Source organism: Kribbella lupini, from assembly GCF_039529595.1.
GTDB classification, from domain to species: Bacteria; Actinomycetota; Actinomycetes; order Propionibacteriales; family Kribbellaceae; genus Kribbella; species Kribbella lupini.
In genome coordinates, this window is record NZ_BAAANC010000001.1 from 867,491 (window position 1) to 982,082 (window position 114,592).

General features: G+C 70.0%; 105 protein-coding genes and 2 pseudogenes (2 of these 107 cut by a window edge). 65 read left to right on the forward strand and 42 right to left on the reverse strand.

The features are described 5' to 3' along the window. The 4 genes from ABD235_RS03920 to ABD235_RS03935 all read right to left on the reverse strand — a co-directional run. Positions 1-101, reverse strand: partial view of a DUF11 domain-containing protein gene (locus ABD235_RS03920; protein WP_344169455.1) — the start only. It extends 724 nt beyond the left edge of the window; the window shows 101 of its 825 coding nt (coding positions 1-101); its start codon is at positions 99-101; its stop codon lies beyond the left edge, outside the window. A 173-nt stretch (positions 102-274) separates the two neighbouring features. Next, on the reverse strand, positions 275-745 hold the full coding sequence (locus ABD235_RS03925) for a YbaK/EbsC family protein (RefSeq protein ID WP_344169458.1): 471 nt from the start codon (positions 743-745) through the stop codon (positions 275-277). Between the two features lie 10 nt (positions 746-755). After that, the gene (locus ABD235_RS03930) at positions 756-1,781 is read right to left on the reverse strand and encodes a DUF4037 domain-containing protein (RefSeq protein ID WP_344169461.1); all 1,026 of its coding nucleotides are present in this window, start codon (positions 1,779-1,781) and stop codon (positions 756-758) included. Between the two features lie 44 nt (positions 1,782-1,825). Then, on the reverse strand, positions 1,826-2,410 hold the full coding sequence (locus ABD235_RS03935; protein WP_344169464.1) for a DM13 domain-containing protein: 585 nt from the start codon (positions 2,408-2,410) through the stop codon (positions 1,826-1,828). A gap of 349 nt (positions 2,411-2,759) precedes the next feature. On the opposite strand from ABD235_RS03935, the gene ABD235_RS03940 reads away from it, so the two are divergent. Then, on the forward strand, positions 2,760-3,119 hold the full coding sequence (locus tag ABD235_RS03940) for a DUF6504 family protein (protein ID WP_344169467.1): 360 nt from the start codon (positions 2,760-2,762) through the stop codon (positions 3,117-3,119). 119 nt (positions 3,120-3,238) lie between these two features. Continuing rightward, the gene (locus ABD235_RS03945; protein ID WP_344169470.1) at positions 3,239-3,712 is read left to right on the forward strand and encodes an SAV_6107 family HEPN domain-containing protein; all 474 of its coding nucleotides are present in this window, start codon (positions 3,239-3,241) and stop codon (positions 3,710-3,712) included. Between the two features lie 169 nt (positions 3,713-3,881). Here ABD235_RS03945 and ABD235_RS03950 read toward each other — a convergent pair whose 3' ends face one another. Genes ABD235_RS03950 through ABD235_RS03960 form a run of 3 tightly spaced genes read right to left on the reverse strand, consistent with a single transcriptional unit; the run spans position 3,882 to position 6,145 of the window. After that, positions 3,882-4,514, reverse strand: coding sequence for a response regulator (locus ABD235_RS03950; RefSeq protein WP_344169474.1), 633 nt, complete (start codon positions 4,512-4,514; stop codon positions 3,882-3,884). After that, entirely contained in the window at positions 4,511-5,749 is a 1,239-nt protein-coding gene (locus tag ABD235_RS03955) for a sensor histidine kinase (RefSeq protein WP_344169477.1), read from the reverse strand. The genes ABD235_RS03950 and ABD235_RS03955 overlap by 4 nt, the downstream gene beginning before the upstream one ends. Positions 5,750-5,755: 6 nt before the next feature. Then, positions 5,756-6,145 (reverse strand): hypothetical protein, encoded by a 390-nt coding sequence (locus ABD235_RS03960; RefSeq protein ID WP_344169480.1) that lies wholly within the window; start codon positions 6,143-6,145, stop codon positions 5,756-5,758. A gap of 426 nt (positions 6,146-6,571) precedes the next feature. Here ABD235_RS03960 and ABD235_RS03965 point away from each other — a divergent pair, with 426 nt between their 5' ends. Beyond that, positions 6,572-7,318, forward strand: a complete 747-nt coding sequence (locus ABD235_RS03965) for a class I SAM-dependent methyltransferase (protein WP_344169483.1) — start codon at positions 6,572-6,574, stop codon at positions 7,316-7,318. A 431-nt stretch (positions 7,319-7,749) separates the two neighbouring features. On the opposite strand, the gene ABD235_RS03970 is transcribed toward ABD235_RS03965, so the two are convergent. Genes ABD235_RS03970 through ABD235_RS03980 form a run of 3 tightly spaced genes read right to left on the reverse strand, consistent with a single transcriptional unit; the run spans position 7,750 to position 10,396 of the window. After that, complete coding sequence (locus ABD235_RS03970; RefSeq protein WP_344169486.1) at positions 7,750-7,944, reverse strand: ferredoxin; 195 nt, start codon at positions 7,942-7,944, stop codon at positions 7,750-7,752. A 12-nt stretch (positions 7,945-7,956) separates the two neighbouring features. Beyond that, positions 7,957-9,159, reverse strand: a complete 1,203-nt coding sequence (locus ABD235_RS03975) for a cytochrome P450 (RefSeq protein ID WP_344169489.1) — start codon at positions 9,157-9,159, stop codon at positions 7,957-7,959. Between the two features lie 25 nt (positions 9,160-9,184). Next, a complete protein-coding gene (locus tag ABD235_RS03980; RefSeq protein ID WP_344169492.1) occupies positions 9,185-10,396 on the reverse strand; it encodes a cytochrome P450 in 1,212 nt (403 codons plus the stop codon). A gap of 152 nt (positions 10,397-10,548) precedes the next feature. Here ABD235_RS03980 and ABD235_RS03985 point away from each other — a divergent pair, with 152 nt between their 5' ends. Beyond that, positions 10,549-11,022 (forward strand): DUF3040 domain-containing protein, encoded by a 474-nt coding sequence (locus ABD235_RS03985; RefSeq protein WP_344169495.1) that lies wholly within the window; start codon positions 10,549-10,551, stop codon positions 11,020-11,022. A 161-nt stretch (positions 11,023-11,183) separates the two neighbouring features. Then, positions 11,184-11,675 (forward strand): DUF6458 family protein, encoded by a 492-nt coding sequence (locus tag ABD235_RS03990; RefSeq protein ID WP_344169498.1) that lies wholly within the window; start codon positions 11,184-11,186, stop codon positions 11,673-11,675. A 117-nt stretch (positions 11,676-11,792) separates the two neighbouring features. On the opposite strand, the gene ABD235_RS03995 is transcribed toward ABD235_RS03990, so the two are convergent. The 3 genes from ABD235_RS03995 to ABD235_RS04005 are packed head-to-tail and all read right to left on the reverse strand — an operon-like array spanning position 11,793 to position 16,381. Next, positions 11,793-14,156, reverse strand: a complete 2,364-nt coding sequence (locus ABD235_RS03995; protein WP_344169501.1) for a transglutaminase TgpA family protein — start codon at positions 14,154-14,156, stop codon at positions 11,793-11,795. Further along, positions 14,153-15,439: a DUF58 domain-containing protein gene (locus ABD235_RS04000; RefSeq protein WP_344169504.1), complete on the reverse strand. Its 1,287-nt coding sequence runs from the start codon at positions 15,437-15,439 to the stop codon at positions 14,153-14,155. Before ABD235_RS04000 ends, ABD235_RS03995 begins: the two co-directional genes overlap by 4 nt. Before the next feature lie 3 nt (positions 15,440-15,442). Continuing rightward, on the reverse strand, positions 15,443-16,381 hold the full coding sequence (locus ABD235_RS04005; RefSeq protein WP_425553104.1) for an AAA family ATPase: 939 nt from the start codon (positions 16,379-16,381) through the stop codon (positions 15,443-15,445). A gap of 340 nt (positions 16,382-16,721) precedes the next feature. Here ABD235_RS04005 and mraZ point away from each other — a divergent pair, with 340 nt between their 5' ends. From mraZ to ftsZ, 13 genes and pseudogenes are all read left to right on the forward strand, one after another. After that, complete coding sequence (mraZ, locus tag ABD235_RS04010) at positions 16,722-17,153, forward strand: division/cell wall cluster transcriptional repressor MraZ (RefSeq protein ID WP_344169507.1); 432 nt, start codon at positions 16,722-16,724, stop codon at positions 17,151-17,153. Positions 17,154-17,471: 318 nt separating this feature from the next. Then, positions 17,472-18,446 (forward strand): 16S rRNA (cytosine(1402)-N(4))-methyltransferase RsmH, encoded by a 975-nt coding sequence (gene rsmH / locus ABD235_RS04015; RefSeq protein ID WP_344169510.1) that lies wholly within the window; start codon positions 17,472-17,474, stop codon positions 18,444-18,446. Next, positions 18,446-19,063 carry a cell division protein FtsL gene (gene ftsL / locus ABD235_RS04020; protein WP_344169513.1) on the forward strand — a complete coding sequence of 206 codons (618 nt, stop codon included), beginning with the start codon at positions 18,446-18,448 and terminating at the stop codon, positions 19,061-19,063. Before rsmH ends, ftsL begins: the two co-directional genes overlap by 1 nt. A gap of 4 nt (positions 19,064-19,067) precedes the next feature. Further along, positions 19,068-21,314, forward strand: coding sequence for a peptidoglycan D,D-transpeptidase FtsI family protein (locus ABD235_RS04025; protein WP_344169516.1), 2,247 nt, complete (start codon positions 19,068-19,070; stop codon positions 21,312-21,314). Positions 21,315-21,367: 53 nt separating this feature from the next. After that, complete coding sequence (locus tag ABD235_RS04030; protein WP_486336031.1) at positions 21,368-22,894, forward strand: UDP-N-acetylmuramoyl-L-alanyl-D-glutamate--2,6-diaminopimelate ligase; 1,527 nt, start codon at positions 21,368-21,370, stop codon at positions 22,892-22,894. Next, positions 22,891-24,285, forward strand: coding sequence for a UDP-N-acetylmuramoyl-tripeptide--D-alanyl-D-alanine ligase (locus tag ABD235_RS04035; protein ID WP_344169519.1), 1,395 nt, complete (start codon positions 22,891-22,893; stop codon positions 24,283-24,285). Before ABD235_RS04030 ends, ABD235_RS04035 begins: the two co-directional genes overlap by 4 nt. After that, positions 24,282-25,358, forward strand: coding sequence for a phospho-N-acetylmuramoyl-pentapeptide-transferase (mraY, locus tag ABD235_RS04040; RefSeq protein ID WP_344169522.1), 1,077 nt, complete (start codon positions 24,282-24,284; stop codon positions 25,356-25,358). Before ABD235_RS04035 ends, mraY begins: the two co-directional genes overlap by 4 nt. Then, a complete protein-coding gene (murD, locus tag ABD235_RS04045) occupies positions 25,358-26,794 on the forward strand; it encodes a UDP-N-acetylmuramoyl-L-alanine--D-glutamate ligase (RefSeq protein WP_344169526.1) in 1,437 nt (478 codons plus the stop codon). The genes mraY and murD overlap by 1 nt, the downstream gene beginning before the upstream one ends. Positions 26,795-26,812: 18 nt before the next feature. Further along, the gene (gene ftsW, locus ABD235_RS04050) at positions 26,813-28,102 is read left to right on the forward strand and encodes a putative lipid II flippase FtsW (RefSeq protein ID WP_344169529.1); all 1,290 of its coding nucleotides are present in this window, start codon (positions 26,813-26,815) and stop codon (positions 28,100-28,102) included. A 5-nt stretch (positions 28,103-28,107) separates the two neighbouring features. Next, complete coding sequence (gene murG / locus ABD235_RS04055) at positions 28,108-29,196, forward strand: undecaprenyldiphospho-muramoylpentapeptide beta-N-acetylglucosaminyltransferase (protein WP_344169532.1); 1,089 nt, start codon at positions 28,108-28,110, stop codon at positions 29,194-29,196. Then, entirely contained in the window at positions 29,193-30,632 is a 1,440-nt protein-coding gene (gene murC, locus ABD235_RS04060) for a UDP-N-acetylmuramate--L-alanine ligase (RefSeq protein ID WP_344169534.1), read from the forward strand. Before murG ends, murC begins: the two co-directional genes overlap by 4 nt. Before the next feature lie 19 nt (positions 30,633-30,651). Beyond that, positions 30,652-31,392, forward strand: a complete 741-nt coding sequence (locus ABD235_RS04065; RefSeq protein WP_344169537.1) for a cell division protein FtsQ/DivIB — start codon at positions 30,652-30,654, stop codon at positions 31,390-31,392. A 223-nt stretch (positions 31,393-31,615) separates the two neighbouring features. Then, positions 31,616-32,776, forward strand: a pseudogene (gene ftsZ / locus ABD235_RS04070) (cell division protein FtsZ); the annotation flags it as partial. Between the two features lie 549 nt (positions 32,777-33,325). Here the strand turns inward: ftsZ and ABD235_RS04075 are convergent. Then, positions 33,326-33,814 (reverse strand): ArsR/SmtB family transcription factor, encoded by a 489-nt coding sequence (locus ABD235_RS04075; protein WP_344169540.1) that lies wholly within the window; start codon positions 33,812-33,814, stop codon positions 33,326-33,328. Between the two features lie 57 nt (positions 33,815-33,871). On the opposite strand from ABD235_RS04075, the gene ABD235_RS04080 reads away from it, so the two are divergent. The 6 genes from ABD235_RS04080 to ABD235_RS04105 all read left to right on the forward strand — a co-directional run bounded on the left by ABD235_RS04080 (position 33,872) and on the right by ABD235_RS04105 (position 38,508). Beyond that, the gene (locus ABD235_RS04080) at positions 33,872-34,834 is read left to right on the forward strand and encodes a S41 family peptidase (protein WP_344169543.1); all 963 of its coding nucleotides are present in this window, start codon (positions 33,872-33,874) and stop codon (positions 34,832-34,834) included. A 177-nt stretch (positions 34,835-35,011) separates the two neighbouring features. Continuing rightward, on the forward strand, positions 35,012-35,743 hold the full coding sequence (pgeF, locus tag ABD235_RS04085) for a peptidoglycan editing factor PgeF (protein ID WP_344169546.1): 732 nt from the start codon (positions 35,012-35,014) through the stop codon (positions 35,741-35,743). Continuing rightward, positions 35,740-36,549, forward strand: coding sequence for a YggS family pyridoxal phosphate-dependent enzyme (locus ABD235_RS04090; RefSeq protein WP_344169549.1), 810 nt, complete (start codon positions 35,740-35,742; stop codon positions 36,547-36,549). The genes pgeF and ABD235_RS04090 overlap by 4 nt, the downstream gene beginning before the upstream one ends. A gap of 73 nt (positions 36,550-36,622) precedes the next feature. Next, positions 36,623-37,186 carry a cell division protein SepF gene (locus ABD235_RS04095; RefSeq protein WP_344169552.1) on the forward strand — a complete coding sequence of 188 codons (564 nt, stop codon included), beginning with the start codon at positions 36,623-36,625 and terminating at the stop codon, positions 37,184-37,186. Between the two features lie 43 nt (positions 37,187-37,229). Continuing rightward, on the forward strand, positions 37,230-37,535 hold the full coding sequence (locus tag ABD235_RS04100; protein ID WP_344169555.1) for a YggT family protein: 306 nt from the start codon (positions 37,230-37,232) through the stop codon (positions 37,533-37,535). 208 nt (positions 37,536-37,743) lie between these two features. Next, on the forward strand, positions 37,744-38,508 hold the full coding sequence (locus tag ABD235_RS04105; RefSeq protein ID WP_344169558.1) for a DivIVA domain-containing protein: 765 nt from the start codon (positions 37,744-37,746) through the stop codon (positions 38,506-38,508). A gap of 208 nt (positions 38,509-38,716) precedes the next feature. On the opposite strand, the gene ABD235_RS04110 is transcribed toward ABD235_RS04105, so the two are convergent. After that, a complete protein-coding gene (locus tag ABD235_RS04110) occupies positions 38,717-39,175 on the reverse strand; it encodes a pyridoxamine 5'-phosphate oxidase family protein (protein WP_344169561.1) in 459 nt (152 codons plus the stop codon). 46 nt (positions 39,176-39,221) lie between these two features. Between ABD235_RS04110 and ABD235_RS04115 the strand changes: the two genes are divergently transcribed. Then, complete coding sequence (locus tag ABD235_RS04115; RefSeq protein WP_344169563.1) at positions 39,222-39,701, forward strand: MarR family winged helix-turn-helix transcriptional regulator; 480 nt, start codon at positions 39,222-39,224, stop codon at positions 39,699-39,701. A 39-nt stretch (positions 39,702-39,740) separates the two neighbouring features. On the opposite strand, the gene ileS is transcribed toward ABD235_RS04115, so the two are convergent. Continuing rightward, positions 39,741-42,893 carry an isoleucine--tRNA ligase gene (gene ileS, locus ABD235_RS04120; RefSeq protein ID WP_344169566.1) on the reverse strand — a complete coding sequence of 1,051 codons (3,153 nt, stop codon included), beginning with the start codon at positions 42,891-42,893 and terminating at the stop codon, positions 39,741-39,743. A gap of 632 nt (positions 42,894-43,525) precedes the next feature. Here ileS and ABD235_RS04125 point away from each other — a divergent pair. Genes ABD235_RS04125 through ABD235_RS04140 form a run of 4 tightly spaced genes read left to right on the forward strand, consistent with a single transcriptional unit; the run spans position 43,526 to position 46,288 of the window. Further along, entirely contained in the window at positions 43,526-43,978 is a 453-nt protein-coding gene (locus ABD235_RS04125) for a TraR/DksA family transcriptional regulator (RefSeq protein WP_344169569.1), read from the forward strand. Then, positions 43,951-44,724: a signal peptidase II gene (gene lspA, locus ABD235_RS04130; protein ID WP_344169572.1), complete on the forward strand. Its 774-nt coding sequence runs from the start codon at positions 43,951-43,953 to the stop codon at positions 44,722-44,724. Before ABD235_RS04125 ends, lspA begins: the two co-directional genes overlap by 28 nt. Before the next feature lie 17 nt (positions 44,725-44,741). After that, positions 44,742-45,650 (forward strand): RluA family pseudouridine synthase, encoded by a 909-nt coding sequence (locus ABD235_RS04135; protein WP_344173652.1) that lies wholly within the window; start codon positions 44,742-44,744, stop codon positions 45,648-45,650. After that, positions 45,647-46,288: a Type 1 glutamine amidotransferase-like domain-containing protein gene (locus ABD235_RS04140; protein ID WP_344169575.1), complete on the forward strand. Its 642-nt coding sequence runs from the start codon at positions 45,647-45,649 to the stop codon at positions 46,286-46,288. Before ABD235_RS04135 ends, ABD235_RS04140 begins: the two co-directional genes overlap by 4 nt. Here the strand turns inward: ABD235_RS04140 and ABD235_RS04145 are convergent, their stop codons facing one another. Together ABD235_RS04145 and ABD235_RS04150 are read right to left on the reverse strand one after the other, a co-directional pair. Further along, positions 46,289-46,723 carry a MarR family winged helix-turn-helix transcriptional regulator gene (locus tag ABD235_RS04145; RefSeq protein WP_344169578.1) on the reverse strand — a complete coding sequence of 145 codons (435 nt, stop codon included), beginning with the start codon at positions 46,721-46,723 and terminating at the stop codon, positions 46,289-46,291. A gap of 3 nt (positions 46,724-46,726) precedes the next feature. Then, a complete protein-coding gene (locus ABD235_RS04150; protein WP_344169581.1) occupies positions 46,727-47,350 on the reverse strand; it encodes a DJ-1/PfpI family protein in 624 nt (207 codons plus the stop codon). Positions 47,351-47,518: 168 nt separating this feature from the next. On the opposite strand from ABD235_RS04150, the gene dnaE reads away from it, so the two are divergent. The 4 genes from dnaE to ABD235_RS04170 all read left to right on the forward strand — a co-directional run bounded on the left by dnaE (position 47,519) and on the right by ABD235_RS04170 (position 54,192). Further along, positions 47,519-51,067, forward strand: a complete 3,549-nt coding sequence (gene dnaE / locus ABD235_RS04155; protein WP_344169584.1) for a DNA polymerase III subunit alpha — start codon at positions 47,519-47,521, stop codon at positions 51,065-51,067. Between the two features lie 220 nt (positions 51,068-51,287). Beyond that, positions 51,288-51,842 carry a hypothetical protein gene (locus ABD235_RS04160; protein ID WP_344169587.1) on the forward strand — a complete coding sequence of 185 codons (555 nt, stop codon included), beginning with the start codon at positions 51,288-51,290 and terminating at the stop codon, positions 51,840-51,842. Between the two features lie 46 nt (positions 51,843-51,888). Further along, positions 51,889-53,694: a DUF3352 domain-containing protein gene (locus ABD235_RS04165; protein ID WP_344169590.1), complete on the forward strand. Its 1,806-nt coding sequence runs from the start codon at positions 51,889-51,891 to the stop codon at positions 53,692-53,694. A 126-nt stretch (positions 53,695-53,820) separates the two neighbouring features. Further along, complete coding sequence (locus ABD235_RS04170) at positions 53,821-54,192, forward strand: VOC family protein (RefSeq protein WP_344169593.1); 372 nt, start codon at positions 53,821-53,823, stop codon at positions 54,190-54,192. On the opposite strand, the gene ABD235_RS04175 is transcribed toward ABD235_RS04170, so the two are convergent. Further along, positions 54,174-54,944: an SDR family NAD(P)-dependent oxidoreductase gene (locus ABD235_RS04175; protein ID WP_344169596.1), complete on the reverse strand. Its 771-nt coding sequence runs from the start codon at positions 54,942-54,944 to the stop codon at positions 54,174-54,176. The genes ABD235_RS04170 and ABD235_RS04175 overlap by 19 nt on opposite strands. Before the next feature lie 106 nt (positions 54,945-55,050). On the opposite strand from ABD235_RS04175, the gene ABD235_RS04180 reads away from it, so the two are divergent. Beyond that, positions 55,051-55,917: a LysR family transcriptional regulator gene (locus ABD235_RS04180; RefSeq protein WP_344169599.1), complete on the forward strand. Its 867-nt coding sequence runs from the start codon at positions 55,051-55,053 to the stop codon at positions 55,915-55,917. A 12-nt stretch (positions 55,918-55,929) separates the two neighbouring features. On the opposite strand, the gene ABD235_RS04185 is transcribed toward ABD235_RS04180, so the two are convergent. The 6 genes from ABD235_RS04185 to ABD235_RS04210 all read right to left on the reverse strand — a co-directional run bounded on the left by ABD235_RS04185 (position 55,930) and on the right by ABD235_RS04210 (position 64,828). Then, positions 55,930-57,030 (reverse strand): hypothetical protein, encoded by a 1,101-nt coding sequence (locus tag ABD235_RS04185; RefSeq protein WP_344169602.1) that lies wholly within the window; start codon positions 57,028-57,030, stop codon positions 55,930-55,932. Between the two features lie 106 nt (positions 57,031-57,136). Continuing rightward, positions 57,137-58,975, reverse strand: a complete 1,839-nt coding sequence (gene recQ, locus ABD235_RS04190) for a DNA helicase RecQ (RefSeq protein ID WP_344169605.1) — start codon at positions 58,973-58,975, stop codon at positions 57,137-57,139. Positions 58,976-59,071: 96 nt separating this feature from the next. Further along, positions 59,072-62,395, reverse strand: a complete 3,324-nt coding sequence (locus tag ABD235_RS04195) for a S8 family serine peptidase (RefSeq protein ID WP_344169608.1) — start codon at positions 62,393-62,395, stop codon at positions 59,072-59,074. 106 nt (positions 62,396-62,501) lie between these two features. Next, on the reverse strand, positions 62,502-62,921 hold the full coding sequence (locus tag ABD235_RS04200; RefSeq protein ID WP_344169611.1) for a VOC family protein: 420 nt from the start codon (positions 62,919-62,921) through the stop codon (positions 62,502-62,504). Continuing rightward, on the reverse strand, positions 62,918-63,760 hold the full coding sequence (locus ABD235_RS04205; protein WP_344169614.1) for a helix-turn-helix domain-containing protein: 843 nt from the start codon (positions 63,758-63,760) through the stop codon (positions 62,918-62,920). Before ABD235_RS04205 ends, ABD235_RS04200 begins: the two co-directional genes overlap by 4 nt. A gap of 39 nt (positions 63,761-63,799) precedes the next feature. After that, on the reverse strand, positions 63,800-64,828 hold the full coding sequence (locus ABD235_RS04210) for an SAM-dependent methyltransferase (RefSeq protein ID WP_344169617.1): 1,029 nt from the start codon (positions 64,826-64,828) through the stop codon (positions 63,800-63,802). 213 nt (positions 64,829-65,041) lie between these two features. Between ABD235_RS04210 and ilvD the strand changes: the two genes are divergently transcribed. Continuing rightward, complete coding sequence (gene ilvD, locus ABD235_RS04215; RefSeq protein ID WP_344169620.1) at positions 65,042-66,892, forward strand: dihydroxy-acid dehydratase; 1,851 nt, start codon at positions 65,042-65,044, stop codon at positions 66,890-66,892. Between the two features lie 1,330 nt (positions 66,893-68,222). Here the strand turns inward: ilvD and ABD235_RS04220 are convergent. The 3 genes from ABD235_RS04220 to ABD235_RS04230 are packed head-to-tail and all read right to left on the reverse strand — an operon-like array spanning position 68,223 to position 69,475. Beyond that, the gene (locus tag ABD235_RS04220; RefSeq protein ID WP_344169623.1) at positions 68,223-68,528 is read right to left on the reverse strand and encodes a type II toxin-antitoxin system PemK/MazF family toxin; all 306 of its coding nucleotides are present in this window, start codon (positions 68,526-68,528) and stop codon (positions 68,223-68,225) included. Continuing rightward, positions 68,528-68,764: a ribbon-helix-helix domain-containing protein gene (locus tag ABD235_RS04225; protein WP_344169626.1), complete on the reverse strand. Its 237-nt coding sequence runs from the start codon at positions 68,762-68,764 to the stop codon at positions 68,528-68,530. The genes ABD235_RS04220 and ABD235_RS04225 overlap by 1 nt, the downstream gene beginning before the upstream one ends. A gap of 42 nt (positions 68,765-68,806) precedes the next feature. Then, entirely contained in the window at positions 68,807-69,475 is a 669-nt protein-coding gene (locus tag ABD235_RS04230) for an LON peptidase substrate-binding domain-containing protein (RefSeq protein WP_344169629.1), read from the reverse strand. A gap of 245 nt (positions 69,476-69,720) precedes the next feature. Between ABD235_RS04230 and hisD the strand changes: the two are divergent. The 6 genes and pseudogenes from hisD to ABD235_RS04260 all read left to right on the forward strand — a co-directional run. After that, positions 69,721-71,028 (forward strand): annotated as a pseudogene (gene hisD / locus ABD235_RS04235) (histidinol dehydrogenase); the annotation flags it as partial. Positions 71,029-71,153: 125 nt separating this feature from the next. Beyond that, positions 71,154-72,272 (forward strand): histidinol-phosphate transaminase, encoded by a 1,119-nt coding sequence (locus ABD235_RS04240; protein ID WP_344169631.1) that lies wholly within the window; start codon positions 71,154-71,156, stop codon positions 72,270-72,272. Further along, entirely contained in the window at positions 72,269-72,868 is a 600-nt protein-coding gene (gene hisB / locus ABD235_RS04245; RefSeq protein ID WP_344169633.1) for an imidazoleglycerol-phosphate dehydratase HisB, read from the forward strand. Before ABD235_RS04240 ends, hisB begins: the two co-directional genes overlap by 4 nt. Then, entirely contained in the window at positions 72,865-73,506 is a 642-nt protein-coding gene (hisH, locus tag ABD235_RS04250; RefSeq protein WP_344169636.1) for an imidazole glycerol phosphate synthase subunit HisH, read from the forward strand. The genes hisB and hisH overlap by 4 nt, the downstream gene beginning before the upstream one ends. Positions 73,507-73,557: 51 nt before the next feature. After that, positions 73,558-74,238: an SAVMC3_10250 family protein gene (locus ABD235_RS04255; protein ID WP_344169639.1), complete on the forward strand. Its 681-nt coding sequence runs from the start codon at positions 73,558-73,560 to the stop codon at positions 74,236-74,238. Between the two features lie 94 nt (positions 74,239-74,332). Then, on the forward strand, positions 74,333-75,730 hold the full coding sequence (locus ABD235_RS04260; protein ID WP_344169642.1) for an alkaline phosphatase PhoX: 1,398 nt from the start codon (positions 74,333-74,335) through the stop codon (positions 75,728-75,730). On the opposite strand, the gene ABD235_RS04265 is transcribed toward ABD235_RS04260, so the two are convergent. The 10 genes from ABD235_RS04265 to ABD235_RS04310 form a co-directional block, all read right to left on the reverse strand. Then, complete coding sequence (locus ABD235_RS04265; RefSeq protein WP_344169645.1) at positions 75,731-76,360, reverse strand: lysoplasmalogenase family protein; 630 nt, start codon at positions 76,358-76,360, stop codon at positions 75,731-75,733. A 124-nt stretch (positions 76,361-76,484) separates the two neighbouring features. Further along, positions 76,485-77,723: an ATP-grasp domain-containing protein gene (locus ABD235_RS04270; RefSeq protein WP_344169648.1), complete on the reverse strand. Its 1,239-nt coding sequence runs from the start codon at positions 77,721-77,723 to the stop codon at positions 76,485-76,487. 10 nt (positions 77,724-77,733) lie between these two features. After that, entirely contained in the window at positions 77,734-79,023 is a 1,290-nt protein-coding gene (locus ABD235_RS04275; RefSeq protein ID WP_344169651.1) for an MFS transporter, read from the reverse strand. After that, positions 79,020-80,285 carry an ATP-grasp domain-containing protein gene (locus tag ABD235_RS04280; protein ID WP_344169654.1) on the reverse strand — a complete coding sequence of 422 codons (1,266 nt, stop codon included), beginning with the start codon at positions 80,283-80,285 and terminating at the stop codon, positions 79,020-79,022. The genes ABD235_RS04275 and ABD235_RS04280 overlap by 4 nt, the downstream gene beginning before the upstream one ends. Position 80,286: 1 nt before the next feature. Further along, positions 80,287-80,664, reverse strand: a complete 378-nt coding sequence (locus tag ABD235_RS04285) for an avidin-fold protein (protein WP_344169657.1) — start codon at positions 80,662-80,664, stop codon at positions 80,287-80,289. Continuing rightward, a complete protein-coding gene (locus tag ABD235_RS04290) occupies positions 80,661-83,066 on the reverse strand; it encodes an FAD-dependent oxidoreductase (RefSeq protein ID WP_344169660.1) in 2,406 nt (801 codons plus the stop codon). The genes ABD235_RS04285 and ABD235_RS04290 overlap by 4 nt, the downstream gene beginning before the upstream one ends. Continuing rightward, the gene (locus tag ABD235_RS04295; RefSeq protein ID WP_344169662.1) at positions 83,059-84,411 is read right to left on the reverse strand and encodes a class I tRNA ligase family protein; all 1,353 of its coding nucleotides are present in this window, start codon (positions 84,409-84,411) and stop codon (positions 83,059-83,061) included. Before ABD235_RS04295 ends, ABD235_RS04290 begins: the two co-directional genes overlap by 8 nt. Continuing rightward, positions 84,404-84,802 carry a cupin domain-containing protein gene (locus tag ABD235_RS04300; protein ID WP_344169664.1) on the reverse strand — a complete coding sequence of 133 codons (399 nt, stop codon included), beginning with the start codon at positions 84,800-84,802 and terminating at the stop codon, positions 84,404-84,406. Before ABD235_RS04300 ends, ABD235_RS04295 begins: the two co-directional genes overlap by 8 nt. Before the next feature lie 312 nt (positions 84,803-85,114). Further along, positions 85,115-85,525: a ferritin-like domain-containing protein gene (locus tag ABD235_RS04305; RefSeq protein ID WP_344169666.1), complete on the reverse strand. Its 411-nt coding sequence runs from the start codon at positions 85,523-85,525 to the stop codon at positions 85,115-85,117. After that, entirely contained in the window at positions 85,522-86,061 is a 540-nt protein-coding gene (locus ABD235_RS04310) for a cell division protein FtsK (RefSeq protein WP_344169669.1), read from the reverse strand. The genes ABD235_RS04305 and ABD235_RS04310 overlap by 4 nt, the downstream gene beginning before the upstream one ends. Positions 86,062-86,194: 133 nt before the next feature. On the opposite strand from ABD235_RS04310, the gene rimP reads away from it, so the two are divergent. The 6 genes from rimP (at position 86,195) to truB (ending at position 92,913) form a co-directional block, all read left to right on the forward strand. After that, complete coding sequence (gene rimP / locus ABD235_RS04315; RefSeq protein ID WP_344169671.1) at positions 86,195-86,743, forward strand: ribosome maturation factor RimP; 549 nt, start codon at positions 86,195-86,197, stop codon at positions 86,741-86,743. Further along, positions 86,743-87,735 carry a transcription termination factor NusA gene (gene nusA, locus ABD235_RS04320; RefSeq protein WP_344169674.1) on the forward strand — a complete coding sequence of 331 codons (993 nt, stop codon included), beginning with the start codon at positions 86,743-86,745 and terminating at the stop codon, positions 87,733-87,735. The genes rimP and nusA overlap by 1 nt, the downstream gene beginning before the upstream one ends. Positions 87,736-87,779: 44 nt before the next feature. Then, positions 87,780-88,058 (forward strand): YlxR family protein, encoded by a 279-nt coding sequence (locus tag ABD235_RS04325; protein ID WP_344169677.1) that lies wholly within the window; start codon positions 87,780-87,782, stop codon positions 88,056-88,058. Between the two features lie 178 nt (positions 88,059-88,236). After that, entirely contained in the window at positions 88,237-91,473 is a 3,237-nt protein-coding gene (gene infB, locus ABD235_RS04330; protein ID WP_344169680.1) for a translation initiation factor IF-2, read from the forward strand. A 119-nt stretch (positions 91,474-91,592) separates the two neighbouring features. Further along, positions 91,593-92,027 carry a 30S ribosome-binding factor RbfA gene (gene rbfA / locus ABD235_RS04335; RefSeq protein ID WP_344169682.1) on the forward strand — a complete coding sequence of 145 codons (435 nt, stop codon included), beginning with the start codon at positions 91,593-91,595 and terminating at the stop codon, positions 92,025-92,027. Then, positions 92,011-92,913, forward strand: coding sequence for a tRNA pseudouridine(55) synthase TruB (truB, locus tag ABD235_RS04340; protein ID WP_344169685.1), 903 nt, complete (start codon positions 92,011-92,013; stop codon positions 92,911-92,913). Before rbfA ends, truB begins: the two co-directional genes overlap by 17 nt. Here truB and ABD235_RS04345 read toward each other — a convergent pair. Together ABD235_RS04345 and ABD235_RS04350 are read right to left on the reverse strand one after the other, a co-directional pair. Further along, on the reverse strand, positions 92,910-93,218 hold the full coding sequence (locus ABD235_RS04345; protein ID WP_344169688.1) for a PEP-utilizing enzyme: 309 nt from the start codon (positions 93,216-93,218) through the stop codon (positions 92,910-92,912). The genes truB and ABD235_RS04345 overlap by 4 nt on opposite strands. Before the next feature lie 44 nt (positions 93,219-93,262). Then, positions 93,263-93,847, reverse strand: coding sequence for a class F sortase (locus ABD235_RS04350; RefSeq protein WP_344173654.1), 585 nt, complete (start codon positions 93,845-93,847; stop codon positions 93,263-93,265). On the opposite strand from ABD235_RS04350, the gene ABD235_RS04355 reads away from it, so the two are divergent. After that, a complete protein-coding gene (locus ABD235_RS04355; protein WP_344173724.1) occupies positions 93,789-93,911 on the forward strand; it encodes a hypothetical protein in 123 nt (40 codons plus the stop codon). The genes ABD235_RS04350 and ABD235_RS04355 overlap by 59 nt on opposite strands. Positions 93,912-93,990: 79 nt before the next feature. Here ABD235_RS04355 and ABD235_RS04360 read toward each other — a convergent pair whose 3' ends face one another. Further along, on the reverse strand, positions 93,991-95,223 hold the full coding sequence (locus tag ABD235_RS04360) for an ice-binding family protein (RefSeq protein ID WP_344169691.1): 1,233 nt from the start codon (positions 95,221-95,223) through the stop codon (positions 93,991-93,993). 374 nt (positions 95,224-95,597) lie between these two features. On the opposite strand from ABD235_RS04360, the gene ABD235_RS04365 reads away from it, so the two are divergent. The 3 genes from ABD235_RS04365 to ABD235_RS04375 are packed head-to-tail and all read left to right on the forward strand — an operon-like array spanning position 95,598 to position 97,483. Beyond that, positions 95,598-95,975, forward strand: a complete 378-nt coding sequence (locus ABD235_RS04365; RefSeq protein WP_344169694.1) for a hypothetical protein — start codon at positions 95,598-95,600, stop codon at positions 95,973-95,975. Next, complete coding sequence (locus tag ABD235_RS04370) at positions 95,972-96,589, forward strand: transcriptional regulator (RefSeq protein ID WP_344169697.1); 618 nt, start codon at positions 95,972-95,974, stop codon at positions 96,587-96,589. Before ABD235_RS04365 ends, ABD235_RS04370 begins: the two co-directional genes overlap by 4 nt. A 9-nt stretch (positions 96,590-96,598) precedes the next feature. Further along, complete coding sequence (locus ABD235_RS04375) at positions 96,599-97,483, forward strand: NAD-dependent protein deacetylase (RefSeq protein WP_344169700.1); 885 nt, start codon at positions 96,599-96,601, stop codon at positions 97,481-97,483. Between the two features lie 92 nt (positions 97,484-97,575). Here ABD235_RS04375 and ABD235_RS04380 read toward each other — a convergent pair whose 3' ends face one another. Next, entirely contained in the window at positions 97,576-98,619 is a 1,044-nt protein-coding gene (locus ABD235_RS04380) for an SGNH/GDSL hydrolase family protein (protein ID WP_344169703.1), read from the reverse strand. Positions 98,620-98,736: 117 nt separating this feature from the next. Here ABD235_RS04380 and ABD235_RS04385 point away from each other — a divergent pair, with 117 nt between their 5' ends. The 14 genes from ABD235_RS04385 to ABD235_RS04450 all read left to right on the forward strand — a co-directional run. Then, complete coding sequence (locus ABD235_RS04385; protein ID WP_344169706.1) at positions 98,737-99,720, forward strand: bifunctional riboflavin kinase/FAD synthetase; 984 nt, start codon at positions 98,737-98,739, stop codon at positions 99,718-99,720. Between the two features lie 117 nt (positions 99,721-99,837). Further along, positions 99,838-100,110, forward strand: a complete 273-nt coding sequence (rpsO, locus tag ABD235_RS04390; protein ID WP_012920573.1) for a 30S ribosomal protein S15 — start codon at positions 99,838-99,840, stop codon at positions 100,108-100,110. A 273-nt stretch (positions 100,111-100,383) separates the two neighbouring features. Continuing rightward, positions 100,384-102,618, forward strand: coding sequence for a polyribonucleotide nucleotidyltransferase (locus ABD235_RS04395; protein WP_344169709.1), 2,235 nt, complete (start codon positions 100,384-100,386; stop codon positions 102,616-102,618). Continuing rightward, on the forward strand, positions 102,615-103,928 hold the full coding sequence (locus ABD235_RS04400; RefSeq protein ID WP_344169712.1) for a M16 family metallopeptidase: 1,314 nt from the start codon (positions 102,615-102,617) through the stop codon (positions 103,926-103,928). The genes ABD235_RS04395 and ABD235_RS04400 overlap by 4 nt, the downstream gene beginning before the upstream one ends. A gap of 141 nt (positions 103,929-104,069) precedes the next feature. Next, positions 104,070-105,806 (forward strand): ATP-binding cassette domain-containing protein, encoded by a 1,737-nt coding sequence (locus tag ABD235_RS04405; RefSeq protein WP_344169715.1) that lies wholly within the window; start codon positions 104,070-104,072, stop codon positions 105,804-105,806. Positions 105,807-106,061: 255 nt separating this feature from the next. Then, on the forward strand, positions 106,062-107,651 hold the full coding sequence (locus ABD235_RS04410; RefSeq protein ID WP_344169717.1) for an ABC transporter substrate-binding protein: 1,590 nt from the start codon (positions 106,062-106,064) through the stop codon (positions 107,649-107,651). Continuing rightward, a complete protein-coding gene (locus ABD235_RS04415) occupies positions 107,648-108,574 on the forward strand; it encodes an ABC transporter permease (RefSeq protein WP_344169719.1) in 927 nt (308 codons plus the stop codon). Before ABD235_RS04410 ends, ABD235_RS04415 begins: the two co-directional genes overlap by 4 nt. Then, the gene (locus ABD235_RS04420) at positions 108,567-109,460 is read left to right on the forward strand and encodes an ABC transporter permease (protein WP_344169722.1); all 894 of its coding nucleotides are present in this window, start codon (positions 108,567-108,569) and stop codon (positions 109,458-109,460) included. Before ABD235_RS04415 ends, ABD235_RS04420 begins: the two co-directional genes overlap by 8 nt. Further along, positions 109,457-110,455, forward strand: a complete 999-nt coding sequence (locus tag ABD235_RS04425; protein WP_344169725.1) for an ABC transporter ATP-binding protein — start codon at positions 109,457-109,459, stop codon at positions 110,453-110,455. The genes ABD235_RS04420 and ABD235_RS04425 overlap by 4 nt, the downstream gene beginning before the upstream one ends. Next, positions 110,452-111,459 (forward strand): ABC transporter ATP-binding protein, encoded by a 1,008-nt coding sequence (locus tag ABD235_RS04430; protein ID WP_344169728.1) that lies wholly within the window; start codon positions 110,452-110,454, stop codon positions 111,457-111,459. The genes ABD235_RS04425 and ABD235_RS04430 overlap by 4 nt, the downstream gene beginning before the upstream one ends. Before the next feature lie 4 nt (positions 111,460-111,463). Further along, the gene (locus tag ABD235_RS04435) at positions 111,464-111,904 is read left to right on the forward strand and encodes a GNAT family N-acetyltransferase (protein WP_344169731.1); all 441 of its coding nucleotides are present in this window, start codon (positions 111,464-111,466) and stop codon (positions 111,902-111,904) included. Positions 111,905-112,142: 238 nt separating this feature from the next. Next, on the forward strand, positions 112,143-112,889 hold the full coding sequence (gene dapB / locus ABD235_RS04440) for a 4-hydroxy-tetrahydrodipicolinate reductase (protein ID WP_344169734.1): 747 nt from the start codon (positions 112,143-112,145) through the stop codon (positions 112,887-112,889). 28 nt (positions 112,890-112,917) lie between these two features. Continuing rightward, positions 112,918-113,358 carry a hypothetical protein gene (locus ABD235_RS04445; protein ID WP_344169737.1) on the forward strand — a complete coding sequence of 147 codons (441 nt, stop codon included), beginning with the start codon at positions 112,918-112,920 and terminating at the stop codon, positions 113,356-113,358. Positions 113,359-113,524: 166 nt separating this feature from the next. Further along, positions 113,525-114,592, forward strand: partial view of an ATP-binding protein gene (locus ABD235_RS04450; protein WP_344169740.1) — the start only. The gene runs 1,425 nt beyond the window's last position; only the first 1,068 of its 2,493 coding nucleotides appear in the window; its start codon is at positions 113,525-113,527; the stop codon falls past the right edge of the window.

A 114,592-nucleotide genomic window follows, 5' to 3' on the forward strand; every position in this document is an offset into this window, starting at 1 on the left:
GGCGCCACCGAGGCCGTGCTGACCTCGATCGCACTGGACGGCGGTACGGCGTTCGCGACCTGCGGAGCCGCGACCAGGCCGGCGCCGGCGACGGCTGTCACCAGCGCAGCACGAACTAACTTCCAGGCATGCATGGCAAGCCCCCCATGGTGTGAATGAACCCCAGTGATCTGCCCCCACAGAACCGCCGACGACGGCGGTCAGTGCAGTATGGAGCCGCTACACACTGTGGTCAACCTCACAGGACGTTGCCGTGGTCAACTGCTGGTTGCGGCTAGTTGACGACGACCGGGGTGCCGTCGGTGACGCGGAGAAGCTCGGCGTACGTGGTGGGGAAGACCGAGTGCGGGATGCCGCCGGCGGCCCAGATCTCGGCGTACTGGTCGAGCGCGGTGTCGACGAGTGTGCGGACCGGCGCCGGGTGACCGACCGGGGCGACGCCGCCGATGGACTGGCCGGTGTGCTGCTTCACGAACTCCGGTGTGGCCCGCTTGAGCTTGGTCAGGCCGAGCTCGGCGGCCAGCTTCGCGGTGTCGACGCGGTGCGCGCCCGAGGTGAGGATCAGCACCGGCGTACCGTCGCCGTCGAAGATCAGGCTGTTCGCGATCGCGCCGACCTCGCAGCCGAGCTCCGCCGCCGCGGCCGCCGCGGTCGGGACGGCCTCGTCGAGGATCCGGATCCGTCCGTTCGCTCCGGCTGCGGCCAGGGCGTCCGCGACTCGCTGGACATTGGGATGAGTGCTCACGTTCGCGACCTTACTTCTCGTAGATCTTCAGCAGTTGCCGGTACGCCGCCGGGTTGCTCAGCAGGTCCGTGCTGTCGGCGAACTGGTCGACCGAACCGACCAGCGGCAGCCCGCGCAGGTGCTCGTCCTTCACCTTCGCCAGGCATGCCTCGACGAACCGCTCCGCGCCCAGCACCATGGCCGGCCGTTCGTGGAACTGCCGGGGCGTCGGGTCGACCTCGTCGGTGATGCCCAGCTTGTTGTGCCGGCGCGCGACCAACTCGTACGCCGAGACCAGCGCGTGCTCGCGATCCCCTTGCTCCTCGGCCGCGAGGGCCTGCGCGAGCAGGGCGTCGAGCCCGTCCGCGTGCCCGAGCCGGCTGAACGCCGTGCCGAGCCACTTCGCGTACGGCGCGTAGGCGCGCTCCATCAGCAGCGCCAGCCGCAGCACGTCGCGGGCCAGGCGGGCGACGAGGATCCGGGAGCCGAGGTCGTCGCCGACCTCGAACGTTCGCTGAACGAACGGTTCCTCCTGGGCGATCCGCGACCACTGGCAGGCGAGCATCCAGAGCCACACGTCGTCCGGGTACCAGCGCAGGGCGTCGCGGACCGGCTGCAGCCGCCCGTCGTCGGTGTACACGGGCCCGGCGACGACGCCGAGGAGCTTCTGCTGCGGGGTGATCAGCCAGTTCGCCTTACTGAGGTCAGCGGTCGCGTCGAAGCCGAGCAGGTCCTGGAGCCAGTCGGAGAGCGTCGTCACGGTGATGTGGTGGATCGGCTCCTGCGTGTCCCAGCCGAAGCGCACCGGGTGTCCGTCGTACTCGTCGGGAAGGCCTTGCTCGACGAGTGCTTTCACCTGGTCGACCTGGCCGGCGTCGACGAACACCTGCAGCCGCGGGCCCCAGCCGTGATCCGTCGACCGCTCGGTGTCGTAGCCGAGCACGTCGGAGCCCCAGCCGAGCAGGCCCGCGGCGTACGGCGTACTGCCGAGCAGCGGGCGGATGACGTCGGCGTGGAAGCCCTGGCTCAGCTCCCGCGCCGAACGGAAGGTCGTCATGCGTCCCGACCCTAGGGCCGGAACGCCTTGCCTGCATCAGGTTTTCAGGCTTTCAGCTCGGCGGCGCCGAACGAGACGTTGAACCGGTTGCACCAGATCGAGACGCTGCTGAAGTCCCCGAGGTCGACCTCAGCGGGGATCGCGTAGTTCTGGCTGCCCTTGTTGCCCTTCAGTTGCCCGAGGCTCCTGGCCTTGCCGTCGTCGAACACGTGCCAGCCGGCCTTGCCCTCGACAACCTTCGCGTCGCTCAGCCACACCTCGAGGTCGGGGCCATCAGAGGTGTCCAGGTTCTCCAGCCGCAGGATCCGTGAGCCGTCAGGCAGCCGGACGATCGACACGGCGCCGGAGGTGTCGTGCTCGTGGGTGACGAACGTGCCCCGGCTGAGGACCGCCGGCGCTTCGTCCTTCGTCGGTGTGGGGCTGCTCGGCTTCCGAACGGAAATTGTCGGTGGCGCCTTGGAGGATGAAGGCATGAGAGACGGAGCAGTGGTCGGTACGACGCCTGGCAGGGCCTCGTCGACGACCGTGTCGGTGAACACCCGCCACGGCTGGAAGAGCGGCAGCGCCACGGCGGCGACCACTGCTGCCCCGGCGACGACGACTGCCAGTGTGCGTTTCGGTGCCGCCATCGGTCCGCTCGCTCTCGTTCGATCTGGTGCCTTCGGAGGGGTGGCACCAGTCTGGCCCGACGCGGCCGGGCGCGGGGCGCGCCGGAGCTTACGGCCCGTTGACGTCTGTCGGCGGGCGCGGTTACGCTGTGAGTGTTCGAACAGATGTTCGATTGCCTCGGACCCGGGTTCGTCGGGAGTCCGGAGCGGGGCGATCGGCACAACTGCTCGGCTCCGGTGCGGAGTTGCGGCCGCATCGGTGACCGGCGGACCCGGTGGGCCGGGCGCCGAGGTGGACCTCGACCCCCACCCGGCGCCCACCCACCGGGCCGCTACCCAGGGGAAGTTCGCGCACAGGAGGCGATGGAGCATGTGGGAGTTCGACGAAGCCGTTGAGGTGCGTTCCGGCGTCGTGGACGGCATCGAGTCTCCGGAGCAGTTCCTGTGGCGCGGCCGGCTCTGGATGGTCTGCGCGGTGCAGGCGCACTGGACCGAGACCGCCGCCTGGTGGGAGCGCGGAGTGATCGGCTCGGGCGTCGGCGCCACGGCGACCGCCGTCGCGGCCGGATCGTCCGCCGCCGTCGGGGTCCTGGACGCCGACTGGGGCCCGCGCCGCTCGGTCTACCGGGTGGAGGCCGGCTGCGGCCGGCACGCCCGCCGCGAGATGTTCGACCTGGCCCACGACCCGGACTCGGGCCGCTGGCAGCTGGAGCGGGTGACCGACCAATGACCCTGTCCCGTCTGCTCCGGACGACCAGCCTCCAGCTCCCACGAGACGACCAGCCGCTCACGGACTCCGCGCAGGAGTCCGAGCTTCAGCCCGTGATCTGTGGAAAGGGTGAGTAACCGATGACCGTTTCACCGGTTTCCCCGGCCGCCGCCGGATCGGCGACCCGCGACCTGTCCCGTGCCCGCGCCGCACTGGCCGAGGCCCGGGAGACGAGCGACCACCTGATCCGGTACTCCACCGCCCACGTCGCCGCCCTGCGCCTGGCCGCCGCGGTCCTCGCCGTCCGGGCCCGCCCGGTCCGCTCCGGCCCGCGCCGCCGGGTCCAGCGCAACGCCTGGGTCCTGCTCGCCGAGGTCGCGCCCGAGTTCGCCGAGTGGGCCAGCTTCTTCGCCGCCGGCGCCTCCCAGCGCGCCGCCGCCGAAGCCGGCCTGGAGCGAGCCGTCAGCACCCGCGAGGCCGACGACCTGATCCGCGAGGTCGAGACGTTCTACGGCCTGGTCGAGGAGAGCCTGCACATCACCACCCAGCAGACCCTCCCGGAGTACTCCGAACCCCAGTCGGTCCTGGCCCAGTCCTGGATGCAGGCCAGCTGACCTCCACACCTGGCTTGCGGTGAGGCCCCCCGTTCCTCCCCGCAAGCCGGCCAGCTGGGCGGCCTCATCACCCGCCCACCCACCTGAAGGACCCCGGCCCGCCAATCCACCGGGGTCCTTCAGCAGGTCCGGCGTCCTACACCACCGCGTCCAGGCCCCGGGGGCGAACTCAAGCCTGCTTCGGCGTGAGGAGTCCGCGGTTGAACGCCTCCGCCACCGCGGCGGCCCGGTCGTTGACCTCGAGCTTGGCGTAGATGTTCAGCAGGTGCGTCTTCACCGTCGCCTCGCTGATGAACAGCAGCCGCGCCGCCTCCCGATTGTTGTTGCCAGCGGCCACCAACTGGAGCACCTCCAGCTCCCGCGCGCTCAACGCATCGGCAACCGGCGTACGGAACCTGCTCATCAACCGCTGAGCCACCGCCGGCGAGAGCACCGACTCTCCGCGCGCCGCCGCCCGAACCGCGTGGACCAGTTCCTCCCGCGGCGCGTCCTTCAGCAGATACCCGGTCGCCCCGGCCTCGATCGCCGGCACCACGTAGCTGTCGGTGTCGTACGTCGTCAGCACGAGAACTCGCGTCGCAAGCTCCAGGCGTGCGAGCTCGGTGATCGCCGCGACGCCGTCCATCCCCGGCATCCGCAGATCCATCAGGATCACGTCCGGGACGAGGGCCCGCGCCAACCGCACGGCCTCGGCCCCGTCGCCGGCCTGCCCGACCACCTCGAAGTCCGGATCCGCGGCGAACATCCCGCTCAACCCGTCCCGCACCACCGGATGGTCGTCGGCGATCACCAGCGTGATCACGAGTTCCCTCCCGTCGGGAGGCTGACCGAAATCGCCGTCCCGCCCGGCTCGGACTCGATCTGCAAACTGCCGGCCAAAGCCTCCGCCCGCTCCCGCATCCCGACCAACCCGAATCCACCACCGGCGCCCGGGGCGAACCCTCGCCCGTTGTCCCGGATGTCCAGCGCCACCTGCTCGTCGAGATAGGAGAGCGTGACCCCCACCCGGTCGGCGCCGGCGTGCTTGGCGACGTTCGCCAGCGCCTCTTGCGCCGTACGGAGAAGTGCCGCCTCGGCCTCAGCGGACAGCGGCCGCGGCGTACCGGTCGTGGTCACCTGCACCGGAACTCCCTGCAATGCCGACCATCGCTCGGCCACCGTCGCAAGGGCCTCACCCAGCCGGGCGACCTCGAGCGCCTCCGGCCGCAGTGCGTGCACCGACCGACGGGCCTCGGACAAGCTCTCCCGTGCCAGCCCGGTCGCCGCCTCGACATGTCGACGCCATCCCGCCGGCTGATCGGCAGCATGCTCCGCTGCCTGCAGTTGCGTGATGATCCCGGTCAGCCCCTGCGCCAGCGTGTCGTGGATCTCGCGGGCCATCCGCTGCCGCTCGTCGAGCATGCCGGCCTCGCGGGCCTGCGCGACCAGCCGGTCGTGCAACTCGGCGTTCTCGGCGAGCGATGCCTCCAGCCGCCGGTTCGCCTCACCGAGCTCGGCCAGCGCGAGCTTGCGCTGCTTGTTGTGCTCGTCGCTGTTCCAGAAGATCCACGCCGCCACGCAGATCGCGATCACGTTGATCGCCACCACCAGCACGTACGTCGTCAGCTCGAACGCCGTCGACTTCGGTACGCCGTGCATCTGCGACGTCCCCGCCAGCACGGCGACCCCCGCCGCCCCCGCCAGCCGCCACGGCCAGGGCAGCACCGCGAACGTGTACGCGTACCCCGCGATGCAGAAGAACCCGAACCACGGCGCCCGCAGAATCAGCACCGCCATCAGCACCAGCACCCCGGCGACGAACACCACCATCACCCCTGGCCGCTCCCGCCAGTCCGGGTGCAGGGTGAACATCCACACCATCCACGCAGCCAGCACCCCGCAGAGCACCAGGTCGATCACCACCGCCCGCGAGTCACCCCACTCGGCAGCAACTGTGTAGCCGGCCAGCAGCACGAGCAGCACGTACGGCGCGACGGTGACCATCGGGTACCACCGCGGCTCCCGCGCCCAGAACAACCGCGGCGTCGCACCACTCATCCGTCGCTACTTCTTCCTCGAGACCAGCACCACAACTCCCAGCAACAAAACCCCACAAACCCCCTGCTCCACCTTCAACCACCCCGGAAAGTCTCCAGGAATCACCAGAATCACCACGATCGCCACCAGCATCACCGCAGCCATCACCCGCAACCGCAGCAACCCCCGAGCCGACCCCCGCGCCGCACTCCGAGCAAACCCGAACATCACCACCGACGTCACCGCCACGATCGACCCGCGCACCCACACCGCATCAGTCACCGCCGCCGTCTTCCGCAGCCCCACAATCACCCCCAACGTCACCAAACTCAGTACGGCGTACGCCGCCACCAACCCCCGAACCCGCCGAAGGCCCCCGACCGCAACCACACCCTGCTCCACCGCGCGCTGTCCCATACCCCCACCCTGCTAGCGCAGCCCCCACCCGACATCCCCCAACCAGCCCCACCCACTCAACCAATCAGCTGACCCGGAGCTCTGCCGAGAGCTGCAAGCGGGGGTCCGACGTCGCCCCGCCCCATTCGACATCGCCTAACCGGTCTCTTCGCCTCAGCCCAGCTGGTCGGCACTCCGGGACCGCTGCGAGGAAGGATAGGAATTGCGGCTGGCGGCTGGAGAAGGATGGGAAGGAAAGCAGCGGAGTGGGGCAGGGGGACGGAAGGGGAGCCGGAGGGGAGTGAGACCGCCCGCGAGCCGAAGGCGTACTTGCGCGAAGAGGCCTGGTACGGCAGCTCTTAGCCGGGGCCGTAGGGTTGTGGTGCGATCGGCGGTACGACGGCCGGCGTGGTCAGGTGGGTTGGGCTTGCTGGGAGGGGTGTCTGAATGGTCGACCGACGTCGGCGTTCGATGCGGACGGCGCTGGTGGCCGAGGCGCTGCGGGTTGCGCTGGCCGGGCGGACCCGGACCGACCCGACCGCGGGGCTCGACATCGTCGACCTGGGTGGTGGCACGGGCGGGTTCGCCGTACCGCTGGCGGTCGAAGGTCACCGCGTGACGGTGGTCGACCCGAGCCCGGACGCCCTGGCTTCGCTCGAGCGGCGCGCTTCGGACGAAGGTGTGCGCGAGTTGGTGCGCGGCGTCCAGGGCGACGCGGCGGATCTGCCGCAGGTCGCGGGCAAGGCGACCGCCGACGCGGTCCTCTGCCACGGCGTACTCGAGGTCGTCGACGACCCGGCACAGGCCCTTCAGGCGATGGCTTCGGTACTACGAGACGGCGGCGTCCTCAGCCTGTTGGTTGCCCAGCGCAACGCCGTCGTCCTGGCGCGCGCCCTCGCCGGTCACCTCACCGAAGCCCGTACCGCCCTCCAGGACCCCGACGGCCGCTGGGGCCCCGCCGATCCGATGCCCCGCCGCTTCGACGAGGCAGCCATCGTCGCCCAACTGGCCGAAGCCGGCTTCATGGTTCACACCGTCCACGGTGTCCGCACCTTCACCGACCTCGTCCCCGCCGCCATCGTCGACTCCGAAGCCGGCGCCGCCGAAGCCCTGGCCGACCTCGAACGAGCCGCCAGCCAACACCCCGCCTTCCGCGCGCTGTCCCCGCAACTCCACATCCTCGCCACCCGCTAGCCGACTCCGGCGCGGAGCGCTGCCCTCCGCGGGTCGTGTCGTCGGTGGTGACTGGCCGGAAAGAATCAACAACGTTCGCCGAAGGCTCGACCCGGCCGTGGTCCTTCGCTGGGTACTCGCGGATGCAGGCGGGTGGTCTGCCGGGCGACGTGCACCACCGTCTATGCCGCTGCCGTTGGACTCTGTCAGGCGGGTGGATGGCGCGGAAGGGCCTCGTGAGGTTGGTTGGACGGTGGTGCACGTCGGCGCTGACGTGCACGTCGAGGCGGACGGGCAGCACTCAGCAACCGGCGTCTGGTCGGCGTGCCACGCGGGAATACGGCGAACGAGACTTCGGTGAGGGCGGTTGGTGAGTGGTGCACGTTCGGGGATGTGCCTGTGGTCCGCTGACTGCTGAGCGGGCACCGCTCACCGGACGGAGCGTCTGACCGCTAGTCGGCGACCTGGATCGCCCGGGCCGGGCAGAGAGCGGCCGCTTCGTGGACGTCGGGGGAGAGGGCCTCAGGCGGACTCTCCTCGAGAAGCACGACGATGCCGTCGTCGTCTCGTTGGTCGAAGACTTCGGACGTGGTCAGGACGCACTGCCCGGAGGCGATGCAGCTGTCTTGATCGACGGTGATCTTCATGCGGATCCTCGATTACCAGGTGACGGGCAGGGAGTAGACGCCGTAGATCTGGGCGTCGTGCTTGAAGGCGACCTCGTCCAGGGCGACGGCTCGGCGGAGCGTCGGGATGCGGCGGTAGAGGGTGCTGTAGACGACCTGCAGCTCCATCCGGGCCAGCGGCTGGCCGAGGCACTGGTGGACGCCGAAGCCGAAGGCGACGTGGCGGCGGGCGTCGCGTTCGACGTCGAGCACGTCGGGGTGGTCGAACGCCTCGGGGTCGCGGTTGGCGAGGTCGTTGGGGAAGATCAGGCCGTCGCCGGCGCGGATCTGCTGGCCGGCGTACTCGAAGTCCTCGGCGGCGACGCGGCGGCGGCCGCGGTGGGTGATGTTGAGGTACCGCAGCAGTTCCTCGACGGCCCGCGCGACCACCTTCGGGTCGTCGGCGTCGCGCAGTACGGCGAACTGCGCAGGGTGCTCCAGCAGCGCGAGGGTGCCGAGGGCAATCATGTTCGCGGTGGTCTCGTGCCCGGCGACCAGCAGCAGGATGCCGGTGCCGGCGGCCTCGCGCCGGGTGAGCTCGCCGGTACGGACACGCTCCGCGAGCTCGGTCAGGACGTCGTCCGCCGGCTCGGCGAGCTTCCGGCCGATCAGGTCGTCGAGGTACGCGATCAACTGGTCGGCGGCCGCCTTGCGTTCCTCCGGCGAAGTCTCGATCCGGATCAGCAGCCGGCTGGTCTCCTGGAAGAAGTCGTGGTCGTCGTACGGGACGCCGAGCAGCTGGCAGATCACCAGCGACGGCACCGGCAGGGCGAGCGCCTCGACCAGGTCGACCGGTCGCGGCCCGGCGAGCATCCGGTCGATCAGGTCGTCGACGATCTGCTGTACGCCGGGCTGCATCGCGCGGACGCGTTTGATCATGAACGGCGCGGTCACCATCCGCCGCAGCCGGGCATGCTCCGGGTCGTCCATCTGGATGAACGCGAAGCTGTCCCGTTCCCGCGCGACGTTCGGGATGCTGTCCGGGTACCCGGGCCGGGTGCTGTCGGCGCTGACCCGCGGATCGGCGAGCAGCGCCCGCTGGTCGGCGAACCGGGTCACCAGCCACGGCGTACTGCCGTCCCAGATCCGCACCTTCGCCAGCCGCTCCTCGGCCTGCAGCGACCTCAGCTCCGGCGATGGGTCGAACGGGCAACCAGTTGCCTTCGGCATCGGGTACGCCGGGAGTGCGGCCTTCATCGATCTCCTCTCGACAGCACGACGGTCACCAGGTCACGGGCAGCTTGTGCACGCCGTACACGATCGCGTCGTGCTTGAAGTCGACCTGGTCCAACGGGACGGCGGCGCGCAACGTGGGGATGCGGCGGTAGAGCGTGCTGTAGACGACCCGCAGCTCCATCCGCGCGAGTGGTTGCCCGAGGCACTGATGGATGCCGAAGCCGAACCCGACGTGCCGCTTGGCGTCGCGCCGTACGTCGAGCACATCGGGCTCGTCGAACACCTCCGGGTCGCGGTTGGCGATGTCGTTGGGGAAGATCAGCCCGTCGCCGGCCTTGATCGTCTGCCCGGCGATCTCGATGTCGCTCAGCGCGACGCGGGTCAGGCCTCGGTGGGTGATGTTGAGGTAGCGCAGCAACTCCTCGACCGCGCTGTTGACCACGGCCGGGTCGTCGGAGTCGCGCAGTACGGCGAGCTGGTCCGGGTGCTCGAGCAGGGCCAGGGTGCCGAGGGCGATCATGTTCGCGGTGGTCTCGTGCCCGGCGACCAGCAGCAGGACGCCGATCCCGGCCGCCTCCTCGCGGGTCAGCTCGCCGGCCGTCACCCGCGCGGCGAGTTCGGTCAGTACGTCGTCGCCCGGCTCGGTCAGCTTCCGGCCGACCAGCTCGTCCAGGTACGACGTCAGCCGCTCGCGCGCGGCCATCCGCTCCTCCAGCGGCGTCTCGATCTTGATCAGGGCCTTGCTGTTGACCTGGAAGAAGTCGTGGTCGTCGTACGGGACGCCGAGCAGTTGGCAGATCACCAGCGACGGCACCGGCAGGGCGAACGCCTCGACGAGGTCGGCCGGTCGCGGCCCGGCCAGCAGTTGGTCGATCAGGTCGTCGACGATCCGCTGGACGCCCGGTTCCATCGCGCGGACGCGTTTGATCATGAACGGCGCGGTCACCATCCGGCGCAGCCGGGAGTGCTCGGGGTCGTCCATCGAGATGAACCCGACCGGGCTGCCGGTCCTCGGTGTGTTCGGCTGGAGGATCGGGAAGCCGTCCCGGGTCCGGTCGGCGCTGACGCGGGCGTCGGCGAGCAGCGTGCGCTGGTGGGCGAAGTGCGTGACCAACCACGACGTGCTGCCGTCCCACAACGTCACCTTCGACAGCGGCTCGGCGGCCTGCAGGGTCCGTAGCTCCGGCGGTGGGTCGAACGGACAACCTGTTGCCTTGGGCATCGGATAATGGAGCTGCGGAGCTGCGTCGAGCGACATCGCGTCACCTTCCGTCATCGTTCGGTGCCGGTCCGTACAGCATCGTTCGCAGGCCTTGTTAAGTCAAGCGCCTGACTTAAACGATTGTTGGATCAGGCTTCCGCGCGATCGGTTGCCGGACCGTGACGCGCGGGACAGGCGGTCAGGGTTTCGTGGACCGCACCGGCGGCCTAGACTGGACTCGGCCTATCGAGATCGCGCTCACCATGGAGGGATCGACGGTGCCCCTCTCGGAAGAAGAGCAGCGCCAGTTCGAGCAGCTCGAACGTGCCCTCGCTGCGGAAGACCCGAAGTTCGTCTCCGCCATGCGAGGAACCAATGTGCGCTTGTACTACAAGCGCCGGGCAGTTCTGGCCGGCGTTGGATTCGTGCTGGGCATCGTGATTCTGATGGCCGGCGCGATCATTCCCAACACCATCATCGGCGTCATCGGTTTCGTGGTGATGGTGGCCTGTCTGTACGTCGCGGCGCTGAGCATGAAGCGGATCAGCAACGCTGCCGACGGTGACGACATGCCGCCGCCCCCGCCGCCGAGCAAGAAGCACCGGACCAGGCACGACTCGTCCGGCAGTTTCATGGAGCGGATGGAAGACCGCTGGCGCCGCAGGCGCGACGAGGACCTCTGAACCCGCGCTGACCGACACTGCGACCACACCCGCGCCGTACGCCGGGTGTGGTTCTGGTTTGCGCTCTCGATACATCACTCCCGGTCACTGTGGGTACCGGTGGACCGCACGCGTTCAGGGCGGTCGCCAGGTCGCCCACGGTCGTCGTTGGGAGTTTGAGTATGAGCATCGGAGTCGGGATCTTCCTGATCGCCGTCGGCGCGATCCTTGCCTTCGGGATCCGGGACGACGACGCCGGGGCGGTCAACCTGACCGTCGTCGGGGTGGTGATCATGCTGGCCGGCGCGGCGGGGATCTGGTTGTCGTACAAGATCACCAACGACCGGCGCCGGGTGCCGACGGACGCGATCGACCCGGCGGTCGAGGAGCAGTACCGCACCGTCGAGGCGAGCCACGACGAGCACCACACCCGGATCGAGCACCGTCCGGAGGGCCGTACGGCGAAGCCTGCCAAAACGGCGAAGCCCCAGCCGATCACCCCGCAGCCGGTCGAGTCGGAACTCGGCGAGCACTTCGACCCTGTTCAGGCGGTCGACAAGCCGCGTACGCCGGAACAGCCGCCGGTCGAGCAGCCCCCGAGCGGAGAGCGCACCATCGAGCTGGACCCCTCCGCCAGCGGCCTCCCCGAACAGCCGCGCCGTCGTACCAACTGAACAACCCCCACAGACAGAACCCCCGGACCAGGTGGCCCGGGGGTTCTTGTGGTGATGGGGGTGGGGAGGGGCAACTCCGCCCCGGACCCAGCCGGCTGTGCCGGCGGGTTCTGTTGCTCAGTCCGCGTGTCTGCTGCGGCGGGGGAGGAGCGTGCTGCGGATCCTCGCCAGCAGGAGGTCGAACTCGTCCAGCAGGTCCGACGCCTCGGCGCTGCCTCGGTTGAGATACCAGCGCCAGGACGGGGGCAGCAGGCGGGCTCGCCAGCGTCGGACGAGTTTGGCTTGGGACCACAGGGCCTTGCGGACGTCGGCTGCTTCGGTGCGCAGGTCGACTTCGGCATCGGTCAGACCGGCGTAACGGACGGACTCCAGGCCTCGGGCCAGGCGGTGGGCCTGGGGATGCACCGCTTCGGGCAGTTTGGTGGTCATCCAGTCGCCGAGCTGGCGTGGGGTTGAGCTGTCGGACCAGTCGAGGCCCAGGTCGCGGGAGGTGTCGCGGATCTCCGCCCAGAGGCCCTCGACGCCAGCACGCCCCGGAGGGCGGGCGAAGCGGCGGCGACGCGTCAGGGAGCGGATCAGCCACGGGATGCCGAGGATGAAGACCACGACGACGCCGATACCGATCGCCTGGGCGCCGCCGTTGCTGAACCAGTTGCCGGAGTCGACCGGGACGAGGCCGTTGTCGTCGGGCAGGTTCCGGTCGCCGGGACGCTCGAACTCCGGGTCCGTGGTCGAACCGGGCGTGGTCGGCGCGGTCGTCGGCGCGGCGGTCGGCGTCGACGGCAGCGGCGCGGCCGGCTCGGTCCAGCTCGGGGTGGTCGCGACCCGCGCCGACGGGGTCGGCTCGAAACGGACCCAGCCCTGCCCCGGGAAGTACAGTTCCGGCCAGGCGTGCATGTCGTGCATCCGTACGACGTACTGGCCGTTCTTGCCGGGCTGGCCGGGCAGGAAGCCGATGCCGACGCGCGAGGGGATCCCGAGCACGCGCGCCATCAGCGCCATCCCGGTGGCGAACTGCTCGCAGTAGCCGACCCGGTCCCGCAGCAGGAAGTTGCGCAGCGCCGGCATGCCGCTCTTGTTGTCGGTGTCGGTGCTGTAGGTGAAGTCCCCGCCGCGGAAGAAGTTCTGCAGCGCGACGGCCTGCTGGAACCGGTTGTCGCCCGCGTCCGCGACGACCTTGTAGGTCAGGTCGCGGATGTCGTCCATGTTCCGGTTCGGGATCTGGCTGGTGTACTCGTCGGGCTCCGAGCCGGGCGGCGTCGCCTGCAGCACCTCCGGCGTCAGCGGCAGCTGGTACGCCTTGAGCCGGTAGTTCTTGCCGGCCACCCCACCGCCGCCGTTGGTGGACACGACGTCCAGCGACGACGCGTCGAACCGCCAGCGGTCCTTCAGCGAGATCGAGCGCAGCGGGTACGGCACCGGCGCGAACTGCGAGCGCAGGTTCCGGCTGACGTCGATCTTCATCTCGGTGGTCGGCACCTTGCTCAGGTCACCGTTGAAGCCGGGCGGCGCCGACAGGTCGTTGTCGGTGATCTTCTGGCCCTCGGTCCGCGGCGAGATCCGCCAGGTGTTGCCGTCGAACTGGTCCAGCGCGGTCAGCCGCAGGTAGGTCCCGCCGGCCGGGCCGCCGGTGTAGGTCAGCGCGGTCACGTTGTCGCCGCGCTTCAGGTTCTTGCCCATGTCGAGCATCGGGTCGGTCGAGGTGATCGAGGCGCCGATCCCGGGGCCGGTGCCGCCACCGGCGAGACCGTTGCCGATGACACCTTCCGGCAACGCCGGCAGCAGGGCGGGCAGCAGCGCGGCGAGGGCGATCACGCTCAGGCCGATCCGGCGGCCGGCCTGGCCGAGCGCGGAGGCTTCGATCGGTTCGGACGCGTCCAGGTGGGAGACGCCGGAGATCCGGCGCCCCCAACGACTCAGCCGGGTCCGGCCTTCCGCGGCCAGCAGCACGATGTAGCCGACGGCCGGCGGGATGAAGAGCAGCGCCGGCAGTCCGCCGTGCACGGTCGCGGCCGGCACCGTGTACATGGTGAGCAGCAGCAGTCCGGACCACGCCGCCTGACGGAGTTGTACGGCGATCAGGTGGATCAGCAGCCCGGTCGCCGAGATCACCGACGCCGCGAACAGCGTCAGGTGGTCGTCGGCCGGCAGCGGCGCGCTGAAGCGGTTGATCGCGCTCATCGCGTTCACCATCTGCTGGTTGAACTCGAGCGCGGTCTCCTTCCACGGCAGCAGCCCGAAGTGCAGCGTGTCGCGCAGGAAGATCAGCGACAGCGCCTCGACGAGTACCACCAGCTGAATGACCGGTACGACGAACCGCGGGGCGCGCAGGTTCTGCAGCAGGATGCCGGTGCCGGTGACGATGGCGCACAGGAACGCACTGATGAACAGGAACGGCCCGGAGAACACCGGCGCCAGCACGAGCGCACCGAGCACCGTCGCCACCCACGCGGCGAGCGAAATTCTCACGTGTCCGGTCATGCGATCCTTCCGCTCCGCAGTCCCAGGCTGGACCACACGGTGGGCAGGGGGTCGCCGCGGCGGACTCTGGCGACGCGCCAGCCGTTGCGGCGGAGTTCTGATTCGGTGGCGTCCGTGGCGGCGGCCAGGCGGTTCGCCTTCTCGGTGCCCTCGACGCCGACGGCCCAGCTGACCGCGTCGAGCAGCAGCGCGACGCCGGTGGCCTGTCCGGTCCGCCAGCGGTTCAGTGCGGTGATGTCGTCGCTGGTGCAGGCACCGACGACGGCGATCGCGAGGCTGGGCTCCTGGACGTGCCGGTCGACGGTGAGCAGCGGACCGACCTCGGCGTACTTGTGCTCCTCCACCGTCGCGCACTCGGTCAGCAGCTGCTGCGTGGTGAGCGGCTGGTGCACCGCGGTCGAGCTGCGGTGGGTGATCGCGGACAGCGTCGTCGGTCCGCCCAGCAGGGTGGTGACGTAGCCGCGCCGGATCCGGTCGGCGCCGATCGAGGCGACCGCGCTGACCGACCACTCCAGGCTGGACGACGGTCCGTGCCCGTGGTGGGAGATGATGCGGGCGTCGAGGAAGATCGCGCACCGGCTCTGCCAGGGCTGCTCCTCGCGACGCACCATCAGCGACCCGCGGCGGGCCGTCGAGCGCCAGTGCACGCGGCGGAGGTCGTCGCCGTCGCGGTACTCGCGAACGGTCGCGTCCTCCTCACCGGCCGACGCGATCGCGCGGGGCCGGTTCTCGCCCGATCCCGCGCGGTCCGAGCCGAGCCGTACTTCGGGCAGCTTGTGCACCCGTGGCGTGACCAGCAGGTACTGACTGCGCGCGAAGGTCCGGCTCGTCTCCACCAGCCCGAACGGGTCGGCGACCGTCAGCATCAACGGTCCGACCTGGAACAGCCCCCGGACGTCCGACTTCACCGGGTAGGTGACAGTGCGCTTCCAGTTCGGGCTGACCCGGTCCACCACGAACCGTGGCCGGTGGCCGAGCACGTAGGGAATCCGGTCCTCCAGCAACAACAGTCCGGCCGGCATCCGGCCTTCGTTGCTCAGAGCGAGCTCCACCGTGGCCGTCGTGCCGACGGTGACCTGCGCCGGCGCCAAGCTGCGTCGTACCTGCAGACGCAGCCGGGTGCGGCCGACCACCAGAGCGGCCACCACCGGCAGAGCGACCAGGAGGATGCCGACGCGCAGCAGGTCCTTCTGGCCGAGCAGCAGAGCGCACAGCGACGCGGTGATCCCGGCAGCGACGAACGCCCGCCCCCGGGTGGTGAGTCCGCGGAGTGCCTGCCTCATGCCTCAGTCCCGGCGAGTGCGGGGCAGCGGCACGGAGGCGACGAGCCCGGTGATGATGTCACTCGCGCCGCGACCACCGAGGTGCGCCTCGGCCGCCGGGAGGACGCGGTGCGCAAGGACCGGTACGGCGAGCTCCTGCAGGTCGTCCGGCAGGACGAACTCGCGCGAGTCCAGAGCGGCGGCGGCCCGGGCGGCCCGGATCAGGTGCAGAGTCGCGCGCGGGCTGGCGCCGAGGCGCAGCTCCTGCGAGCGGCGGGTCGCACCGACCAGGGCGACGGCGTACTCCTTGACGGACTCCGACACGTGCACCGACTGGACCGTCTTGACCAGTCGCAGCACCTGCTGGCTGTCGGTCACCGGCTGCAGGTTGTTCAGCGGGTCGGTGGCCGAGTGCCCGTCGAGCATCCGCAGCTCGGCGGCCGGCTCCGGGTACCCCATCGAGACGCGGGCCATGAAGCGGTCGCGCTGTGCCTCGGGCAGGGGATAGGTGCCCTCCATCTCGATCGGGTTCTGCGTCGCGATCACCATGAACGGCGCCTCGAGCTGGTACGTCGTGGTGTCGACGGTGACCTGGCGCTCCTCCATCGACTCCAGCAGCGCGGCCTGGGTTTTCGGCGAGGCCCGGTTGATCTCGTCACCGACCACGATGTTCGCGAACACCGCGCCCGGCTTGAACTCGAAGTCGCGGACCTCCTGGTTGAACACCGACACGCCCGTGATGTCCGACGGCAGCAGGTCGGGCGTGAACTGGATGCGGCGCACGGTGCAGTCGATCGAGCGGGCCAGTGCCTTGGCCAGCATCGTCTTGCCGACGCCCGGCACGTCCTCGATCAGTAGATGTCCTTCGGCGAGCAGCACGGTGACTGCTGTCTCGACGACATCGGGTTTGCCTTCGATGACTGTCTCGATGGCTCGGCGGACCCGTCCCGCCACCTCTGTCAGCTCGTCGAAGTCCATGGCCGAGCTGGTCGCGGTGGTGCTCACCCTGAGTCCTCCCCATTGGTTGTTGGCCGACTCATTCTGACCCGGGCGCGGGGTCGGGCCTAGCCCTGCACGGAATTCGTTACCGGCCGTTTCGGCGCCGGTGACAGCCATCCTCACCGGGTGTCGCTGATCCATCACCTGTCGATGGGGATCTTTCCCACCCAGCGTACGAGAGGAGCGAAACGGGGCGGATTTGGTTGACGGTGGGGCAAAGTGGAGTAAGGTGGAGCGCAGTGGTACTGATTTGGTGGAAATCAGCTCGACCTGAGACGGAGAGTCCGCAACGGGGAGGTGGAGCGTGTTCCTCGGGACGCACTTCCCCAAGCTCGACGACAAAGGTCGGTTGTTCCTGCCGGCGAAGTTCCGCGACGAACTTTCCGAGGGTCTGGTGATCACCCGCGGGCAGGAGCGTTCGCTGTCCGTGTGGCCCGAGGCGGAGTTCGTGCAGCTGACCGAGCAGTTGAAGCAGGCTCCGATCACCAACAAGGGTGCCCGGGACTACCTGCGGATGCTGTTCGCCGGAGCCTCCAACGAGGTGCCGGACAAGCAGGGCCGGGTCACCATCCCGCCGATGCTGCGCGATTACGCAGGACTGGATCGCGACTGCGTCGTCATCGGGGCGATGAACAGGGTGGAGATCTGGAACACGGAGAACTGGAACAGGTACTCCGCGGAGCAGGAGCAGGCGTTCGCCGACCTGTCCGAGGAGGTACTGCCCGGGATCTTCTGAGCAGCACCGAGCACGACCTTGCCGTAAGAGGACAGGTGGACACCGGACGTCCGGTGAGATCACGGGTCCGACTTCCGACTCGGGTGTTGGCGCCACTTCCCCGGCGCCAAGGCCACGGGTACTTCCCCGGAAGGCGAACCCGCGATCTGACCGGACGAACAGTTCTCCTCCACTTTCCTCCACCCGACGTTCCAACCGCCCCCAGCAGCAACACAGCAGGACGAAGAACCCGCGGGGGCAGGGTCGCTCCCGCGGCTATCGGAAGGGTCGAGATGGACGGTGCAGAGCGCGACGCGCAGGGGACGGGTGGCTGACGCCATGACCGAACCCACGCCGTCCGACCGCCACGTCCCCGTCATGCTCGACCGGGTCGTCGCCCTCCTGGCTCCCGCCCTCCAGCACCCCGGTGCCGTCCTCGTCGACGCGACCCTCGGGCTCGGCGGACACTCCGAGGCGTTCCTTCAGCGGTGCCCCGAGGCGCGGCTGATCGGGCTCGACCGTGACCCCGCCGCGCTGCGGCTCGCCGGCGAGCGGCTCGCGCCGTACGCCGAACGCACCACGTTCGTGCACGCCGTGTACGACGAGCTGCCGCGCGTCCTCGACGAGCTCGACGTGCCCGCGATCGACGGCATCCTGTTCGACCTCGGCGTGTCCTCGATGCAGCTGGACGAGGCCGACCGCGGCTTCGCCTACGCGCAGGACGCGCCGCTGGACATGCGGATGGATTCGACGGCGCCGACCACGGCCGCCGACGTCCTGAACACCTACAGCGCCGCCGACCTGGCCCGGATCCTGTTCCAGTACGGCGAGGAGAAGTTCTCCCGCAAGATCGCCGACCGGATCGTCAAGGCCCGGGAGGTCGAGCCGTTCACCAACAGCGCCCGGCTGTCGGAGCTGGTGCGCGACGCGATCCCGCAGGCAGCCCGCCGGACCGGGGGGCACCCGGCCAAGCGGACCTTCCAGGCGCTGCGGATCGAGGTCAACGGCGAGCTCGACGTCCTGCGGCGCGCGCTGCCGGCGGCGGTCGCGTCGCTGGCGCTGCACGGGCGGATCGTCGTGATGAGCTACCACTCGCTCGAGGACCGGATCACCAAGCAGACGCTGGCGGCCGGCGCCAAGTCCGACGTACCGGACGACCTGCCGGTGATCCCGGCCGGTCACGAGCCGTACCTGAAACTGCTCACCCGCGGGGCCGAACGGCCGACCGAGGACGAAGTGGCGGCCAACCCGCGGGCCGCCTCGGCCCGGGTCCGGGCCGCGACCAGAGTCCGCGAGAAAGGGCTGGTGGCTTGATGAGTACTGTCTTCAGCCCGTCCAAGGCACGGGTCACGCCGGCGGCTCCGGCCAAGAAGCAGGAGCCGAAGCTCCGGATCGTGTACGGCGCGCCGTTCCGGCCGCCGCGGATGCCGTTCGTCATCTTCGTGGTGTCGCTGCTGGCGGCCGGCCTGGTCGGCCTGCTGCTGCTCAACACGGAGCTGCAGCGCGGCACGTTCCAGGTCACGGCGCTGAACCAGCAGGCCGACCAGCTGCGCGACCAGCAGGAGCAGTTGGAGCGGCAGGTCCGCACGCTCGAGTCGCCGCAGAACCTGGCCGACCGGTCGCTGCGGATGGGCATGGTGCCGAACCCGAACCCGGTCTTCCTGCGGCTGTCCGACGGGCGCGTGCTCGGCGTACCGGCCGAAGGCAAGGCGGGGACCGGCGCGGCGATGTTCGGGCCGGGACTGCCGGTCCAGGCCGCGACGCCGAAGCCGCCGGCCGTCACGCCGCCGCCGGCCGCGACCACGATCAAGCCGACCACGCCGGTGAAGCCGAGCACACCGGTGAAGCCCAGTACGCCGGTGAAGCCGCCGGCGAACACCAAGCCGCCGGCGAACACCAACACAGGGACCACCACACCGACCGGGGGATGATCGGATGACGGAACGACGGGGAGACGAGCCACCACGCAAACGCGGTGGTGAACCGGGCCGGGGCAACCCGCCCCGCAAGGCTCCGTCGTCCCGTCGCCCCGCCACAGAGGGCGGCCGCCCCGCTGCACAGCGTCCCCGCCGCCCCGCCCCGGACGAGCAGCCGCGGCGTCGTTCGGAAGAAGCCCGCCGCAAGGGCGCGGACGCGCCCCGCCGGACGCGCGACAGCCCGGCCGGAGCTCGGCGCGACGGCGCGGACGCGCCGCGTCGGGCCGCCAAGAAGACGGCGGCCAGCCGGCCGCGCAAGAGCGCCGACGGCGCGCGCCGGGTGGGACCGGACGGCCGTCCCCTGGCCAAGCGAGTGGGCCCCGACGGACGGCCGCTCGCCAAGAAGACTGCCGCGCCCCGGAAGCGGCCGCCGCAGAGCAGGCGTCCTCCTGTCCGCAAGCCTCGGGTGAAGAAGCCGCCGCGGTTGCTCAAGCTCGGGCGGCCCGCGCTGCGGCTGCGGGTGACGTTCGGCGTGATGGCGCTGGTGCTGTCGCTGTTCGCCGGGCGGCTGATCATCCTCCAGGGCGTCGACCCGGACCGCTACGCGCTGGCCGCCACCAAGGAGAACACCAAGCCGTTCGTCCTGCACGCGTCCCGCGGCTCGATCCTGGACCGCAACGGCGTACCGCTGTCGGTCTCCGAGGACGCGGTCGCGATCACCGCGGACCCGACGCAGACGGGCAAGGTCGCCAGCCAGCTGGCCGGCGTACTGGCTCCTCGGCTGGCGTCGGCCGACTACGCGACGCTGATGAAGAAGCTGACCGGCAAGGGCCGGTACGTCGTCCTGGCGAACAAGGTCAGCCCGCAGACCTGGAACCAGATCACCGACGAGATCAAGGACCGCAACAAAGCGATCAAGGAGCAGAACAAGGCGCTGCCCGAGGACCAGAAGAAGCCGATGCTGGCCGGCCTCTACACCGAGGCCGACCCGGTCCGCAGCCACCCGAACGGCACCATCGCGGCCAACGTGGTCGGCATCGTCGGCGCCGAGGGCAAGGGCCTGGCCGGGCTCGAGTACGGCCTGAACGACAAGCTGTCCGGTCAGGACGGCAAGGCGATGTACGAGGTCGATGCCCGGGGCAACAAGATCCCGAATGCCGACCACACCGTCGAGGAGCCGAAGCCGGGCGTGTCGGCGCAGCTCACGCTGGACGCCGACCTGCAGTGGTTCGCCGAGCGGCGGATCGAGCAGGCGGTCAAGCAGTACAAGGCCAGCTCCGGCTCGGTGGTCACGATCGACGTCAAGACCGGCGAGATCCTGGTGATGGCCAACTACCCGAGCTTCGACCCGAACAAGCCGGTGAAGACCGGGGCGCTGAAGAACCGGGCGCTCGAGCAGGTCTACGAGCCGGGCAGCGTGCAGAAGGTGGTCACGATGGCGGCGCTGGCCGACGCCGGGCTGATCTCCCTGGACACCAAGCTGCAGGTGCCGGGCGCGTACACCGTGCAGCGGCGCACGATCAAGGACGCCTTCGACCACGGCGTGCTGAACCTGACCATGGCCGGCGTCGTGGCCAAGTCCTCGAACGTCGGCACCATCATGGCCGCCCAGCAGATGCCGGTCGGCGACTTCGTCCACTACCTGAAGAAGTTCGGCTTCGGCGAGCCGACCGGGATCGGTTTCCCCGGCGAGAGCCGCGGCCTGATGCCGCCGGGGGACGAGTGGAGCGAGCTGACCCGGTCGAACGTCGCGTTCGGCCAGGGCCTGTCGGCCAACGCCGTCCAGATGGCCGCCGCGGTCAACGCGGTCGCCAACGGCGGGGTCTACATGCCGCCGAAGCTGATCAAGGACTGGGTCGACGCCGACGGCAACGCGACGCCGAACCAGATCGCCCCGCCGCGCCGCGTGGTCAGCGAGTCGGCCGCCAAGCAGGTCACCACGATGATGGAGGCCGTCACCGGCAAGGGCGGTACGGCGCCGCTGGCCGCGATCGCCGGCTACCGGGTGGCCGGCAAGACCGGTACGGCGCAGGAGGTCGACTCGGCCTGCGGCTGCTACCGCAAGTGGGCCACTTCTTTCGCCGGATTCGCCCCGGCCGACAACCCGCGCTTCGTTACGTACGTCGTACTGCAGGACCCCACCAACGGGCGGGGCGGTGGTTTCCAGGGAGGTCCGGTGTTCCGAGACGTGATGAGCTACGCGCTGCAGAAGTACGCGGTCCCGCCGACCGGTGCGAAGCAGCCCGTCATCCCGATCACCTGGTGATCACCCAGGGTCAGGTAGGTGTCACACGCCCCGGAACGGTAGCCTCTGGGGCCGTGTCCACCCCTTCCGCCGCAGGCGGCGCCGTAGCCGCGATCAGGCCGCGGCACACCGTACCGGTCGCCCTTGCCGACCTGGCCAGAACCGCTGGGGCGGAGGTCCCGGCGGGTGCCGCCGAGGTCCCCGTCACCGGTGTCTCCCTCGACTCCCGCTCGATCCGGCCCGGTGACCTGTACGCCGCGCTGCCGGGCGCCGCGACGCACGGCGCGGCCTTCGTCGCCGGCGCTCAGGCGAGCGGCGCGGTCGCCGTACTGACTGATCCCGCAGGCGTCGAGCGCGCGCTGACCGCCGGTCTGCCGCTGCTCGTCGTGCCCGACCCGCGCGCTGTGCTCGGCGCCGTCGCCTCCAAGGTGTACGGCGAACCGACCAGTGAGCTGCGGCTGCTCGGCATCACCGGGACCAACGGCAAGACCACCACCAGCTTCCTGCTCGACTCGGTGCTGCGCAGGCTCGGCCCGGCCGCTCTGGTCGGCACGATCGAGACGCGGATCGGCGACCAGGTCGTGAAGAGCGCGATGACGACGCCGGAGGCGACCGACCTGCAGGCGTTGTTCGCGGTGATGCGCGAGCAGGGCGTCGCGTGGTGCGCGATGGAGGTCTCCAGCCACGCGCTGGCCAAGGGCCGCGTCGACGGTGCCCGCTATGCGGTCGCCGGGTTCACGAATCTGAGCCAGGACCACCTGGACTTCCACAAGACGTTCGAGGAGTACTTCGCGGCGAAGGCCTCGCTGTTCACGCCCGAGCGCTGCGACCTGGCCGTGGTGAACATCGACGACGAGTACGGCCGCCGCCTGGCCGCGCAGACCGTCGTTCCGCTCATCACCGTGTCGACGACGCGTGACGCGGACTGGACCGTTGCCGCGACGCATCAGTCCGAGCACGGCTCGACCGTGATCGACATCCGCGGACCGGGCGAGGAGCTGACGATCGAGATCGTGCTGCCCGGCGACTTCAACGTGGCCAACGCGCTGCTCGCGGTCGCGATGCTGCGGCAGGTCGACGTACCGGCCGACCAGATCGCCGCCGGCCTGCGCGACGCGCGGGTGCCGGGACGGATGGAGACCTTCGTCCGCGACGGCCTCGCGGTGATCGTCGACTTCGCGCACACCCCCGACGCGGTCGAGCTGGCCCTGCGCGCCGCTCGTGGCGCGACCAAGGGCCGCCTGTACGCCGTGGTCGGCTGCGGTGGCGACCGCGATCCGTGGAAGCGCCCGGCGATGGGTGCGGCCGCGGCCCGGGCGGCCGACGCGGTGATCGTGACCGACGACAACCCGCGCAGCGAGGACCCGGCGCTGATCCGGGCCGCCGCGATCGAGGGCGCACGGGACGCCGTACCGGACGTGGACCTGCGCGAGGTCGGCGACCGGCGGGAAGCGATCCGGACCGCGATCGAGCTGGCCGGCCCCGGGGACACCGTGGTCGTGCTGGGCAAGGGCCACGAGACAGGCCAGGACGTCGGCGGCGTGATCCACCCGTTCGACGACCGTCAGACCGTGCGTGAGTTGTTGGAGGAGACCCGGTGATCCCTGTCAGTTGCGGTGACATCGCCACGGCCGTGGGCGGTGAGCTCGTCGGTGCCGATCCGGCGGCCGTCGTCGACGGTGTGGTGGCGAAGGACTCGCGCGAGGTGGTCCCGGGCGGTCTGTTCGTGGCGCTGCCCGGCGAACGCGCCGACGGCCACGACTTCGTCCCGGCCGTGACCGAGGCGGGCGTGACGGTCTCGCTCACGACCCGGCCGATCGACGGATGCCCCTGCGTCGTCGTACCGGACACGCAGGTCGCGCTCGGTGAGCTGGCGCGGTACGTCGTCGCGCAGCTGCCGGACCTGACCGTGATCGGCCTGACCGGCTCGCAGGGCAAGACGAGTACTAAGGACCTGATCGCGCAGCTGGTCGCGCCGTACGGGCCGACGGTCGCGCCGGTCGGGTCGTTCAACAACGAGATCGGCCACCCGCTGACCGCGCTGCAGGCCGACCGGACCACGCGGTTCCTGGTCGCCGAGATGGGCGCGCGGCACGTCGGCGACATCAACTACCTGTGCCGGATCACGCCGCCGACGGTCGGGCTGGTGCTGAACGTCGGGCACTCGCACATCGGCGAGTTCGGCAGCCAGGACGCGATCGCACAGGCCAAGGGCGAGATGATCGAGAACGTCGTGGCCGGCGGCACCGCGGTGCTGAACGCCGACGACCCGCGGGTCGCCGCGATGGCGTCGCGGACCGAGCAGACCGTCCGGCGGTTCGGCGAGGCGCCGGAGGCTGATGTCCGGGCGACCGACGTGAAGCTCGACGAGAACGGCCGGCCGAGCTTCACGCTGCACGCCGACGGTCAGAGCTTCGCCGTCCGGCTGCAGCTGATCGGTGAGCACCAGGTACCGAACGCGCTCGCCGCGACGGCCGCCGTACTGGCTGCCGGGCTGACGCCGGAGCAGGCCGCCGCCGGGCTGAACGAGGCCACCACGATGTCGAAGTGGCGGATGGAGGTCACCGAACGCGCCGACGGCGTGACGGTGATCAACGACGCGTACAACGCCAACCCGGACTCGATGCGGGCCGCGCTCAAGGCGCTGGTCGCGATCGGGCGGGCCCGTGGCGCCCGGACCTGGGCCGTGCTCGGCCCGATGGGCGAGCTGGGCGACACCTCGACCGAGGAGCACGACGGCGTCGGCCGGCTGGCTGTCCGCCTGGACGTGAACCGGCTGGTCGCGGTCGGTGAGGACGCCCGCCCGATCCATCTCGGGGCGTCGCTCGAAGGATCGTGGGGCAACGAGTCGGCGTACGTCGCCACGGCGGACGAGGCGCTGGAGCTGCTGGGCAAGGAACTGCAACGGGGTGACGTGGTGCTCGTGAAGGCGTCCAGGTACGTCGGGCTCGACCGGCTGGCCACGGCTCTCCTGCAGGAGGGCGCGCAGTGATCTCGATCCTGTTCGCGGGCGCGATCTCGATGGTCCTGACCCTGCTCGGCACCCGGCTGGCGATCAACCTGCTGTCCAAGCGCGGGTACGGCCAGGAGATCCGCGACGACGGCCCGACCTCGCACCACACCAAGCGCGGTACGCCGACGATGGGCGGCACCGTCTTCATCATCGCGACGATCGTCGGCTACTTCGCCGCGAAGCTGCTGACGATGAAGCCGCCGAGCGCCTCGGCGATCCTGGTGCTGTTCCTGTTCGCCGGGATGGGTGCGGTCGGCTTCCTGGACGACTTCATCAAGATCTTCCGTCAGCGCAGCCTCGGCCTGCGCAGCAAGGCGAAACTGGCCGGCCAGACGATGGTCGCGGTGGTCTTCGCGGTGCTCGCGCTGCAGTTCGCCGACGAGCGCGGGCAGACCCCGGCCTCGCCGTTCATCTCGTTCATCCGCGACATCCAGTGGCTGCACCTGCTGCCGGTGCTGGTCGTGATCTGGATCCTGCTGCTGATCGCCGGCATGTCGAACGGCGTGAACCTGGCCGACGGCCTGGACGGTCTGGCCACCGGCGCCTCGATGATGGTGTTCGGCGCCTACACGCTGATCTGCATCTGGCAGTCCAACCAGAGCTGCGCGACCGCACCGGGCGCCAAGTGCTACGAGGTCCGCGACCCGCTCGACCTGGCCGTGGTCGCGGCCGCGCTGACCGGCGCGCTGTTCGGCTTCCTGTGGTGGAACGCCTCGCCGGCCAAGATCTTCATGGGTGACACCGGTTCGCTGTCGCTCGGCGGCGCGGTGGCCGGCTTCGGCGTGATGACCCGGACCGAGCTGCTGGTGCTGCTGCTCGGCGGCCTGTTCGTCATCATCACCGCGTCGGTGATCCTGCAGGTCAGCTGGTTCAAGATCACCAAGCGCACCGGGGGAGTCGGCAAGCGGCTGTTCCGGATGGCGCCGCTGCAGCACCACTTCGAGATGCTCGGCTGGGAACAGGTCAACGTGGTGATCCGGTTCTGGATCATCTCCGGACTGTGTGTCGCCACCGGTCTCGGACTCTTCTACGCGGAATGGGTCGCCGGATAATGAGTCTCACCTCAAGGACCGACGACGGCTGGGCGACCACCCGGTTCGTCGTCCTCGGCTTCGGTACGGCGGGTTACGCGTGCGCCGACTCGCTGCTGCAGGCCGGCGCCGAGCACGTCGTCGTCCTCGACGACCGCGACAACGAGCAGCTGCAGGAGAAGGCGCAGATCCTCGGCACGCTGGGCGCCGAGATCAAGCTCGGCCCGGGCAGTACGGCGGAGCTGCCCGCGGACGTCGAGGTCGTCGTCACCTCGCCGGGCATCCGGCCGCACTCGCCGTTGCACACCGCGGCGGCCGAGCGCGGCGTACCGATCTGGAGCGAGATCGAGCTGGCCTGGCGGCTGCGCGACCCCGCGAACGCGGCGCCGTGGCTGTGCATCACCGGAACCAACGGCAAGACCACCACGGTGCAGATGCTGACGGCGATCCTGACCGCCGCCGGCCACCGGGCGATCGCGGCCGGCAACGTCGGTCTGCCGCTGCTGGAAGCCGTGATGGACCCCGAGCCGTACGACGTGATCGCGGTCGAGCTGTCCAGCTACCAGCTGCACTACACGCACTCGATGTCGGCGCACGCGGCCGCCGTCCTGAACATCGCGCCGGACCACGTCGACTGGCACGGCTCGCTCGACGCGTACGCGACCGCCAAGGGCCGGATCTTCACCAACTGCCAGGTGGCCTGCGTCTACAACGTCGCCGACCAGGCCACCGAGAAGCTGGTCGAGGACGCCGACGTGATCGAGGGCTGCCGCGCGATCGGCTTCACCCTCGGGACGCCGGGCCTGTCGATGGTCGGGCTCGTCGACGAGTACCTGGTCGACCGCGCGTTCGTCGAGCAGCGCGCCACCTCGGCGCTCGAGCTCGCGACGCTGGCCGACATCACGCCGCCGGCCCCGCACAACGTGGCGAACGCGCTGGCCGCGGCCGCGCTGGCGCGGTCGTTCGGCGTACCGGCGACCGCGGTTCGCGACGGGCTGCGCGGTTTCCGGCCGGACGCGCACCGGATCGCGCACGTCGCAGAAGTTGCCGGAGTCAACTATGTCGACGACTCCAAGGCGACCAACCCGCACGCCGCGCAGGCGTCGCTGCTCGCGTACGAGCACGTGGTGTGGATCGCCGGTGGACAGGCCAAGGGCGCGACCTTCGACGAGCTGGTGATCGCGGCCCGCGAGCGGTTGCGGGGCGTCGTACTGCTCGGCCAGGACAAGGCCGTGATCGCGGAAGCACTTGCCCGACACGCGCCTGAGGTCCCGGTGATCGTGGTCGAGTCAACGGACACTGGAACCATGGAGACCGTGGTGGGGGAGGCGACCAAGCTGGCACAGGTGGGTGACACCGTGCTGCTGGCGCCGGGCTGCGCTTCTTGGGACATGTTCGCCAACTACGGAGCCCGCGGGGACGCTTTCACCGAAGCCGTGAACCGTCTGGGTTCCTGACGCCGGAGGTGATCGCGCGTGACGTCGATCATTGACCGGCCGGAGCAGAAGTCGCCCGAGCGCGGTGGTGGTTCCGGCAGTGGCCTGATGGCCGCGATCAGGAACGTGCTGGACCGGCCGCTCACGTCGTACCACCTGGTCCTCGGCGCGACCGGTCTGCTGATGGTGCTGGGCCTGCTGATGGTGCTGTCGGCCTCGAGCGTGCTGTCGCTGCGCACCAACGGCAACAGCTACACGATCTTCTACCGGCAGCTGATCTGGGTCGGCGTCGGTCTGCCGATGGCGTACGTCGCCTCGCGGATGACGCCGCGGCACTTCCGGATGCTCGCGTACGTCGCCCTGCTGGGCTCGACGTTCCTGCTGGTGCTGACCTACGTGCCGGGCCTGGGCAAGAACGTCAACGGCAACACGAACTGGCTGTCGTTCGGCGGCCCGCTGCAGATCCAGCCGAGCGAGTTCGCCAAGCTGGCGCTGGTGATGTGGTGCGCCGACCTGTACGCGCGCAAGCAGAAGCTGCTGACCCAGTGGAAGCACCTGCTGATCCCGATGGCGCCGGTCTGCGGCCTGGTGATCGCGCTGATCGTCGGCCAGCGCGACCTCGGGACGTCGCTGGTGCTGATGGCGATCATGATCGGCCTGATCTGGGTGGTCGGTGCGCCGACCCGGTTGTTCGTCACCGCGATCGCGGTGGTCGGCGTGATCGCGTCGTACTTCGTCACCACCGCGCAGCACCGGATGGACCGGCTGACGAACTTCATGAACCCGTTCGCCGACCCGACCGACGTCGGCTGGCAGGCCTACCACGGCCTGTACGCGCTCTCCACCGGTGGCTGGTGGGGCGTCGGAATCGGCAACAGCCGGCAGAAGTGGGGCAACCTGCCCGAGGCGCACACCGACTTCATCTTCGCGGTGATCGGTGAGGAGCTCGGGCTGATCGGCTCGCTGACCGTGCTCGCGCTGTTCCTGACTTTGGCCTACGCCGGCATCCGGATCGCGACCCGTTCCACCGAGCCGTTCATCCGCTACTGCGCCGCCGGGATCACGGTCTGGATCATGGCCCAGACACTGGTCAACCTGGGTGCGGTGATCGGGCTGCTACCCATCGTGGGAATCCCGCTCCCGCTTTTGTCGTACGGTGGGTCCGCACTGCTGCCGACGCTGATCGCGATCGGCATGCTGCTGTCCTTCGCGAAGGCCGAGCCCGGCGCGCAGGCCGCCCTCAAGGAGCACCGGCGGCCGTTGTTCGGGTGGATGTCGTCGCGGCGCACACCTGGCCCGAGCGGCCGTGAGAACACGCGGGAGCGTTGAAAGCTGTGCCGAGCATCGTTCTGGCCGGTGGGGGAACCGCCGGCCACACCTCACCCCTGATCGCGACCGCCGACGCGCTGCGCCGGATCGATCCGACCGTCGAGATCATCGCACTCGGAACCGAGCGGGGGCTCGAGACCCGGGTGGTGCCCGAGGCCGGGTACCGCCTCGAACTGATTCCGCCGGTGCCGCTGCCCCGCAAGCCCACGCCGGCGCTGTTCGCCGTACCGGGCAAGATGCTGAACTCGGTCAGCGCCGCCCGCAAGATCCTCGACGAGGCCAAGGCCGATGTGCTGGTCGGCTTCGGCGGCTACGTGTCCACTCCGGCGTACGTCGCCGCGTGGCGGCGCAAGACGCCGATCGTCGTGCACGAGGGCAACGCCGTACCGGGCATCGCGAACAAGTTCGCCGCGCGTTACTGCACGGAGAACGTGATCACCTCGTTCCCCGGCACCGACATCCCGCACGCGCAGTACGTCGGCCTCCCGATCCGCCGGGCCATCTCGACGATGGACCGGGCCGCGCTGCGGGCCGAGGCGCAGGCGTTCTTCGGTCTCGACCCCAACGCGCCGACCCTGTTCGTCACGGGCGGTTCGCAGGGCGCGCAGCAACTGAACAACGCGTTCGCCGGCGCGGCCGCGGACCTGCAGGCGGCCGGGATCCAGGTCCTGCACGCGATCGGGCCGAAGAACACCCTCGAGGTCGAGCAGACCGGCCCGTTGCCGTACCGCGTGCTCTCGTACGTCGACCGCATGGACCTCGCCTACGCCGCCGCCGACCTGGTGGTCTGCCGCTCCGGCTCGAACACGGTGACCGAGGTGTCCGGCGTCGGACTGCCGGCGATCTACGTTCCGTTGCCGCACGGTAACGGGGAGCAGCGCCTGAACGCCAAGCCCGTCGTCGATGCGGGCGGCGGACTGCTGGTCGACAACGCGACCGTCACGCCGGACTGGGTTCGCGCGACGATCCCGCAACTTCTGCACGACCGCGCGCGTCTGACAGCCATGTCCACCGCAGCCCAGGGTGTCATCCGCACCGACGCCGACGACCGGTTGGCGCAGATCATCCTCGATGTGGTGAGGTCTGCTTCGTGATCGTCACCGCTCCTGACACTCTCCTGCCCGCCGAGAAGCTGGGCCGGGTGCACTTCGTCGGCATCGGCGGCGCCGGCATGTCCGGCATCGCCCGGATCATGGCCTCGCGCGGGATCGAGGTCTCCGGCTCCGACGCCAAGGACGGCAAGGTGCTGGCCGCGCTGCGCGCGCTCGGCGCCACCTGCTGGGTCGGCCACGCCGCCGAGCACGTCGCCGCCGTCGACACCGTCGTGGTCTCCACCGCGATCCGCGAGACCAACCCCGAGGTCGTCGCGGCCCGGGCGGCCGGGATCCCGATCCTGCCGCGGGCCGCCGCGCTCGCCGCGGTGATGGTCGGCCGGCGGACGATCGCCGTGGCCGGTACGCACGGCAAGACCACGACCACGTCGATGCTGACGGTCGCGCTGCAGCACTGCGGCGTCGACCCGTCGTACGCGATCGGCGGCAACCTGAACGAGTCCGGCTCCAACGCGCACGACGGCACCGGCGACCTGTTCGTGGCCGAGGCCGACGAGTCGGACAAGTCGTTCCTGACCTACAGCCCCGAGGTGTCGATCGTCACGTCGGTCGAGCCCGACCACCTGGACAACTACGGCGACGAGGCCAGCTACTTCCAGGCCTTCGAGGACTTCTGCGGCCGCGTCCAGCCGGGCGGCTTCATGGTCGTCTGCTACGACGACGCGGGGGCGCGGCGGCTGGTGGACTTCGCCCGTACGAAGGGCATCGACGTCCGGACGTACGGCGAGGCCGAGGACGCGGACCTGAGGGTCACCGAGATCACCGCGACCGGCGCGGTGCAGTCCTTCGTGCCGATCTTCCGCGGGCGCAAGCTCCCCGTGGTCAACCTGCAGCAGGCCGGCAAGCACAACGTGCTGAACGCGTCCGCCGCGCTGCTGGTCGGACTCGGTCTGGGCTTTTCCGCGGCCGACCTGGCCGAGGGGCTGGCGTCGTTCACCGGGACCGGGCGGCGATTCGAGTTCAAGGGCATGGAGGACGGCGTACGGGTCTTCGACTCCTACGCGCACCACCCGACCGAGCTGTCGGTCGACCTGATCGCGGCGCGTCAGGTCGCGGGGGAGGGGCGCGTGATCGCCTGCTTCCAGCCGCACCTGTTCAGCCGGACGCGGATCTTCGCCACCGAGTTCTCCGAGGCGCTCGCGCTGGCCGACGAGGTCGTGGTGATGGACATCTTCGCGGCCCGGGAGGACCCGGAGCCCGGTGTCACCGGTGCCCTCATCGCCAACCACGTACCGCTGAAGCCGGAGCAGGTGCGGTTCGAGCCGTCCTGGTCCGCCGTACCGCGGGTGGTCGCCGACCTCGCGCTGCCGGGCGACCTCGTGGTCACGCTCGGCGCGGGCGACGTGACGCTGATCGGGCCCGAGGTGGTCGGGCTGCTGGCCGAGCGGGCGGCGCACAACGCCGCGCTGATCGAGTGATCCCGGAGACCGGCGCAGCATGAGTCAGGACGCTGATCTGGCCCGGGCCCAGCAGCGGTTCGCGCGCCGGCAGCGGCTGGTGCGCTGGAGGAGCTGGCTGCCGTGGGCGGTCGGCGGCACGGTCGTGCTGCTGTCCGCGATCACCGTCTGGCTGTTCTACTTCTCGTCCGCGCTGGCCGTCGACGGCGTCCGGGTGACCGGCGCCGACACGGTGCCGGTGGCAACGGTCACCCAGGTGGCCGACGCCCCGCTCGGGACCCCGCTGGCCAAGGTCGACCTGAACGTGATCGCCGAACGGGTGCGCGGCATCCAGTCGGTCGCCGACGCGCAGGTGACCCGCGCGTGGCCGAACCAGCTGGAGATCGTGGTCACCGAGCGGGTGCCGGTGGTCGTGGTCACGGACGGCAAGCAGTTCGAGCTGGTCGACGCCACCGGAAAGTCGTTCAAGACCGTGCCCGCGCGGCCGGACGGGCTGCCGGAGGCGCTCGTCGTCGGCGCCCGCCGCGACGTGACGATCCGGTCGGTCGTGACCGTGTCAGCCGCATTGCCGGTCGCGTTGCGGTCCGAGGTACGGTCGATCTCGGCGACGTCGCCGGACTCGATCACGCTCAACCTCGGGTCCGGGGTGAAGGTCGTCTGGGGCGGGTCCGATGACAGTGCGCAAAAGGCCGCGGTACTCAGCGTGCTGATGCGGCGGCAGGCCAAGGTGTACGACGTGTCCGCGCCCGATCTCCCTGTCACCAAAGGGGAAAAGAGGTAACGCGTCACATCCCGAACCACATCACGGGACGGGCGGCGAGGCGCGTGGACATTGGCGGAAGGCGTCCCGTAGCGTGCGACGCAATCGATAAAGTCGAGACAACTCTAAGCATCCACTTGAGGTTCAGTCTTTTCGCTGGAACTTTCGCTGGAACACGGCCGGGGACGGCTGGATAGACGGCCAACTGGTCACAACGGGACAGAACGAGGCGAGAGGCGCGGACGTGGCGGCACCGCAGAACTATTTGGCACTCATCAAGGTCGTCGGTATCGGCGGAGGCGGCGTGAACGCCGTGAACCGGATGATCGAGCACGGTCTGAAGGGCGTTGAGTTCATCGCCATCAACACCGACGCCCAGGCGCTGTTGATGAGCGACGCGGACGTCAAGCTCGACATCGGCCGCGAGGAGACCCGCGGCCTCGGCGCGGGGGCGAACCCGGCGATCGGGCAGAAGGCCGCCGAGGACCACGCGGAGGAGATCGAGGAGGCGCTCAAGGGCGCCGACATGGTCTTCGTCACCGCGGGTGAGGGCGGCGGGACCGGCACCGGTGGTGCACCGGTGGTGTCCCGGATCGCCCGCTCGCTCGGCGCGCTGACGATCGGCGTGGTCACCCGGCCGTTCTCGTTCGAGGGCAAGCGGCGGGCGACCCAGGCCGAGGACGGCATCGCCGCCCTGCGCGAAGAGGTCGACACCCTGATCGTGATCCCGAACGACCGGCTGCTCACGATCTCCGACCGGGCCGTGTCGGTGCTGGACGCCTTCAAGCAGGCCGACCAGGTGCTGCTGCAGGGTGTTTCCGGCATCACCGACCTGATCACGACGCCCGGCCTGATCAACGTCGACTTCGCCGACGTCAAGGCCGTGATGTCGAACGCCGGCTCCGCGCTGATGGGCATCGGCTCGTCCCGCGGCGAGGACCGCGCGGTGGCGGCGGCCGAGGCGGCCATCTCCTCGCCGTTGCTGGAGGCAAGCATCGAGGGCGCGCACGGCGTCCTGCTGTCGATCGCCGGGGGCTCCGACCTGGGGCTGTTCGAGATCAACGAGGCCGCGCAACTGGTCTCGGAGTCGGCGCACACCGACGCGAACATCATCTTCGGCGCGGTGATCGACGACGCGCTCGGCGACGAGGTCCGGGTCACTGTGATCGCGGCCGGCTTCGACGGCGGCATGCCGAAGCGCCGCGAGCAGGCGATGAACAGCGCCCGCCCGCAGAACCGCGCCGGCAGCGCCGAGGCCCCGCCCGCACGGCAGGACAACGGCTTCTCCACTCCGCCGCGCCAGGACAACACCGGCTTCCCGCCGCCGCGTCAGGACGGCTTCGCCGCGCCGCGGCAGGAGTCCTTCTCCGCGCAGATGCACCAGCCGGACAGCAACAACCCTCCGGGCTACTCGCCGGGCGGAGTCGGCACCAACGCCGCGTCCCAGTCGGCTTCGCAGGGCCAGTCCTCGCAGGGTCAGTCCGGTCAGCCGCAGCAGCACACGCCGCCGCAGGTTCCCGGCACCGTCCCGTTCAGCCCCAGCAACCCGGCCCCGAACTCGACCCCGCCGGCCGCCCAGCCGCCGGCGGCTGATCAGGGCGCGCAGGTGACGCAGGGCCAGTTCGGTACGCCGTCCGACGACACCGTCCCGGTCCCGCCGAACACCGAGCACCGCTCCGGCGCAGGCACCACGCACTCCGCCCGCCCCCAGTCCGGCGAGCCGGTCCGCACCCCGCCGCCTGCCCAGTCGAACCCGGCGCCGTACTCGACCCCGTCGTCCAACCCGACGCCCACCCAGACCCCACCCACCCGCCCCACCAGAAAGCCGGACCCCGAGGAAGACCTCGACATCCCCGACTTCCTGAAGTAACCACCAGCACCCCGAACGCCCCGGCCTCCGGCCGGGGCGTTCGCGTTTGGGGGAGGGGGTGGGTCGCCCCGCCGCCGGGATGCTTCAGCTTTCGGGGCGGTAGACGGCGACCACCACGCCGTGGCGGGCCTCGCCTGGGCCTGCGTCTTTCAGGCTGGTGGTGATCTTGTCGAGCTGGGCCGCGAGTTCTTCGGCCTGCGACCTGGTCAGGCGGATGTTGCGGATGTTGAGGAGCGGGTCCTCGGCGGTCTGCAGGTCGGCGGCGACGGCCTGCAGGGCGATCGCGTTGTTCTCGCGGGCGCCTTCGCCAGTGAAGCTGAATCTGTGCGCGCTGCGGCGGTAGTACTGCTCGGTCCCGCCGCGGACCTGGCGAGTTTCGGTCACCTCGACCATCCCCGCCTCCCGCAGTACGCCGAGGTGGTGCGCGATGTTGCCCTTCGCCGTACCGAGGGTGACCGCCAGCTGGCTGATCGTCGCGGCCTCCAGGCCCAGCGCGAACAGCAGCCGGTGGCGCAGCGGATGGCCGAGCGCCTTGAACTGCGCCGCCGTCGAGATCTCCAGCTCTTCGTCCATGAATCAAGCGTCAAGGTTCCTTGACGCTTTGTCAATCCGCGTGCTTCACTCCTCGCCATGCACAGCGACGAGATCCGAAGCATCGTTGACCGCCTGGCCGCCCTCGTGAGCGAGCACTACGTCTTCCCCGACGTCGGCCGCGGGATCGCCGACCGCCTGACGAAGGCCGCCGGCGAAGGTCAGTACGACGGACTGACCGACCCCGAGCGGCTCTCCGCCCAGGTCACCGCCGACCTCCAGGTCGGCAACCAGGACAAGCACCTGCGCCTCAAGTTCCACCGCGGCGAGGTCCCCGACGAGACCGACCCGGTCGAGGAGGAGCACTACTGGGCGACCCGCGCCCGCCTCGACGCCGGCGGGATGGCGCGCGTCGAGCGGCTGCCCGGCAACATCGGCCTGCTCGAGATCAGGCCGATCCTGTACGACCCGTCCCACGCCGGCGCCGCCCTCACCGCCGCGATGTCGTTGCTCTCAGCAACAGACGCCCTGGTCCTGGACCTCCGCGGCTGCCTCGGCGGGTCGCCCGACCAGGTCGCCTTCGTCTGCAGCCACCTGTTCGACGGCGAACCGGTCCACCTGAACGATCTGGTCACTCCCGCCACCGGAGTCGTCCGCCAGTTCTGGACCTTCCACGTGGCCGGCCCGCGCTTCGGCGGCACCAAGCCGATCTGGGTCCTGACCAGCGCCTCCACCTTCTCCGGCGGCGAGGAGCTGACCTACGACCTGCAGCAGCTCGGCCGCGCCAAGATCGTCGGCGAACGCACCGGCGGCGGCGCCCACCCGCGCCAGGGCTTCAAGCTGCACCCGCACCTGGAAGCGACCGTCCCGCTGATGCGCGCGATCAACCCCGTCTCGGGCACCAACTGGGAAGGCACCGGCATCACCCCCGACCTCGAGGTCCCGGCCGCCGACGCGTACGACGTCGCCTACCGCGAGGCGATCGACCACGTCCTCGCCCTCCCCGCCGCCCCCGAACGCCTCGCCATCCTCGACGAGGCCAGAGCCCAATTCGCCGGTTAACCCGGCAAATGGTGGGTTCGACCCCTGCGTGCAGCAAGCGAACCCATCGTTTCGAGGGTTAACCCGGCAAACGGGGTGGGGTGGGTGTGGGTGAGCGGGCGGTCGTTTCGGGGGTTGCCCTCCGGATGCGGGTGGGGGTGAGCGAGCAGGGCCTGGTCGGCTGGGTAGCCTTCAGGCGTGTTCGGTTACGACGAGGTTCTCGGCAGTGCGCGGCTCGCCTTCACCGATCGCTACGGGGGAGCCAGCCTTCCGCCGTACGGCGAACTGAATCTCGGCAGCGCGGCGGGTGACGAGGCCGAGGCGATCGCCGAGAACTTCCGCCGGGTCGCCGCTGCGTTCGACCTGCCTCCGGAGGCAGTCGTCCGGGTCAGCCAGGTGCACGGTCGCGATGTCCACGTGGTCCGGCCGGACGACGAGCTCCCGGTCAGCCCGAACCCCAAGGCCGACGCGCTCGTCACCACTCGCACCGACGTCCTGCTCGCGGTTCGCGCGGCCGACTGCCTGCCGGTCCTGCTCGCCGACCCGGTCAACGGTGTGATCGGCGCGGCCCACTCCGGCCGCCGTGGCCTATACGCCGGTGTGGTGCCGGCCACGGTCGACGCGATGCGCGGACTCGGCGCCGAGTCGATCACCGCGGTCCTCGGTCCGTACGCCTGCGGCCGGTGCTACGAAGTGCCCGCGGAGATGCGGGCCGAGGTGGCCGAGCGCGTACCGGCGTCGTACGCGGAGACCAGTTGGGGTACGCCGTCGATCGACGTCGCCGCCGGTGTGACCGCGCAGCTGGCCGAGCTCGGCGTCGAGGTGGTCGACCGGACGCGCTGCACGATCGAGTCCGAGGATCTCTACTCGTACCGGCGCGAAGGCCAGGTCAGCGGCCGGCTCGCCGGGCTGATCAGGTTGGGCGAATGACTCGCGACGAAGACCAGGCTGACCCGCGAACGACCCGCGAGGACGACCGGGCTGACCCGCGAACGACCCGCGAGGACGAGCGGGCTGATCCGCGAATGACGCGCGAGGAAGAGCTGCGGGGCAACGTCGAGCAGGCCCGGCAGCGAATCCGGGCCGCCTGCGCGGCCGCCGGTCGTCCTGAGGACTCGGTCACACTGGTCGCGATCACCAAGACCTTCCCGATCGAGGACGTCCGGACGCTCGCCGCCCTCGGCGTCGCCGACGCGGGGGAGAACCGCGAGCAGGAGCTGAAGGTGAAGGCGCCCGACGCGCCCGAGCTCACCTGGCACTTCGTCGGCCAGCTCCAGTCGAACAAGGCCCGCTCGGTCGTCCGCCTCGCCCAGGTCGTGCACTCCGTCGACCGGCTCTCCCTGGTCGGCGCGCTGTCGAAGGCCGCGGTGGCCGAGGAGAAAACTGTGCGGTGTCTCCTGCAGGTGAGCCTTGCGTCGTACGGGCCCGAGGGCGCCGAGACGGGGACGAACCGCGGCGGCGTCGCGCCGGGCGACGTACCGGACCTGGCGGCGGCTGTCGCCGAGGCCGACGGGCTGGAGCTCGGCGGCGTGATGGCCGTTGCACCGTTGGGATCCGACCCCGACGAGGCCTTCGCCGCGCTCCACGCGGTGTCGTCGCGGCTACGCTCCGAACACGCCGGCGCCGACTGGATCTCGGCCGGGATGACCGGTGACCTGGAGGCGGCGATCAGGCAGGGAGCGACACACGTTCGGCTCGGGCGTGCATTACTCGGAACGCGTCCTCCACTGGGCTAGTGTCGACATCGAGTGGATCGCGAGGTCTGCTCACTTGTCGGCGGAAGAACCGGATTCGAAGGGCTGGAGGGCCATGAGCGGCGCGCTGCGCAAGATGGGTGTGTACCTCGGCTTGGTCGAGGACGGCGAGCGCTACAACGCGCGCTACGACGACGAGTACGACGACTACGACGAGTACGAGGACGACGTCGTCGACGGGGAGTCCCACGAGGCCGAACCGGTCCGCGAGTCCCGGGACGCGCGCGACGGTCGCGAGGTTCGCGACGGTCGTGACCTGCGTGACCGCGAGGAGCAGGGCGCGACGGTCAGCAAGTTTCCAGATCGGCGTGGAGTCTCACCTTCCCCGGAGGTTACCGAGTTGGCCCGCATCACCACCGTGCACCCGCGCAGCTACAACGAGGCGCGCGTCATCGGTGAGCACTTCCGTGACGGCACGCCCGTCATCATGAACCTGACCGAGATGGACCACGCCGACGCCAAGCGGCTGGTCGACTTCGCCGCCGGGCTGATCTTCTGCTGCCGTGGCTCGATCGAACGGATCACCACCAAGGTGTTCCTGGTCTGCCCGCCGAACGTGACGGTCGCCGCGGAGGAGAAGGAGAAGATCGCCGCGGACGGGTTCTACAACCAGAGCTAGTGGGCTCCGGTGACTTCCCCGGTCTTCTACACTCATTGACGACATGGTTGCTCTAGCGCTCGTCCTCAGTGTTCTCAGCTGGGTGCTGCTCGCCTTCTTCCTGATGCTGGTGGCGCGGTTCGTGCTCAGTCTGATCGTCATGTTCGCGCCACAGTGGCACCCCAAGGGCCCGCTGCTGCTGCTGTTCGAACTGGTCTACTCCGTGACGGATCCGTTCCTGCGGCCGTTGCGCCGGATCCTGCCCCCGATCGGGGCCGGCGGAATCCGGATCGACCTGTCCATGCTGATGTTGTTCGTGCTCGTCTCACTGGCGATGTCGGTCAACAACACCGCGATCCGGTCCCTGTGAGCGGCCGGGAACCCACCCCGGCCGGGCCGTCGCGGGGCAGTTCGAACCATCGTCAGGAGGGGTAGAACCAGACCGAGCAACGGGGTCGGGGTCAAGTTGCCACCCGGCCCGGATTCCGCCAGAACACAACGAAGCGATAACGTGATCTACTGAGTCGCCGGGGTTTGCGCCCCAGACTCCGCCAAGACACAGACAAACGAGGTGAAAGATGCCGCTGACGCCGGATGACGTCCGCTCGAAGCAGTTCACGCCCGTCCGATTGCGGGAGGGTTACGACGTCACTGAGGTCGACTCCTTCCTCGACGAGGTGGAGGCCGAGCTCGAGCGCCTTCTCGCCGAGAACGAGGAGCTGCGCGCGAAGCTGGCGGCGGCCCAGCGCGCTGGTGCGGGCCAGGAACGGCCGGTCGACCAGACCGCCGCTCTCCCGCCCGTCGTGCAACAGCCCAAGCCCGCTCCGGTCGTGGTCGAGAAGCCCGAGGAGAAGCCACCAGTCGTTGCTGCTCCGGTAGCGGCCGCGGGGGCTGCTGCGGCGGCAGGGACCGTCGGCGACGCGTCCAGCTCCGCCGTACGGCTGCTGGAGATGGCCACCAAGCACTCCGACGACCTGGTCCAGGAGGCGAAGGACACCGCCGACAAGATCATCGGCGAGGCCCGCGCCAAGGCCGAGCGGCTGGAGAACGAGGCCCGCGGCAAGGCTGACCGGATGACCGGTGAGGCCCGCGCCCGCGCCGAGAAGCTCGACGGCGAGATTGCCGAGCGGCGCGCGCAGATGCTGGGGACCCTGGAGAAGCAGAAGGGCCAGCTCGAGCGCACGATCGACGACCTGCACGCCTACGAGCGCGAGTACCGCAGCCGGCTGAAGACGTACTTCACCGAGCAGCTCAAGGCGCTCGGCAACGGCGACGACACGCTCAGCCCGCGCAACGGCTTCCGCCCGGAGGCCCGCGCGCAGGCTCACGGTCACGGCGTGTAAACAACACCTCGGAGGAGGAGGCGGTGCTTTCCGGCGGCACCGCCTCTTCGTCATGTCCGGGAACTTCTGACTGACCGCGCCGCCGCGGTCACGCAGAGTCAGAATCCGGTCCGAGTACTGAACTGAACGCAGTCTTAACCAAAGCCGAGAAGCAGCAACGCAGCGGGGCCCGAGCCTGATCCCAGGCCGGGCCCCGCTGCGTTGCCACTCACGGCCAGGACAGCGCCGGCTTGCGGCCGCTGAGCGTCTCGACGTCGGTCAGCCGCAGCCGGTACGGCGTCAGCCGCAGCAACGACGGCGACTCCGCCGCCGGTCCGTCCGGGAAGACGCTCCAGAAGTCGTAGCCCAACGGCGCCGGGGCGTCCCGGTACAGCTCCCACACCCGTTGCCGGGTCGCCGCATCGGCGACCCACTCGGCGTGACAGTCCGCGACCGCCACCTCGTGCCCCGGCTCCCAGTAGCTGCAGCTCACGTGCGGGCTGAACGCGAGGTGCCGCCGTTTCAGCGGCGTCGCCCGAGTCACGATCCAGCCGGTCAGCCCGGTGGGCTGCTGTTCCCAGATCGGGTGCAGGATCCGGCTCCTCGGCCGCAGGTCCTCGCCGACCGTCGCCACCGTGCACCAGACGATCTGGTGCGCTCTGTCGATGAACTCCTTGTGCACAACCATGGTTGTAGATTATCTGATGCACAACCGAAGTTGTATAGTTCGGGAGATGGAGTTCGATCCGGCCGCGGCCGACCTCTCGCTGGCGTCGCTGTTCGCGGGCTGGGCGCTGGCCGACGAGGTGCAGGCCAAGCTCGCCGCCGACGGGTTCGAGGACAGCCGGTTCGCCGACGGAGTCGTCTTCCAGCACCTGGTCGGCGGCGGACCGATGACGATCAGCGCGCTCGCCGAGCGTCTGGGTGTTACCCAGCAGGCCGCGTCCAAGTCCGTCGCGGATCTGGAGAAGCGCGGGTACGTCGCCAGGGAGGCCGATCCGGCCGATGCACGAGCGCGCAACGTCGTACTGACGCAGCGCGGGCAGGCGGTGATCGCCGCGGCGCGCAAACATCGGGCAGCGGTGGAGCGGCAACTACGCAAGGCGCTGGGCGCCGACCGCGTGGAGGCCGCTCGACTGGTACTGGTCGACGTCATGGACCACCTCGGCGCCGGCTCGTCGCTGCGAACCCGCACCGTCCGACCACCCCGCTGAGCTGAGCCGGAGGTTCCACGGAACCTCCGGCTCAGTACCTCAGGCCTTCTGCAGCCAGTAGGTCAGGCCCAGGTCCTCGTCGGTGCCGGTGGTGAGGCCTTCGGTTGCCTCAGGCGCCGACTGGACCACCGCGGTGGCGAGCACCTCGCGGGCGACGTCGTCCGCGTGCTTGCCGAGGGCATCGGCCAGTTCGGCGTCGGTGGCGTTGAGCCAGACGCTGATCCGGTCCGAGACTTCCAGGCCGGCGTTCTTGCGGGCCTCCTGCAGGGTCCGGACCACCTCGCGGGCCAGGCCGGCCTGCTTCAGCTCCGGCGTGACCTCCAGGTCGAGCGCGACCGTCTCGCCCTGCTCGTTGACCACCGACCAGCCCTCGCGCGGCCGTTCCGAGATCAGCACCTCGTCGGCGCTCACCTCGACCGGCTCGCCCTCGACCAGGACGGTCGCCGTACCGGACGCCTTCAGCGCCGCGGCCAGCTCGGCCGCGTCGGCCGCGGCGATCGCCTTGGCGACCACCGGCGTCTGCTTGGCGAACCGCTTGCCGAGCTCGCGGAAGTTGCCCTTGGCGGAGTGCTCGACCAGGTCGGCGCCGGCCGACGACAACGGCTCGACCGTGCCGACGTTCAGCTCCTCGGCGATCTCGCGCAGCAGCTCGTCGGACAGGTCCGCGATCGCCGCCGACCCGACCAGCGCGCGGCTGAGCGGCTGCCGGGTCCGCACCTTCGCCTCGGCCCGGGCCGACCGGCCCAGCTCGACGACCCGCTTGGCCATCGAGACGTGCGTCGCCAGGGTGTCGTCGATCAGCGTCTCGTCGTACTCCGGGAACGTCGACAGGTGCACCGACTCGGGCAGTCCGGGCGTGACCGGCCGGAACACGTCCTGCCAGACCCGCTCGGTCAGGAACGGCGTCAGCGGCGCCATCAGCCGGGTCAGTACGTCGAGCGTCTCGTGCAGCGTCGCCAGCGCGCCGGTGTCACCGGACCAGAAGCGCCGCCGCGAGCGCCGGACGTACCAGTTCGACAGCGTGTCGACGAACGAGCTGATCAGCGCGCCCAGCTTCTGCGTGTCGTACCCGGCGTAGGCCTCGTCGGCGTCGCGGACCAGCCGGTGCGTCTCGCTGACCAGCCAGCGGTCCAGCACCGAGCGCTCGGCGACGGGCGGGACGTCGGCCGGGTCCCAGTCGGCCAGCCGCGCGTACAGCGCGTGGAAGGCCGCCGTGTTCCAGTACGTCAGCAGCACCTTGCGGACGATCTCGTTCAGCACGTTCGGTCCGATGCCGCGCGCCTTCCACGGCGAGCCGGAGGCGGCCATGAACCAGCGCACCGCGTCCGCGCCGTGGTCGTCCATCAGCGGGATCGGCTCCAGGATGTTGCCCAGGTGCTTGGACATCTTCCGGCCGTCCTCGGCCAGGATGTGCCCCAGGCAGACCACGTTGCGGTACGACGACTCGTCGAACACCAGCGTGCCGATCGCCATCAGCGTGTAGAACCAGCCGCGGGTCTGGTCGATCGCCTCGGAGATGAAGTCGGCCGGGTAGGCCTTCTCGAACTTCTCCTTCGAGCCCTCGACCCACGGGTAGCCCCACTGGGCGAACGGCATCGAGCCCGAGTCGTACCAGGCGTCGATCACCTCGGCGACCCGGTGCGACTCGCCGCCGCAGGTCGGGCAGGCGAAGGTGATGTCGTCGACGTACGGGCGGTGCGGGTCGGTGCCGCTCAGGTCGCGGCCGGCCAGCTCGCCGAGCTCGGCCAGCGAGCCGACGCAGACCAGGTGCTCCTCGGAGCAGCGCCAGATCGGCAGCGGCGTCCCCCAGTAGCGGGAGCGCGAGACGGCCCAGTCGATGTTGTTGCGCAGCCAGTCGCCGTACCGGCCCCACTTGACCGACTCGGGGAACCAGTTGGTCTTCTCGTTCTCGCGCAGCAGCGCGTCCTTCACCTGCGTGGTGCGGATGTACCAGGACGGCAGCGCGTAGTACATGACCGGCGTGTGGCAGCGCCAGCAGTGCGGGTACGGGTGCTCGTACGGCACGTGGCGGAACAGCACGCCGCGGGCGTCGAGGTCCTTGACCAGGTCCTCGTCGGCCTTCTTGAAGAACTGCCCACCGACCAGCGGCAGGTCCGCGTCGAAGCGGCCGTCCGGACCGACCGGCTTCAGCACCGGCAGGTTGTACGCCTTGGCGACCAGGAGGTCGTCGGCGCCGAAGGCGGGGGACTGGTGGACCAGACCCGTGCCGTCCTCGGTGGTGACGTACTCGGCCAGTACGACGTAGTGGGCCGGCTCGTCGAACGCGACCAGCTCGAACGGCCGCTGGTAGGTCCAGTGCTCCAGCTCGCGCCCGGCGTACGTGTTGGTGACGGTCCAGCCCTCGCCGAGCGAGCCGAGCAGCGGCTCCGCGACGACCAGCGACTCGACCCCGTCGGTCGCGACGACGTAGTCGACGTCGGGGTGCACGGCGACGGCGGTGTTGGAGACCAGGGTCCACGGGGTCGTGGTCCAGACCAGCAGCGACGCCTGACCGGCGAGCGGACCGGAGGTGAGCGGGAAGCGGACGTAGACCGACGGGTCGACGACGGTCTCGTAGCCCTGGGCCAGCTCGTGGTCCGACAGGCCGGTGCCGCAGCGCGGGCAGTACGGCGTGATCCGGTAGTCCTCGACCAGCAGGCCCTTGTCGAAGACCTGCTTGAGCGACCACCAGACGGACTCGACGTACTGCGGGTCCATCGTCTTGTACGGGTGCTCCATGTCGACCCAGTAGCCCATCCGGCTGGTCAGCTCGGTGAACGCGTCGACGTTGCGCAGCACGGACTCACGGCACTTGGCGTTGAACTCGGCGATGCCGTACGCCTCGATGTCGTTCTTGCCGCTGAAGCCGAGCTCCTTCTCCACCGCGACCTCGACCGGCAGGCCGTGGCAGTCCCAGCCGGCCTTGCGCTCGACCGAGAAGCCCTTCATGGTCCGGTACCGCGGGAAGACGTCCTTGAAGACCCGGGCCTCGATGTGGTGGGTGCCGGGCATGCCGTTGGCGGTCGGCGGGCCCTCGAAGAAGGTCCAGGGCTTCCCGCCGGCGCTCTGCGCGAGGGACTTGGCGAAGGTGTCCTGCTCGTCCCACGTCCGGAGCACGTCGTGCTCGATCGCGGTCAGGTCCACCTGGGCCGGTACCTGCTGCCACGGGGTGGTCGGGGTGTCGTCCGCCATTGTCTGGCCGTCCTTCGTCGAGCTGCTGCCGGACGAAGGGACGACGTACGGCGACGTCGCCGTACTCCGCGGTACCACCCTCCTTGGTGACTGAACGTCACCCGCTTCGTTCTGCTCCGCTGCCGGGTCTAATGAGTCCTGGGACCGTTCTTCCGGCGGCTCCGGGGTGATGGCCCCATCAGCGCCTTGCGGTGGCGGAAAAAAGTGTACGACTTCACACCAGCCCGCCACTAATCGTTAATGCCTGGCCAGACGGGTCCCGGGCGGTCACAATGCTGCCTGGCGGGGGAGGTGGGACATGGGCGTGGCCGAATCAACTGCTTGCCTGAAGGCGCGTCGCAACACGGCTGAGACGCGCGGAACATCGAGCGGCCTTGAAGAAGCGACTACCGTATGTCCACGGTCTGCGCGTCGGGCTGGCACGTGGGCTCCGCGTGACCTACTGTCTTGCGACCAGTCCGCTTCAGTCTCCGACGAAGGCAGGGGGTAGTCGAAGTATGGCTACATCGGCAAAGAAGTCCGCCCCCGGAAAACGCACCGCCGCGGCCGAGAAGAGTGCCGCGACCGCCAAAGAGCCGGCCAAGAAGGCCGCGAAAACCCCTGCCAGGAAAGCTCCGACGAAGAGGGTGGCCATGAAGACCAACGAGAACAGGACCCCGGCAACGGCGCCGGCCAAGTCGCCCAAGAAAGCCGAGAACCTGACCGTACGCGACGGGGAGACCCCGTGGACGGCGGCCGAACTGACCGAGCTGCGCGGTGAGCTCGAGGCCGACGTGGTGCACCTCAAGGAGGAGATCCGCGACGCCGAGCAGGAGATCGTCGGCCTGCTCCGCGACGGTGGCGACGGGGCCGGCAACGACCAGGCCGACGTCGGCTCGACCACGCTCGAGCGGGACCACGAGATGTCGCTGGCCAGGAACGCCAGCGACATGCTGGACCAGATCGAGCGGGCGCTGGCCAAGATCGACGACGGCACGTACGGCGTCTGCGAGAGCTGCGGCAAGGCGATCGGCAAGGGACGGCTGCAGGCGTTCCCGCGTGCGACACTGTGCGTGTCATGCAAAGAACGCGAAGAACGCCGCTGAGCCAAGACCAGTCGTCCCACTCCTCAGGGGACGCCGAAGAGCTGACCGAACCGGCCGACACGTCGTCGGCCGGTTCGCCGTCGTCTCCGGACGACCCGGCGTCCGCCGTACGGGATCCTGACGCCCCGGTTCCGGCCGAGTCCGGCGTACGGGATCCGGATGTCCCGGCTTCGGCCGAGTCCGCCGTACCGGCGACGCCTGAGCAGGTCGACGCCGAAGCAGTCGGCACCGAGGCGGCTCCGGCCAAGCCCCGGTCCTGGCGACTGACCGCGGTCTTCGCCGTCGTCGGCCTGCTGATCCTCGGTCTGGACCAGCTGACCAAGATGCTCGCGCTGCAGCACCTCACGCCCGGGGAGCCGGTGAACGTGATCGGTGAGCTGCTCAAGTTCAACCTGATCCGCAACCCCGGCGCCGCGTTCAGCCTCGGCTCGGACTTCACCCCGGTGATCTCCGCGATCCAGATCGCCGTCGCGGTCGGCGTGATCTGGCTGTCGCGCCGGCTCGGCTCGGCGGGCTGGGCGGTCGCCTTCGGGCTGCTGTTCGGCGGCGCGGTCGGCAACATCACCGACCGGATCTTCCGCGAGCCGTCGCCGTTCCACGGGCACGTGGTCGACTTCCTGCAGACACCGCACTGGGCGATCTTCAACGTCGCCGACATGGCCGTCACCTCGGCCGCGATCCTGCTGGTGATCCAGACGCTGCGCGGGATCAAGCTGGACGGCACCAAGGACGTGAGCGCCAAGTGAGCGACTCCAGGACCGTGATGGTCCCCGACGGCCTGGCCGGCGAGCGTCTCGACGCGGCGCTGTCGCGGCTGTTCGGGGTCTCCCGGACGAAGGCCGCCGAGCTGATCGAGTCCGGTCTGGTCCAGGTCGACGGCGCGAAGGCGATGAAGTCGGCCCGGGTCACCGCCGGCGTGATGCTCGACGTCGAGCTGCCGGCGCCCCCGGGCGAGGTGAGCGTCGTACCGGAGACCGTCGAGAACCTGCGGATCGTGCACGACGACGACGAGATCATCGTGGTCGACAAGCCGGTCGGTGTCGCCGCCCACCCGTCCCCGGGCTGGACCGGCCCGACCGTGATCGGGCACCTGGCCGGCGCGGGCTTCAGCATCTCCACCAGCGGCGCGGCCGAGCGCAAGGGCATCGTGCACCGGCTCGACGTCGGGACGTCGGGGCTGATGGTGGTCGCGAAGACCGAGTACAGCTACACCGTGCTCAAGCGCGCCTTCAAGGAGCGCACGGTCAAGAAGATCTACCACGCGCTGGTGCAGGGCCACCCGGACCCGTTCACCGGCACGGTCGACGCGCCGATCGACCGGCACCCGCACCACGACTACAAGTTCGGCGTCGTGGCCGGCGGCAAGCCGAGCGTCACGCACTACGAGACGCTCGAGGCCTTCCGGTACGGGACGCTGCTGGAGATCACGCTGGAGACCGGCCGGACGCACCAGATCCGCGTCCACATGTCCGCCATCGGCCACCCGTGCTGCGGCGATCTCACGTACGGCGCCGACCCGGTGCTCGCCGACCGGCTCCAGCTGAAGCGCCAGTGGCTGCACGCGATGCGGCTCGGCTTCACCCACCCCGGCTCGGGGGAGTACGTCGAGTTCAGCTCCGAGTACCCCGACGACCTGGACCAGGCCCTGGACCGGCTCGTCGACACCCAGTGAAGCTGTACCTGTCGTCGTTCCGGCTGGGCGACCACCCGGAACGGTGGCTCGCGATGCTGCCCGCGCGCGCCCGGATCGCCGTGATCTGCAACGCCATCGACATCGAGGAACCGATCCTGCGCGAGGAGAAGGTGCTCGCCGAGCACCGCTGGCTGGTCGAGCTGGGCCTGCTCCCGCAGGAGGTCGATCTGCGCGACTTCACGCCGGCTGAGCCTGGCGCTTCGGCGGCGGCGCTGCTCACCCACCTCTCATCGTTCGACGGGCTCTGGGTCCGGGGCGGGAACGTCTTCACCCTTCGGGCGGAGATGGCCCGGAGCGGCCTCGACCAGATTCTCCCGGACCTGATCCGCTCCGAGCAGCTCGTGTACGCCGGCTACAGCGCGGGCGGCTGCGTCCTCGCCCCGAGCCTGCGCGGCCTGGAGCTGTGCGACGACGCCTCGGTCGTCGACGACGTGGTGTGGGACGGCCTCGGCGTACTCGACGAAGCCTTCGTCCCGCACCTGAACTCACCCGGCCACCCCGAGACCGAGCTGATCGAGCAGGTCCGCGACCTGTACGACCGCACCGGCGTACGGTACGTGCCCCTCCGCGACGGCCAGGCTCTCGTCATCGACGGGTCCTCACGCGAGCTCGTGTAGCTACAGCTGGTCCAGTGCCTTCGACAGGGTGGTCAGCGCTTCGACGGCCCGGGCGAACTCCTCCTGCCCGAGCACACTGCTCAGGCGCTTCGCCTGCTTGGCGTGCTCGGGGCTGATCGCCCGTACGGCGTCCAGCCCGTCGCTGGTGACCGCGACCAGCTTGGCTCGCCGGTGCGCCGGGTTGTCCCGGTACTCCGCGAGTCCGCGCTCCACCAGCACGTCGGCGGTGCGCTGGACGGCCTGCCGGGTGATGCCCATCTCCCGGGCGATCGACGCGACCGGCAGCGGCGTCTGGAGGACGGCGCCGAGCACCTGCCACCAGGTTGCCGTCAGCCCGACCGGCTTCGCCAGGCTGTCCGCCAGCTCCAGGAACTGGCCGTTGAGCTTGAACGCCGCCAGCGCCGCCGCACCGAGCAGCTCCTGGTCACGAGTCACCTGTCACGCACCCATCAGCTCGTAGTACCCCGCCGCGTCCTGCCGCCCGTACAGCTTGTACCAGGAGTCGAGCACGGCCGGCTCGTAGATGCCCAGCTCCGCGAAGACCGCCCGGGCGAACTCGACCGGTGCCTGCGCCTTGCCGGTGATGAGCCCGCGGTCGTTCACCGCCGGCTTGTCCCGGTAGAGCTTGCCACCGGCGTACCCGAGGCTGTCGAGGAAGGCCGCCGCGTTGCTGGTGTGCTCGTGGTCGTCGAGCATGCCGGCCATCGCCAGCGCGCCGGTGGCTCCGCAGATTGCCGCGACCGGGACGCCGGCCGCGCGGAACTCCCGCGCCTTCGCGACGTACGGCGCGTACGCCGGTGTCGGGAACAGGTCGTTGCCGGGCAGGACCAGCATCGCGCTGTCGCCCGGGCTCAGCTCGTCGAGCGGGAGGTCGGGCAGGACGCGCAGACCGCCCGCCGTGGTCACCGGCTCGGTGCCCGCGCTGACGGTCCGGATCCGGAACCGCCCCGGCGTCCTGTGCCAGGCGGGACTGTTGACACTCGCGGTCAGGAACCCGATCTCCCAGTCGGCGAGGGTGTCGTAGACGGCGACGTGGACGGTGGTCACGCTGTTCTCGGTCATGACAACAGCTTGTCAAAATGACAACATGTTGTCAATGGGTGGTGACCGGATACCGGGCGATCTCGGGTCCGGCCGGGCGGCCGTAGGCGGGTCGCCGAAAACTGTCCGAGCGACCTGCCTAAGCTGTCTTCGTTCCGCTCACCAACGCCCTGGGAGGTCTGCGCAGACATGGCGTCCAGCGACAGTTTCGTGCATCTACACGTGCACACCGAGTACTCCATGCTGGACGGCGCCGCGCGGATCGACGAGTTGTTCAAAACCGCCCAGGAGATGGGCCAGCCGGCCATCGCCACCACCGACCACGGCTACGTGTTCGGGGCGTACGAGTTCTGGAAGACCGCGAAGAAGTACGACGTCAAGCCGATCATCGGCGTCGAGGCCTACCTGACCCCGCACACGCACCGCAGCGAGCGCAAGCGGGTCAAGTGGGGCGACGCGAACTCCGGCCGCGACGACGTCTCCGGCTCGGGTGCGTACACGCACATGACGCTGCTGGCGAAGAACACCTCCGGCATGCACAACCTGTTCAAGATGAGCTCGCTGGCCAGTCTCGAGGGGTACTACTTCAAGCCCCGGATGGACCGCGAGCTGCTGAACACCTACGGCAAGGGCCTGATCGCGACCACCGGCTGCCCGTCCGGCGAGGTGCAGACCCGGCTGCGGCTGGGGCAGTACAAGGAGGCGATCGAGGCCGCCGCGGAGTTCCGCGACATCTTCGGCGCGGAGAACTACTACTGCGAGCTGATGGACCACGGGCTCGGCATCGAGCGCAACATCCAGGGCGACCTGCTGAAGCTGGCCAAGGAGCTCGGGCTGCCGCTGGTGGCCACCAATGACCTGCACTACACCAAGCCCGAGGACGCGGTCGCCCACGCGGCGCTGCTGTGCGTGCAGTCCGGCTCGACCCTGTCGGACCCGAACCGGTTCAAGTTCGACGCCAACGAGTTCTACGTCAAGACCGCCGCGGAGATGCGCGAGGTCTGGAAGGACTACCCGGAGGCCTGCGACAACACGCTGCTGATCGCCGAGCAGTGCGACGTCAGCTTCACCGAGGGGGAGGGCCGGTTCATGCCGCGCTTCCCCTGCCCGGACGGGCACAACGAGGAGTCCTGGTTCGTCGCCGAGGTCGAGACCGGCCTGCACAAGCGCTACCCCGCAGGCGTTCCGGACCACGTCCGCAAGCAGGCGGAGTACGAGATCGAGGTCATCACCTCCAAGGGGTACGCCGGCTACTTCCTGGTCGTCGCCGACTTCATCAACTGGGCCAAGGAGCACGGCATCCGGGTCGGCCCGGGCCGTGGGTCCGGTGCGGGCTCGATGTGCGCGTACGCGATGCGGATCACCGACCTCGACCCGCTCCAGCACGGCCTGATCTTCGAGCGCTTCCTGAACCCGGAACGCATGTCGATGCCCGACTTCGACATCGACTTCGACGACCGCCGCCGCCCCGAGGTGATCCGCTACGTCACCGAGAAGTACGGCGACGACCGGGTCGCGATGATCGTCACCTACGGCACGATCAAGGCCAAGCAGGCGATCAAGGACGCCGGCCGGGTGCTGGACTACCCGTTCGCGATGGGCGACCGGATCACCAAGGCGATGCCGCCGTCGGTGATGGGCAAGGACGTGCCGCTGTCCGGCATCTTCGACCCTCAGCACAAGCGCTACTCCGAGGCCGGCGAGTTCCGCCAGCTGTACGAGTCCGACCAGGACGTCCGCAAGATCGTCGACACCGCCCGCGGCCTGGAGAACCTGAAGCGCCAGTGGGGTGTGCACGCGGCCGGCGTGATCATGTCCTCGGAGCCGCTGATCGAGCTGATCCCGATCATGCGCCGCGAGCAGGACGGCCAGGTGATCACCCAGTTCGACTACCCGAGCTGCGAGACGCTCGGCCTGGTCAAGATGGACTTCCTCGGCCTGCGCAACCTGACGATCATGGACGACGCGGTCAAGAACGTCGAGGCCAGCCGCGGCATCACGCTCGACCTGGACGAGCTGGCCAAGACCCTCGACGACGGCCCGACGTTCGAGCTGCTCGGCCGCGGTGACACGCTCGGCGTCTTCCAGTTCGACGGCGGCCCGATGCGGGCGCTGCTGCGGCTGATGAAGCCGGACAACTTCGAGGACATCTCCGCGGTCGGCGCGCTCTACCGGCCCGGCCCGATGGGCGCGAACTCGCACACCAACTACGCGCTGCGCAAGAACAAGCAGCAGGAGATCAGCTACCCGCACGACGAGCTCGCGGTCGCGCTGGAACCGATCCTCGGTACGACGTACGGCCTGATCGTGTACCAGGAGCAGGTGATGGCGATCGCCCAGCAGCTGGCTGGGTACACGCTCGGCAAGGCGGATCTGCTCCGCCGCGCGATGGGCAAGAAGAAGCGCGAGGTGCTCGACGCGGAGTACGTCGGCTTCTCCGAGGGGATGAAGGCCAACGGCTTCTCGGCGCAGTCGATCAAGGCGCTGTGGGACGTCCTGGTGCCGTTCTCCGACTACGCGTTCAACAAGGCGCACTCGGCGGCGTACGGGCTGGTCTCGTACTGGACCGCCTACCTGAAGGCGAACTACCCCGCCGAGTACATGGCCGCGGTGCTGACGTCCGTCAAGGACGACAAGGACAAGATGGCCATCTACCTGAACGAGTGCCGCCGGATGGGTATCAAGGTGCTGCCGCCGGACGTCAACGAGTCCGACTCGAACTTCACGCCGGTCGGTACCGACATCCGCTTCGGGCTGTCCGCGATCCGCAACGTCGGCGTCAACGTGGTGGCCGAGATCGTCGCCGCGCGCGAGTCCGAGGGCCGGTTCACCGACTTCGTCGACTTCATCGACAAGGTGCCGCTGCCGGTCTGCAACAAGCGGGTGATCGAGTCGCTGGCCAAGGCCGGCTCGTTCGACTCGATGAACCACGCCCGCCGCGCGGTCGTCGCGGTGCACGAGCAGGCCGTCGACGAGGCCATCGACCTCAAGCGGAACGAGGCGCACGGCCAGTTCGACCTGTTCTCGATGGGCGACGACGAGGCCGACACGAGCGACGGCAACAGCCGGCTGACGGTCCGGGTGCCGGAGATCGAGGAGTGGGACAAGGCGACCAAGCTGGCGCACGAGCGCGACATGCTGGGCCTGTACGTGTCCGACCACCCGCTGTTCGGCGTCGAGCACGTGCTCACCAACGGCACCGACTGCACGATCGGGCAGCTGCTCGCCGACGAGGACCGGCCCGACGGCACCCGGGTGACGATCGGCGGTCTGGTCACGGCGGTCCAGCGCAAGGTCAACAAGCGCGGCGACATCTACGCGATCGTCACGATCGAGGACCTCGAAGGTTCGATCGAGGTGATGATGTTCTCCTCGGCGTACCAGCTGCACGCGCACCTGCTGACCAACGACGCGATCATCTTGATGAAGGGCCGTGTCCGGCGCCGCGAGGACCGGCTCGAGCTGAGCGGTGACGAGGTCACCGTGCCGGACCTGACCCAGGGGCCGAGCGGACCGGTCGTCATCACGATGCCGGTCAACCGCTGCACCCAGCCGGTGGTCGACCAGCTGCGCGACGTCCTGCAGTCGCACCCCGGCATGACCGAGGTGCAGCTGCGCCTGCAGGCCCGGCAGAAGACGACGGTGATGCGGATCGGCGACCGCTTCCGGGTCACCCCGACGTCGTCGCTGATGGCCGACCTGAAGGCGCTGCTCGGCCCGTCCTGCCTGGCCGGCTGAGGCACCGGTGCACGAAGACATTGACCCGGTACGTCACACTGGCCCCGTGAGTCAGCCACCCCCACCCGACGCAACCCAGCCGAACCCACCGGGGCCTTGGTCCACTGGGCAACCGGAGCCGGGTGCGCCGAGGCAGACGGACTCCCCGGCGCACGCCGGGCCGGTGTACTCCGGGGGTGGCGGGCCGTACGCTCCGCAGGCGTTCGGGGGGTCCTTCGGGGTGCCGGTCGAGCCGGCGCCGAAGCTTCCGTGGAGCCGGGCGATCGCGGTGACCGTTGCCGTGTTCCTGGTCGCCGGCGCGATCGCCGGGTGGGCGTGGCAGCAGTACGCGCCGCTCGCGCAGTACACGATCGACGAGAACGGCGGCTCCCTCGGCGAGGAGCAGATGACCCGGGTGTTCGGCCCGGACGGCATGTTCGTCGCGATCGGCTTCCTCACCGCGCTCGTGCTCGGCGCGGCCCTGTTCTGGTGGTTGCGCGACTACGGACCGTGGGCGGTCGCCGTCGTGTGCGTCGGCTCGGTGGTCGGCTCGGCCGTCGCCTGGGGCGTCGGCATGCTGCTCGGCCACGACCCGCTCGACCCGCGCCTCGAGGCGGCCAAGCCCGGCGACCTGCTCGCGGCGCCGCTCGAGCTGCACACCTGGACCCCGATCGCCTCCTGGCTGGTCGGCGCCGCGCTCGCGGCCGCGATCATCTCCGCGCTCACCTGGCGCGCGGAACCAGTTGCAACCACATCGGTATCTTCCGCGTCAGAATCACCGGCGCAGGTGAAATAGCCTGTTCCGGCCCGGTGGCATCTCACCGGTGACGCGAGGGGGCACGATGTCCGACCAGACCAATCCGCCGGTCTACCCGCACCAGCCCGGTGCAACCGGCGGCCAACCGGGCCCGAACGGCCCGTACCCCGCTCCTGGGACCCAGAGCCAGCAGTTCGGTGCTCAGGGCAACCAGGGTCTCTGGCCGCAGGGCGGTGGACAGCCGCCGCAGCAGGGCGGCCAGCCGCCGTATCAGGGCCAGCCGCAGCCGGGTTACCAGGGCCAGCCGCAGTACGGCCAGCCGCCGGTGCAGCAGTACGGGCAGCCGCAGCAGCCGCCGTACGGGCAGCCGCAGTACGGCGGTCCGCAGGGTGACGGCGGCCAGCCGCCGTACGGCCCGGGCTACGGCCAGGCGCAGCAGTGGCAGCCCGAGCCGCCGAAGCGGCGGAACAAGTGGATCCCGCTCGTCGCCGTCGTGGCGGTGCTCGCCGTGCTCGGTGGCGGTGGCCTGTTCGCCTACGCGCGGCTCAACGGTGGCGGCGGTCAGCCGGCCGAGGTGCTGCCCGGTACGGCGGTCGCGTACGCCCGCATCGACCTGAACCCGTCGGCCGGTCAGCGCGTCGCCGCGCTGCGGTACCTGATGAAGTTCCCGTCCGCGAAGGAGCGGATCGGCCTCACCAGCGACAACGACGACCTGCGGCAGAAGCTGTTCGAGCTGCTGAAGAAGGAAGCCGGCGACGACCTCGCCGACGTCGACTTCGAGAAGGACGTCAAGCCGTGGCTGGGGGACCGGGCCGGTCTGGCCGCGCTGCCGCCGTCCGGTGACCGCAAGTCGCCGGACGTCGTCGTCGCCGTCCAGGTGAAGAGCGAGGACAAGGCCAACGCCGGCCTGGACAAGCTGTTCGCCAAGGAGGACGAGAAGCCGGGCCGCGTCTTCACCGACGGCTACGTGCTGCTCGGCGACAACCAGGCGCTGGTGGAATCGGCCGCGTCGACGGCCAAGGACAGCCCGCTGAGCGAGAACTCCAAGTTCGACGGCGACATGTCCGCGCTCGGCGAGCAGGGCTTCGCGTCGTTCTGGGCCGACACCGCCGGGCTGGCGCTGATCAGTGACCGCAAGCTGACCGAGGAGCAGCGCAAGGCGCTCCCGGCCGGTTCGATGGCCGCCGCGCTGCGCTTCGACGCGAGCTACGTCGAGCTCAAGGGCGTGGTCCGCAGCGACCAGACCGTGAAGACCGGCGCCGCCGATGCGGGCGACGTACTCGCGAAGCTGCCGGAGAGCTCGGCCGGCGGGATCGCCGTGTCGGGTGGTTCGGAGCTGGTCGACACCGCGTGGGCGCAAATGAAGAAGTCGAGCGGCCTCGACCTGGAGGAGCTGACCTCGGGCTTCACCGACCAGTACGGGATCGTGCTGCCGGACGACCTGAAGACGCTGCTGGGCAAGAACTTCGCGGTCGCGATCGACCGGAACGACGACGACGGCCCGAAGATCGGCCTGCGGTCCGAGACCGACCCGGCGAAGGCCGGCGAGGTGGTCGACAAGGCGATGCGGCTGCTCCGCGAGCGCAGCCGGCTGAACATCCCGATCGAGAAGGCCCAGGACGGCGGCACGCTGGTCGTCGCCACCGACAAGGCCTACGCCGAGCAGATGCTCAAGGGCGGCAGCCTCGGTGAGTCGGACAGCTTCAAGCAGGCGATCCCGGACACCAAGGGCGCGGTGCTCGCCGCGTACGTCGACTTCGACGGGATCGGCGCGCTGACCGAGGAGCTCAAGGCGAACAAGGACGCCGCCGCGCTCCGCTCGGCCGGCGTCACCATCCGCCACACCGAAGGCGGCCAGGCCGACTTCACCCTCCGGGTGGTCGCCAAGTAGTCACCGGTACGACGAGGGCCCGGACCGCCACGGCGGCCCGGGCCCTCGCTCGTGGTCGGGCCGATGTCGAAATCGCGGGCTCGGCCTCTACCTCAGGGCGAACCACCACTTTCGAGAGGACCTGAGATGAACCACGTCACCGCCATCAGCACCGTCGCCGTCCCCGTCACCGACCAGGACCGCGCGCTCGCCTTCTACGTCGACACCCTCGGCTTCGAGCTCCGCCTGGACGCCCCGCTCCCGCAACTCGGCGGCCGCTGGATCGTGGTCGCCCCGGCCGGCGCCACGACCTCGCTCGCGCTCGTCCCGGCCAGCGACCAGACTCCGGTCGGTGCCGACATCGGGATCCGCTTCGCCACCGGCGACGCTGCCGCGGCCCATGCCGCGTTGGCCGCGCAGGAGGTCCCGGTCGACGCTCTGCTCAGCTGGCCCGGCGTCCCGCCGATGTTCACCTTCCGGGACCCGGACGGCAACGTGCTCTACCTCGTCGAGGGCTGACCCAGCCGTACGCCGGTCAGCTCGGCGCACGCCTCCAGCAGCCCCTCCTGTACGGCGACGTCGCCGGCCACGGGATGGGTCTGCTGCCGGCGGCGGTGGTAGAAGTACCCGCCGGTCGTCGTCTGCTCGGTCGTCGCGAGCCAGATCTGCGTCTCCACTGCCTCGCCGAGGTCGTCCGGCGCACCGGCACCGCCCATCTTGGTGGGAACCCACCCGGGGTCGACGGCGTTCGACTGCACCTGGGGCCACAATCGGGCTACGGCCAGGGCCATGGTGAGGTCGTGCAGCTTCGAGTCGGAGTAGGCCTGCGCGCCGCTCCACCGCCGGCGCACGAACTGCAGATCGTCGAGCGCGATCTCGCCGCCCCGGTGCATCCCCGAGCTGAGGTAGATCAACCGGTCGGGCCGGTCGATCAGCGCAGTCAGCAGGTACGGCGCCAGCGTGTTGATCGCGAAGACGTGCTCGAGGCCGTCGGCCGTCTCGCTGCGCCGCTCGCGGTACCCGACGGCGGCGTTGTGCACGACCACGTCGAACCGGCCGGTCTCGTTGGCCTGCTGAGCCAGTTCCTTGGTCTCCGCGATGCTCGACAGCTCTCCGACCAGCACCGACCCGGCTGCTGGTACGGCGGCCCGCGCGTCGTCCGCGCGCTGCCGGTTCCGGGCGTGCAGAACGACCTCGTGACCCGCGGCGACGAGTCGTTCGGCGAGCAACCGGCCGAGACCGTTGGCCGATCCGGTGATGAAGATGCGCACGGTAGGTCCTTTCGCTCCCTGCCCACTCTGCCCTGTCGGTGGTGATCGGGTCCAAGACCTGTGCGGGCCGCCGTCATACCCTGGAGGTATCAGAGGAGGTGGGCCCGTGGACGTGGATCTGCGGAAGGTGCGGTACTTCGTCGCGGTGGCGGAGGAACTGCACTTCGGGCGGGCGGCGGAGCGGCTGCACATCGCTCAGCCGGTGCTGTCGCGGCAGATCCGCGCGCTGGAGGACGAGCTGAAGGTCCAGCTGTTCGTCCGGAGCAAGCGGGCCACCGAGCTCACCTCCGCCGGGCAGCAACTGCTGGAGGACGCCCGCCCGGTGCTGGCTTCGGCCGAGGCGATGCGACGCCGGACAGTTCAGGCGGCTCGCGCCGAGCGGATCTTCACGATCGCGTTCATGCCCGGTATCACCGTCACGCCGCTCGTCCGCGAGCTGGCGTCCGCGCAGCCCGAACTGACCGTCGAGCTCCTCCGCACGACCTGGGACGACCAGGTCGAGGTTCTCCACGACGGCCGCGCCGACGTCAGCATCGTTCGGCTTCCGATTGATCAGCAAGGCCTCACCGTGCGCCCGCTGTTCGACGAGCCACGGGTCGCGATGCTCCCCGCGGATCACCGCCTCGCGGGCAAGCCGGTGATCCGCATCGCCGACCTGGCCGACGACCATCTCCTGCAGGACCCTGACGCGGTCCCCGAGTGGCGCGACGTCGCCGTCGAACTGCGCGAGGGCCGGGGCCGCCCGGCCCCGCACTACCGCAGCATCGAGGAGAAGCTCGAACACGTTGCCGCCGGCCACGGGATCTCGGTCATCCCGTTGTCCACGGCAACGTTCTACACCCGCCCCGACGTGGTCGCCGTACCGGTGGAGGACCTGGGCCCGAACCGCGTGGCGCTCGCCTGGCCGAGCAGCCGTCGTTCGCGGACGCTCCCGGCGGTCGCGGCCCTGGCCGAGAACCTCGCCTGGGCGTAGTCAGCCTCGATCTCAGCGGCAAGGCTTCGGGGTTCCGGTCTGGTGCGTGCCCACGGCAACGTACGGTTGCTCGATCGTCCCGCCCGGAGCGGCCACACCAACCGCCCACAGGCAACGCCCGACAACGGTCGAGCCGTGCAGATATCCGGCACCCGGGGGAGTGGTCGTCTCGATGAACGCGCCACCTGAGAGCTCGGCCACGATCGGCTCCTGCGTGGTCGGATCCCCACCAACGGCCACGGGACGCCCGTCGACGAACTCCAGGTCGTGGAACTGCCCCGTCCGCACCGGCGCCGCGATCTCCGTCCACTTCTTCCCGTCGAAGTGCAGCGCCAGCGGCTGCCGCCAGTACTCCTCGCTCGGCTTCTCACCGACCGCCCAGATGTCGTCCGCCGCACGCACCACCAGCTGCGCGATCTCGAACTGCCGGTCAGCCGGCATGTCGATCGGCAGCTTCACCTCGCGCCAGGCCTTCCCGTCGTACCGGGCGACTCCACCGATTCCCGCCGCCCAGACGTCCTTCGGCGAGACCTGCTCGAGGTCGTCGAGATAGGAGATGTGCTGCAAACCCGCACTGGGCAGCGCCGTCCACTTCCCACCGGCGTACCGGCGTACGGCCGTCTGGTAGTTCCCCTCCGCATCAGTCGCCGCTTCACCGACCAACACGCCAGTTCCAGCCGCCGTCACAGCCGTGTACTGCGAAGACCCCTCAAGCAGCTCGGGCGGATTCGTCACCCGGCTCCACGCCTTGCCGTTCCAGCGCTGCAGCAACGCCCGGTCGCCGTACGTCGGCCCCTCGGTCGCGCCGACCGCCCACACGTCGTTCCGCGACCGAACGAGCAGATCGTCCAGCCGCCCGTCCGCCACCGCACTTTCCGTACGACGCCACGCCTTGCCGTCCCAGTACGCCGCCAGCGGGTGGAACCGCAACGCCTCACCGTCCTGCTCCAGCGAAATCCCCACGCTCCACTGCGCGCCATCGGCCCGCTCGGTCGTGTAGAGCACCGCGGACCCCAGCTCGGTCGGCGTCTCGGTCCAGTCGATCGGCGCAGGCGCGGCAGCACCCGCCACGGTTGTCGTCAGCAACAACCCGGTCACCACAGAGGTCAGCAAGGCAAAACCCTTCGTCGTCGGAGTCTCCACCCCGTACGACGCGCCGACCTCCCCGCCGCGTTACGCTCGCGCGGCGCTCGACCTGCGGGCCAACCCGCCCACCCGGCTACTCCGCGGCCAGGGCCTCCAGCACGCCGTCGCCGTACTTGGCGAGCTTGTTCTCGCCGACGCCGCTGACCTTGCCCAGCTCCGCCAGCGAGCTCGGCAGGTCGGTCGCGATCTGACGCAGCGTCGCATCGTGGAAGATCACGTACGCCGGTACGCCCTGCTCCTTGGCCGTCGCCGCGCGCCACGCCCGCAACCGCTCGAACACCGGCGCCGCCTCGGCCGGCAGGTCGACGACCTTCTTCTTGCTCCCACCGCCCGACGACTTCGACCGCCCGACCCGCTCGGGCTCGCGCCGCATCATCACCTCGCGGCGCCGGCCGAGCACCTCGGCGCTCTCGGCCGTGAGCAGCAGCGTGCCGTAATCACCTTCCACTGTGAGCAGTCGCTGGGCCAGCAACTGCCGGATCACCCCACGCCACTCGGTGTCCTTCAGCTCGGTCCCGATGCCGAACACACTCAGCTCGTCGTGCCGGAACTGCTTGACCTTCTCGGTGGTCTTGCCGAGCAGGATGTCGATCACCTGCCCGGCGCCGAACTTCTGGTTCCGCTCGTGCTGCAGCCGGTACACCGTGGAGAGCAGCTTCTGCGCCGGGATCGTCCCGTCCCACGACTCCGGCGGGACCAGGCAGGTGTCGCAGTTCCCGCACGGCTCGCCCTGCTGGCCGAAGTACGCGAGCAGCTGGACCCGCCGGCACTGCACGGTCTCGCACAGCGCGAGCATCGCGTCGAGATGCGTGCCGAGCCGGCGCCGGTGCGCCGCGTCGCCTTCGGACGTGTCGATCATCTTGCGCTGCTGCACGACGTCCTGCAGCCCGTACGCCAGCCAGGCGGTCGACGGCAGACCGTCGCGCCCGGCGCGACCGGTCTCCTGGTAGTACCCCTCGACCGACTTCGGCAGGTCCAGGTGCGCGACGAACCGTACGTCGGGCTTGTCGATCCCCATCCCGAACGCGATCGTCGCGACCACGACCAGGCCGTCCTCGCGCAGGAAGCGGGACTGGTTCTTCGCGCGGGTCCGGCTGTCCAGGCCGGCGTGGTACGGCACAGCCTCGATCCCGTTCTGGGTCAGGAAGGTGGCGGTCTTCTCGACGCTGTTGCGGGACAGGCAGTAGACGATGCCCGCGTCGCCCGCGTGCTCGGTGCGCAGCAGGTCGAGCAGCTGACGCTGCGGGTTGTCCTTGCCGACGATGCGGTACTGGATGTTCGGCCGGTCGAAGCTGGCGACGAAGTGCCGCGCCTCGGTCAGGTTGAGCCGGGTGGCGATTTCGGCGTGCGTCGCCTCGGTGGCCGTCGCGGTCAGCGCGATCCGCGGCACGTCCGGCCAGCGCTCGTGCAGCTCCGACAGCATCAGGTAGTCGGGGCGGAAGTCGTGCCCCCACTGGGACACGCAGTGCGCCTCGTCGATCGCGAACAACGAGATCTTGCCCTGGTCGAGCAGCCGGACCGTCGACTCGACCCGGAGCCGCTCGGGCGCCAGGTACAGCAGGTCGAGATCACCGGCCAGGAAGGCCTGCTCGACCTCGCGGCGCTGCTCGAAGTCCTGCGTCGAGTTCAGGAAGCCGGCCCGGACGCCGAGCGCGGTGAGCGCGTCGACCTGGTCCTGCATCAGCGCGATCAGCGGCGAGATCACCACCCCGACGCCGGACCTGACCAGCGCGGGGATCTGGTAGCACAGCGACTTGCCGCCACCGGTCGGCATCAGGACGAGCGCGTCACCACCACCGACGACGGTCTCGATGATGTCGCGCTGCTCCCCGCGGAACGCGTCGTACCCGAACACCCGGTGCAGCACCTGCAGGGCTTCGGAGTCTGGCAGTTCCGCTGTCGTTTCGGCCACGCAGCGATTCTACGGAGATCGGCGCTGCCCCGTGGGACGCCTGTGGATACTTCGGCTGCCGGTCCCGTCCCAGGCGGGGACGGGACCGGCGTACCGTCAGCGCAGCCGGTACGCGCGCTCCACGGTTTGGTCGACCGAGTTGCCCGCGCTGTCCACGGCGGTCGCGCGCAGCGTGACGTACTTGGCTGTCGAGGGTGTTTCGAAGACGGCCACGTAGCGATTCGCGCCGGTGCGAACGACTCGAGCGTTGACCCACTGCCGACCGTCGTCGCCGGACGCCTGCACAGCGAGTCCGGTCAGCACGCCGGCCTTGGCTCCAGGCGGATGCTCGACGGTCAACGGCAGCATCGTGTGCTTCGTCCGCGGCAGGCTGCCGTCGTCGCTCGTCCGCAGGCCGAAGCGCACCGCCCAGAGCGGCAGGACCGCACCTTGCCGCCCTGTCACAGCGGACTGGAAGCGCCAGCTCGCCGACACCTTGGTGGACAGCTCCTTGCGGTCGGTGCGATCCACGGACGTGCGCAGCTCGTACTGCGCGCGACCGGCGGGTAGCTCGGCTGAGATACGCCCAGCCTCCTGCGACTCGGCGAACGGCTTGCCGTCGCGGTACAGCGTCGTACGGGCTGCCTCCGGTCGGCCCCGCTCGGGGGAGTAGGAGCTGCTGTGGCCGCTGCCGTCCGCGTGCAGGGACAGGTGAACGGACAGCTGGTTCTCGACTCGCCGGGCGTGCTGGTCGTACGACTTCAGCGCTGCCCGCGGCAGAGCGAACCTGGTCGCGGGTCCTGCGATCGCGGTCCGCCACACCTCGGTGGTCGAGCGCCCGGCCTGGTACGACGTGGGCGTGTTGTCGGAGCTCAGCGACGTCCCGGTGTATCCCTCGTGCAGGATGGTGGACCACCGGACGTCCGGATCTGCCGTCGCGTACTGCACGACGGACGCCGGCAGCTTGGTGTACCCGAAGAGGGCGCGGACACTCGTGGGCAGGCCGGTGACGTGCGGCAGGTGCCCGAAGAACTGCAGGCCGGCCTGCGGTCGCGGTCCGTCGACGGCGAAGCGGTGCACGATCCTCGCCAGGTCACGATCGCGGTAGTGCCGGTCGTACCCGGTGAAGAACCCGCCGCGGCGCTGGTCGGACAACGAATAAATGTAGGGCGAATCGTCGTACCAGCCGGCGGTCCCGTGACCCAGCGTGCTCTGCACGAAGGAGAACAAGCCGGTACCGGTCGCCGGCGGCCCGAGCTGTGCGGTGAAATGCGAGTCGAGGTCACCGTTCCACAGCGAGGACATGTAGGGCTCTGCGCCCTTCCCTCTGCGCGGCTGCACCAGGCCGACGTTCGCCATCGCGAGGATGGATCCTGGTTGCTCGACGGAGACCTTCATCGGTTTGGTCTTGCGGGCGTCCACGACCACCGTGCGGGCGCGGTCCATGACGAGCGCCGGCTGCACCGTCCAGTACAGACGTTGGCGGTCGGGGTCGTCGGCGACCACCACCGACTCGACGAGGTAGCGCCCCTTCGGAAGCCGGACCACCGTCTCGCCGTCCGGGTCGTACGGCGCCTCCAGCACATCCTGATCGGTACCGACGATCACGTTGCCGGCCGCCGCCTGCTTGCCGTCGCGGTCGAGCGTGCGCAACGTCAGGTCGTAGCTCTCGACCTCCTTGTCCACCTGCAGCAGCGTCGACGTGACGCGCTTGCCGTTCGCGGTGGCGGTGATCCGGCCGGTGTACAGGCCGTCCGGGCCGGAGTGCCGGGTGTTGATCCGGACCGCCACCGTGGCGGTGCCGCCCGCCGGGACAACGAGCCGACGCGTCGAGAGGCTGACCGTTCCGGCCGGTGCCGCGCGTCCGGTGGGTCCGGTCAGCCGGGCGTCCAGGGCCAGGGTGACGGGCTTGGTGCCGTCGTTGTGGAACGTCGCCTGCCGGGTGACGGGCCGGTCGTCGGTGTGCGGCCAGCGCTGCGTTCCGAACGCCATGCTGCCCGGCACGCTGAAGACGGTCTGCTCGATCGCCCGGCCGACGTCGATCCGGCCCGCGCCCTGCTCGTACACCGATTGGTTCGCGGCGGGCCGGGCGGAGGCCGTCAGCGCGGCCTTCAGCCGGTCCGCTGTCCAATTGGGCCTGCGCTGGACCAGGAGCGCGGCGGCGCCCGAGACGTGCGGCGTCGCCATCGACGTACCCGACTTCATCGTGTACGCCGGTCCGCCCGGCCGGGCGTTCGCCAGCGCGGCGGTGATGTCGACACCCGGCGCGGTGACGTCGGGCTTCACCGCGCCGTCGCCGACCCGCGGACCGCGAGACGAGAAGGACGCCAACTCGTCGTACCGGTCGACCGCCCCGACCGCCAGGGCCGCGTCCGCCGAGGCAGGCGAGCCCACGGTCCGGCCGAACGGGCCGCTGTTGCCGGCCGCGACGACGAAGAGCGCGCCGGTACGGGCGGTCAAGGTGTTCACCGCGGCTTCGACCGGGTCGATGCCAGGGGTGTCCGGGCTGCCCAGACTGAGGTTGACCACGTCGGCGCCCTGCTCGACCGCCGCCCACTCCATCGCGGCCAGGATCGCCGACTCCCGGCAGCCGCGACCCTCGCAGATCTTGGCGTCCAGCAGCTTGGCTCCTGGCGCCACTCCGCGGTACCGGCCGGCCGACGCCTTGCCAGTGCCCGCGATGGTCGACGCGACGTGCGTCCCGTGGCCGATCTGGTCGCCTGGCGTGTCGCCGACGAAGTTCTTCGCGGCTTTCACCTGACCGGCCAGATCAGGGTGCGAGGTGTCGATGCCGGTGTCCAGAACGGCGACCGTCGCCCCGGTGCCGGTGTAACCGGAGCGCCAGGCGGTCGGCGCGCCGATCTGAGGCACGCTGCGATCCAGCGACACCTGTCGCAGGCCGTCGAGCCAGACCTTGTCGATGCCGCCCTGCCCCGGAGCCAGCGACTGCCACGTCGCCCCGAGGTTCTGCTTGCGGGCTGCGACCGCGACGCTGCCCGCCGACGGCAGCGTCCGGGTGGCCCGTAGGCCGTCCCGCCGGGCCAGGCCGGGGGCGCGGCTCGTGCCCGACGCCAGGATCAACGGCAGGTCCGTGCTGTGCGCGTCGTCGTACCCGGCCTCGATCAGGGTGGTCAGGTCGAACAGTCGCCGATCCAGCCGGCCGCTCGCGACCAGATCTGCGACATCGGCCGGTACGGCGTACAGGTGGCCGTCGATCCGGCGGATCGAGACGGCGACCTTCTCACGCCCCTTGGCCGGCCGGATCTCGACCTGGGCACCGCCTCCGGACACCTGCACCCGATCACCGGTGACGAGGGTGACCACGTGACCGTCCCCTCCGCGGAGGGGATCGGGTGGTGGGGCCGGCGCCGCGCCGGTCGGCGGAACCGAACCGACCAGCAGGACCGCAGCCAGCAGGACACTCACAACTCGTCGCCTCATGAAACGCTCCCTGTACCGGACGTCTTGACGACGGTCGATACGGAGCCGGCGGTCGCGAGGATGCCTTGCCCGGAAGCCTTTCAGCGTGGGCTGAACAGTGGGCGGGTCAGCGCTCGCCCGCGTAGGTGCCGACGCTCCAGACGTTGCCCTCGGGATCGGTGACGGCGAAGCCGCGCGATCCGTAGTCCTCCTCGCGCATCTCGCGCAGGACCTTCGCGCCGGCCGCGATCACCTGTGGATAAAGGGAGTCCGGATCGTCGTGAACGAGATAACTTCCCTGTGCCTGGTCGACGAACCGGTCGAACTCGTTGGGTTCGGCGTTGCGGTCGACCGAGCTGACCATCACCCCACCACCGTGCGGCCACAACAGTTCGGCGTGCGCGATCGATCCCTCGGCGACTCCGGGGTAGGAGGCGACCAGTGTGAATCCCAGCCCTTCGGTCAGGAACTTCAGGGCGGCCTGCCCGTCGCGGTAGATCAACGTCGGCCACACGCCGACCTGTCCGGTGCTCTGTGTCGTGTTCATACCCCCGACTCTGTCTTCTCCCCAGGAGGTTCGTCTTGAACGTATGGGAGTTCTTCAGCGATCCACTGCCGCGGCGAGCAACCGGCCAGCGCGTTCCACTCACGGGACAGGTGCGCCTGGTCGGCGTAGCCGAGCTCGGCCGCCAGGTCGGCGAGCTTGGTCCGCGGTGCGCGCTTCAACCGCTGCACGGCCTGTTCGAACCGCATCACGCGAGCGGCGACCTTGGGTGCGAGTCCGTACTCCTGGCGAAAGCGTTCGGTCAGGTGGCGCCGGCCCCAACCGACCTCGGTCGCCAGATCCTGTACGCCGACGCCGCCGCTGGTCTGCGCGAGCCGTTGCCAGGCCCAGCAGATCTCGGCGCGCGGCTGGGGGACAGGCTCGTCGCGCCATGCCTCGAGCAGCAACCGCTCCAGGAGGGCGAAGCGCCGCGTCCAGCTGGGGGTCTCGCGCAGTTGCTCGGTGAGCTCGCGGGCCGGCCTGCCGAGGATGTCGTCGAGCGGGACCACGGTCGAGGCCAGTTCACCGGAGGGAACGCCGAGCAGCGCGCGACTGCCGGCCGGCGTGAGCGCGAGCTGGAGCCCGGTCTGGTTGGGCGACTGGCCGATCCGGACGGCAGTCGAGTGGAGACCACCGGCGAGCGTCTCGAACGTCCGCGTCGGCGCGTCCGGCCAGCCGATGCTCAGCGGCTCGTCCAGCGTGATCACGACGGTCAGCGACCGGGAGGGGAGTCCACGGTGCAGCTCGGGCGGCTTCCCGCGGTAGGCGTAGCCGATCAGGTCGTCGAGGTACGGGCGCAGCGCGGGATGCACCCGGTGCACATGCAGCTCGAAGTCCTCCATCGCTCCAGGCTAGATCGCCGACCCGACAAAAGCCCTGCTTCAGGCTGGGCGGCGGGCGATGACCAGGCGACCGAAGTCGGTCTGCGCCAGGCGTTCGATCGCGAAGCCCGCGGTCTTGGCCTCGTCGGCCAACTGCTCGGCGGTCCGTCCGAAGGGCACGCCCCACCCCTGCGCGACCAGCTTCCGCAGCGTGTACGCCGGTCGATCGTCCTCGTCCGGTTCCGGCTCCATCTCCTGCATCATCAGCACCCCGCCAGGCTTCAGCACCCGGAGCAGCATCGCGAGCGTCTCCGCCCGCGTCTGCTCGGGAAAGAAGGGCTGCGCCCAGAACGCACCGGTGAACCTGTCCGGCTCGTCGAGCTCCCGCGCGTCCATCACCCGGACGTCGATCCGATCCGTCACCCCGCGCGTCTCGGCCCGTCGTACCGTTTCGGCGGCGACCGTCGGGACCAGCTCGATCGCCACAGCCTCCAGCTCCGGATACATCGAGGCGAGCGTCAGCGTCGCGCAGGCGACCCCGCAGCCGACGTCGAGCCACGTTCCGGCCTTGATCGCGGCCGACAGCTCAGGCAGTTGCGGGACGAAGATCTGCTCGTACAGGGCTTTCGTCACCGCACCTGCCGCACCTCCGGCGGCGCGGGCGACCACGAGCGCGTCCGGTTCGGTCAGCGGCAGCGGCCCGCGCTCTTCGGCCGCCGTACGGGTCAGCCGGGTCATCAGCTCGGAGCGATCCAGCAGATCGTCCAGCCCGATCCAGGCGTCCGCGGCGGCGAGCGCCTCGAAGGACGCGCTCAGCTGCACGTGCCCGTTCGCCTGCTCGACGATCCCGTGCGACTCGAGCACAGCCAGTACGTCGGTGAGCCGGGCCGGCGGGAGCCCGGAGAACTCGGCCAGCGCGGCGAGCTCCCGGCGTTCGAGGAGGAACTGCGTCCACCCGCGGTCGCGCAGCGTCGTCAGGAGTGCGAGCGCCTGGGCGCCGTTGGCCCAGGTCTCCACCTGCCCGCGGGCGGCGCGGGAGAGCGCGAGCCGCTCCAGTGGGTCAGATCGGGTGTCGTCGGCTGTACTCACAGGGACAAGATGCAGGACGCCGCGAGGGGTTGGAACATCGGCCCGGGAGGGTGGCGACTTCCCGCCGTACAGCGGGACCTCGGAACGATCGCCGGCGACTCGAAGACCCGACGGCGCGCTTGTTGCGCCGGGATGTGGGACCGGCGTTTCGGCATTCGGGACGGTAGTGGCAACATGCTAGGAGAGCAGTCCGAGAAGCGAGGAGATACCGTCGTGCCTGCATTGAGGTCCCGTACTGTCACCCACGGTCGCAACATGGCGGGCGCCCGCGCGCTCATGCAGGCCTCCGGGGTAGCGCGGGAGGACTTCGGCAAACCGATCATCGCCGTGGCGAACAGCTTCACCGAGTTCGTGCCGGGGCACACCCACCTGCAGCCGGTGGGCCGGATCGTGTCCGAGGCGATTCATGCGGCGGGCGGCATCGCGCGCGAGTTCAACACGATCGCCGTCGACGACGGGATCGCGATGGGCCACGGCGGCATGCTGTACAGCCTGCCGTCGCGCGACCTGATCGCCGACTCGGTCGAGTACATGGTCGAGGCGCACTGCGCGGACGCCCTGATCTGCATCTCGAACTGCGACAAGATCACCCCCGGCATGCTGATGGCCGCGCTGCGGCTGAACATCCCGACCGTGTTCGTCTCCGGCGGCCCGATGGAGGCCGGCCGGGCCACGCTGGTCGACGGCACCGTGCGCAAGCTCGACCTGATCGACGCGATGTCCGAGGCGGTCAACGAGAACGTCTCCGACGCCGACATCCAGCGGATCGAGGAGAACGCCTGCCCGACCTGCGGGTCCTGCTCCGGCATGTTCACCGCGAACTCGATGAACTGCCTGACCGAGGCGATCGGCCTGTCCCTGCCCGGCAACGGCTCGGTCCTGGCCACCCACACCGCCCGCAAGGCCCTGTACGAGAACGCCGGCCGCACGGTCGTCGAGATCACCAAGCGGTACTACGACACCGACGACGAGAACGTGCTGCCGCGCAACATCGCGTCCCGCGCCGCGTTCGAGAACGCGATGGCGCTCGACATCGCGATGGGTGGTTCGACCAACACGATCCTGCACCTGCTGGCCGCGGCGCAGGAGGCCGAGGTCGACTTCGGTCTGGACGACATCAACGCCGTGTCGCGGCGGGTGCCGTGCCTGGCGAAGGTCGCGCCGAACGTCGCGCCGGGTGGCACGTACTACATGGAGGACGTGCACCGGGCCGGTGGGATCCCGGCGATCCTCGGTGAGCTGTACCGCGGTGGGCTGCTGAACGAGGACATCCACACCGTGCACAGCGACTCGATCGACGAGTGGTTGAAGACGTGGGACCTGCGCGGCGGTTCGCCGTCCGCTGAGGCCGTTGAGATGTGGCACGCGGCCCCGGGGTGCGTTCGGTCGGCGACCGCGTTCTCGCAGTCGGAGCGCTGGGACACGCTGGACACCGACGCGGCCGGCGGGTGCATCCGCGACGTCGAGCACGCGTACTCCGCCGACGGCGGCCTGGCCGTGCTGAAGGGCAACCTCGCCGAGGACGGCTGCGTCGTGAAGACGGCGGGCGTGGACGAGTCGATCTGGACCTTCCAGGGCCCGGCCGTGGTTTGCGAGTCGCAGGAGGAAGCCGTCGAGAAGATCCTCGCGAAGCAGGTCCAGCCCGGCGACGTCGTCGTGATCCGGTACGAGGGCCCGAAGGGCGGTCCCGGGATGCAGGAGATGCTCTACCCCACGTCGTTCCTGAAGGGCCGCGGCCTCGGCAAGGTCTGTGCCCTGGTCACCGACGGCCGCTTCTCCGGCGGCACGTCGGGCCTGTCCATCGGCCACGCATCCCCCGAAGCAGCCTCCGGCGGCACCATCGCCCTGGTCCAGGACGGCGACCAGATTCGCATCGACATCCCCAACCGCTCGATCGACCTCCTTGTCGACCAAGCCGAGCTCGACACCCGCCGCGAGGCCCTGGGCGGCGTCTACGCCCCCAAGTCCCGCGACCGCAAGGTCTCCCAAGCCCTCCGCGCCTACGCCGCCATGGCCACCAGCGCCGACAAGGGCGCAGTCCGAGACGTCACCAAACTCGGCTGACCCCCCGCGTGCCCGGCCCCAGGCCGGGCACGCGAGCACCGGGCGTGCACCACCGGGCGTGCACCACCTCGCGTGCACCACCGGGCGAGCCGCACAAGGTGGGCGGCACGCGGCGGGCTCCCCGCGATTACTCCCGGCGAATCACCGCCGTGCAGCACCACTACGCGTCCACCAGCCGCGCGCTCTGCGCCGCGCGCTCGCCACCCGGCGAGCAGCACCAGATGGGCAGCACCCGGCGTGCAGCACCGCGCGTGCAGCACCGCCCGCCCGGCAGCACGCGTTGACCGCCGCGCAGCATCACCGCGCGAGCAGCCCCAGGTGGGCGGCACCCGGCGGGCTCCCCGCGAGTCACACCCGGCGAACCACCGCTGTGCAGCACCACCATGCGCCCACCAGCCGCGCGTTCAGCGCCGCGCGCTCGCCACCTGGCCAGCAGCACCAGATGGGCAGCACCCGGCGAGCAGTACCAGGTGGCGGCACCGGGCGGGCTCCCCGCGAGCGACTCGTGAGCACCACCCGGCGAGCAACCTGTGAGCCCCCGCCAACACCACCGCCCCACCTGCGTGCGCCTCACGACGGCGCACTCACCAGCACGGGCAGGTCGTAGCGCGTTCACCACCGCGCGTCAACATCACGCGAGCAGTTCCCGGTGGCAGCAGCCGGCGGGTGGGGCGGGGCAGGCACCTTGCGAGCGCCGCCACGCGAGACGACCGGCGCGGGCGGGACCCGGACCGGCACCCCGCGAGCACCAGCAGGCGTGCGCCACCGCGAGCACCACCAGGCGTGCACCACCGCGAGGACCCCGCGCGGGCACCGTCCACCTTTGACCGCTGATGTGTTGTCCGACGACTGCTTAGTTGTGCGACGACTGACGCGGTATGTCGCGCTAGTCGTCGAACAAGGATGCGGCGGAGGGGGCCAGGTGCAAGTGGTCGGCGCTTGAGTGGATGTGGCCCTTGGTCGCGGGGCTTGAGGTTGGTGCTGGTGAGGTCAGTGAGGGGTGAGCTTCATGGGAGGTTCGCGCGCGGGACTCGGCGGGTGGTTTGGGCACCCGGGAGGTCAGCGTGGGCTCCGGCACCGCGGAAAAGGTGGGTGTGCTGGTTGGCGCGGGGTTCGGGCCGCGGGCGCGCGGGGGTTTCGGCGTAAGGTCCGGGCCGAGGGATGAGTCGTTCGCGCGGGCGGTCAGCGCGGGCCGATGCCTGCTGTGCGGGGTTGGCCGCGGGTTCGTACGACGCTTGCGGTGGTTCAGCGGATGTTCCGGCGGGGCGCTCGGTGGTTCAGCGTGGAGGTTCGTGCGGGGCACGTGTGGGGAGCGGCACGGTGGAGCGGCTTACAGGAGCTCCAGATCGAAGGCCAGCGTGATGGCTTCGGCTAGGGACGGTTCCTGGTCGGGGAGGACGTAGCCGATCAGGCGGCCCAGTTGGAGTTTGGGGATGGTTTGGATGTTGTCGCAGCTGATGGCGCTGGGGTGGTCCAAACCGTTCTGCGGGCCTACCAGCACCTCGGTGGAGAGGCCTCGGATGGTGCTGGTGATGGGGGCCACCGTCACGTTGGTGAGGCGGGGGCGGATGAGTTCGCGGGTGAGGACTACGACGGGGCGGGGTTTGTCGAGGCGGGCGATGTGGATGGGGCGCATCAGTCGAGGTCGGTGAGTACGGTTCCGCCGGCGGTCGCGGCCAGGCCGTCGAGGTCGGAGGGTTCGCCGTACTCGGTGAGCAGGGCGAGGTCGCGGGCGGCCAGCTCGCGGCGGCGCTCGCGTTCCATCGCCCGGGCGACGACCGACGCTCGCGACGGTGCCTTGTTGTCGTCGACGAGGCGGTCCATGAAGTCGACCAACTCGTCCGGGAGACGCACGGTGATCTGTTTGCTCATACCACGACGATACCACCGTGGGATTCAACCCGGTATGGACGCTCAGTTCGGGTTCATGGTGGACCAGGACATGTCCGTGTCGGGCAGCGACGGGATCGCCTTGATCGCGGTCAGCTCGGCGTCGAGGAGGCCGATCAGCTGGGCCAGGCGCGTTGTGGTGTCGGGAGCCTCGAGGAGTTTCTGGCGTTCGGGGGTGAGCAGGGTGGTCGCGGCCGACATCAGGTACGACAGCGTGCCCGGGTCGTCGGGCAGCGAGCCGATGTGCAGGCCGGGGCGGGAGATCTCGGTCACGGCGGCGGCGTACCGGCGGAAGCGTTCGACGGCGATCGTCGCCGTACCGAGCGGGTCGTCGCCGAGCTCCTCGTCCAGCCACTCGACGTCGGCGACCAGGTAGTCGCCGCCGCTGTCCAGCTCGTCGACCTTGAAGCGGCGGTTGCCGGTCAGCGTGACCTCGACCGGGCCGTCGTCGTCGGCGTCGATGGTGATCTCGGAGATGGTGGCCGCGCAGCCGGTGCCGTACAGCGAGCGGAAGACCCGGTCACCCAGCTCGTAGCCGTCCCGAACGGCGATCGCGCCGCAGACCATCTCGCCGCCGTTCTCGACCAGGTCGCGGATCACCGAACGGCCTTGGGCGTCCGTGATCGGCAAAGGGAGCACCAGCCCCGGAAAGATCACCGTCTCGACGGTGAGCAGCGGCAGCCGAGAGTCCATACCGTCGAGCGTAGGGCATGCATGGCAGCCACCTGCGTGCTGCGCGGCACCCGGCGCGGCACCTCGGTGCACTGGAGCAAAGCCCACGATGGAAAAACATCGAGGGCTTCACTCCAGCACACCGAGCTACCACGCCGGGCACCTGCTCGCGACTGCAGGTGACTGCCATGCATGCCCTGGGGCAACCATCCACAGGTTGTACGCCGAACCACGGCACAACCGGGGCGACCACTAGACTGGGGCCCATGATTCGCCGCGTCGACCTGCGGGGCCGAGTGGCGGCCGGAGAGCTCAACGATCTCCCTGCCGAAGTTCACGCCCTGGTGCCCCGAGCCGTGTTCGACGTCGAGAAGGCTCTCGACGTCGTCCGACCGATCTGTCTGGACGTCCGGCATCGTGGTCTCGAGGCGATCAGGGAGTACGGCGAGAAGTTCGACCAGGTCCGCGTCGACGACGTCCGGGTGCCGGCCGCGGCGCTGAAGACCGCGCTGGAGGAGCTCGACCCGACCGTGCGCGGCGCGTTCGAGGAGTCGATCCGGCGGGTGCGCGAGGTCAGCCAGGACGAGCTCGGCGGCGACGTCGCGTCCGAGCCCGCGCCGGGTGGGCGGGTCACGCAGCGGCTCGTGCCGGTGCAGCGCGTCGGGCTGTACGTCCCGGGCGGCCGTGCGCCGCTCGCCTCCAGTGTCGTGATGAACGTCGTACCGGCTCAGGTCGCCGGGGTGCCCTCGCTTGCTGTCGCTTCGCCTCCGCAGAAGGAGTTCGGGGGACTGCCGCACCCGACCGTGCTCGCGGTGTGCGCGATGCTCGGGATCGACGAGGTGTACGCCATGGGCGGCGCCCAGGCGATCGCCGGGTTCGCGTACGGCTTCGACGGGTGCCGCAAGGTCAACCTGATCACCGGTCCGGGCAACATCTACGTCGTGGCCGCGAAGCGGTTCCTGCTCGGGCAGGTCGGGATCGACTCCGAGGCCGGCCCGACGGAGATCGCCGTACTGGCCGACGGCACGGCCGACCCGGTGCACGTGGCCGCGGATCTGATCAGCCAGGCCGAGCACGACCCGATGGCGGCCAGCGTGCTGGTGACGCCGAGCGAGTCGCTGGCGGCCGCGGTCGAGGCCGAGCTGCTGATTCAGGTCGCCAAGACGAAGCACTCCGAGCGGGTGACCGAGGCGCTCGGTGGGCAGCAGTCCGCCATCGTGCTGGTCGACGATCTCGACCAGGGGACCGTGCTGGTCGACGCGTACGCCGCTGAGCACCTGGAGATCCAGACCGAGGACGCCGAGGAGCGGGCCGCCCTGATCAACAACGCGGGCGCGATCTTCGTCGGTGGGTGGTCGCCGGTTTCGCTGGGCGACTACTGCGCCGGGTCGAACCACGTGCTGCCCACCGCGGGCTGCGCGTGCCACTCGTCGGGCCTGTCCGTGCGCAGCTTCCTGAAGGCGATGCACGTCGTCAACTACACCCGCGACGCCCTGCGGGAGGTCGCCGGCCACGTGGTCGCACTGGCCAACGCCGAGGACCTGCCGGCCCACGGCGCCGCCGTGTCCGCACGCTTCCCGGAGACCGCCGCCGCCTCCGGCGACACCGCCGCCGCGTCCGTCACCACCGACGGCACCGCTGCCGAGACCGCTCCGGCGTCCGGCACTGCTGTCTCCGCTCGATCCCTCGAGGACAGCTGATGGGCCGCTTCGACGGGCTGCCGCTGCGCGAGGAGCTGAAGGCGTTCGAGCCGTACGGCGCGCCGCAGCTCGACGTGCCGTTCCTGCTCAACGTCAACGAGAACCCGTACCCGCCGAGCGACGCCGTCGTCGCCGACATCACCGCGTCGGTCGCCGAGGCGGCTCGCGGTCTCAACCGGTACCCGGACCGCGACTTCCTGGCGCTGCGCGCCGACCTGGCCGCGTACCTCGGTCGCGAGTCCGGCGCGCACCTGACCGCCGAGCAGATCTGGGCGGCCAACGGGTCCAACGAGGTCATGCTGCATCTCCTGCAGGCCTTCGGCGGGCCGGGCCGGACGGCGTTGTCGTTCGCGCCGACGTACTCGATGTACCCGGAGTACGCCCGCGACACCAACACCGGCTGGGTCGTCGGCCGCCGGTCGCACGACTTCACGCTCGACCAGAGCAAGGCGCTCGCCGCGATCTCGCGGCACCGCCCGTCGGTCGTGCTGCTCGCCTCACCGAACAACCCGACCGGTACGGCGCTGCCGATCCAGCTGGTCGAGGCGGTCGCCGGGCGGACGGCGTCGATCGGGGCGGTGCTGGTGGTCGACGAGGCGTACGCCGAGTTCCGCCGCGCGGGAACGCCGAGCGCGACCAGCCTGCTCCCGTCGTACCCGAACCTCGCCGTCGCCCGGACCACCTCGAAGGCGTTCGCGCTGGCCGGGGCCCGGGTCGGTTACCTTGCCGCGAGCAAGCAACTGGTCGACGCGCTGCGGATCGTCCGGCTGCCGTACCACCTGTCCGCCGTGACCCAGGCGGTCGCGCGGGCAGCGCTGCGGCACTCCGACGAGTTGCTCGGCCGGGTCGACCAGCTGCGGGTCGAGCGGGACGAAACGGTTGACTGGCTGCGGTCGCAGGGCCTCAAAGCAGTCGACTCGGACGCGAACTTCGTCCTCTTCGGCACGTTCACCGACCGGCACGCGGTCTGGCAGGCGTTGCTCGACGACGGCGTACTGATCCGTGAGACCGGCCCGGACGGCTGGCTGCGGGTCTCGATCGGCACCGGCGCCGAGATGGCCGCGTTCCGCGCGTCCCTGGAGAAGGTGCTCAAGACCGACATCGGAAGGCAATCATGAGTCGCACTGCCCGTATCGACCGGGAGACCAGCGAGTCGAAGGTGCTGGTCGAGCTCGACCTGGACGGCACCGGCCGGGCCGACATCTCCACCGGCGTCGGCTTCTACGACCACATGCTCAACGCGCTGGCCAAGCATGCGCTGCTCGACCTGCACGTGAACACGGTCGGCGACCTCGAGATCGACGCGCACCACACCGTCGAGGACACCGCGATCGGCATCGGCCAGGCGCTGAAGGAAGCGCTCGGCGACAAGAAGGGCATCCGCCGGTTCGGTGACGCGACCGTGCCGCTGGACGAGGCGCTCGTGCACTGCACGGTCGACCTGTCCGGCCGGCCGTACTGCGTGCACACCGGTGAGCCCGACGGCCAGGTCTACGCGATCATCGGCGGCGACTACGCCGGATCGCTGACCCAGCACGTGTTCGAGACGCTCGCGTTCAACGCGGCGATCTGCGTCCACATCCGGGTGCTCTCCGGCCGCGACCCGCACCACATCGTGGAGGCGCAGTTCAAGGCGTTCGCGCGAGCCTTGCGCGACGCGGCCGAGCTGGACCCGCGGCAGCCCGGAATCCCTTCCACCAAAGGCGCCCTGTGAGCAAGAAGGTCGTCCTGCTCGACTACGGCTCGGGCAACATCCGGTCCGGTGAGCGCGCCCTGCAACGCGTCGGCGCGGACGTCACCGTCACCGCGGACTACCAGCAGGCCCTCGACGCGGACGGCCTGCTGGTCCCCGGCGTCGGTGCGTTCGAGGCCTGTATGACGGGTCTCAAGGCGGTCCGCGGCGACGTCGTCGTGGACCGGCGGCTCACCGGCGGCCGCCCGGTGCTCGGGATCTGCGTCGGCATGCAGATCCTGTTCGCCAAAGGCATCGAGCACGGTGTCGAGACCGAGGGCTGCGAGCAGTGGCCCGGCACGGTCGAGCGGCTCCAGCCGCAGCACGGCGAGCCGGTCCCGCACATGGGTTGGAACACGGTCGACGTCCCCGGCGGCAGCACCCTCTTCGAGGGCATCGACAAGGAGCGCTTCTACTTCGTGCACTCGTACGGCGTGCGCGAGTGGGCGCTCAAGGACACTCGCGAGTCGGTCACCCCGAAGGTCACCTGGTCGTCGTACGGCGAGGACCGGTTCGTCGCCGCGGTCGAGAACGGGCCGCTGACCGCGACCCAGTTCCACCCCGAGAAGTCCGGCGACGCCGGCGCCGAACTGCTCGCCAACTGGGTCCGCTCGCTCTGAGCAGGTCCGCGGCCGCAGCCCTGCTCCCAGTGACCCCACTACTGTTGCCTGGTGCGCGAACTCGTCTACCTCTCGCAGGCCAAGCTCCAGCAGTTCCGTAAACCGACCAGCAAGCGTGACGGGTTGTCCGGCGGTGTGAAGCTCACCGCCGGACTCACCGGTCTGCCGTCCGTCGAGGCGAACGTCGACTACGACCCGGTCGCCGCGGCAGCCGGTACGGCCGCCACGCTGGACCAGGCGGAGGAGTTCATCCGATCCAAGTGGCCGGTCCGCTGGTGGACCGAGGAGCTGGAGCCGGGGGAGTGGATGCAGTTCGAGACGTGGCTCGTCAGCGCCGTGCTGAAGGACGGCATCCGGCAGGTCGTGTTCTGGTGGGGGCGTCACCACTTCAGCGACGGCAGTTCCGTGCAGCTGCTGCTGCACGGTTCGCCTCAGCACCTGCTGCAGAGCTCGGGCGACCAGCTTCCGCGCGAGGCGATCTCGGGGTCGGCGGTGGCCGGCCTGTTCAGCTATCTCGCGACTGCCGAGGAGGACGGGACGGACACCTCCGACGCCCAGTGGTACGAGGCGCAGCTGGATCGGCTGGTACGGCAGCTGCGGGGGATCGCGCCGGAAGTGACCGCGACCTGGGTGAGCGGGATGGCTCGGGTGTCGTTCAGCGTCGAGGACGCCCGGCGGCGGATGGTGGTGGCGAGCCCGTTGGTGGTGGAGTACGTGCCCGTACCGCGGTGACTGTGAGTACCTGACACTCGTTCTCTTGCTGTTGGGTTGATGTTTACCGTACGTTCACTGGCGTCAACTGCTTGTACTCACAAGGAGGACCGCCGTGACCGCAACAAATCCCCTGTCCAGGCGTCAGTTCGTCGCCCGAGCGGCCGCGGCCGGAGTCGCGGTCAGTGTGGTGGGGTCCGTCGAAGCGCTCTACACCGCTCAGCCGGCGCTCGGCACGTCCGGGCCGAAGATCGGGTACGGGCCGCTGATCGAGGACCCCAAGGGCATGCTCGATCTGCCGCGCGGTTTCAGCTACAAGGTGCTCTCGCGGGAGGGCACCGTGCGCCCGGACGGGATCAAGACCCCGAGCCGGTTCGACGGGATGGGGACGTTCCCGGACCGGCACGGCGGCAACCGGCTGGTCCGCAACCACGAGTGCAGCCCGACCGCGACGATCGGCGTGAAGGCGCCGCCGGAGCGGACCTACGACCCGATGGGGTTCGGCGGCACGAGCACGCTGGTGGTCGACCGGCACAACCACACCACCAAGGAGTTCACCAGCCTCGGCGGTACGGCGATCAACTGCTCCGGCGGCATCACGCCGTGGCGGACCTGGCTGACCTGTGAGGAGACCGAGCTCAAGGCCGGCGACAGCGGCTACACCAAGGACCACGGCTTCATCTTCGAGGTCGACCCGTACGACGACCGGCGCAACGTGCACCCGACGCCGCTGAAGGACATGGGCCGGTTCCAGCACGAGGCGGTCGCGATCGACCCGGCGACCGGCATCGTGTACGAGACCGAGGACGCGTTCATCGCGCCGCTCGGTGGCTTCTACCGCTTCCTGCCGAACCGGCCGCGCGGCGGCTGGGGCAGCCTGCGGGCCGGCGGCGAGCTGCAGGCGATGCACATCCCGGGCCTGCCGGACCTGTCGGTGGTGCAGGAGGCGGGCACGGAGTTCGGCGGCGTGCAGTGGGTCAAGGTTCCGGACCCGCTGGCGACCTCGGAGTCGGTGCGGGCGCAGGACTACGCCAAGCCGATCACCGGTGGGTACAAGCTCGAGGGCTGCTGGTGGGGTTCGCTGGACCGCTGCGTGTACTTCGTGTCGTCGTTCGCGCGCACCGAGCTCGGCCCGAAGGTCGACCACGACGGCCAGGTGTGGCGCTACGACCCGCGGCGCAAGACGCTGCGGCTGATGGTGATCTTCACCCGGCCCTCGCCCGGGTCCGACAACCCCGAGTTCGATGCCCCGGACAACATCACGATGTCGCCGTACGGCGGGCTGATGATGTGTGAGGACGGCCTCGGCGAGCAGCACATCCTCGGCACCACCGAGGACGGCGAGGTGTTCAAGTTCGCCCGGAACCGGGTGAACAACGGGACGCCGGAGGAGCCGGAGTACGGCGAGCTGGCCGGCGCGGGCTTCTCCGCCGACGGGCGCACGATGTTCTTCAACGTCTACACGCCGGGCATCACCTACGCGATCACCGGGCCCTGGCGCCGTCGGCGCTGATCAGGCAGAGCGCCGCCGCAGGCGCTGATCGACGATGCCGGAGGCCAGCAGGTACTGGCCTCCGGCGTACGTCGCCATCGCGAGCGCACCACGGCCGGGGAAGTCGCGCCCGGCCATCCGGAACGCGATCAGCGCGTCGGAGACCAGGAAGAGCGCGCCGCCCGCACCACTGCGCGGGCTGTGCCAGCGCGACACCACGGCTGTTGCCGTCAGCAACAACGCGTACGCCGCAACCGGCACGCGCTGGGACCCGAGGTCTCGGGACAGCACGGCGACGAGCGCGGCCCACAGAGCGCCGTACGCCGCGAGCACGCGCCAGGGCCGTTGGGTGGACTCGGGCAGCATGAGCGCGAGGTAGCAGGCGTGGGCGGCCGCGAAGGCCGCGATCCCGGCGAGCTCGTACTCGGTCTCCAGCAGCAGATCGCCGGCGGCTGACGCCAGCAGCGCGGCCTGAAGGAGCGGCGGAGCCTGCCGCGTCCGCGACCAGGCCAGCAGCAACGGCATCAGGGTCGCCTTGCTCGCCACCTTGAGGATCTTCGCGTCGACGGCGACCGCGGCGACGTGGACGACGGAGGCGGCGCAGTACGCGAACAGGCCCCGCCGGGCATTCACCAGATGACTCAGGCTCATGGGAGCGAGTGTGCCCAGCTCGGGTGAACAACAAGCTCTGGGCCCGGGCGGATGCCCGGGCCCAGACGGGCTGGGGGAGTCAGCGGATCGACTGGGGGGTCAAGGCCGAATCCCGCGCCCGGTCCTACGGTTCGTCGATGACGATCGCGGCCTCCATCTCCAGCACGCGGCGGTAGTCGTCGTCGAGGGTCTGGGCGTCGCTGTGGATCAGGATCACCCAGGCCAGGCAGGTGAACAGGTCGACCGTCTCCGGGACGACGGCGTCCTCCTCGTGCAGGATCTTCATCCAGTGGAAGGACTTCAGGCTCTCGATCCCGTCGAACACCTCGCGGTTGCGGAAGTACCCGTCCCGGTACGCCGAGACGAAGATCCCGCGCAGGTGCTGGACCAGGTCGAACCCGTCCCGCACCTCGCCGCGCACCCGGTGCGCGACGGTCCGCTTGATGTGGTTGTCACCGGTGGCCAGCTCGCTGACCATCTGGTGACCGCCACCGGCGGGCCGGGCCGCGACCTCGATCAGGCGCGGGCCGTCCGCGGTCATCATCACCTCGGCGTGCCCGCAGCCGATCCGGATGCCGACCGCGTCCAGCACCTGCTGGGTGTACGGCCACAGCGCCTGGACCTCCGGGTCGTCCTCGGCCAGGAAGTCGATCCGGTGGTAGATGCCGATCTTGTCGCCGCGGCTGATCTTGGTGTAGCGGCAGACGTCGACCAGCGAGTGCTTGCCGTCGACGGTGTAGCTGTCGACCAGGTACTCGGTGCCTTCGGCGTACTCCTGGATCAGGACGGCGTCGTTGGTCAGGCCCATCTTGTTGGTCCGCCCGAGCACCCGGTCGAACCGCTCGCGCCAGTCGCCGTCCTCGAACACGACGTACACCTCGTCGCCGGCGGCGCTCTTCGGCGGCTTGATCACCAGCCGTCGCCCGAGCAGGTCGTTCTCCTTCAGCCAGCGCTCGGCCTCGGCCGGGTCGGCGGTCCGGATCTGCCGCAGCCGGGGGACGCCCGCGACGCGCAGCGCCTCGGCCATCTCCCACTTGTCGCGCCGCGCGGACGCGAGCTCGGGCACGTTGCCGCTGCCGGGGACCAGGATCTCGATCAGCTGGTCGGCCAGCTCGACGCCGCTCTCGGCACCGGGGACCAGGTACTCCGGCTCGTACCGCCGAAGCTCCTCGGCCAACGCGGCCACGTCGCCGGTGAAGTAGTGCACGTGCTCGAAGTCGTCCGGGTGCCAGCTGGCTGTGTACGCCGGCGGCGGCTCGAGCCCGCTCAGGACGGCGACCGGGATCTGTCCGGCCTCCTTGAACGCGGCAGGGTACTCCTGCCCTGTGGACAACGGGTCCACGATGATCGTGTATTTGGACATCAGGATTCTCCTACGAAGTCTCGCTCGGCAACGGCTCGGTGGCCGGGGTCATGTCCACGGCGGGTTCCTCGGTGGCCCCGACCGGTTTGCCGGGCATGCCGATGGCCGCCAGGACGATCCCGACGAGACCGGCCAGCCCGCACCACAGCCACACGTCGGTCCCGGAGTTGTTCCAGATCCACACGCCCAGGAACGGGCCGAGGGCGGAGCCCAGGCCGAACATGGCGTGCGCGGACCCGACGTACCGGCCGAGCAGTTGCGGCGGCGCGGCCATGCCCGGGTAGGCGAACATGGTCGGGCCCGCGATGATCTCGGCCAGCGTCCACAGCAGCGTGCCGATCACGAAGATCGCCACCCCGCCGGGCAGCGCGTAGAACGCCAGACCGCCGCCGAGCAGGACGAAGCCCGCGATCACGACCAGCTTGGGCGCCCAGTGCTGGACCACCTTGGTGACCAGCAGCTCGCAGGTGATGACGATGAACCCGTTCAGCGCGACGACCGCGCTGAACCACCACGTCGACAACCCGTCGGCCTTCATGTGCAGCGGCAGCACCGCGAGGTACTGCATGTAGATCGCGGCGTTGATGAACATGCAGACCAGGAACAGCACGTACTTGTAGTCCCGCAGCACGCTCAGGTAGTTGCCCGCGGCAGCGGGTTCGGCCGGGGCGTCCTGGACCGAGCCGTCGTCGGCCGAGGTGGCGGCCGACCGGCGCTTCGGCAGCGCGATGATCGCGACCGCCGCGTAGGCCAGCGCGGCCAGCGCCTCGCCGATGAACAGCAGGTCCCACGAGATGGCCACCAGGGCCGCACCGACCAGCGGTGCGGCCGTGGCGCCGACGTTCATCGTCAACCGGTAGACCGCGAAGATCATCACCTGGCGGTGCTTCGGGGTCAGCTCGGTCAGCAACGCCGCCGAGGCGGGCCGGTAGAACTGCCCGACCGCACCGGCCAGCGCGACGACGATCAGGACGGCCGTGTAGCTCGGCACGTACGCGATCGCCAGCACGAACCCGGCCATGCCGAACATGCTGATCAGTACGGCGGCCCGCGGCCCGATCTTGTCCGACAGCGAACCGCCGATGATCAGACCGACGACCGTGCCGCCGCCGTACACGCCCAGCGCCGTACCGGCCTGGACGTCGGTGAAGCCCTTCGAGGTGGTCAGGAAGAGCACCAGGAAGACCTGCAGGAACCAGCCGAGCTTGTTGACGAAGTTGCCGATCAGCAAGGCCTTGACCGCGACGGGCGCTTCGCGGATGGTCACCCAGATGCCGGTGTCCTCCGTGGTGTCCGTCATGAGGCTGCCTCCTCCGGTTCCTTGACCTTGCCCGACCAGCGCAGGGCCTTCTCGGCGGCGTCGAGCCCGGCCCGGCAGTCGTCCATCGTCGTGGCCACCACGGTCGCGTACGCGATCCGGCCCCACAGCGTGCCTTCCGGCGGGGGACTGGTGGTCTGGCCGGCCTCCATCAGCGGGACCAGTTGGTCGATCGTCGCCGGAAGGTCGGCCTCCTCGAACGAGACCGAGTCGAGCACGGTGTCGTTCTCGTCGACGTAGAAGAACCGCACCCCGCCGACCATCGTCCGGTCCGGCACCAGCTCCGGCGAGCGCCCGGTCGCGACCGCGGCCGCCGCCAGACCGGGGTCGGCGCCGGTCGCCTGCAGCCCGAGGTACGGGATCATGTCGCCGCCGATCCGGGCGTTGATCTCGATCACCTTCGGGCCGTCGGCGGTCATCATGATCTCGGTGTGGGTGACGCCGTCGGTGAACTCGATCGCGGCGTGCGCGTCGACGAGCACCTGGAACAGGTGCTCGTCGGCCAGCAGGGGGTCGGCCGCGTCGACGTAGTGCCCGATCTCCTCGGCGTACGGCGGGTAGCCGATCTCCTTGCGGGCCAGGCAGAACGGCGTCACCTGGCCCTGGAAGACGGCCGCGTCGATGCTGATCTCGTAGCCGTCGGCGAACTCCTCGACCAGCACCTTGACGTCGTAGTGCGGCGCCTCCGGAACGGTCGTGTCGTGCGCGAAGGCCCAGTTCTGCCGGAGCTCGTCGGCCGAGTTCACCTTCACCACGCCGAGGCTGGCGGCCAGCGCGCGCGGCTTGAGGATCACCGGGTAGCCGAGCTTGTCGGCGGTGACGAGCGCCTCGTCGACGGTGTCGACCAGCACGGACTCCGGCTGCGGGACGCCCTGCGCGGCGAGCGCCGTCCGGGTCAGGTGCTTGTCGCGGCAGCGGTTGATCATCGCCACGTCACCGCCCGGCAGGCCGAGCGCCTCGGCGACGTGGGCGGTCTGCAGGATCCGCGCCTCGTCCCAGCAGAGCACGCCGTCGATCGGCTGGTCGGCGTGCAGCGTGCGGGCCGCCGCGACCAGCGCCTCGGCGTCCAGCGTGGTCTCGAGCACGGTCCAGGCCTCGATGTACTCCTTCTCCCAGGTCGGCTCCGCGTGCAGGAACATGTGGATCCGGTACTGCGGCGCGATCGAGCGCAGGATGTACTCGCGGAACAGGCGCATTCCGGTCGCCACCACGAGCAGGTGCGGACGTTCGTTCGTCGGGTTCATCTCAGGCCTCCCGGACCGGAGCGGGGATCTGCTCGATGTAGGTGACGCCGCTGCTGCCGTCGCTGCGACGGAAGTGGTCGGCGATCCGGATGTTGCCCCGGGCATCGAACTCGGGGACGCTGACGCACTCGCCGCTGACCACCTCACCGGCCGCGGTGAGCAGGCAGTACGCGGCCCGGATCGAGCCGTCGTCCTGCAGGTGCCCGACCAGCCGGCCGCTGCGCAGCGTGCCGCCGGCGTAGAACTCGGCCCAGACCAGGTCGTTGTCGCGGTGGTACTGCCCGTACGGCGCGCCGCCGGCCGGGTCGTCGACCACCAGCCGGAACCAGACGCCGTCGACGTCCGGGACCACCGGGTGCTCGGAGGCGGCGGCGCTCACCACTGCACCGCGCACAACTCGTCGGAGATCGGGTAGATCTCCCGGTCGAACATCGAGTTCAGCACGATCGCGGCGCGGACCGGCAGCTGGGTCAGGCCGGCGTTGGTCAGGCCGTGGCTGTACCGGCTGGCGTTGAACGAGTAGATCCGGTGGCCGTTCATGCCCTTCCAGCGCACCGAGTAGTCCGGCTCGACCAGCATCTCGCCGTCGTCGTCGTAGTCGATCCGCTCGCGCAGGTCGTCGCTGAACGGGGCCTGCACGTGCTCGCGGCCGGCGGCGACCACGACGTGCCGTACGTCGTGGTGCTCGGCCGCCGAAGCGACCGTCGAGCAGTTCAGCCGCAGCAGGCCGTCGGCGAGCAGCTCGGACGACGTGACGTCGCGGCCCGGCAGCAGCGTGACCGGGAACCGGCCCAGCGTCAGCAGGCCGTCGTAGTTGCCCTGGTAGAGCGCCCGGAGCCCACCGGGGGTGATCGCGTCGCCGCTGTAGCGGGAGTCGACGATCATCTCGCGGCGCTTGCTGCGGTTCAGGCCCTGCAGGAACTCGATGTGCGACGGGCGGTAGAGCTCGTTGGCCATCGGGGAGTCGTCGATGCTGCGGAACCACTGGTTGCGGCCGAGCCACCGGATGTCGGTGAAGCCCGAGCCGAGCAGGCGCAGGACGCACTCCAGGCCGGTCTGGCCGCCGCCGACGACCGCGATCGGGTCGGCCTTGTGCGGCTCGAGGTCAGGCATCCGGACGCCGAGCTCGTCGGCGATGAACGCGCGGCCGGACGGCAGGTTGCGGACGTAGTCCGGCCAGACCGGCCGGGTTCCCAGGCCGAGGACCAGGTGCTCGGAGACCGCGACCGGCGTACCGTCGACGGACACCTCGAAGCCGTCGTCGGTGATCGCGATCGAGTCGACCCGCGAGCTGAAGTTCACCACGCCGAGGCGTTCGGTGGCCCAGGCCAGGTAGCGCTCGTACTCGATCCGGGGGAGCGAGTCGAACTGGGAGTTGATCAGCGCGTAGAGCCGACCGGAAGTGACCAGGTAGTTCAGGAACGTCAGTTCGTGCCGGGGATCGACCAGGGACACCAGGTCCTTCATCCATCCGGTCTGCATCCGGACACCCGGGTAGAGCAGCGGCGTGTGCCAGCCGGCCACCGGCCGGGAGTCGAACAGGGCCAGCTTCTCCGTGGTGACGTTCTTGTAGAGGGCGGCCAGCGAGAGGTTCGACGGCCCGGCTCCGATCCCGATCGTGTGGTACCGGGTCAGGCTCGTGGCGTCGGTGCTTCGTCTGGTGCCTGGTTCCATGATGGTCATGCGCTTGTTCTCCGTCCGCGAAGTGGTGGTGCGCGTGTTCGTTCCGGTGCCGAGCAGCGTGTTCGCTGCCGTCCGGCTAGCGGCCAGCGCGGTTTTCACGCTGCCGCCGGACCCACCGGTGAAGGTGAAGAGCCGATGGGTGCTGCCGAGGACCGACCAGAGGGTCAGTACCGGCGGATCGGCGTAACAGTCGGCGTTGGTGACCGTGTGCGCGGTCTCCAGGAGCCGAAGGTGTGGCAGCCGCTCACCCGCGAGCCGGACGGCCTGGGCCGTCAGGTCGTGGATCGGTGCGCTGCTGCCGGGCGGGACGGACCAGCGGTGCGTGTCGACGCCCAGCAGCAGACCGCCGTCTGCCGTCGGGCGCCCGTACAGGTCGCTGGTCTCGTCGACGAACATGGTCGGGAGGGCTCCCGCCACGCGGTGCACGGCGACCTGGATCGCCTTCGTCCGGTACTGGTCGGCCGGCAGAGCATTGCCGGTGAGCAGCCCGGGCGTCCACGGGCCGGCCGCCACCACGACGACGTCGTACCGGTCACTGCCGCTGGGTGTGCGGCAGGTGACCGAGCCGTCGGGGTGGGGAACCAGCCCGAGCACAGGGCCGGTGACGACCCTGCTGTTCTCGGAGCGGGCCAGCTGGTAGATCACCAGCGCCCGCAGGTGGTCGGGCCGGATGAACCCGGCCCGCTTCTCCAGTACGCCGACCGTGCCGTCCGGGAGCCCGTGCCAGCCGAGGCGGCGCAGCGTGCTCCCGTCGACGACCTCGGTGGACCCGGGGTGCACGTGCTCCACCTCGGCGACGGCGTCCTCCAGCCCGTCGTACCCGGCCATCAGGTACGTCGAACCGGTCTCGGTGTAGCCGGCCTGGTCCAGCAGGCCGGGCGTCTCGAACAGCTCGGCCAGGCTCTCGACCGCGAGCCGGCGCTGCTCCGGGTGAGTCTCGAACCCCCGGACGCCGCCGCCGGAGGCCGCGGTGGCATCCGGTCCCGGTACGCCGGTGACGAGGTCGACCTCGACCGCGGGGTAGGACCGCAGCCGCCAGGCGAGCAAGGTGCCGGCGATCCCGGCTCCGATCACGCAGATCCGCATCGGCCTACTCACCGGTCCCGGTCAGCGCCGTCAGCAGGTGACCGGTGTCCCGGACGCCTCCTTCGAGCAGCCCGAGCAGGCTGCGCGCGGCCAGCGCCGGGTCGAAACCGGCCGGGCGCAGAGCGGCCTCACCACGGGCCAGCTCCCGCGCGGCGAGCGCCGGGTCGAGCGTTTGCCGCGGTCCTTCGCGGTCCGCCAGCAATGGTTTCACCCGGTCGGCGAAGGCCTGGAAAGAATGCCAGGTGAAATCACTGCGATAGCGGTCCGGACGGTCCCACGCGAGATACAAACGAACGATTGACGGGTCTTCCTTGTGCAGCAGTTCGTTCGCCCAGATCGCGTGATTGCGGCTGGTCGAGAACTTCGCTCCGTCGAGCGTGTAGAACTCGTTCACGACCAGTCCGGAAAGCGGCAGTTCGGCCATTCCGCAGGCCGCCCAGAGGGCCTGCCAGTAGACGGCGTACCAGTACGCGTTGTCGAGCCCGAGGAAGTGCCACAGCGAGTCCACCCGGCCCAGCGCGGCCAGGTAGCCGGGCAGGTCGGTGGCCGCCGGGTCGACGGCGCGGGCGATGTTCGCGAGGTCGGACAGCGCGACCTCGGTGTACGGCCCGATCCGCAGCCCGGTCAGTTCGCGGTCGCCCTCGATACCCCAGTTGGTCGGGTAGGCGAGCGCGATCTCGGGCAGTCCACCGGCCAGCTGACGCCCGATCAGAGCCCGTACGGCGGGTGGCAGCTGCGCCCGCAGCCAGACGTCGGTGAGCTGCCGGCGGTAGTCCTCCATCTTCAGGACGGGCACCTTGGCCTGGAACGGGCGGGGCGCGCCACCGCAGCGGCCGCAGACCGGATCGACCATGGTGTCGACCTGGGTGAAGCCACCGCAGACCTCGCAGGCACCACCGGCGGCCGGCGAGTGACAGCCGCCGCAGAGCCCGCTCAGGTAGGACTCGTGCAGGGTCCGGCCACAGTCCGCGCAGGCGTGCAGCGTCACCTCGCGCAGCGGTGCCGCGCCGCTCGTGACCAGGTGGTTCATCAGGTCGCGGATGACCGGCGCGTGCTCGTCGGACAGCGGGTCGCCGAAGCGGTCGTAGCCGATCCGCGACTGCTGGTAGGTCTCCTGGATGCCGGCCCGGAAGTCGGCCATCATCACGCCGACCTCGACGCCTTCGAGCTCGGCGCGGGTCAGGACGTAGTTCTGGTGGACGTCCAGGCCGCTGGTGACGACGACCTGCTCGCCACGGGCCCGCGCGGCCCGGGCGGCGATGTCCGCCGCGACGTAGGGACCGGACAGGTGGCCGACGTGCAGCGGGCCGTTCACGGTCGGTTGGGGAAAGGTGAAGACGGTGACCGGATCAGTCATGGCCGACTGCCACGGCCTCGGCCGATCTCTCGGCCAGCACGGCTGCCGCGGCGGTGGCGGCCTCGGGGTACCAGTAGGCGCTGAAGACCATCAGCGGCTCGTCGGCCGACCGGTTCTGCACGACGTGCGCTTCCTTGCTGTCCAGCAGGAACGCGTTGCCGTGCGGGACCACGGTCTCGGTGCCGCCGACCACGACGTGCGCCGTACCGGCCACGACGATCGACAGTTCGAGCTCGGGGTGCTGGTCGATCGGACTCTCGTCGCCCGGTGGCACGGAGTACCACATCGCCTGGAAAGGCATCGTGGACCCGAGGCCGTACTGCTCCCAGCGGACCACGCGAAGATCGTTCACGAAGAGGCTTTCGCCGGTGACCACATCGAATGTACGCATGCTTCACTACCCTCCGTAGCCGCGTGTGCGCGCGGCTCGAGAAGTGTGCAGGAATGAAGGTACGGACAAGACGCGTATTCAGCCTTGGATGAGCGCCCAGCAGCACGCGGCGGCGTACGACGTGGGCGAAACCCGGCGACCCCCCAGTCTCCGTGGCCGAAAATATAGGGAAGGTCACGCTCGGAGTAAAGGGGAGTACGCAACGAATTCCCCAAAAGGCGTAACCGCACCGGAAATCATTCGTTACGCACGCGCGCCGACCGCATTCCGTGCCGGGTCAGGCACGCAAAGCGATCGGTTGGTTGAACTTGGTCAGACCTGCCCGGGAAAGGCGGTGGGCTTGCCACCCCAGGCGAGCTGCTCACGCGACGTCGCGATCAGGGCCTGGACGGCGAACGTCCGGGTCCGGTCCTGCTCGGCGGCCTCGACCAGGTCGCCGTACACGGCCGCCAGCCGGCGCTCGAGACCCAGGACCAGGGCGATCGCGGTGGTTGCGTTGGTCACCGGTTGCGGAAGGTCGTACGCCGGTTCGGCCGCGGCCGGGGTCTCGCCACTCTCGATCACGAGCTGGGCCAGCTGGTCGCGCCGGGACCGGTGCCGCTCGTACAGCGTGGTCGCCGCGCCGAACCGGGCACCGCTGAGCTTCCCGCCGGCCACTCCCACGCCGTACAGGGCCGCGTGCTCACCGGCGATCGCCGCCTGCAGGGCTTCGAGCTCGGTCACGCGCCGGCCTTCTTCTTCGGAGTCAGGGTCGCGGCGAGCTGGCTCTCGGACGCCGCGATCATCGCCAGCACCCGGGCGGCCTGGCCGGTGAGCTTGCCGGCCGCGGTCGCGTGGGCGACGGACAGCTTCTGCTCCCGGGCCGCGAGATCGGCCAGTACGGCGGTCGGCGCCTTCGGCAACGGCGGGAGCTTGCCGGGCTGCGGCGCGTCGACGCCGCTGAGCTGCTTGAGCTTGGCGGCGTGCGCGGCGTGGCTCTGGACGGCCGGGGCCAGCTGCGCCCGCAGCGCGGGTAGGGCCTGACCGGCCGCGCTGACCCGCAGCGCGATCTGCGCGACCTGGGTGGCCGCTGCGGTCAGCGCAGCCACGACCGCCGGGTCGGTGCTCGGCGCCGGTGGCTGGACCGACCCGTCCGGCCCTTCCGAGGCTCCCGGCGTACCGGTGGCCGGCTTGTCGTCGTCACATCCACTGACCAGTACGGCGACGCCTGCCGCCACCAGGGCGGCGCGGCGGGACAAGTGGACGGGAGCCTCCGGCATGGCCGAAACCCTATCGGCTCGCCGGCTCGGTCGAGCCGTTGGTCAGGACAACCTCGCGGGCCGGATAAGGTGGGCTACTGCCCTGCGGATCGGGGCAGAACGGGTGCACAACTGGAGAGAGGCAGGTTTACCTGTGAGCCGAAAGACTGACCACACGGACACCACGAGCCTCGAGAACTTCCTCCGGCCGATCGTCGCGCAGTTCGGCTGCGACCTGGAGGACGCCGAGATCGCCCCGGCCGGCAAGCGCCGGCTGCTGCGGGTGCTGGTCGACCGCGACGGCGGGATCAGCCTGGACGACGTCGCCGACGTCACCCGCGCGATCTCCAAGGCGCTGGACGCCGACGACATCATGGGCGGCGGCGCGTACACCCTGGAGGTCTCCAGCCCCGGTGTCGACCGGCCGCTCACGCAGCCGCGGCACTGGCGCCGCAACCTGACCCGCCTGGTCGCGGTCACGCTCGAGAGCGGCGACAAGGTCACCGGCCGGGTCACCTCGGTGACCGAGGAGACCGCCGAGCTGGACGTCAAGGGCCGCACCCGCACGGTGAAGTTCGCCGACGTGGTCAAGGCCAAGGTCCAGATCGAGTTCAACCGGCCGGCCGGCAAAGACGAAGAAGTCCTGGAAGACCACGAAGAAGACGACGCCGAGGCTGCTGACGGCACGGTGGAGGAGAACTGATGGACATCGACATGGCCGTCCTGCGCTCGCTGGAGCGGGAGAAGGACATCGCCTTCGACGTCGTGGTGGAGGCGATCGAGCAGGCCCTGCTGGTCGCGTACCACCGGACCGAGGGCGCCCAGCAGCACGCCCGCGCGGAGCTGGACCGCAAGACCGGGCACGTCTCGGTGATGGCCCGTGAGCTCGACGACGAGGGCAACCTGGTCCGCGAGTACGACGACACCCCGGCCGACTTCGGCCGGATCGCGGCGACCACCGCCAAGCAGGTGATCCTGCAGCGGCTGCGCGACGCCGAGGACGAGGTGCGCTACGGCGAGTTCTCCGGCAAGGAGGGCGACATCGTGTCCGGCATCGTCCAGCAGGGCCGCGACCCGCGGTCGGTGATGGTCGACCTGGGCAAGATCGAGGCCGTGCTGCCGGCGCCCGAGCAGGTGCCGGGGGAGAAGTACGAGCACGGCTCGCGGCTGCGGGTCTACGTGGTCGGGGTCCGCAAGGGCTTCAAGGGCCCGCAGATCACCGTGTCGCGCACCCACCCGAACCTGGTCAAGAAGCTGTTCGCGCTGGAGGTGCCGGAGATCGCCGACGGCACCGTCGAGATCACCGCGATCGCCCGGGAGGCCGGCCACCGGACCAAGATCGCGGTCCGCACGCTGAACCCCTCGGTGAACGGCAAGGGCGCCTGCATCGGCCCGATGGGCCAGCGGGTGCGCAACATCATGCACGAGCTGCACGGTGAGAAGATCGACATCATCGACCACAGCGACGACCCGGCGACCTTCGTCGGGAATGCGCTGTCGCCGGCGCAGGTTTCATCAGTGGAGGTCGTCGACGCTGCCGCACGCGCGGCGCGGGTCGTCGTACCGGACTACCAGCTGTCGCTGGCGATCGGCAAGGAGGGGCAGAACGCCCGCCTGGCCGCCCGGCTCACCGGGTGGCGGATCGACATCCGGCCGGATACTGATGTGACTCGTGGGGACGAGAAGGTAGACTGACTTCTCGGTCGGTCGACTGAGTCGTCACCACACCCTGAGGAACTGTGACAGAAACTGCAGACGCGCGCCCTGAGAAGGTTCGGGAGCGTACTTGCATCGGGTGTCGGAAACGGGACAGTCCGACCGGCTTGCTGCGGATGACGGTGTCCGGAGGACGTGTCCTCCCGGATCCCGCGCATCGAGCACCCGGCCGTGGGGCGCACTTGCACCCGGTGGCCGAGTGTCTCGACCTCGCCGAGCGGCGCAAAGCGTTTCCCAGGGCCTTCAAGGTCCCGGGGCCGCTTGATCTGAGCCTCGTGAGGGCACAGGTCGAGAAGCAGTAGCACCAAGAGCACCACCAAGTGCGGCCGCCCGGCCGCCCGCGGCCATGAGCCGCGACGACATGAAGGCGGGTCATCGACTCATGACCACTCGATGAGTGTCGAACGATGAGTGCAATGCGATGAGCATGTACGTCAACTAACGGTCCGCGCCCCCAAGGCTCGGACCAGAGGGAGAGTAGTGGCAAAGGTCCGGGTCTACGAGCTCGCGAAAGAGCTCGGAGTTACCAGCAAGGTCGTCCTGACCAGGCTGAACGACATGGGAGAGTTCGTCCGATCGGCGTCTTCGACGATCGAGGCACCCGTAGTCCGTAGATTGGCGGAGGAGTTCGAGAAGAACCCGCCGAAGAAGCGCGCGGCCAAGAAGGCCGCCGCCAGCACGTCCGCTGCGCCGCAGGCGACCGCTCCGGTCACCCCGGCGGAGCCCGCCGCGCAGCAGGCAGCCCCTGCCCCCGCGGCACCTGCCGAGCGCGCCAGCGCGCCGGCTGCCGAGGCCGCTCCGGCCCCGGCCGCACCGAAGGCTCCCGAGGTCTCCGCCCCCGCGGCAGAGGCTCCGGCTGCTCCGGCTCCCGAGGCTCCGGCCAGGGAGACCAGCGCTCCGGCCGCGGGTGCCACTCCGGCACCGGCTCGCCCGGGTCCGCGTCCTGGCCCCCGGCCTGGTCCGCGCACCGAGGCTCCGGCCGCTCCGGCGACCGCCGAGCCGGCTTTCGAGGCTCCGGCCGCGCAGGCCACGCCGGCTGCTCCCGAGGCTCCGGCTGCCCCTGAGGCTCCGGCCGCCCCGGCTGCTCCGGCACAGGAGCGTCCGGCCGCTGCCGAGGCTCCGGCCGCTCGCGCACCGCGTGAGGACTCCCGTCCGGCACCGCGTCCCGGTACGCCGGGCGCCGGTCCGCGTCCGGGTTCGGCTCCCCGTCCGGGTGGCTCCGACCGTCCGGGCTCGAGCTCCGCGCCGCGTCCCGGTGGCGCACCCCGTCCGGGTGGCGCTCCGCGTCCCGGTGGCGGTCGTCCGGGTGGACCCGCGGCCGGTGGACCTGGTGGTCCCCGTCCGGGTGCTCCGCGTCCGGGCAACAACCCGTTCAGCTCGACCCAGGGCATGCAGCGCGGTGGCGCCCGTCCGGGTCAGGGCGGTGGCGGTTCGCAGGCACCGGCAGGCGCGAGCCCGGCCGGCATGCCCCCGCGCCCGCCGCAGGCCCGTAGCGGCGGCGGCAACGACCGCCCGCGTCCGGGCGGCGTACCGGGTGCTCCCCGGCCGAACCCGGCGATGATGCCGAAGTCCTCGGCCGGGACCTTCACCGGTCGTCCGTCCGCTCCGGCGGGTGGCGGCGGTGGCGGCCGTGGTCGCCCCGGTGGCGGCGGCGGTCCGGGTGGACCGGGTGCCGGTCCGCGCGGTGGCGGCGGTGGCGGTGGCGGCGGTTTCCGTCCCGGTGGTGGCCCGAGCGGTCCCCCCGGTGGTGGCGGCGGTCGTCCGGGCCCGGGCAACCGGGGCCGGGGCGGGACACAGGGTGCCTTCGGGCGTCCGGGTGGTCCGGCCCGTCGTGGTCGCAAGTCCAAGCGCGCCAAGCGCCAGGAATTCGACAACATGCAGGCTCCGGCCGTCGGCGGCGTGCGCGTCCGGCACGGCAACGGCGAGGTCGTCAAGCTCGCCCGCGGCGCCTCGCTGACGGACTTCGCCGAGAAGGTCGGCGCGGATCCGGCGTCGCTGGTGCAGGTGCTGTTCCACCTCGGTGAGATGGTGACCGCGACCCAGTCGGTCAACGAGGAGACCCTGCAGCTGCTCGGCACCGAGCTCGAGTACGACGTGCAGATCGTGTCCCCGGAGGACGAGGACCGCGAGCTGCTGCAGTCGTTCGACATCGACTTCGGCACCAACGAAGGCGACGAGGACGACCTGGTCAAGCGGCCGCCGGTCGTGACCGTGATGGGTCACGTCGACCACGGTAAGACCAAGCTGCTGGACGCGGTCCGCGAGGCGAACGTGGTCGCCAAGGAGGCCGGTGGCATCACCCAGCACATCGGTGCCTACCAGGTGACCACCGAGGTCGACGGCGTGCAGCGCGCGATCACCTTCGTCGACACCCCGGGTCACGAGGCGTTCACCGCCATGCGTGCCCGTGGTGCGCAGGCCACCGACATCGTCATCCTGGTGGTCGCGGCCGACGACGGCGTGATGCCGCAGACGATCGAGGCGCTGAACCACGCCCGCGCGGCCGGTGTGCCGATCGTGGTCGCGGTCAACAAGATCGACGTCCCCGCGGCGGACCCGACCAAGGTGCGCGGTCAGCTGACCGAGTACGGCCTGGTCCCCGAGGAGTACGGCGGCGACACGATGTTCGTCGACGTCTCGGCGAAGTCCCGGATCAACATCGACGGGTTGCTCGAGAGTGTCGTGCTGACCGCGGACGCGGCGCTCGACCTGCGGGCCAACCCGAACATGCCGGCCCAGGGCATCGCGATCGAGGCGAACCTCGACAAGGGCCGTGGTCCGGTGGCGACCGTGCTGGTGCAGCGCGGAACGCTGCGGGTCGGCGACTCGATGGTGGCGGGTCCGGCGTACGGCCGGGTCCGGGCGATGCTGGACGAGCACGGCGAACCGGTCGAAGAGGCCACGCCGTCGCGTCCGGTCCTGGTCCTCGGTCTGACCGCGGTGCCGGGCGCCGGCGACAAGTTCCTGGTCGTCGACGACGACCGGATGGCTCGCCAGATCGCCGAGAAGCGTGAGGCCCGGGCTCGTGCGGCGGCCAACGCCAAGCGGCGCGCGCGTCGTACCCTCGAGGACTTCATGGCCTCGATGGAGAAGGGCGAGACGCAGGAACTGCTGCTCATCCTGAAGGGCGACGTGTCCGGTTCGGTCGAGGCGCTGGAAGACGCGCTGGTCCGGATCGAGATCGACGACGAGGTCAACCTGCGCGTCATCGACCGCGGCGTCGGTGCGATCAACGAGAACGACGTCAACCTGGCGATGGCCTCGAACGCGGTCATCATCGGCTTCAACGTGCGGCCGGCGGGCAAGGCCGGCGACGTGGCCGAGCGCGAGGGTGTCGACATCCGGTACTACTCGGTGATCTACTCCGCGATCGACGACATCGAGGCGGCCCTGAAGGGCATGCTCAAGCCGATCTACGAAGAGGTCGTGCTGGGCCAGGCGGAGATCCGCGAGATCTTCCGCTCCTCGAAGGTCGGAAACATCGCCGGTTGCTGGGTGACCAGTGGGCTGGTCCGCCGCAACGCCAAGATCCGGTTGATCCGGGACGGTGCGGTGATCGTCGAGAACGGCGAGTTGTCGTCGCTGAAGAGGTTCAAGGACGACGCGTCCGAGGTCCGCGAGGGCTTCGAGTGCGGTCTGACGGTGAACAACTTCAACGACATCAAGATCGGCGACATCGTCGAGTCGTTCGAGCTGCGCGAGAAGCCGCGGAGCTGACAAAGAGTCGTCCGCCGGGATCCATCGGTCCCGGCGGACAGCTCGCGGAGTAACGTCCGGAGCGGCGGTGTCCCAGCCGCTGCTCCGGACGTTACGTATGAATGAGGGAGTGAGCCCGGATGGGTGAAGCAAGGGCGAAGCAGTTGGCCGACCGGATCCAGGTCCTGGTCGCGGAACTGCTCGAGCGCCGGGTCAAGGACCCGCGGCTGGGCTTCGTGACCGTGACGGACGCCAAGCTGACCGCCGACCTCGGCGAGGCCAGCGTCTTCTACACGGTGTACGGCGACGAGCAGGAGCGCGCGTCCACCGCCGCCGCGCTGGAGTCGGCCCGCGGGCTGATCCGCAGCGAGGTCGGCAAGGCGCTCGGCCTGCGGCGGGCACCGAGCGTGGCGTTCTTCCTGGACGCGATCCCGGAGAACGCCGGCCAGATCGCGGAACTGCTGGCCAAGGCCCGCCAGGCCGACGCCGAGGTGGCCAAGGCCGCCGCGGGCGCCAAGCCGGCCGGCGACGCCGACCCGTACAAGCGCCGCGAGGACGATGACGACGACGAGTGAGACGATAGTTGCCGACGGCATCGTTGTCGTCGACAAGCCGGCCGGGCTGACCTCGCACACCGTGGTCGCCCGGGTCCGGCGGCTGGCCGGCACCCGCAAGGTCGGGCACGCCGGCACGCTCGACCCGATGGCCACCGGCGTGCTGGTGGTCGGGGTCAACCGGGCGACCCGGTTGCTCGGCCACCTGCAGCTGGCCGACAAGTCGTACGACGCGACGCTGCTGCTCGGCGCGACCACGACCACGGACGACCGCGAGGGCGAGATCCTCGAGGTCGCGTCGGCGGACCTGCTGGCAGCGATCACCGACGAGGCGATCGCTGTCGCGGTCGAGGACTACCGCGGCGAGATCTCGCAGATCCCGTCGAAGGTGTCGGCGATCAAGGTCGACGGCAAACGCGCCTACGAGCGGGTCCGGGCCGGCGAGGAGATCGAGCTCAAGGCCCGCAGCGTCACGATCAGCCGGTACGACGTGCTGCAGATCCGGCGGATCGAGCAGGGCATCGAGGTCGACATCTCGGTGGACTGCTCGAGCGGGACCTACATCCGCGCGCTGGCCCGCGATCTCGGCGCGCAGTTGGGCGTCGGTGGGCACCTCACGGCGTTGCGGCGTACTCGGGTCGGCGGGTTCGACCTGTCCGCCGCGCACACGCTGGAGGCGCTGGGCGATGAGTTCGTGCTGCTGCCGATCGCCGAGGTGGCTGCGGAGACGTTCCCGCGCTTCGACGCGGACGCCGAGCAGGAACTCGCGATCCGCACGGGTCGGCCGCTGGCCGGCCTGAAGCTGGCCGAGGGAGAGACGGCGATGTTCGCGCCGGACGGGACTTTCCTGGCTTTGTACGCACCGCACGGTCCGCTCGCCAAGCCGAGTGCGGTCTTCGTCGGTTAACTGACAGTTCCCGCGGTGCCGTCGACCGTGACGGGTTTGCTGTCGTCCAGCAGGCTCATCGCGTCGGCGACGCCGACGACCGCGGGGATCCGTTGCTCGCGGGCGACGATCGCGGCGTGGGAGAGCGGACCGCCCACCTCGGTGACGACGGCGGCGACGACTCCGAACAGAGGAGTCCAGGCCGGGTCGGTGAAGTGGCAGACGAGGACGTCGCCGCGGCGGACGCGGTCGAAGTCCTCGGGACCGCGGACGATCCGGGCCGGGCCGGACGCCGTACCGGCACTGGCGGGTCTTCCGTGCAGCACCAGGCTCAGCCTTTCAACAGAATGTTGACAACAGTCTGTTGATGTTAGGCGATCAGGTCGGCGAAGGCCACCAGGTTGGCTTCGTAGATGTTCGACCTGGGATCGAGTCCCCCGCAGGTGATCAGGCGCAGGCCCGCGTGGTCGAGGTCGCCGTACACGGCGGCGCTGGGGAAGCCGCTCTTCGGGTACTGCCGGACGCGGCTCACCCGGAACACCGCCGGCGTCCGGTCCTGCCGGGTCACGGTGATCGTGTCGCCGGGCTTCAGCCGCGACAACCGGGCGAAGACGCCGGCCCGGCCGGACCAGCGCACGTGGCCGGCGATCACCGCCGGTCCGCGCTCGCCCGGCGCCGGCGCACCCGTGAACCAGCCGGCCGGAAAGCCGTTCGGCGGGACCTGCAGGGTGCCGTCGGACTTCAGGCCGAGCCGCATCAAGCTGGAGTCCACCCCGATCGCTGGGATCACGACCCGGATCGGGGTGGACCTCCGCGGCGAAGCCGGCTTCCCGCGTCCCTGGCCGGGGGATGATGGCCGGGGCGGTACGGCGGATGGCTTCGGGCGGAGCTGTGGGGTGGGCTTGCTCGCGGGCGTGCGGGTCGGCGTACCGGCGGTGGGTCTGGCCGGGGTGATCACGGTGGTGGTGGGCGCAGCGGTCCCGTCCGGTGCGACGCCGCTCGAGGGCGGGCCCGGCTGAATCGGCCCCGTGCCCGACTCAGAAGTGCACCCGGTCACCGTCAACGCGGCCGTCAGGAGCAGGACCGCTGCGCCGGTCCTCATGGGGTGGTGTCGCCGATCCAGCCGAACCAGGAGGTGGTCGGCGGGTCGAGCAGACACATCGACAGACCGGAGGCGTCGCCCGTTCCGACGGGGCCTTCCGGGGTTTCGGTGACCTGCGGGGGCCGGGGGGTGGCCGGAGGCTTCGGCGGGTTGGTCGGGGGCGTCGTGGGCGGTGAGGTCGGGGTCGAGGTCGGCGGACTCGTCGGAGGCGAGCTAGGCGGCGTCGTGGGGGGTGTGGTGGGTGGTGTTGTCGGGGGCGTCGTGGGCGGCGTCGTCGGAGGCGTTGTGGGAGGAGTTGTCGGCGGGGTTGTGGGTGGTGTTGTCGGAGGTGTGGTGGGCGGCGTCGTCGGAGGAGTCGTGGGCGGCGTTGTCGGCGGGGTAGTGGGTGGTGTTGTCGGGGGCGTCGTGGGCGGCGTCGTCGGAGGAGTTGTCGGCGGGGTCGTCGGGGGAGTGCTGGGAGGTGTGGTCGGGGGTGTGGTCGGTGGGATCGGCCGGCAGTTCGGTCGGGTGATGGTGTTCGTGTCCAGCGTCACGGCGCCGTTGCGGGCCAGCATGCGGCCGACGGCGGTGGCGCCGGTGTTCATCGTGATCGACGTCAGCGCGAGGATCGTTCCGCGGAAGCGGGTGGCCGTACCGAGGGTCGCCGAGCTGCCGACCTGCCAGAACACGTTGCAGGCCCGGGCCCCGTTGACCAGCACCACACTGCTGCTGGTCGCCGTGGTGAGTGTCGATCCGGCCTGGAAGACGAAGACGGCCCCCGCGTCCCCTTCGGCGTCCAGGGTGAGTGCGCCGGTGAGCCCCATCGAGGAGTCCGCCTTGTAGATGCCTCGAGTCAGTCGCTTGCCGCCCAGGTCGTCGGTGACCGGGGTCGGCGGCAGCTCGCCGGCCGCGACGTTGTACGCCGTGACGAGGTCCTGCTTCGCCTGCTGGGTGACGGCGTCGCCGGCGTGGTTGGTGCCGGTGATCGTCATCGTTCCGGTGCCGGTGATCGCCGGGTTCGGGAAGCTCCCGATGTCCCCGGTCAGCACGGTCGGGCCGGTGTTCGTGATCCCCGCCCCGGCCAGTACGACGAAACTCTCGGCGGTTCCGAGCGGTACTCGGACGGCGGCCGCCTCGGCGGTCCCGCCGGTGGCCAGCAGTCCGCCCGCGGAGACGACGAGTGCTGCCGCGACCGCCAGCGCACTCAGACGCAACCGGCCGGCAGCCCGTGCGGAAATGGAAGAGTTCATGATCGGTGCCATCCTCAGTCCCTCGATGCCGTGGCCTGGTCCGGTGACCGGCACGGCTTGTCGTCCCGAGCTTCGTGGTCGCGCAGGAGGATCAGCGGACGTCAGAACGACATCGAGCGACCCGGGCAGGTCCGGCCCGGTAACAGGACATCGGGAGACCGCCCCGAGCGGCAGAACGTCACTGGTTCCGCCCCGCCGGTGGCGTGTTCGCACCCCGTTCGATCAGCGCCGGCCCCGCAGGGCCGTGGGGCGCCGATCACAATCAGTTACTGAGGTTGACCGTAGGTTGCCGATCACCGGCTGTCAACGGCTCGATAGATGCAGTAGGCAACCAATACGATCGACCTCAACATTGTGTTGACAACAGTTTGTTGATGCCGGATGGTTCGGGGGTGCAGAGCAACGATCAGCAGCAGGCGGAGCGGGAGAGCCAGGCCCGGCGGGAGCTTCTCGCGCTGGGAGCGAACGAGTTGGAGCCCCGGCCGTGGCAGCCGGGACCGGTGCCGCCGACGGCGGTCGACCTCATCCAGTTCTTCCTGTGGAAGGGCGCCGATCAGGACGCGGCGCTGGCCGCGCTGAAGTTGTTGCCGGCGGCCAGGGCCGAGATCGACCAGCTGGAGACCAGCTTGCTGTTCGCGGCGCGGGGGCTCGGGCTGACGTGGGCGCAGATGGCCCAGGCGTTGGGGCTGAACTCGCCGCAGGCGTGCCAGCAGCGCCTGGACCGGCTCACCGCGCGACAGGGTGAGGCATGAGGTCGTCGGCGGAGCTGCTCGTGCTGCACGCCGTACGGCTGAAGGGGATGGGGGACGAGCAGACGATCGCGGGCCGGTTCGCGATCGATCCCGAGATGGCCCGTGAGCTGCTGCTCGACTACCAGGCCTATGGCTGGGTGACGTGGAGCGAGTTCGCCGGGACGGGCGGCTGGTCGCTCACTCCGGCCGGGCGCGTGGAGAACGAGCGGCGGCTGGCTGCGGAGCGTCAGGAGGCGGGCGACGCCGTACTGCGTGAGGTCTACCAGGAGTTCCTGCCCCTCAACGCGCGGCTGCAGCAGGCCTGCACGGACTGGCAACTGCGGCCGTCGCAGGACGACCCGATGGCGTTCAACGACCACACCGACCCGGCCTGGGACGCCCGCGTCGTGAAGACGCTGACCGCGTTGAGCCTGCGGCTGGACGAGCTGGTCGCGCGGTTGTCCGGCGTACTGGAGCGGTTGGGTGGGTACGACCTGCGGTTCGCCGACGCGCTCGGCCGGGTGCCGCGCGACAACACGTGGGTGGACGGGTCGGGCAAGGACTCCTGCCACACGGTCTGGTTCGAGCTGCACGAGGACCTGATCGCCACGCTCGGGGTCGAACGGGGTCAGTAAGCTGGAGGGGTGCGTTCGCGACCTACGTTGAGCTGGACCCCGGGTCCTGAGGTACTGGCGCTTGCACCCGGTACGGCGGACCTCGCGCCGGTGATCGAGACCGTGGCCGCGGGTGGTGCGGTCGTGCTGTCCGGGGCGGGGATCTCGACCGAGTCGGGCATCCCGGACTACCGCGGCGCGACCGGGAGTCTGCGGACGCACACCCCGATGACGTACGGCGACTTCGTCGGCAGCGAGGCGGGGCGCCAGCGGTACTGGGCGCGCAGTCACCTCGGCTGGCGGACGATCGCTCGCGCCGACCCGAACGACGGTCACCGCGCGGTCGCGACGCTGCAGGCGCGCGGCTACCTGAGCGGTGTGATCACCCAGAACGTCGACGGCCTGCACCAGGCGGCCGGCGCGCGCGACGTGATCGAGCTGCACGGGAACCTCGACCGCGTGATCTGCCTGGAGTGCGGCGACACCAGTCCGCGCGAGGAGCTCGACCGGCGCTTTCGCGCCGCCAACCCGGACTTCGAGGGGCAGGCGCTGCGGATCAACCCCGACGGTGACGTCGACCTGCCCGAGGAAACGGTCCGCGAGTTCCACCTGGTGCCGTGCCGCAACTGCGGGTCCCCGCTGCTCAAGCCGGACGTGGTCTTCTTCGGCGAGAACGTGCCGAAGCCGCGGGTCGACCGGTGCTACCGGTTGATCGACGAGGCCGAGTCGATGCTGGTCCTGGGCTCGTCCCTGACCGTGATGTCGGGCTTCCGCTTCGTCCGGTACGCCGCGAAGGCCGGCAAGCCGGTGCTGATCATCAACCACGGCATCACCAGGGGAGACCCTCTGGCCACCCACCGGATCGACCTGCCGCTGGGCCAGGCGCTGACGGAGCTCACCGCCGCCCTCGGCTGACCCGCCGCCGGCCGCATGCGAGCAGCAAAGCGCCGGGCCGGCCCACGCGTGAAGTGGGCCGGCCCGGCGTCCGCCGTACGGATTGGAAAGGGTCAGCGTTGCGCGCCGGTCCGTAGGCGGTCCAAGTGGGCCCGGTAGGCCTCCGGCAGGCTGGTCTTCGCGGCCTTGCTGCTCAGTTCGCGCGCCTGCCGCGCGAACCCGGCCTGTTCGTCCGCCGTCACCGTTTGCGGTGCGCCGGTCAGCAACTTCAAGGTCAGCGACGCGACGCCGGCCTGACCCTCGAACCGCGGGTGGTAGTTGAACGCCCGCAGCAGGTTGAGGTCCTTGCCCTGGATCCACGCTTGCCCGTCGGGGGCACAGGCGTCGTGCCCGGTCGACGGGCCGAAGGTGTCCAGGTAGAGCGCCCCGGCCGCCTTCGCCGCGTTCTCGGCCGCCTTGTTCAGCTCCTGCTCGATCGAGTACAGGTAGCCGTAGTCGCCGTCGGCGAACGGCAGGATGTCGGGGCAGGTGCCCTTCTCCGGTGCGATCTTCGGGTAGCCGATCAGCACGACAGTCGCCTTCGGCGCCTTCACCTTGATCGCCTTGGCGACCTCGGTGATCCGGGTCTGGGTCTTGGCGATGTCGGCCTTCAGCGTGTCGACGCCGTCGACGGTGAAGTGCTGCCGGCAGGGGGCGCCCTGGGCGTCGCTGTCGCGCAGCTTCGGGCAGGTGTCGATGATCCGGCCGAAGACGCCGAAGTCGTTGCCGCCGATCCCGAGCGTGACCAAGTCGGTGTCCGGCGTCAGCGCGTCGAACTGCGGCGCGGCCACGCCGAGCGCCGTGCTCTGCGGCTTGGTCATGTTCGTGGTGTCGGCGCCGCCGCAGCTGACGTCGGTGAAGCGGTAGATGTGCAGCATCCCGGCGAGCAGCTTGGGGTAGTTGCTGGTCGAGCGCAGGCAGCCCAGCGAGAGCAGCTCCGGCAGCGGGACCAGGGGTGCGGAGGTGTAGGAGTCACCGAGCGCGACGTACTTGCTGTACGACGCCTTCGGCGCGACCGGGGACCGGTCCGGGGCGGCCGCCTGAGCGGGGCCGGTGACGGACAACGCGCCGAGCGTGGCCAGCGCGGTGAACGCCGCGACCGCACGAGAAAGCTTCACGTGACCTCCGAGGAAGTGGCAGTGCGGCCCACAGTAAGTTGAGTGACCGGCCGATTACAAGGGGTGACCGGGGACCTGGTGCACCGGGCCCGGAGCTTTCGTGGAATCCTTGCGCCTATGCGTGTCTGGCACGGTTTGGACGAGGTGGGCCCTGACTACGGTCCGTCGGTCGTCACCATCGGCAACTTCGACGGCGTGCACCGCGGCCACCAGGAGGTGCTGGCGCACGCCCGCGCGCGGGCCGAGCAGCTCGGTGGGCTGCCGGTGGTCGCGCTCACCTTCAACCCGCACCCGATGGCGGTGCTGCGTCCCGACAAGGCGCCGGCGACGATCAGCGAGCCCGAGGAGCGCGCCCAGCTGCTCTGCGACGCCGGTGCCGACGCGGTGCTGATCCTGCCGTTCGACAAGGAGACCTCGAACTGGTCCCCGCAGGAGTTCATCGACCGGGTCCTGGTCGGCACCCTGCACGTCAAGGCCGTCGTGGTCGGCGAGAACTTCCGGTTCGGCCACAAGGCCGCCGGGCACGTCGACACCCTGGTCGAGGCAGGCGCCGCGGCCGGGTTCGAGGTCGAGGGTCTCGCGCTGCGTGGCGAGGACCAGCCGTGGTCGTCGACGTACATCCGTGAGCTGATCGCGGCCGGTGACGTCGAGCAGGTCGCGGCGGCACTGGGCCGCCCGCTGCGCGTCGTCGGCACGGTGATCGAGGGCGACAAGCGCGGCCGCGAGCTCGGGTACCCGACCGCCAACATCCCGGCCGAGTCCGGCTCCGCGATCCCGCTCGACGGCGTGTACGCCGGGTGGCTGCGGGTGCTCGAGCCGGCGCCCGGCACTCCGGCGTACGGGGAAGCCTTCCCCGCCGCGATCAGCGTCGGCAGCAACCCGACCTTCGACGGGATCGACCGGCGGGTGGAGTCCTACGTGCTGGACCGCGACGACCTGGAGCTGTACGGCTCCCGGGTCGCGGTGGACTTCGTGGCCCGGCTGCGGGGCTCGCAGATCCGCTTCGACACGATCGAGGCGCTGCTGGTCCAGATGAAGACCGATGTGGACCAGGCGCGGCAGCTGCTGACCGGCGGCACCACGCCGGGCACGGGGGATTAGGGCGGCTTGTCCACAGGCTGATACTCTGGACGCTGCCGTCTGAACGGCCGCGGATCGAGAGTGCCCGGGTGACAAAAGCCCCGGTGCGCCGCGCAACGGACATCGAGAGGATCAATAGTGTCGTCTGCCAATCCTGAGGCGAAGAAGAAGATCATCGGCGAGTACGCCCTGACCGAGGGCGACACCGGTTCCCCCGAGGTCCAGGTCGCGCTGCTCACGCACCGCATCGCCGACCTGACCGAGCACCTGAAGGAGCACAAGCACGACCACCACAGCCGTCGTGGCCTGCTGCTCCTGGTCGGTCAGCGTCGCCGGCTGCTGAACTACCTGGCGAAGAAGGACATCAACCGCTACCGGTCCCTGATCGAGCGGCTGGGCCTGCGCCGATGACGTCGTGAGAAGCGGCCACCGCACTCCGGTGGCCGCTTCTCGCGTATCCGTGCCCCGGTCCTACCGGGGCCTGGAACACAACTGAACAGCTAAAACGACAACGAGACGACGCGACCCGCGTACCGGGACGACGACCGGTCCTCGGTAGTGGCTTTCGGGACGCAGACCGTCCCGCGAGCCTCGATCGAAGACCGGCACACCCCCGGAGCCCGCGCCTCACGTCGTCTCAGAGTGAGAGAGGGGTATCCCGTGTCGGGATCCACCAACGCGCCCATGGAGGGCGCACAGTACGCCGAAGCCGTGATCGACAACGGCAGCTTCGGCACCCGCACCATCCGCTTCGAGACGGGCCGTCTGGCCCAGCAGGCCGCCGGCTCGGCCGCCGCCTACCTCGACGGCGACACGATGGTGCTCTCGGCCACCACGGCCAGCAAGAAGCCCAAGGACCAGTTCGACTTCTTCCCGCTGACGGTGGACGTCGAGGAGCGGATGTACGCCGCCGGCCGCATCCCGGGCTCGTTCTTCCGTCGTGAGGGTCGTCCCTCCGAGGAAGCCATCCTGACCTGCCGGCTGATCGACCGCCCGCTGCGGCCGTCGTTCGTGTCCGGCCTGCGCAACGAGATCCAGGTCGTCATCACGGTCCTGGCGCTCAACCCGGACAAGCTGTACGACGTGCTGGCGATCAACGCCGCGTCGATGTCCACCCAGATCGCCGGGCTGCCGTTCTCGGGCCCGATCGGCGCCACCCGCGTCGCGCTGATCGACAAGCAGTGGGTCGCGTTCCCGACCCACACCGAGCTCGAGGACGCCGTGTTCGACATGGTGGTCGCGGGTCGCGTCACCGACACCGGTGACGTCGCGATCATGATGGTCGAGGCCGAGTCCACCCCGGGCACCTTCGACGCCGTTGCCGCCGGCAAGCAGGCGCCGACCGAGGAGATCGTGGCCGAGGGCCTCGAGGCCTCGAAGGGCTTCATCAAGACGCTGGTCGAGGCGCAGGCCGCGCTGGCCGCCGCCGCGTCCAAGCCGACCGGTGAGTTCCCGGTGTTCCCGGAGTACCAGGACGACGCGTTCGCCGCCGTCGAGGCCGCTGCCACCGAGGAGCTGTCGCAGGCGCTCACGATCGCCGGCAAGCACGACCGCGAGGAGGCCACCGACGCCGTCAAGGCCGCCGTGGTCGCCAAGCTGGCCGAGTCCTTCGAGGGGCGCGAGAAGGAGCTGTCCGCGGCCTTCCGCTCGCTCACCAAGAAGCTGGTCCGCCAGCGCGTGCTCAAGGACAAGGTCCGCATCGACGGCCGTGGCCTGAGCGACATCCGTCCGCTCAAGGCGCAGGTCAAGGTGCTGCCGCGGGTGCACGGCTCGGCGCTGTTCGAGCGCGGCGAGACCCAGATCATGGGTGTCACCACGCTGAACATGCTCCGGATGGAGCAGCAGCTGGACACGCTGTCGCCGGAGACGCGCAAGCGCTACATGCACAACTACAACTTCCCGCCGTACTCGACCGGTGAGACCGGCCGGGTGGGCTCGCCGAAGCGTCGCGAGATCGGCCACGGCGCGCTCGCCGAGCGCGCCCTGGTGCCGGTGCTGCCGTCGCGCGAGGACTTCCCGTACGCGCTGCGTCAGGTCTCCGAGGCGCTCGGCTCGAACGGCTCGACCTCGATGGGTTCGGTCTGCGCCTCGACGCTGTCGCTGCTGTCGGCCGGTGTGCCGCTGAAGGCGCCGGTCGCGGGCATCGCGATGGGCCTGATCTCCGGTGAGGTCGACGGCAAGACCGAGTACGTCGCGCTGACCGACATCCTGGGCGCGGAGGACGCGTTCGGCGACATGGACTTCAAGGTCGCCGGCACGAAGGACTTCGTCACCGCCCTGCAGCTGGACACCAAGCTGGACGGCATCCCGGCCAGCGTCCTGGCCGGTGCGCTGACCCAGGCCAAGGAAGCCCGCCTGACCATCCTGGACGTGATGTCGAAGGCCATCGACGCCCCGGGTGAGATGAGCGAGTTCGCGCCGCGGGTCATCTCGGTGAAGGTCCCGGTCGACAAGATCGGAGAGGTCATCGGCCCGAAGGGCAAGATGATCAACCAGATCACCGACGAGACCGGTGCCGACATCTCCATCGAGGACGACGGCACGGTGTACATCGGTGCGACGGACGGCCCCTCGGCCGACGCGGCGCGCGCGATGATCAACGCGATCGCCAACCCGACCATGCCGGAGAAGGGCGAGCGCTACCTGGGCACGGTCGTGAAGACGACCAACTTCGGGGCGTTCATCAGCCTGCTGCCGGGCAAGGACGGTCTGCTGCACATCTCGAAGCTGCGTGGCCTGGCCGGTGGCAAGCGGGTCGAGGCCGTGGAGGACATCCTCTCGGTCGGCCAGAAGCTGCAGGTCGAGATCGCCGAGATCGACGACCGGGGCAAGCTGTCGCTGATCCCCGTCATCGAGGGCGAGGACGGCGACAAGGCCGAGGAGAAGGCCGACGACAACGAGGCCGCTGCCGCCGAGTGAGTCGAGCCACCACCAGCACGCTGCTGAGCCCGGAGGAGGGCGGTCCCGTCAAACGGACCGTCCTGCCCTCCGGGCTCCGCGTGCTCTCCCAGTCCGTACCGGGCTTCCGCTCGGTCACCTTCGGCGTGTGGGTCGGGGTCGGTTCGCGCGACGAACCGGTGCAGCTGTCCGGCGCCACGCACTTCCTCGAGCACCTGCTGTTCAAGGGCACCGAGCGCCGCGACGCGCTGGAGATCTCCGCGTCGCTGGACGCCGTCGGCGGGGAGATGAACGCCTTCACCGGCAAGGAGTACACCTGCTACTACGCGCGGGTGCTGGACTCCGACCTGCCGCTGGCGGTCGACGTGATCTGCGACATGATCACCTCCGCCACGCTGACGCCGGAGGACGTCGAGTCCGAGCGTGACGTGATCGACGAAGAGATCGCGATGCACGCGGACGAGACCTCCGACCACATCCACGACCTGTTCGCCGAGCAGCTGTGGGGCTCGACACCGCTCGGCCGCTCCATCACCGGTACGCCGGAGTCGGTGGCCGGGCTGAGCCGCCGTCAGGTGGTCGGCTGGTATCGGCGCCGCTACCGCCCGGAGAACATCGTCGTCTCGGTGGCCGGCAACGTGGAGCACGCCGACGTCGTTCGCCTTGTCCGCAAGGCGTTCGAGCGGCACTGGGTCACCGGCGAGGCCGAGCCCGCGCCGGTCCGGATCGGATCGGGTCGCCGGCTTCCGACGTACGGGGGAGTGCGGGTCCACCACCGTGACGTCGAGCAGGCGCACCTGGTGCTCGGGATGCCGGGCCTCGTGCGCAACGACGAGCGGCGGTACGTCGCCGGGGTGCTGCACGGGATCGTCGGCGGCGGCATGTCGTCGCGGCTGTTCCAGGAGGTCCGCGAGAAGCGCGGGCTGGCGTACTCGGTGTTCACCTTCGGATCGGCGTACGCGGACACCGGCATGGTCGGCGTGTACGCCGGCTGCCTGCCGAAGAAGGCGCCCGAGGTCCTGGATGTCGTCCGCGCCGAGCTGAGCACGCTCGCCGCCGGCGGCATCACGCCCGACGAACTGCTCCGCGGCAAGGGCCAGATGCGCGGCTCGGTCGTGATGGGCATGGAGGACACCGGCGCCAAGATGACCCGGATCGCCAAGGCCGAGCTCGTGTACGGCGAACTGCCGACCGTGGACGAGATCCTCGAGCGGATCGACGCGGTCACCCTGGACGACGTCCACCAACTGGCCGCCGAGCTGTACGCCGGCACGCCGGCCCTGACGGTCATGGGCCCGTTCGACGAGGACACCCGCCAGTTCGATCTGTGAGTGACGTATCGTTGCTTTCAGCGATACGTCACTCGTTATCTGCCTCTGGATTCGCTGAACAGAATCACATCGCACTTAACGGCCTTCGTGTCCCGCCGGTTCGCCGGCTGGGACTTCGGCCTGCGATGAAAGAGGACCGTGATGTCCACCTGGGAAGCGCTCCGGGACTCCGTTCGTACTGCTGGTGAATCACTCGGCGACGCCGTCCGCTGGGCGCGTGGGTGGTTGGTCGTGTCGGCGGTTCTGCTGCTGGCACAGGCCGCCTTGCCCGCGGCGCAGGTGGTGTTCCTGGAGCGGCTGGTCGACCAGCTGTCGGCCGGGCAGACGGCGTGGGGGCCGTTGCTGGGACTGACGACGGTCGTCGGCGCGATGTACCCGCTCGGGCAGATCGGGCTGGCGGCGACGCAACGCATGGGCCTGTGGCTGCGGCTTCGGTACCGCACGGATCTGGCGCACGCCGCCGCTCGACTGACGCCCAGCCGGCTGGCGCGGGCCGACGTGACGACGGACCTGGAGGCCAGCCAGGCGGCCACTGCGGTGATGGATGTGGTGGCGGGCCGGGCCTTGCAGGTGCTGGGTGCGGGGATCACCTCGGTGGTGCTGTGCGCGGTGGTGTGGGAGATCAACCCGGTCTCGGGCCTGCTGGTTCTCGCCGCGCTGGTGCCGACCGTCCTCGCCTTCACCGGCATCTCGCGGATGGAGGCGCGCGGTTGGCCTACGGTTGCCGCGGCCGACCGGCGGGCGACGTACGCCACCGAGCAGCTCGTCCAGCAGCGCCCGGGGACCGAGCTGGCCGTGCTGGGCACGGGCGGGAAGGTCGCCGACCTGATCGTCGTACGCCGGACCGAGGCGACCGGCGTCCTGGACCGGATGATCGGCCGGGCGATGCTGTGGGAGCTCGCGGCCGCGCTGGCCACTGCCGCGCTCTTCGGCGCGGCCCTCGTGGCGCTCGTCCGAGGCGGCGCGTCCGGAGCCGGTACAGCGGCGGCTGTGGCGGGCACGATCTCGGGGCTGAACGCGATTCGCCTGTGTGGGTACGCGTTCGGGACCATCATCACCGCGACTCCGCAGGCGCGGATCTACCGGCGCTTCGTCGCCTCCGTCCCGCCGACCGCCCCGCAGGTCGTCGTCCGCGACGTCGGATCGCTCGAGCTGGACCGCTTGAGCTTCACCTATCCCGGCGCCGACCGGCCCGCGCTGCACGACGTGTCCATCCACGCCGAACGGGGCGAGATGATCGCGCTGGTCGGAGTCAACGGCGCCGGGAAGACAACCGCGGTCAACGCGCTCGTCGGCATGCTGACGCCGTCCGCCGGGCGGGTGCTGCTGGACGGTCGCGACGCTGCCGACCTGACCGAGCCGGAGCGCCTCGGGCACTTCGGCCTGCTGGTGCAGGAGTTCGGCAAGTTCGAGTTCAGCCTGCGCGACGTGGTCGCGCTCGGGGCTCCCGAGCCCGTCACCGACGACGCCGTACGACGTGCGCTCGCGTCGGCGCAGGCCGAGTCGTTCACCCGGCGACTGCCGGGCCTGGACGCGCAGCTGGGCCAGCAGTGGGGCGGCACAGGGATCTCGGGCGGCCAGTGGCAGCGACTCGCGCTGGCCCGGATCCACCTGCGCGGCGCGGGGGTCTGGATCCTCGACGAACCGACGTCCGCGATCGACGCCGAAGCGGAGCGCGAGATCTTCTCCGAGCTGCGCCGGACCCGGCACGAGCGGATCACCGTCGTGGTGTCGCACCGGGCCTGGACGTTGCGGGACATGGACCGGATCTACGTGCTCGACGACGGGGTCGTCGTGCAGCAGGGCCGGTACGACGAGTTGCTCGCGATGGACGGCGGCCGGTTCGCGGAGATGTTTCGGGAGCAGGCGAAAAAGTGAGGTGTCATCTGATGACTTGGGGCTGGCGGGCGGGCTATGGTCGAGGTTGACGCCCGTGACGCTCCCGGGTGCTCTGAGGTCTTCTCTGACCGTCTCTCCGAGTAACTTCCTTGTTACGTCAGACGTTTTTGTTGCTGACAACGTTGACATGCGCAGTAACGACCAGCCAACATGGCGACCACATTCCGCCCGCCCTAGCGGCCCTCCGCCGAGGAAGTTGGTTCGACCGTGCGACGTACGACTGGTGTTGTGGGGGTGACGCTGGGCCTTGCGCTGGTGCTCGGCGCCTGTGGTGACGGGAACGGCGGAGGTGGGGACGGCGGCGCCGGCGGTGGCGCGAAGAGCGCCGTGATCGCGATCGCCGCCGACCCGCTGGAGTACATCAACCCGCTGAACGAGAACGGCAGCCCGGGGATCCAGATCGCCCAGGCGGTCTTCGCGCCGCTGGTGGCGACCGACCCGGCCACCGGCAAGACCGTCAACGTGCTGGCCGACTCGGTCACGCCGGACAAGACCAGCCAGACCTGGACGGTCAAGCTCAAGCCGGGCAACACGTTCCAGAACGGCCAGAAGCTGACCGCCAAGGACTACGTCGACAGCTGGAACCTGACCGCCCAGGGCTCGACCGCCTGGAAGAACAACGGGTTCTTCTCCAAGGTCGAGGGCTACGAGGCGCTCAACCCGCCGACGCCGGACGGCGCCACCCCGAAGCCGACCTCGGTCAAGACGCTCAGCGGCCTGAAGCAGGTCGACGACCTGACCTTCTCGATCAAGCTCAAGGTGCCGTTCTCCCAGTTCGGCCTGACCCTGCAGTACCTCGGCCTGGCGCCGCTGCCGGAGGAGGTCCGCAAGGACCCCGACGCCTACAAGCGCAAGCCGATCGGCAACGGCCCGTTCAAGCTCGACGGCGCCTGGAACCCCGGCGACGACATCAAGCTGGTCAAGTGGGACGGCTACAAGGGCCCGAACGCCCCGGAGGCCGACGCGCTGACGTACCGGTTCATCCCGAACGCCGACACGGCGTACAACGAGTTCCTGGCCGGGACCGTGGACTTCGTGGACGTGCCGCCGACCAAGGTGAAGACGTTCAAGACCGACGCGCCTGACGGCTGGGTGACGGCGGAGCCTTCCGGCGCCAACTACCTGACGATCCCGGCCTGGGACGCGCGGTTCAAGAACCCCAAGCTGCGGCACGCGATCTCGATGGCGATCGACCGGAAGGCGATGGCCGACCTGGTCGGTCTGTCGACGCCGGCCAGCGGCCTGATCGCGCCGGACATCAACGGCTACCGCGCCGACGCCTGCAAGTACTGCGCGTTCGACGCGACCGCGGCCAAGCAGCTGCTCCAGGAGGCCGGCGGCTTCTCCGGCCAGCTGAACATCAACTACAACACCACTTCCGCGACCGGACAGATCTTCGCCGAGGCGATCGGCAACATGCTGCGGCAGAACCTCGGTCTGGACGTCAAGTACACCGGTAAGCAGGGCTCGGAGATCACCACGCTGGCCGACACCCGCAAGCTCGACGGCCTGCGGTTCTCCGGCTGGGGACACGACTACCCGTCGATCGAGGACTACCTGACGCCGATGTTCAAGTCCTCGGGTGACGCGAACTTCGCCGGCTACAGCAACCCAGCCCTGGACGCCGTCCTGGCCAAGGGCGACTCCGAGCCGGACCCGGACAAGGCGATCAAGCTCTACCAGCAGGCCGAGGACATCGCGCTCGAGGACATGCCGCTGATTCCCCTGTACACCAAGCAGAACGCCTACCTGCACTCCGCGAAGATCGAGCCGCGAGTGTCGAAGTACACCGGCGTCCAGGCGCTGTACTCGACGTTCAAGTGACCCGGTTCGTTCTCCGCCGGATTCTGGCGGCCGTGCCGATCGGCCTGATCGTCACGCTGGGGGTCTTCGCGCTCGTGTTCGCGATGCCTGGAGACCCCCTGCGGGAACTGGCCGGTGACAAGCCCATCCCGGCCGCGGTGCTCGCGGCCAAGCGGGCCCAGTTCCACCTCGACCAGCCGTTCGTGGTGCAGTACCTGCTGTCGATGAAGGACATCTTCACCGGCCATTTCGGTACGACGTTCGCCGGCGCGGACATCGCCGACCAGCTCCGGCTGCGGATCCCCGTCACGCTGAAGCTGGCCACGATGAGCCTTGCGCTGCAGTGGATCGCGGGCATCCTGTTCGGCCTGTACGCCGGGTTCCGGCGCAACGGGGTGGTCGACCGGATGCTGCTGCTGTCCACGTTGGTCGTGCTCGCCGTGCCGGGACTGGTGCTGTACTTCGCGGGGCAGTACGTCTTCGGTGTCGAGCTCAAGTGGTTGCCGGTCTCCGGAGCCGCTGACGGCTGGCCGATCGCGTACCTGCTGCCCGCGGTCTGCATCGCGATCTCCGGTTTCGCCGGGATGGCGCGGCTGACCCGGACGTCGATCGTGGACACCGCGAACGCCGACTTCGTGAAGACCGCCCGGGCGAAGGGCCTGGGCGAGCAGCGGATCCTGTGGCGGCACGTGCTGCCGAACGCGTTGCTGCCCGTCGTCACGCTGATGGGCATCGACTTCGCCGGGATCTTCGCCGGCGCCGTGCTGGCCGAGTCGATCTTCAACCTGCCGGGGCTGGGGCAGTTCATGTTCTCGGCGATCCGGTTCAAGGAAGGCGGGGTGGTGGTGCTGCTGTCCACGCTGGCCTTCGTCATGTTCATCGTCATCAACCTGATCGTCGACATCGTGTACGGCGCGATCGATCCGAGGGTGCGCAATGTCTGAGGCCCAGCAGGTCTTCGGGACCGAGACGGCCGACCTCGAAGGCCGGACCCTGTCCAACACCGAGCTGCTCCGCGCGCTGCTGCGCAAGCCGCAGTTCGTGCTCTGCACCGTGCTGGTGCTGACGTTCTTCGTGATGGCCGCGGTCCCCAAGCTGTTCACCCGGGTCGACCCGCGGTTCTGCGAGCTCGGCAAGACCCAGCACGGTCGCGAGCCGGGCCACCCGTTCGGCTTCGACATCCAGGGCTGCGACTACTTCGCGAACGTGATCTACGGCGCCCGGCCGTCGGTGCTGGTCAGCCTGGTCGCGGGGGTCGGCGGGTTCGTGGTGGCCGGCATCCTCGGTCTGCTCGCGGGCTACTTCCCGGGCGCCGTCGACACGCTGATCTCACGGGTGGCCGACGTGCTGTTCGCACTGCCGGGGCTGATCGCGCTGATCGTGATCCTGAACTCGGTGCCGAACCGCAGCATCTGGATCATCGTCGCGATCATCCTGGTCACCGGCTGGCCGCAGGGCATGCGGGTGATGCGGTCGACGGTCTTCTCGGTGCGCAACCGTGAGTACGTCCTGGCGGCGCGGTCGGTCGGCGTCCCGCCGTTGCGAATCTTGCGCAAACACGTGTTCCCGAACGCGATGGCGCCGTTGCTGGCGATGACCACGCTGGGCATCGGGGGTCTGGTCGGGCTCGAGGCGGTCCTCACCTTCCTCGGCGTCGGGCTGCAACCGCCGTCGATCTCCTGGGGTTCGCAGTTCGGTGTTGCGGCGGCGTACCGCGACACCCCGCACCTGTTCATCTGGCCGGCGCTGTTCATCTCGACGATGACGATCTCGTTCATGATCATCGGCGACTCGATCCGCGACGCCCTCGACCCGAAGTTGATGCGATGAAAAGCACGGGCGAAGTGTTGTTGCAGGTCGAGGATCTGAGCGTCGAGTTCGACACTCCGCACGGGACCGTGCGGGCGGTCGACGGGGTCTCGTGGGAGGTGCACGCGGGGGAGACGCTGGCGATCCTGGGGGAGTCCGGTTCGGGGAAGTCGGTGTCGACGCAGGCGCTGACCGGCATCTTGGAGATGCCACCGGGGCGGATCGTCTCCGGTACGGCGAAGTACCGCGGGGACGACCTGATCACGATGTCGGTCAAGGAGCGCCGCCGGATCGTCGGGGACCGGATCACGATGGTGTTCCAGGACTCGTTGTCCGCGCTCAACCCGGTGCAGTCGGTCGGCAAGCAGATCGCCGAGTGCTACCGGGTGCACCGCGGGATGTCCAAGAGTGACGCGATGAAGCGGGCCGCGGAGATGCTCGACCAGGTGCGGATCCCGGCCGCGGCCAAGCGGGTCAACGACTACCCGCACGAGTTCTCCGGCGGGATGCGGCAGCGCGTGATGCTCGCGATGGCGCTCGCGCTCGACCCCGACGTCCTGATCGCGGACGAACCGACGACCGCCCTCGACGTCACCGTGCAGGCGCAGATCCTCGAACTGATCGCGGAGCTGCAGGCCGAGCGGGACATGGGCGTCGTCCTGATCACCCACGACCTCGGCGTGGTCGCGGACGTCGCCGACAACGTCGTCGTGATGTACGCCGGGCACGTGGTCGAGCGGGCCGCCACGGCCGCCGCGCTGGAGCAGCCGATGCATCCGTACACCGAGGGCCTGCTCGGCTCGATGCCGTCGGCGGACCTGAAGGGGCAGGAGTTGCCGACGATTCCCGGTACGCCGCCGTCGCTGCGGGCGATCCCGTCCGGGTGTGCGTTCCGGACCCGGTGCAAGCTCGCGATCGAGGAGTGCGCGCACGAGGTCCCACCGCTGCTGACCGTCGCGCCGGGCCGCGACGCGGCCTGCATTCGCCGTACCGTGTTGAAGGAGGCCGTCGGATGAGCGACGAGTTGCTGGTAGCAACGAATCTGGTGAAGCACTACGACATCAGCCCGGCGCTCTCGTTCGGCACCAAGACGCTGGTCCGGGCGGTCGACGGCGTGGATCTCGTGCTGCGCAAGGGCGAGTCGCTCGGGATCGTCGGCGAGTCCGGGTGCGGCAAGTCGACGCTGGTCCGGCTGCTGGCCGCGTTGGAGAAACCAACCGAAGGCGAGCTGCTGTACGACGGTGTCGACGTCGCCGGGCTGAAGGGCCGCGCGCTGCGGCGCTGGCGGCGCAACGTCCAGGTGGTCTTCCAGGATCCGTACTCGAGCCTGAATCCGCGAATGCGCGTCGGCGAGATCGTCGCCGAGCCGCTCGAGGTGCACCCGGACGTCTCGCGCGGCACGGACATCCGCAAGCGGGTGCGCGAGCTGCTGGAGCTGGTCGGGCTGCGGGCTGAGGACGAGACGAAGTTCCCGCACCAGTTCTCCGGGGGCCAACGGCAACGGATCGGGATCGCGCGGGCGATCGCGCTCAACCCCGACGTGCTGCTGTGCGACGAGCCGGTGTCGGCGCTCGACCTCTCCGTGCAGGCGCAGGTGGTCAACCTGCTGATGCGGCTGCAGCGAGAGCTCGGGCTGAGCATCATCTTCGTCGCGCACGACCTGTCGGTGGTTCGGCACGTGTCCGACCGGGTGGCCGTCATGTACCTGGGCAAGGTGGCCGAGCTGGGGCAGCACCACGAGGTGTACGACGTACCGGCGCACCCTTATACACAAGCGCTTCTGTCGGCCGAGCCCGGTCTCGCCCGGGCGGGTGGGCGGCGGCGGATCGTGCTCGCCGGGGACCCGCCGTCGCCGGTGTCGCCGCCGTCGGGGTGCCGGTTCCACACCCGATGCCTGCAGGCGGAGGCGAAGTGCTCGGTCGACGTACCGGAGTTGCGGGTGCTCGAGTCCGGTCAGCAGGTGGCGTGCCACTTCGCCGAAAAAGCGCAGGCGAGTTTTGCCGCGGGCGTGGCATCCTGACCGCGTGCGAGTGCTGATCGAGCCGCGACCGCGGGACGACCTGGGGCTGGTGCTGCTGCTCGACCTGGCGCTGAAGGAGCTCTTCACGCGGTACCCGGCGAGCACGTCGCACCCGGTCGATCCCGCCACGTCCTTCCTGGTCGCCGACCACCAGGGCGACGCGGTCGGCTGCATCGGCCTGATGCCGGTGGTCGAGGGGGTCGGTGAGATCAAGCGCATGTACGTCCGCCCGGACCAGCGCGGCCGGGGCATCGCCCGCCGGTTGATCGGCTCCGCCGAGGCCCTGGCCCGCCACCGCGGTGCGACGACGCTTCGCCTGGCCACCGGCAGCCGCCAGCCCGAGGCGATCGCCTTGTACGAGTCGCTGGACTACCGGCCGGCTCCGGCGTACGGGAAGTACGTCCACGAGCCCACCGCCCTCTGCTACGCCAAGTCGCTGAACTAGCCGCATTTTCCCCGTTAACCCCCACCGTTGTGGGTTCTCTGTGTCGATGAGGGCAGTGAACCCACAACGGCGGGGGTTCACCTGCGAAATGGGGAGTGGGTCGGGGAGCACGGTGTGGGGGGAGCGCGAGGTGGGGGGAGCGCGAGGTGGGGGGGCGGGAGCGGTGGGGGCGGGGTGGATGGGGAACGCCGGAGCAATGAGATCCTTGGCCGGTCGGACTGGTGTCGAAAGGGTGCGGATGATCAAGGTCGGGGTGTTGGGGGCCAAGGGCAAGATGGGCGCCCAGACGTGTCTGGCGGTCGAGGACGCGGACGGGCTGGAGCTGGTGGCCCGGCTCGACCAGGGAGACGACCTGGAGGAGCTGGCGAAGGCCGGTGCTCAGGTGGTCGTCGACTTCACCCGGCCCGAGGTCGTGATGGACAACCTGGCCTGGTGCATCGGCCACGGGATCAACGCGGTCGTCGGGACGACCGGGTTCGACGAGGAGCGGCTGGCGACGTTGCGCGGGCAGCTGGACAAGAGCCCGGGGACCGGCGTGCTGATCGCCGCGAACTTCTCGATCGGCGCGGTGCTGATGATGCAGTTCGCCGCGAAGGCGGCCAAGTACTACGAGTCGGTCGAGATCGTCGAGCTGCACCATCCGGACAAGGTCGACGCGCCGTCGGGGACGGCACGCCGTACGGCGGAACTGATCGCCGCGGCCCGGCGCGAGGCCGGTTCCGGACCGATCCCCGACGCGACCACGACCGGGCTCGACGGCGCCCGCGGGGCCGACGTCGAGGGGATCCGGGTGCACGGCATCCGGCTGCGCGGACTGGTCGCGCACCAGGAGGTCCTGCTCGGTGACGTCGGCGAGACGCTCACGATCCGGCACGACTCGATGCACCGGGAGTCGTTCATGGCCGGCGTCCTGCTCGGCGTCCGGCGGATCGTCGACACCCCGGGGCTGACCGTCGGCCTCGAGCACTTCCTCGAACTCGACTGATGACCGATCGTCGACGGACGGCCTTCGGATGACCGCCAAGCGTGCGGTGGTCGTGATCGCGGTCGTCTTCATCGCGTACGCCGTGCTGCTCGGCTGGCGGGGTGTGCTGCTGATCGGCACCGGCGACCCGGTCGCGGTCGGGCTCGGGATCGCGGTCCTGGTGATCCCGCTGGTCGGGCTGTACCTGGTCTGGCGCGAGCTGCAATTCGGCCGGCGGACCGAAGCGCTGGCCCAGGAGCTCGACCTCGAAGGCGGGCTCCCGGTCGACGACCTCCCGCGCCGCCCGTCCGGCCGGATCGAGCGCTCGGCCGCGGACGCCGCCTTCGCGCAGTACCAGTCGGAGGTCGAGGCGGCCCCCGACGACTGGCGCACCTGGTTCAGACTCTCCACGGCGTACGACGCGGCCGGCGATCGCCGCCGTGCGCGCGCCTCGATGCGGACCGCGATCGCCCGCCATGACGGGTCTTGACCCACCCGCACACGCCCGGTGAACAATTGAGTGTTTGAACTTGCCGGTACCTGGCAGTTGGCTGGGAACTGGCTGTAGTGGGCGACAAGCCACCCGCGATGCGGCTATTTTCAGGAGGTGCGCGGTAACCGCCGCGTACGGGTCGGAGACTGGGTGGAGCCGTCCTGTGCCGTCTGACGGGTCTCGCCGCGGCTCGGACGACGTTCGCACCACGGGTTTCGGCGATCTGCTGCGTCGGCACCGGCGAGAGGCCGGGCTGTCGCAGGAGGGGCTGGCCGAGCTCGCGGGGTTGAGCGTCGATGCGATCGCGGCCCTCGAAAGAGGTCGTCGCCGGGCGCCCAGGCCGCACACGCTGAGGTTGCTCGGAGACGCTCTCGCACTCGGCGCGCCCGATCGGGCCCAGCTCGCGGCCGCCGCGCGGCGCGACGGCGACAGCCCGCGCTCGACCCTGCGGCCCCCGCCGGTTCCGGCGAACCAGCTGATCGGCCGTTCCACCGAGCTGACCGAGACCGGTCGCCTGGTCGGCGAGCGCGTGACCCGGCTGCTCACGCTGAGCGGGCCGGGCGGCGTCGGCAAGACCCAGCTCGCGCTCGCGCTGACCGGTGGCATCGGGCACCGGTTCGAGGACGGTGTCTGCTGGGTGCCGCTCGCGCCCATCGCCGATCCGGCGGCGGTCGGCTCCGCGCTGGCGACCGCGACCGGGCTGCACCCGCTCGACGGCGCGCGCCTGGTCGAGGAGATCGCCGAGCAGCTCGGGCAGCGCAAGGTGCTGCTCGTCCTCGACAACTGCGAGCACGTCGTCGCCGGCGCGGCGCAGGTCTGCGGCGTACTGCTGGAGTCCTGCCCGAACCTGTCGATCCTCGCGACCAGCCGTGAACTGCTGCGCGTTCCCGGCGAGAGCGTGTACGTCGTACCGCCGCTGGCGCTGCCGGAGCTGGAGCAGCAGCCCGACGCGTCGCCCGCGGTCCGGTTGTTCGTCGATCGGGCGACCGCACGCGGCAACGCGCCGCGCGAGCAGATCGAGCAGGTCGCCCGCGTCGTCCGGCGGCTCGAGGGCATGCCGCTCGCGATCGAGCTGGCCGCGGCCCGGACGAACGTGCTCACCGTCGAGGAGCTGGCGACCGAGCTCGAGACGTCGTTCGGCATCCTGGCCGGCGGTGCCAGTACGGCGGGACCGCGGCAGCAGTCGCTGGAGGGCGCGATCGGCTGGAGCTACGAGCTGCTGACCGCACCG

Excerpts from the sequence above, each read along its gene's own strand:
- ABD235_RS03930 (WP_344169461.1), bottom strand. The coding sequence starts at position 1,781 with ATGACGACCTTCCGTTCGGCGCGGGAGCTGAGCCAGGGCTTCCACGCC.
- ABD235_RS03935 (WP_344169464.1), bottom strand. The coding sequence starts at position 2,410 with ATGGCGGCACCGAAACGCACACTGGCAGTCGTCGTCGCCGGGGCAGCA.
- ABD235_RS03940 (WP_344169467.1), top strand. The coding sequence starts at position 2,760 with ATGTGGGAGTTCGACGAAGCCGTTGAGGTGCGTTCCGGCGTCGTGGAC.
- ABD235_RS03945 (WP_344169470.1), top strand. The coding sequence starts at position 3,239 with ATGACCGTTTCACCGGTTTCCCCGGCCGCCGCCGGATCGGCGACCCGC.
- ABD235_RS03955 (WP_344169477.1), bottom strand. The coding sequence starts at position 5,749 with ATGAGTGGTGCGACGCCGCGGTTGTTCTGGGCGCGGGAGCCGCGGTGG.
- ABD235_RS03960 (WP_344169480.1), bottom strand. The coding sequence starts at position 6,145 with ATGGGACAGCGCGCGGTGGAGCAGGGTGTGGTTGCGGTCGGGGGCCTT.
- ABD235_RS03965 (WP_344169483.1), top strand. The coding sequence starts at position 6,572 with ATGGTCGACCGACGTCGGCGTTCGATGCGGACGGCGCTGGTGGCCGAG.
- ABD235_RS03970 (WP_344169486.1), bottom strand. The coding sequence starts at position 7,944 with ATGAAGATCACCGTCGATCAAGACAGCTGCATCGCCTCCGGGCAGTGC.
- ABD235_RS03975 (WP_344169489.1), bottom strand. The coding sequence starts at position 9,159 with ATGAAGGCCGCACTCCCGGCGTACCCGATGCCGAAGGCAACTGGTTGC.
- ABD235_RS03980 (WP_344169492.1), bottom strand. The coding sequence starts at position 10,396 with ATGTCGCTCGACGCAGCTCCGCAGCTCCATTATCCGATGCCCAAGGCA.
- ABD235_RS03990 (WP_344169498.1), top strand. The coding sequence starts at position 11,184 with ATGAGCATCGGAGTCGGGATCTTCCTGATCGCCGTCGGCGCGATCCTT.
- ABD235_RS03995 (WP_344169501.1), bottom strand. The coding sequence starts at position 14,156 with ATGACCGGACACGTGAGAATTTCGCTCGCCGCGTGGGTGGCGACGGTG.
- ABD235_RS04000 (WP_344169504.1), bottom strand. The coding sequence starts at position 15,439 with ATGAGGCAGGCACTCCGCGGACTCACCACCCGGGGGCGGGCGTTCGTC.
- rsmH (WP_344169510.1), top strand. The coding sequence starts at position 17,472 with ATGACCGAACCCACGCCGTCCGACCGCCACGTCCCCGTCATGCTCGAC.
- ftsL (WP_344169513.1), top strand. The coding sequence starts at position 18,446 with ATGAGTACTGTCTTCAGCCCGTCCAAGGCACGGGTCACGCCGGCGGCT.
- ABD235_RS04025 (WP_344169516.1), top strand. The coding sequence starts at position 19,068 with ATGACGGAACGACGGGGAGACGAGCCACCACGCAAACGCGGTGGTGAA.
- murD (WP_344169526.1), top strand. The coding sequence starts at position 25,358 with ATGAGTCTCACCTCAAGGACCGACGACGGCTGGGCGACCACCCGGTTC.
- ABD235_RS04065 (WP_344169537.1), top strand. The coding sequence starts at position 30,652 with ATGAGTCAGGACGCTGATCTGGCCCGGGCCCAGCAGCGGTTCGCGCGC.
- ABD235_RS04075 (WP_344169540.1), bottom strand. The coding sequence starts at position 33,814 with ATGGACGAAGAGCTGGAGATCTCGACGGCGGCGCAGTTCAAGGCGCTC.
- ABD235_RS04080 (WP_344169543.1), top strand. The coding sequence starts at position 33,872 with ATGCACAGCGACGAGATCCGAAGCATCGTTGACCGCCTGGCCGCCCTC.
- ABD235_RS04090 (WP_344169549.1), top strand. The coding sequence starts at position 35,740 with ATGACTCGCGACGAAGACCAGGCTGACCCGCGAACGACCCGCGAGGAC.
- ABD235_RS04095 (WP_344169552.1), top strand. The coding sequence starts at position 36,623 with ATGAGCGGCGCGCTGCGCAAGATGGGTGTGTACCTCGGCTTGGTCGAG.
- ABD235_RS04100 (WP_344169555.1), top strand. The coding sequence starts at position 37,230 with ATGGTTGCTCTAGCGCTCGTCCTCAGTGTTCTCAGCTGGGTGCTGCTC.
- ABD235_RS04105 (WP_344169558.1), top strand. The coding sequence starts at position 37,744 with ATGCCGCTGACGCCGGATGACGTCCGCTCGAAGCAGTTCACGCCCGTC.
- ABD235_RS04110 (WP_344169561.1), bottom strand. The coding sequence starts at position 39,175 with ATGGTTGTGCACAAGGAGTTCATCGACAGAGCGCACCAGATCGTCTGG.
- ABD235_RS04115 (WP_344169563.1), top strand. The coding sequence starts at position 39,222 with ATGGAGTTCGATCCGGCCGCGGCCGACCTCTCGCTGGCGTCGCTGTTC.
- ileS (WP_344169566.1), bottom strand. The coding sequence starts at position 42,893 with ATGGCGGACGACACCCCGACCACCCCGTGGCAGCAGGTACCGGCCCAG.
- ABD235_RS04125 (WP_344169569.1), top strand. The coding sequence starts at position 43,526 with ATGAAGACCAACGAGAACAGGACCCCGGCAACGGCGCCGGCCAAGTCG.
- lspA (WP_344169572.1), top strand. The coding sequence starts at position 43,951 with ATGCAAAGAACGCGAAGAACGCCGCTGAGCCAAGACCAGTCGTCCCAC.
- ABD235_RS04135 (WP_344173652.1), top strand. The coding sequence starts at position 44,742 with ATGGTCCCCGACGGCCTGGCCGGCGAGCGTCTCGACGCGGCGCTGTCG.
- ABD235_RS04150 (WP_344169581.1), bottom strand. The coding sequence starts at position 47,350 with ATGACCGAGAACAGCGTGACCACCGTCCACGTCGCCGTCTACGACACC.
- dnaE (WP_344169584.1), top strand. The coding sequence starts at position 47,519 with ATGGCGTCCAGCGACAGTTTCGTGCATCTACACGTGCACACCGAGTAC.
- ABD235_RS04165 (WP_344169590.1), top strand. The coding sequence starts at position 51,889 with ATGTCCGACCAGACCAATCCGCCGGTCTACCCGCACCAGCCCGGTGCA.
- ABD235_RS04170 (WP_344169593.1), top strand. The coding sequence starts at position 53,821 with ATGAACCACGTCACCGCCATCAGCACCGTCGCCGTCCCCGTCACCGAC.
- ABD235_RS04195 (WP_344169608.1), bottom strand. The coding sequence starts at position 62,395 with ATGAGGCGACGAGTTGTGAGTGTCCTGCTGGCTGCGGTCCTGCTGGTC.
- ABD235_RS04200 (WP_344169611.1), bottom strand. The coding sequence starts at position 62,921 with ATGAACACGACACAGAGCACCGGACAGGTCGGCGTGTGGCCGACGTTG.
- ABD235_RS04205 (WP_344169614.1), bottom strand. The coding sequence starts at position 63,760 with ATGGAGGACTTCGAGCTGCATGTGCACCGGGTGCATCCCGCGCTGCGC.
- ABD235_RS04220 (WP_344169623.1), bottom strand. The coding sequence starts at position 68,528 with ATGCGCCCCATCCACATCGCCCGCCTCGACAAACCCCGCCCCGTCGTA.
- ABD235_RS04225 (WP_344169626.1), bottom strand. The coding sequence starts at position 68,764 with ATGAGCAAACAGATCACCGTGCGTCTCCCGGACGAGTTGGTCGACTTC.
- ABD235_RS04230 (WP_344169629.1), bottom strand. The coding sequence starts at position 69,475 with ATGGACTCTCGGCTGCCGCTGCTCACCGTCGAGACGGTGATCTTTCCG.
- ABD235_RS04240 (WP_344169631.1), top strand. The coding sequence starts at position 71,154 with ATGGGCCGCTTCGACGGGCTGCCGCTGCGCGAGGAGCTGAAGGCGTTC.
- hisB (WP_344169633.1), top strand. The coding sequence starts at position 72,269 with ATGAGTCGCACTGCCCGTATCGACCGGGAGACCAGCGAGTCGAAGGTG.
- ABD235_RS04265 (WP_344169645.1), bottom strand. The coding sequence starts at position 76,360 with ATGAGCCTGAGTCATCTGGTGAATGCCCGGCGGGGCCTGTTCGCGTAC.
- ABD235_RS04270 (WP_344169648.1), bottom strand. The coding sequence starts at position 77,723 with ATGTCCAAATACACGATCATCGTGGACCCGTTGTCCACAGGGCAGGAG.
- ABD235_RS04275 (WP_344169651.1), bottom strand. The coding sequence starts at position 79,023 with ATGACGGACACCACGGAGGACACCGGCATCTGGGTGACCATCCGCGAA.
- ABD235_RS04280 (WP_344169654.1), bottom strand. The coding sequence starts at position 80,285 with ATGAACCCGACGAACGAACGTCCGCACCTGCTCGTGGTGGCGACCGGA.
- ABD235_RS04295 (WP_344169662.1), bottom strand. The coding sequence starts at position 84,411 with ATGACTGATCCGGTCACCGTCTTCACCTTTCCCCAACCGACCGTGAAC.
- ABD235_RS04300 (WP_344169664.1), bottom strand. The coding sequence starts at position 84,802 with ATGCGTACATTCGATGTGGTCACCGGCGAAAGCCTCTTCGTGAACGAT.
- ABD235_RS04310 (WP_344169669.1), bottom strand. The coding sequence starts at position 86,061 with ATGCCGGAGGCTCCCGTCCACTTGTCCCGCCGCGCCGCCCTGGTGGCG.
- nusA (WP_344169674.1), top strand. The coding sequence starts at position 86,743 with ATGGACATCGACATGGCCGTCCTGCGCTCGCTGGAGCGGGAGAAGGAC.
- rbfA (WP_344169682.1), top strand. The coding sequence starts at position 91,593 with ATGGGTGAAGCAAGGGCGAAGCAGTTGGCCGACCGGATCCAGGTCCTG.
- truB (WP_344169685.1), top strand. The coding sequence starts at position 92,011 with ATGACGACGACGAGTGAGACGATAGTTGCCGACGGCATCGTTGTCGTC.
- ABD235_RS04360 (WP_344169691.1), bottom strand. The coding sequence starts at position 95,223 with ATGAACTCTTCCATTTCCGCACGGGCTGCCGGCCGGTTGCGTCTGAGT.
- ABD235_RS04365 (WP_344169694.1), top strand. The coding sequence starts at position 95,598 with ATGCCGGATGGTTCGGGGGTGCAGAGCAACGATCAGCAGCAGGCGGAG.
- ABD235_RS04370 (WP_344169697.1), top strand. The coding sequence starts at position 95,972 with ATGAGGTCGTCGGCGGAGCTGCTCGTGCTGCACGCCGTACGGCTGAAG.
- ABD235_RS04385 (WP_344169706.1), top strand. The coding sequence starts at position 98,737 with ATGCGTGTCTGGCACGGTTTGGACGAGGTGGGCCCTGACTACGGTCCG.
- ABD235_RS04395 (WP_344169709.1), top strand. The coding sequence starts at position 100,384 with ATGGAGGGCGCACAGTACGCCGAAGCCGTGATCGACAACGGCAGCTTC.
- ABD235_RS04405 (WP_344169715.1), top strand. The coding sequence starts at position 104,070 with ATGTCCACCTGGGAAGCGCTCCGGGACTCCGTTCGTACTGCTGGTGAA.
- ABD235_RS04420 (WP_344169722.1), top strand. The coding sequence starts at position 108,567 with ATGTCTGAGGCCCAGCAGGTCTTCGGGACCGAGACGGCCGACCTCGAA.
- ABD235_RS04425 (WP_344169725.1), top strand. The coding sequence starts at position 109,457 with ATGAAAAGCACGGGCGAAGTGTTGTTGCAGGTCGAGGATCTGAGCGTC.
- ABD235_RS04430 (WP_344169728.1), top strand. The coding sequence starts at position 110,452 with ATGAGCGACGAGTTGCTGGTAGCAACGAATCTGGTGAAGCACTACGAC.
- dapB (WP_344169734.1), top strand. The coding sequence starts at position 112,143 with ATGATCAAGGTCGGGGTGTTGGGGGCCAAGGGCAAGATGGGCGCCCAG.
- ABD235_RS04445 (WP_344169737.1), top strand. The coding sequence starts at position 112,918 with ATGACCGCCAAGCGTGCGGTGGTCGTGATCGCGGTCGTCTTCATCGCG.